The sequence below is a fragment of the Limnohabitans sp. MMS-10A-178 genome (genome assembly GCF_003063375.1).
GTDB lineage: Bacteria > Pseudomonadota > Gammaproteobacteria > Burkholderiales > Burkholderiaceae_C > Limnohabitans_A.
The window spans coordinates 1-114,842 of the sequence record NZ_NERY01000003.1; the positions used below are offsets into that span (position 1 = coordinate 1).

Consider the following 114,842-nt stretch of genomic DNA (forward strand, 5'->3'; position numbering starts at 1 on the left):
CTATTTGTGCTTTTGTGGTGCTCAAACGCCCCTTGCCCACAGGCGACGAAGGCAAGGCCATTGCCAAACAATTGCGCGATCACATTGCCAAAGAAATTGGCCCCATTGCCAAGCCCAAAGACATTCGCTTTGGCGAGAACTTGCCCAAAACACGTTCCGGCAAAATTATGCGCCGCTTGCTTCGCAGCTTGGCCAAAGGCGAGCAAATTACGCAAGACATCAGCACCTTGGAAAACCCAGCCATCTTGGGTCAACTCGGCCAAGCGTATTGAGCAAAGGGGCTCGCAAGCCTAGATCCTATGGTCTAAGGCTTGGGGCCCATCACCACCCCTTCACGGCGCGGATCTGCGCCGCCAAAGAAGCCTTTGGGTGTTACTTCAATGGCCTGAAGCCCGCTGGGCAAAGGCATTTCACGAACCTCGTGGCCCCTGGCCTGCAGCGCCTTGAGTGTTTGTTCTGGAAACCTTTTTTCTTCTAACACAGTGGGTCCGTTGAGCGAACCGAAGTTGGGCAAATTGATGGCTTGCTGCGTGTTCAAGCCCCATTGCAATGTGCCAATGAGCAGCTTGCCGGTGTAGTGAATGATGACGGCACCACCAGGGCTGCCACCCGTCATTTTGAGTTGGCCGGTGTCTTTTTCAAACACCAGTGTGGGCGACATCGAAGAGCGCGGACGCTTGCCAGCTTCAACGCGGTTGGCGATGGGCAAGCCTTTGGCATCGCTTGGCGCAAAGCTAAAGTCTGTGAGTTCGTTGTTCAGCAAAAATCCACCTTGCCGACCTTGGCCAGTATTCACCATCAGCCTTGAGCCAAATACCGCTTCTATGGTGGTAGTCATGGCCACTGAGTTGCCGTACTGGTCAATCACACTGATGTGGCTGGTGCCGAATTCATCTTGGTGAGGCATGGGTGCGTAGGCAGTTTTAAATTCAGCTGGATTGCCTGCTTTTGCCACCTTCATGCTTTGCTCGCCAATGAGGCGGCTGCGCTGCTGGAGGTAGGTGGGGTGCAACATGGATTTCCAATTGCCACTCGGCGCTTTCACAAAGTCGGGATCGCCCACAAACTGCGCTCGGTCTGCAAATGCCAAGCGAGCGGCCTCGGTGTAGAAGTGCAGCCATTCACTGGCGGGCAAGCCTTGCTGCAGCGGCATTTTTCCGGCGGGGGTGTTGTTCAAGATGCCCAATATTTGTCCAATGGCCAAAGCGCCTGAGCTTGGTGGAGGAAAGCCACAAATCTGAAAGCCTTTGCTTGTGGTTTGAACCACATGGTCAAAGCACAAAGGCTCGCGCTTTATGACTTTGTATTGGGCCAAATCTTGCAGCGTCATGCTGCCAGGTTTGGTGGGATGTTGGCGAACTTTTTGCACCAAGGCTTGTGCCACAGCCCCTTGCTTTAAGGCCAGGGAACCCCGATTGGCAATGTCGCGCAGGACGGCCGCCAATTCTGGATTTTTGAGAACATAGCCCACTGGATGGGGCTTGCGCTGGGCATCATAGAAGTAGCTGGCAGCCACGGCGTCATTGATCAAATCATTTTCGGCAAGCAAGGCTTGGTGCAATCGGGGGCTGATTTTGAAGCCTTGCTCCGCCAATTGAATTGCCGGTTGCATGAGGGTGGCCCATGGCAGCTTGCCATGTTCTTTGTGGGCGGTTTCAAGCACGCTCAAAGTGCCAGGCACACCCACGGAAAGGCCGCTTAAGACGGCCTCCATGAAGGGCAAAGGTTTGCCTTGAGTATCCAAAAAGAGTTTGTCTGTAGCGGCAGAGGGCGCAACTTCTCGACCATCATAGGCCTCTACTTTTTTGCCATCGTGGTGAAGCACAAAGGCACCCCCACCAATGCCACTCGACTGAGGCTCAACCAAAGTCAAAACCATTTGAACGGCAATGGCCGCATCGATGGCCGAGCCACCAGCTTTGAGGACTTGATAGCCAGCATCCGTGGCCAATGGGTGGGCCGCTGCCACAGAAAACCCTTGGGTGGCCCATCCCGGTTTTGCCTGATGGCCAGCCTGGTCTTTGGGTTGGTCTGGGGTGGCCAGAAGATATGAATTTTGCTTGAGTGCACAAGCACTTAAAGCGCCAGCCAAAACAACAGCAGCAAGCATCAGCTTGCTGCGAGATTTTGGAAAATTCATAGACGCCCTCCCAGAATTGGAAGGCAGAGTATGACTTATTTTGGGGCCAGTCGAATGGCGCCGTCCAAGCGGATGACCTCGCCATTGAGCATGTCGTTTTCCAAGATGTGCTTCACCAATTTGGCGTAATCGTTGGGGGTTCCAAGGCGGCTAGGGAAGGGCACCGCAGCGGCCAGTGCGTCTTGCACTTCTTGAGGCATGCCAAACACCATGGGCGTGCCAAAAATACCGGGGGCAATGGTCATGTTGCGAATGCCATTTCGTGCCAAGTCGCGCGCAATGGGCAGCGTCATGCCCACCACGCCGCCTTTGGAGGCTGAATAAGCTGCTTGACCAATTTGACCATCGTAAGCCGCCACTGAGGCCGTGGAAATCATCACGCCGCGTTCGCCTGTTGCTTCCGGTTCGTTTTTGCACATGGCTTCTGAAGCCAAGCGAATCATGTTGAAACTGCCGATCAAATTGACAGTGATGGTTTTGCTGAAAACGGCCAGTGAGTGCGCCCCATTTTTGCCCACTGTTTTTTCAGCAGGGGCAATGCCAGCGCAATTTACCAAGCCAACCAATTTGCCCAGTGACACAGCTTTGGCCACCACGGCTTGACCGTCGGCCTCGTTGCTTACATCGCACTTCACAAAAGCGCCGCCAATTTCTTTGGCAATGGCTTCGCCTTTTTCTGCCTGCATGTCTGCAATCACCACGGTGCCGCCGTGGGCGGCCAACATGCGTGCTGTGCCTTCGCCCAGACCGGATGCACCGCCAGTCACTATGAAGACCTTGTCTTTGATGTCCATGAATATCCCTTATTTGGTTGACGTTACGTCAATTATGCATGGGTGAACCAAATTAATACTATCGGACTCATAATCAAAACCAATCAGGGTTTTTACTGTAAGGGTTTACCATTGGTCTCAATGAGTTTTCTCATTAAGCATTTTTCTTTAATCACCCTCAAGGTAAAACCATGACTCTCATCAATACGCAAGTTCAGCCCTTCAAAACACAAGCTTTCCACAATGGCAAGTTCATTGAAGTCTCAGACGCCAGCCTCAAGGGCAAATGGTCTGTTCTGATTTTCATGCCTGCCGCTTTCACCTTCAACTGCCCCACCGAAATTGAAGACGCGGCCGACAACTACCCTGCATTCCAAAAAGCGGGTGCCGAGGTTTACATCGTCACCACCGACACGCACTTCTCACACAAAGTGTGGCACGAGACATCTCCTGCAGTGGGCAAAGCCAAGTTCCCATTGGTGGGCGACCCAACACACACCTTGACCAACGCGTTTGGCGTGCACATTCCTGAAGAAGGCTTGGCATTGCGCGGTACCTTCATCATCAACCCTGAAGGCATCATCAAGACCATGGAAGTGCATTCCAACGAAATTGCACGTGACGTGTCTGAAACATTGCGCAAGCTCACTGCTGCTCAATACACCGCAGCTAACCCAGGTCAAGTTTGCCCAGCCAAGTGGAAAGAGGGCGCTAAGACATTGACACCTTCTTTGGATTTGGTCGGCAAGATCTAATTTTTAAAAATAAATCGGCGCACCGCGTCGGGAGAAAAACCATGTTAGACGACACCCTCAAATCACAATTGCAAACTTACTTGGGTATGCTCAGAAGCCCCATCCGCTTGATTGCCACTTTGGACGAAAGCGAGACTGGCCTTGAGATGCGCAGTTTGCTTGAGACCATTGTGGGTTTGTCAGACAAGGTGAGCCTGGACACTTCAGGCACCGATGAGCGCAGCCCTTCTTTTCTCGTAGTGCGCGAGGGTGAGAAGCAAGGCGTTTGCTTTGCAGGATTGCCCTTGGGCCACGAGTTCACATCCTTGGTATTGGCTTTGCTTTGGACGGGGGGTCACCCGCCCAAAGTAGAGGCCGATGTCATTGAAGCTATCAAAGCCCTCGATGGCGATTTCAACTTCGAGGTTTACATGTCTTTGTCTTGCCACAACTGCCCAGATGTGGTGCAGGCTTTGTCGCTCATGGCCATCTTCAATCCCAAAGTGAAAACGGTGGTCATTGAAGGCGGTGCGTTCCAAAAAGAAGTCACAGAGCGCGAGATCATGGCCGTGCCCATGGTGTTCTTGAATGGCAAAGTGTTTGGCTCTGGCCGCATGTCCGTTGAAGAAATTGTGGCCAAAATCGATACCGGTGCAGCCCATCGCGATGCCATCAAGATCAATGCCAAAGAAGACTTTGATGTGTTGATTGTGGGCGGTGGTCCTGCTGGCGCTGCGGCAGCTGTCTATGCAGCGCGCAAAGGCATTCGAGTGGGCATTGCGGCTGAGCGTTTTGGCGGTCAGGTGAATGACACCATGGCCATTGAAAACTACATTTCTGTGCTGGAAACAGACGGCCCCAAATTTGGCGCCGCCATGGAAGCCCAAGTTCGCCACTACGGTGTCGATATCATGAATTTGCAAACGGCCGCCAAGGTGATTCCTGCCACAGAGTCGGGCGGGCTGATTCAAGTTCAGATGGAAAACGGCGGTGTGTTGAATGCGCGCACCGTGATCTTGTCAACCGGTGCACGCTGGCGCAACGTGAACGTGCCAGGAGAGCAAACCTACAAAAACAAAGGTGTGGCCTACTGCCCGCACTGCGATGGTCCTTTGTTCAAAGGCAAGCGCACCGCCGTCATTGGCGGTGGCAACTCAGGCATTGAGGCGGCCATTGACTTGGCAGGCATTGTGGCGCACGTCACGGTCATTGAATTTGCCGATCAACTCAAAGCCGATGCGGTGCTGGTGAACAAACTCAAAAGCTTGAACAACGTGACCATTCACACCAACGCGCAAACCACTGAAATAACCGGCGATGGCAGTGTGGTCAATGGCATTCGCTTCAAAGACCGCGTATCTGGCGAAGAACACCATGTGGCCTTAGAAGGTGTGTTTGTTCAAATTGGCTTGATACCCAACACCGAGTTTTTAAAGGACACCCTCGAGCTGTCTAAGTTTGGTGAAATTGTGGTGGATGCCAAGGGTCATACCAATGTGCCGGGCGTGTTTGCAGCAGGCGATTGCACAACGGTGCCTTTCAAGCAAATTGTGATTGCTGCGGGTGATGGTGCGAAAGCGGCCCTCAGTGCTTTTGACCACCTCATTCGGACGCCGGTGGCGGCTTAAGTTCAGGCGCATTTGAGGGCGTTGGCTTGGAACTCTTGCGCACATAAGCCAAAGCAAAGGCCAGCCATCCTAAGATGAAACTGGTGCCGCCCCACGGTACCAAGGCTCTGAAAGTTTGGATGTCGTGCCAAGCTCGCAACAAGATGTTGATCGAAAAGAGCAAGCAACCCAGTAAAAAGAATGCGCCTGCAAACTGCAGGCATTTTTCGTTTTGCCTTGACTGTCCCAGGATGCCAAGCAAAATGAGGCCAATTGAATGAAATTGCATCAAATTCAGACTGGCTTGGACCATCAGCGGTGAACTGCCGTTTAAACTGTTGGCATGCGCAGCATAAGCTGACGCAATGACCGAAAAGGCCGCCAACAAAGCGCCCATCGCAATGAACACCGCTGGCCAGCGCTTGAGGGTGGTTTGTTGAAGGTGTTCCATGAAAACCCATTTAGTTCAAAATTAGATTCAACATTATGCAAGTGAAGTTGTGGCCCTTGAGGTCAAGCCCAGTATGGCGAGATCTGCTCAGGATCAGTCTGTGTGGCATGAGTTTGATCGTTGTCCTCGTTTTAACGGGCTGCGCCAGCGTCAAAGTGGAAGTAAGCAAAGCGTCCAAAACCTCTGGGGCTGTGGAGACGTCTTCGGTGGGGTCAGGCACTGTTGCACCTGTTGCACCTGTTACACCTGTTACACCTGTTGTTGTGCCACCAGAGCCACCCCCTTTGAAGGTTCTCAATTTGGGCTTGGCTTTGGGAGGCGGTGCTGCGCGAGGATTTGCGCATGTGGGCGTCATTCAAGTTTTAGAAGAGGCAGGTATTCAACCCGACTTGGTGGTGGGCACATCTGCAGGCAGCTTGGTTGCAGCCATGTACGCCAGTGGCAAAAACAGCACCCAATTGAGGCGCGTGGCCGAGACCATGGAAGAGGCAGAAATTACAGACTGGATGATGCCCATTTTGAATCGAGGCGCCTTAAGAGGGGAGGCCTTGGCGCGCTATGTCAACACCCAAGTTGGCAACCGTTTGATTGAGCAAATGAAGATGCCCTTGGGCATTGTGGCCACCGATTTGCACAGCGGGGAGCCAGTGCTTTTTAGAAGAGGTAACACCGGCTCGGCTGTAAGAGCTTCCAGTGCTGTGCCAGCTGTTTTTCAACCCGTCAAAATTGGCAGCAGAGAGTATGTCGATGGTGGCTTGGTTTCACCGGTGCCTGTGAGGCAGGCGCGTGAGATGGGCGCCAATGTGGTCATTGCGGTTGATATCTCCACTGACCCTGAAGGCAGTCCTGCATCCGACACATTTCAAATCTTGATGCAGACCTTCAACATCATGGGCAAAAGCTTGAACACAGTGTTGTTGAAGGATGCCGACGTGGTGGTCAAGCCCGCGCTAATGGGTGTGAAGAGTGCCGACTTTGCGGCCAGACGCAAATCAATTGAAGCGGGCAGGGAAGCCATGCTCAAAGCTTTGCCAAGATTGAGAGAAGTGCTCAGCGGCTATGCTCTGAAACAATGAACATCTTTCAATCAACATCTTTGTTTGAACGAAAAAAAGCCGGTTATCAACCGGCTTTTTTGTCTGATCTTAGCCAGATGAACTTTGGCCTGATTCAGGTTTGAACCATTAACGCTTTTTAGCAGCAGTCTTGGCAGTGGCAACTGCTGTGTTGGTCACAGCAGCCATGTTGGCTTCAGCCATGTCAGTGGCTTGCTTCACAGCTTTCTGAACAGACTCATAAGCGGTGTTGGCAGCGTTCACTGCGCTTTTCATCACGGCAACTGCTGTTTCTGTGCCAGCAGGCGCGTTAGAAGTAGCAGAGTCAACCAAGTTGGCAAACTGCTTTTGAGCAGCTGCTGTTTGGGCTTCCAAAGCTTTGGTGAATTCGTTAGAAGTGCCAGAAGCGATGTCATAGAGGTGACGGCTGTAAGCAGCTGTTTTCTCAGCGAAAGGCTGGAACAGGTTGGCTTGCAAAGCCATCAATTCTTGAGCATCTTTCACGCTCAAAGCAGCTTTGGTGCTTTGTGCAGACTCGCTCAAGGCGGCTTTGGTGGCTGTCAAGTTCAACTCGACCAACTTTTCCATGCCTTCGAAGGCTTTGGATGTCAAACCGAAGAGGGTTTCGACATTGGCTTTGTGGGATGCAACGATTTGTTCTGTGGTCATCATGATTTCTCCGTTAATTTAAAAAAGTTAAAACTCTAAAACTCTCAAGGTGACTGCTCTGAACCGGCTTTGCTTGTCGCTAGGCCTAACATCTTGTTGCAGTGCAGCATGGGTTGAATTTTAGGGACTCCCGAGCCGATTACAAGCACTTTTTGTTGCATTGCAGCATTTTAGAGTCGGCGTTCTAGAAATGGGCAAGGGTCTGAACGCGTCACAATTCGCCCATGAAAGCCTTCTACTCGGACCACTTTGTATTGCCTTTGCCAGAGGGGCATCGCTTTCCCATGGCCAAGTACAGCATGCTTCGGGAAAGGGTTGCCACCGAGCTAGCCGGGATCAACATGTTGGAGGCGCCCGCTGCCACCTTGGGCGAACTGGCCCTGGTTCACGACCCTGACTACGTCAAAGCGGTGCAAGAGGGCACCCTCAGCCCGCAAGCTTTGCGCGAAATAGGATTTCCTTGGTCGCCGGCCATGGCCGAGCGCTCATTGCGCTCCGCTGGGGCCTCTATAGCGGCAGCCCGCGTGGCAGTTTTGGAGGGAATTGCTGGGAATTTGGCTGGCGGAACACACCATGCAAGTGCTAGCCAAGGCGGCGGCTTCTGCGTTTTCAACGACATTGCCGTGGCGGCGCGGGTCTGCCAAATGGAGCATTTCAGGCTGACCAAAAGAACGCTTCAGGTGCTGGTGGTCGATTTGGATGTGCATCAGGGAAATGGCACTGCCAGTATTTTTGCCAATGATCCCAGTGTTTTCACGCTGTCTGTGCACGGTGAAAAGAACTTTCCCTTTAGAAAGGTCGACAGTGATTTGGATGTGGGCTTGCCCGATGGCTGTACCGATGAGCCCTATATAGAAGCCTTGGAGGGTGCGCTTGAGACGGTCCTACAGCGTGTCAAGCCTGAGTTTTTGATTTACCTGGCGGGAGCCGATGCGCATGAAGGCGACCGGCTGGGGCGCCTCAAACTCACTGAAGCGGGCATGCAAGCCAGAGACCAAAAAGTATTTGATTGGGCCAAGGCGCATGGTCTGCCCATGATCATTTGCATGGGCGGTGGTTATGGACGAGATTTAAAAACGACCGTATCCGTGCAAATGAATACTTGGCGTTTGGCACATGCGCACTGGCTTCACTGGCAAAATCGAGGCTTATGACCACCGCAGATCCTCAGCCCCAACCCGTCGCAGCAAAGCCACAAGCTTTGCCGCGAAGTGCCTATCGTGCCTTTAGCCCCATCACCACCCGTTGGATGGACAACGATGTGTATGGCCACGTGAACAATGTCGTGTACTACAGTTGGTTTGACACGGCAGTCAATGCGCATTTGATAGAGCAAGGCGTGCTAGACATTCACAACGGCGAGACCATTGGTCTGGTGGTGGAAACGCAGTGCAATTACTTTGCGCCTTTGGCTTTCCCGCAAACCATCGAAGCGGGCATTCGCGTGGCGCATCGGGGCAGTTCAAGTGTTCGTTACGAGGTGGGTTTGTTTGCTCAAGGCGAAGAACTCACTGCTGCGCGCGGGCACTTTGTGCATGTTTACGTGAACAAAGTCACGCGACGACCTCAGCCCTTGCCCTCTCAATTTATTCAAGTTTTGGAGACCCTCTCATGAAAGAACTCAGTACATCCCAAGTTAGCACGCAGGTGGCCGACGGCAACAGTGTTGACGCTGCCATCTTGAGCCGTTTTTCAGCGCGCGCTTTTTTGAACAAGCCCGTTGAAAAATCGGTGCTCGAAGATTTGCTTCAAGTGGCCGCGCGTGCACCCAGTGGCACCAACACGCAGCCTTGGAAAGTGTATGTGTTGCAAGGCAATGCCAAAGACAAATTGGTGAATGAAGTTTGCGATGCCCACAATGCCATGGCGGCCAACCCTGCTTTGGCGGCAGACTATGCAGAAGAATACGACTACTACCCCAGCCAATGGGTCAGCCCCTACATTGACCGTCGCCGTGAGTGCGGATTTGGTTTGTACGGCGTGCTCGGCATTGCCAAGGGCGAGAAAGAAAAAATGCATTTGCAGCAGCAGCAAAATTTTCGTTTCTTTGGTGCGCCAGTTGGTTTGATTTTCACCATTGACAAGGTCATGGGCCGCGGCAGTTTGCTCGACTACGGTATGTTTTTGCAAAGTGTGATGGTGGCAGCCAGAGCGCGGGGCTTGCACACTTGCCCGCAAGCTGCTTGGAACAATTTCTCAAAAATTATTTACAAACACGTTGGCGCCGGTGACAACGAAATGATGGTTTGCGGCATGTCTTTGGGTTATGCCGATGAGGCAGCCTTGGTCAACACCTTCAAAACCACTCGCATTGACCCCAGCACCTTCACACATTGGATTGAATGAGTTTTTGGCTAATTCAGTGCTTGAATGGCCTAAGCCACGCAAGCACCTTGTTCATCATGGCTGCGGGCTTGACGCTGGTGTTTGGCGTCACCCGCATTGTCAATTTCGCCCACGGTAGTTTTTACATGCTGGGTGCATTGCTGGCGGGCACCCTGGTCACTCAATGGCAACCTGGCTGGTCTGAGCATGCCGCTTTGTACTTCTTGGCCATGGTGCTTGGTGCTGTTGCTGCAGCACTGCTTGGTGCTTTGACTGAAGTTTTTCTTTTCAGACCTTTGCGTCATTCGCCGCCCCTGTATCCACTGGTTGCTACATTTGGACTGAGCTTGGTCATTCACGATGTCTTGCTTTGGTTGCTAGGGCCTGGTGAAGTTTTTGCGCCGCGCTTTCCGGGCTTGAAGGGTGCGGTTCAAGTGGGCGAAGACTTTTTTCCGCAATGGCAAATATTGACCCTCTGTTTGGGGCCGCTGGTGTGGGGCTTGCTGCATTTGTTGCTCACTCGGACCAGCTGGGGGCAACGCGTGCGAGCTGCAACCCAAGATCGCGACATGCTAGATGCCTTGGGCGTCAACCCAGCGCCACTCATGTTGAGTGTGGTGGTCTTGGGCTGTGGTCTGGCTGGCCTGGCGGGTGCATTGCAATTGCCCAGAATGCCAGCCCATTTGCAAATGGATTTGCAAATGGTGGTGGAAACCTTTGTAGTGGTGGTCATGGGCGGTTTGGGCAGCATTGCTGGCGCTTTTTACGCTGCCATCTTGATTGGTTGTGTCCATGCCTTTGGCATTCATTTTTTTCCACAAGCAACCTTGGTCTTGGTTTTTCTCACCATGGCTTTGGTGCTGGCCATTCGGCCTCAAGGCTTGATGGGTGAGCTTCCTGGTGCAGCACCTCGCGAGAAGGTCATGCCATTTAACATGGGCAGTTCGCATCGCATTTTTAAATGGACAGGCTGGTTGGTGTTGGCCGGCTGCGCGCTGAGCCTCTTGGTGGTCAATGACTACTCACAGCGGGTCTTGGAAGATGTGCTCATCATGATGCTGTTTGGATTGAGCTTGCAGTGCATGATGGCATTGTCGGGCTGGGTGAGTTTTGGTCATGCGGCTTACTTTGGCCTGGGTGCCTATGCTGCAGCTGTGAGTCACTTGCAATGGCAGTTCAATGCGCTGTCGGCCGCCCTGATGGGTTGTTTGGTGGCCACAGTGGCCGCACTGTTGATGGGCCAGTTGTTATTGCGCAGTGCGGGCGTTTATTTGGCCATGTTGTCACTGGCGTTTGCGCAAATGGTGTGGGCCAGTGCCAGCCAGTGGGTGTCACTCACTGGTGGCGACAATGGTTTGATCGGTTTGCAATTTTTCAATGCCATGCCGCGCTGGCAGTTTCAAGTGGCCCTAGTGCTCTTGTGCTTTGTGTCTTTGTATGGGTTCTCGCGTTTGGTTCGCTCCAGTTTTGGTGCAGCCTTGCAGGCGGGGCGCGATGCGCCTTTGCGCGCGCAAGCCAGTGCTTTGAATGTGGCTCAATTGAACCTTCGGGTATTTCTCTTGAGCGCCTGCTTGGCGGGTCTGTCGGGCAGTTTGTGGGCCATCAGCAAAGGCGCGGTGTTTCCTTCTGCGGCTTCTATTTCGAATTCGGTCGATGCCTTGATGGTGGTTTTGTTGGGCGGCATTCATCACCTCTGGGGCGCACTTGCTGGCAGTGTCTTTTTGGTGGGCTTAGGGTCTGAAATTGGGCGTCACTTTGAATACTGGCGGGGCAGTTTGGGTTTTCTCATCATGCTTCTGATGGTCTTTGCACCTGAGGGCATGCTGGGTCTTCGCAGAGCCAAAAAAATGACAGATGGGCGAGCGCTATGAAGCCTGTTTTAAGCGTTCAAGGCCTTAAGCAAAACTACGGTGGCTTTCAAGCCCTCAAAGGCATTGATTTTGAGTTGAATGCGGGTGAGTGTGTGGCACTCATTGGCCCCAATGGTGCTGGCAAATCCACTTGCTTTGCTTGTTTGGCAGGCCAGCAAAATGCCGCCGCCGGGCATGTGCTTTGGCGTGGTCATGATTTGCAAAAAGTGTCGGTGGCGCAGCGAACAGGCTTGGGTGTGGCCCGAACCTTTCAGGTGGCGCAAGTGTTTGAAGCGCTTACCGTTCTGCAAAACATGCAGTTGGTTTTGCAGGCAAAACAGGGGGTTTCAATGCGCGATGTGTTGAGCGACTGTTTGCTGCACGAAGCCATGCATTGGATTGAGGAGGCTGGGCTGAGTGATTTAGGACCCGACATGCTGCGTTCGCCAGCAGACCGCCTTTCTTATGGCGGAAAAAAACGTCTGGAGTTGGCCATGGCCATGGCGGGTTTGCCAAATCCAAGTGAGGGCCTGATGTTGTTGGATGAGCCTGCTGCCGGACTCTCGCCTGAGGAAAGGTTGGACATGATGGACCGCGTGAAGCGCATGACCGACGGGGGCACTACAGTTTTGTACACCGAACACAATATGGATGCTGTGTTTGGCGTGGCCGATCGGGTTTTGGTTCTGATTGATGGTCAATTGGTGGCTCAAGGTACAGCGCAAGAGGTTGCTGCCAACGATGTCGTTCGGCAGAGATATTTGGGACAAGCCTTTACTTTCAATGGCGGTGCTGGGCATGCTTGAATTGCAAAATATCAATGCCAATTATGGCCAAGCGCAAGTGTTGTTCAATGTCAGCTTGACCGTAAAGAGCGGGAACTTGTTGTTGATTCGGGGTTTGAATGGCGCAGGCAAATCGAGTTTGCTCAAAACCATCATGGGGTTGATGCCGCAATCCACGGGTCAGATCTATTGGCAGGGCGATGCGCTTCATGCTTTGACGCCTCATGAAAGATCGCAAAAAGGCTTGGGCTATGTGCCTGAAGACCGCCGACTTTTTTCGGCATTGACAGTGAAGCAAAACCTGGAAATTGCCATCCCTCGTTTGCAGCGCAATTTACCCAACGGACAAGCAGGCCTGCAGCTCACCGATGTTTTGGACCTCTTTCCGGCACTGGCGGGCATGCTCAACCGACCCGCGTCGCAAATGAGTGGCGGCGAGCAACAAATGCTGGCAATGGGTCGAACCTTGATGACGCAGGCCCATTTGTTGATTTTGGACGAGCCATGTGAGGGCATTGCGCCAGTCTTGGTTCAAGCCATGGCACGCGCGCTAGAGCGTCTCAAGCAACAGGGCTTGACGCTGCTGGTGGCAGAGCAAAATCAGACGCTGGCCAACATGGCCGACCAGGTGTTGACACTGGCAGGTGGCAGTCTTCAGCATTGACCTTACAAGCTGCTTTTCTGTTGCTTGGACGGGCATGGCTAGCTCACTTTTCACCACGTTTATCCTGATATCCCTAGCCTGAGAAAGTAAGCCGCTTCACGTACACTTCTACCACCTCTGTTCTATGCCTCAATTTGCGACATGATCATTACCAGTCTGCTGGATACCGACCTCTACAAGTTCACCATGATGCAGGTGGTCTTGCACCAGTTTCCGGGTGCACAAGTGCAATATCGGTTTCGCTGTCGCAACCCCGGCGTAGAGCTTGCGCCGTATGTCGATGAAATTCGCAACGAAATCAAATCGCTTTGCAGCTTGCATTTCAAAGAGGACGAACTGGCTTACCTGCGCACCCTGCGGTTTGTTAAAAGTGATTTTGTCGACTTTTTGGGCTTGTTCAGGCTCAATGAAAAATACATCCAAGTTACACCCAGTTTGACGGGTGAAATTGAAATCGTCATTCAAGGGCCTTGGCTTCACACCATCTTGTTTGAAATTCCCGTATTGGCCATTGTCAATGAGGTTTATTTCAGAAATACCCAGCGCATGCCCGATTTGATCGAAGGCAGGCAGCGGCTCGATACCAAAATCAAGCAATTGCAAGCGGATGATTTGCGAGCCCTCAAAATTGCCGACTACGGTACTCGTCGCCGCTTTTCCAGAGCTTGGCACGAAGAGGTTTTAAGGGTGCTGACGGGGCGCTTGGGTTTTGGTCAAGCAGGCCAGTTTGCAGGTACCAGCAATGTTTACTATGCATACACCCTTGGTTTGACGCCTTTGGGCACCATGGCCCATGAATACCTGCAGGCTTGCCAAGCTTTGGGGCCTCGATTGCGTGACAGTCAAGTCTTTGCGTTTGAATCGTGGGCTCGCGAGTACCGCGGCGACTTGGGTATCGCACTCAGCGACGTGTACGGATTCAATGCCTTTTTGCGCGACTTTGACATGTATTTTTGCAAGCTGTTTGATGGTGCCCGTCACGACAGTGGCGACCCCTTTATGTGGGGCGAGCGCATGATTGCGCACTACCGCACGCATCGAGTCGATCCACTGACCAAAACACTCATTTTCAGTGACGGACTGACAGTACCCAAAACCATTGAACTGTTCAGGCAGTTCAATGGCCGCTGCATGCTGGCTTTTGGCATTGGGACCAATTTGACCAATGATTTGGGCTATGAGCCCCTTCAAATTGTGATCAAAATGACCCGCTGTAATGGCCAGCCGGTTGCCAAGTTGTCGGACTCCCCAGGCAAGGGCATGTGCGACGATGAAAAGTATTTGGCATACCTTGCGCAAGTTTTTGAAATCACGCCCAATACCTGATGGCGTGTCTTTTGATGTTTGCTTGAATTGATCGAATAAGGTGATGTGATATGAAATCTGTGTTCTCGCCCTGGCTCTTGATGGCACTGACTTTGTGTTTTTTGGGCGCTCCAAGCGCCGCTTTGGCTGCCGATTTTGATGGTGCTCTGCTCACTGCTGTGTGGGGTGTTCCATTTGCGGGCATTTTGCTGTGCATTGCCCTCATGCCACTTTTAACGCCGCATTTTTGGCACCACCATTACGGCAAGGTGGTGGCCGCTTGGTCTTTGGCATTTTTCATTCCCTTTGCAGTCATGTTTGGCGCCAATGTGGCAGGTGAAAACTTGATCCACGTGCTGTTTGCAGAATACATTCCGTTCATTGTGCTTTTGACTGCTTTGTACACCGTGTCTGGCGGTATCTTCATTCGCGGTAATTTGCACGGTAGCCCAGCACTGAACACCGCCATCCTTGCCATTGGCGCATTCTTGGCCAGCTTCATGGGTACCACTGGAGCTTCCATGCTCATGATTCGCCCCCTCATTAGGGCCAACGACAACCGTAAGCATGTGGCTCATGTGGTTGTTTTCTTTATCTTCATCGTGTCCAACGCAGGGGGTTCATTGACCCCCTTGGGCGACCCCCCTTTGTTTTTGGGGTTTTTAAAGGGCGTTGATTTTTTCTGGACCCTGCAACATCTTCTCCCAAAATCGCTTTTCTTGATGGGTTCTTTGCTGGTCATATTTTTTATTTTGGATTCTTGGTTCTATCACAAGCGGGAAGAAGTCCAGGTGTTTGACCCAACGCCAGACTCACGTCAAATTGGCTTTGATGGCAAAGTCAACTTTGCTCTGCTTGCGGGTGTAGTGGCCTTGGTCTTGATGTCGGGTGTTTGGAAAACCGATGTGGTTTTCAATGTGGCAGGCACTGAAGTGGGCTTGCCAGGCTTGGTTCGCGATGCAGGACTTTTGCTCATCATCTTCATCTCTCTCAAGCTAACGCCCACACAAGTCCATGCCGACAATCAATTTGGCTGGGGGCCCATGCAAGAGGTTGCCAAATTGTTTGCGGGTATTTTCCTCACCATCATCCCAGTCATTGCCATGTTGAAGGCCGGCGTCAATGGCCCTTTTGGTGCGGTGGTGACGGCCGTTACCAACCCCGATGGTTCGCCCAATGTGATGATGTATTTTTGGATCACGGGTTTGCTCAGTTCTTTCCTCGACAATGCGCCTACTTATTTGGTGTTTTTCAATACCGCAGGCGGCGATGCGCAGGTTTTGATGACCACCTTGGCGCCTACTTTGGCGGCCATTTCGGCAGGTGCCGTATTCATGGGCGCCAACAGCTATATTGGCAATGCGCCTAATTTGATGGTCAAAGCCATTGCTGAAGATCGCGGCATCAAGATGCCAAGTTTCTTTGGCTATATGGTTTGGTCTATTTGCGTTTTAATTCCGTTGTTCATTGTGATGACGTTCATTTGGTTTCGAACATGACAAAAAAATCTATCTTGGTAGCGCGTGCTATTTTTCCAGAAGTGCTTGAGATGCTGTCGCAGCATTTTCAAGTTGAAAGCAATCAGTCTGACGAGGTGTGGTCTGCTGATGTGTTGAAGCAAAAAATGCAAGGCAAGGTGGGTGCGCTCACCACGGGCAGTGAGCGCATTGACGCAGCGCTCTTGCAAGCCAACCCTCAGCTCAAAATAGTGGCCAACATGGCGGTGGGGTACAACAACTTTGACATTGCCGCCATGACATCGGCGGGCGTTCTGGCCACCAACGCACCCGATGTGTTGACGGAAACCACCGCTGACTTTGGTTTTGCTTTGCTCATGGCCACAGCCAGACGCATTACAGAGAGCGAACACTACTTGCGCAAGGGCTTGTGGACAAAGTGGAGCTATGACATGTTTACAGGCGCCGAAGTGCATGGCAGCATGCTTGGCATCATTGGCATGGGCCGAATTGGCCAAGGCATTGCCAAGCGAGCTGCGCATGGGTTTGGCATGCGAGTGATCTATCACAACCGCAGCCGCTTGAGCGCAGACCTTGAGTCGGCTTGCAAGGCCACCTATGTCGCCAAAGAAGAACTGCTTCGCACGGCCGACCACGTCATGCTGGTGGTGCCTTACAGCGCTGAATCGCATCACACCATTGGCGCCAAAGAGTTAAGTTGCATGAAGCCTACTGCCACACTGGTCAACATTGCCCGCGGCGGCATTGTGGACGATGCGGCTTTGGCATTGGCCTTGAAGAACAAACAGATTGCAGCGGCTGGCCTTGATGTGTTTGAAGGCGAACCTGCTCTCAATCCTGCGCTTCTGACGGTACCCAACGTGGTGCTTACCCCCCACATTGCCAGTGCAACCATTCAAACGCGCATGGCCATGGCCAAGTTGGCGGCAGACAACCTCATTGAATTTTTGACCAAGGGCAAGGCTCTCACACCGCTCAATCAAGTGACGGGCAATTAAGCTCAAGATGGACAGTTCAGTTTCTTTATGGGTTTTGTTGCTGGCCAATTTGTTGGTGTTGGTCTTGGTTTTTTTCTTGGTCTTGGCCTTGTGGCGAAAACAAACGAGCCAACGTGATGACGCAGCCGATGAGCTTAATCAAGTCAATCAATTGGCCCTCAATTTGCAAGCGGCCAATGAGCGATTAGAGCGTGAGTTGCGCAACGCCATCAGCGAATCTGCAAGAGGCGGGCGGCAAGAACTCATTCAAACCTTGGGCACCTTTCAGCAAAGTTTGGTGCAACAAAGCGCCGAGGCTACACGCACGCAAAACAGCCAGATGGATGCGTTTGCACAGCAACTGGCTCTGCTGCAAAAAACCTTGTCCGATACGCTCACTTTGCAGGTGCAGCAGTTGTCAGAGGCCAACGCACGCCGCTTGTCGGAAATGCGCGGCACCTTGGAAACGCAGCTGGCCCAGCTTCAGCAAAGTAACACCGCCAAGCTCGACGAAATGCGCCAAACGGTTGACGAAAAACTGCAAACAACTTTGCAAGCACGGCTGGGCGAAAGCTTCAAGCAAGTGGCAGATCGCTTGGAGCAAGTGCACAAGGGGCTGGGAGAGATGAACACCTTGGCGCAAGGTGTTGGTGACCTCAAACATTTGCTCACCAACGTCAAAACACGCGGCATGTTTGGCGAAGCCCAACTGGCTTCTTTGTTAGAGCAAGTGATGGCGCCCGATCAGTATGCAACGCAGCACGCTACGCGGCCCGGTAGCAAAAATCGAGTCGACTTTGCCATTCGTTTGCCTGGCCGCTCAGATGATGGTGAGCCCGTTTGGTTGCCCATTGATGCCAAGTTTCCCAATGAAGACTACGAGCGCTTGCTAGATGCGCAGTCGCGTGCCGATGTCATTCAAGCCGAGTTGTGCAGCAAGGCCTTGGAAGCGCGTGTGCGATTGGAAGCCAAATCAATGACCGAAAAATATGTAGAGCCTCCTTACACCACAGACTTTGCCATCATGTTCTTGCCCACGGAGGGCTTGTATGCAGAGGTGCTGCGCCGCCCCGGATTGATAGAGTCTTTGCAGCGCGATTACCGTGTTACGCTGGCAGGCCCAACCACACTCATGGCCATGTTGAATTCTTTGCAAATGGGCTTCAGAACCTTGGCACTCGAAAAACGCTCGAGTGAAGTTTGGCAAGTTTTGGGTGCCGTCAAAACAGAGTTTGGCAAGTTTGGCGATGTGTTGGCCAAGGTCAAAGAACAAACGCAATCGGTTTTGAACACCTTGGACAAAGCTCAAACTCGCAGCAATGTGATGCACCGCGCTTTGCGAGGCGTAGAGGCTTTGTCAGAAGGACAAGCGGCTGGACTGTTGCCCAACGAAGCGGATGCCACGGATAGCGACAACCCGTGAATCGTGAACTCGCCAAACTGATTACAGGGCAGATTTTTTTGCATGCCTGTATGACGGGCATGCGTTTGGCCACGCCACTTTTGGCGCTGCAGCAGGGTTACAGCACCATGGCGGTGGGTGTTTTGCTGGCGCTGTTTTCTGTCACGCAAGTATTCATGGCCATTCCAGCTGGCCGATTCACAGACCGACATGGTTTGAAGCCGCCCGTAAAAATCAGTGTGGTCATGGCTTGTGTTGGCGCAGGACTGGCCGCTGTATGGCCCACATTCCCAGTATTGTGCTTTGCAGCACTCGCCACAGGTGGCGCTACCGGCGTCGCTGTCATTGCGCTTCAACGGCATGTTGGTCGAATGGCTGCGGATGCCAATCAACTCAAAGAAACATTCAGTTGGTTGGCAATTGGCCCCGCATTTTCTAACTTCATAGGTCCATTTTTTTCGGGATTGATGATTGACCATGCTGGCGCAATGCCAGCCGATGCCGATGGGTTTCGAGCAACCTTTGTCATGCTGACCCTGTTTCCGCTTTTGGCATGGCTTTGGATTCGCAATATTCAAGAGAAACCCATTGCACCGCAATTGCCTGAGCACGTCAATTCGCGCGTTTGGGATTTGTTGCATGAACCCATGATGCGGCGCTTGCTGTTGGTCAATTGGCTACTGGCTTCTTGCTGGGATGTGCACACTTTTGTGGTGCCAGTTTTAGGACACGAACGCGGGCTCAGTGCATCGGTGGTGGGTACCATTCTGGGATCGTTTGCTGTGGCTTCGGCCCTGACACGGGTAATCTTGCCCTGGATTGCCAAGCGCCTTGAAGAGTTTCGCTTGCTCACTGGCGCGATGATTGGCACAGGCTTGATCTTTGCCATTTACCCCTTGGTCGATTCGGCTTTGGCCATGGGCATTTGCTCCGTTTGTTTGGGCGTGGTTTTGGGTGTGGTTCAGCCCATGGTGATGAGCACACTGCATCAAATTACCCCCGAGCACCGTCAAGGCGAGGCGTTTGGCCTGCGAATCATGACCATCAATGCCTCCAGCGTATTGATGCCTCTGATGTTTGGGGCCGCAGGAGCGGTGGTAGGTGTCTCATTGATTTTTTGGGTGATGGGCTTGGCGGTGGCCGGCGGTGCCCCTCAAGCGTGGCGTTTGCGCCCTAAGGGCCAAGCCGCTGAGCACACCTAGCAAGGCAATAGCTTTTTGACTTCTTGCCATGCTTCTTCAGGTGAGTCGACATATTTGAAGCAATCTAGGTCTTGTTTTGAGATGGTGCCAGATTCAAGCATCCATTCAAAGTCGATGAGTTTTTTCCAATAATCTGAGCCATAAAGAAGCACAGGTGTGGCTGTCACTTTGCGTGTTTGCACCAAGGTCAGAATTTCAAACAATTCATCCAAGGTTCCAAAACCACCAGGAAACGCAATCAGAATTTTTGCACGCATGGCAAAGTGCATTTTTCTGAGCGCGAAATAATGAAACTGAAAACTCAAGGCCGGCGTGATGAAGGGGTTGGGCGCTTGTTCGTGGGGCAAAGAGATGTTCAAGGCCACAGAAACAGCACCCGCTTCATAGGCACCTCGGTTGGCAGCTTCCATGATGCCGGGCCCACCCCCTGTGCAAATGGTCAAGCGCTCGGATGGGCCCAAAGCCTTGCAGCCATGAGAAACCAATGAAGCCAATTCTCTGGCTGCTTCGTAAAAGTGGGCATTTTGGAGGTCTTGTTGGGCCTGCCGGGTGGCTTCGCTTTGGGGCAGGTCTGGGTGCGCAAGCCGCACTTTTTCAAGTTGACTTTGCGCTTGCTCAAAGCTTTTGAACCGCGCACTGCCAAACACCACCACCGTGTTGGCAATGCCATGTTCGGTTTGAATCAGGTCGGGTTTGAGTAACTCAAGCTGGAATCGAATGCCTCGAGTTTCTGGGCGAACCAAAAACTCTGGGTCTTTGAATGCCAAGCGGTACGCATCGGCAGTGTCTTCGTTGTTATGAAGGTTTTGAGTAGATTGCATAGGTTCATTGTGAGGCAATCTGACCTTTTTTCAAGCAAAAAAAAGACCTCCGAAGAGGTCTTGATGGACTGCGGCCAAGGCCGTAGTTCAAGGTTTTAAACACGCTTGCGATACTCGCCTGTGCGCGTGTCAATTTCAATCTTGTCACCTTGATTGACAAACAAGGGCACTGGCACTTCAAAGCCGGTGGCAATCTTGGCAGGCTTAAGCACTTTGCCAGAGGTGTCGCCTTTGACGGCGGGCTCAGTCCAAGTAATTTCGCGCTCGACGCTGGTGGGCAGTTCAACGGAGATGGCCTTGCCGTCGTAGAACACCACTTCAACGGCCATGCCGTCTTCGAGGTAATTCATGGCGTCGCCCATGTTTTCTGATTCAACTTCGTATTGGTTGAAATCATTGTCCATGAACACATACATGGGGTCGGCAAAGTAAGAATAGGTGCACTCTTTTTGGTCCAAAATGACTTGGTCCATTTTGTCGTCGGCCTTGAACACAGACTCGGTGCCCATATTGCTCAGCAAAGCCTTGAGCTTCATGCGAACAGTGGCAGCGCCGCGGCCGCCGCGGCTGTATTCCGTGCGCAAAACGATCATGGGGTCTTTGCCTTGCATGATGACGTTACCAACGCGAATTTCTTGTGCTACTTTCATAATGTGTCCAATGGTTGTCCCAAGAATTTCATTCTTTGGGGTTGATCCGGTGCAGGATCATTTAAAGAATGGGCGCAAGCTCAAATTGGCCCAAAGCCCGCAATTTTAGCGCTTTTCTGCCACGAATTGAAGCAGTTGGCTGACCAAATCCATTTGTTGCATCAAACGCGCCCTGGCACCGGCGGCGCAGGCATGCCAAGCAGGCAGGTCTATTTGGGGCAAAGGCTCTTGCGAGAGGCCGTTCCAGCGCAGGTGAAAGCGCCGAAGGCTTTCTGGCGCACAAAGCCAGTCTAAAAAAGCATTCAATTTAGGACCATGAGCACCATCGTCTTGGGGGTAGATTTGCCAGACAAAGGCTTTGCCCGCCCAAAGGGCCCTCACCAAGGAGTCTTCACCGCGTACAAAATTCAAATCGTTTGACGCCAAAACACGGTCGAACTCAGTTTGAGGCACTGGGGGCATGTAATGAAAATGGGGCCGATCCAAGTGCGCAGGCCACTGTTGCAACGCATGCTCAAAAGCCAATGCGCCACGTCCGTGCGCCACCTGCCATTGATGCCCCGAGGTGTTCAAAGATGCCAGTTGCATGGCTTCTGTCAGAGCTTCTGGTTCATAACAAAACAGCGTACTTGTTTGCGGGTAGGGCTTTGACTTGACGGTTTCCGAGCCTGGTGATCCCCTTGATTGAAGTTCTTCTTGAACCCAGGGCTCTCTGATCAAGCCCCCTGTTTTGTGAGTGAAGCCCGGATAAAAAAACCATTTGGTACGGCCTTTAAGCGGGCCGCTCATGACGGGGGAGGGCAGTCGGTGGCTTCTTTCCACGTAAGACTCTGCGCTGAGATATTCCAGGTTCAACCAGACTGGGTGTGAAGCGTTTGAGTTATGGTGAGCCAATTGGGCCCAAGTTAAGAAATGCTCGGGCAACTCGCAGCCAAAGGCTTCAACCCAAACGTCTGATGCCACATCTTGCGGCTGAAGAGGCGCAGCCCATGGCCTGACCACCACCTGCCCAGTGGGGGTGGCATAAAGGGCGGATCCTTTTGAATTGGCCTTGGCCTCGGGCGCCATCCAAGCCAGTGCAGTGGCATCGTCTACCCACAGGCGAACTTGGTGCCCGCGCTGGGCCAAGTTGGCACTCAGGCGCCAACAGACCCCCAAATCTCCGTGGTTGTCGATGACGCGGCAAAAAATGTCCCATAGCATGCGCGATATTGTCGCCCGCTTCGAGACACAATAGCGCCCATGTCGAGTGTTCATCCAGAATCTTTGTTGGCCGAGGTGGCCGCACTTCCGAGTTTGCCGGGGGTCTACCGCTATTTTGATGAGCAAGACCAGGTTTTGTATGTGGGCAAGGCCCGCAATTTGAAAAAACGCGTGAGCAGTTATTTTCAAAAAGACCATGGTGGCACCCGAATTGGTCACATGGTGAGCAAGATCCGGCGAATGCAAACAACCGTTGTGCGGTCTGAGGCGGAAGCCTTGCTGCTGGAAAACAATTTGATCAAAACATTGAGCCCCAAGTTCAATATTTTGTTTCGCGATGACAAAAGCTACCCCTACCTCAAGGTGTCTGGAACGGGCACGGTGCGCCAAGACTTGCGCGCTACCCCTTCCAACAATGAAGTTAAAGCGGAGGTCAAAGCGGGGGTCAAAGCTGAGGACTATTCAAGGATTGCCTACTACCGTGGCGGCGTGGAAAAAAAGCACCGTTACTTTGGTCCTTACCCCAGTGCTTGGGCGGTGAAGGAAACCATTCAGCTCTTGCAAAAAGTGTTCAGGCTTCGCACCTGCGAAGACACTGTTTTTTCAAACCGAACGCGGCCTTGTTTGTTGTACCAAATCAAGCGCTGTTCGGGTCCGTGCGTGGGTGTGATTTCAGAGGCGCAATACGCGCAAGATGTGGCGCAGGCAGAGGCTTTTTTGCGCGGTGAAACCCAAGCAGTTTTAAAGGCCATGGAGTCGCGCATGATGACGCATGCCGACAAGCTTGAATTTGAATTGGCCGCAGAGGTTCGCAATCAAATGACGGCCTTGTCGCGCGTGCTGCATCAGCAGTCGGTCGATACTGTGACGGACACCGATGTCGATATATTGGCCGTGAAGGTTCAGGGGGGCCGAGCTTGCGTCAATTTGGCCATGGTGCGAGGTGGCCGCCATTTGGGCGATCGGCCTTATTTTCCCTCGCATGTGGAAGACGGCCATGCCATGCTCAACCAAGCCCTCGAAGATGACGTGAGCACCGATGCCATCACTTTGGAAGTGAAAATATTGGAAGCCTTCATTGCGCAGCACTACCTCAACATCCCTGTGCCCCCGGCTCTCATCACGAGTGAGAAGATCGATGCCAAGGTGCTTGAAGCCATAGCCTCACAGTCTGGTATCAAAGTAAATGCTGTCCACAACCCGCGCGAACAAAGAAGAGCCTGGTTAGAGATGGCAGAAAAAAATGCAGCCATTCAATTGGCGCGATTGTTGGCAGAAGAGGGCTCGCAACAAGCCCGCACCCGAGCGCTGGTGGATGCACTCGATTTGGCGCCCGACGACATCGATGCTTTGCGCATGGAATGCTTTGACATTTCACACACCTCCGGTGAGGCCACGCAAGCTTCGTGCGTGGTTTTTCAAAACCACAAAATGCAAAACAGCGAATATCGGCGTTACAAAATTGAAGGCATTACCCCAGGCGATGATTACGCGGCCATGCGCCAGGTTTTGATGCGGCGCTACGGCAAGGTGGCCGAGGCCATCAAATCGGGCGAAGTCGATCTGAAGTTGAGAATGCCCGATGTGGTGCTGATTGATGGCGGCAAAGGACAGGTGTCTATGGCCAAAGAGGTTTTTGAAACCTTGGGTCTCGACTTGTCTTTGATTGTGGGCGTTGAAAAGGGCGAGGGCCGCAAGGTGGGCCTTGAAGAGTTGGTTTTTGCAGATGGCCGCGACAAGATCTATTTGGGCAAAGACTCTGCCGCTCTCATGCTGGTAGCCCAAATTCGAGACGAAGCTCACCGATTTGCCATCACGGGCATGCGCGCGCAACGCGCCAAAGTGCGGGTAGGCGGTGGTCGCTTAGAAGAAATATCGGGCATTGGGCCCAGAAAGCGAGCCAAATTGTTGCAGCGCTTTGGCGGTGTGCGCGGGGTGGAAGATGCCAGTGTTGAAGATTTGATGTCGGTCGATGGAATTTCTAAAGAGCTTGCAGAAAGTATCTACCAAGCGCTTCACTAGGGCTTCATGCCCCATGTCAGCAAAGTGACTTGAAGGCATGACACAATACGAGCCATGTTTTTCACCATTCCCACCATCATGACTTGGACGCGCATCGTCGCGATTCCCTTCATTGTGTGGGTGTTCTACTCCGACCTGCCACTCGAGACACGAAACTTTTTGGCAACCACCATGTTTGTGGTGTTTGCCATCACCGATTGGTTAGACGGCTATTTGGCTCGCAAGCTCAATCAAACCTCTTCCTTTGGTGCATTTTTAGACCCCGTTGCCGACAAGTTCTTGGTTTGCGCGGCATTGCTCATGCTGGTCCATTTGCACAGAGTGCATGTGTTGGTGGCCCTGATCATCATTGGCCGTGAAATTGCCATTTCTGCATTGCGCGAATGGATGGCCCAAATTGGGGCCAGTAAAAGTGTTGCGGTTCATTTTGTGGGCAAGCTCAAGACCACGGTTCAAATGGTGGCCATTCCATTCTTGCTTTACAACGGCCAACTTTTTGGCGTGATCGACACGCATTTGTGGGGCACTGGCCTCATTTGGATTGCCTCCATCTTGACCATTTGGTCCATGATTTATTACATGCAAAAGGCCCTGCCTGAAATTCGCGCGCGAGTGAAATGAGTCACCCAAGTTCATCTGATGCTTGGGTGCGGGCCATGCCAGCAGTGTTTGTGCTCATCTGGAGCACTGGTTTCATTGTTGCGCGATATGGCATGCCAAACGCACCGCCTTTTTCCTTTCTCTGGTACCGGTATGCCTTGTCCATTGCTTGTTTTCTCATTTGGATTCGTTTTGCGGGCGTTCGTTGGCCCCAAAGCCGATCGGAATGGTTTCACTTGTCAATCACAGGCATCCTCATGCACGCAGGTTATTTGGGCGGTGTTTGGGCGGCAGTCAAGGCAGGGATGGGCTCTGGCTTGTCAGCCCTCATCGTGGGTCTGCAGCCAGTTTTGACGGCCATTTGGCTGTCGTCCAGCAGCAATGCCACAGAAAACCGAGTCACGCAGCGCCAATGGATGGGTTTGGTGTTGGGTTTTTGTGGCTTGCTGTTGGTGGTCTGGCACAAATTCACGCAGGGCACCGCGCTCGATCACGTCACACTTTTAAATTTGAGTTTTGCCGTCATGGCGCTTTTGTCCATTACCTTGGGCACGCTGTATCAAAAAAAGTTCGTCAAGCCCTGCGATGTGAGAACAGCCAATACAACGCAATTGATAGCAGCTTTGCTGGTCACCACGCCCATTGCATGGCTTGAAACGGAGTCGGTGCAATGGAACTTTGAAAGCATGGGTGCCATGGCTTGGTCTGTATTAGGATTGACGCTGGGCGGCAGCTCGCTTTTGTACATGCTGATTCAAAAGGGCGCGGCTGCCAGCGTAACCAGTTTGATGTATTTGGTGCCGCCGTGCACCGCGCTGCTGGCCTGGTTCTTGTTTGATGAACCGATCACGGCCGTCACTTTGGCGGGCATCGCCCTCACAGCATGGGGTGTGAGCTGGGTGCTCAGACCTGCTAAATGAATTGAAGGAGAAAAAGATGAGTCAAAAACGCATTGCAGTAATTGCCGGAGACGGTATTGGCAAAGAAGTCATGCCAGAGGGCTTGCGCGTCATGGAGGCAGCCGCATCCAAATTCAATCTTGATTTGAAATTTGATCACTTTGACTTTTCAAGTTGGGACTACTTTGAAAAGCACGGTCAAATGTTGCCCGACAATTGGAAAGACCAAATTGGCGGACACGATGCCATCTACTTTGGTGCAGTGGGTTGGCCCGACAAAATTGCCGATCACGTGTCCTTGTGGGGATCCTTGTTGATGTTCCGCCGCGAGTTCGATCAATACATCAATTTGCGCCCCGCCAGACTCATGCCAGGCATCATTGCGCCAGTGGTTCGAAAAGATGGTTCGCCTAGACAGCCTGGTGAAATTGACATGTACATTGTTCGGGAAAACACCGAGGGCGAATACTCCAGCATTGGCGGCCGCATGTACCAAGGTACCGATCGCGAAATTGTGATGCAAGAGACAGTGATGTCACGCATTGGCGTCGATCGTGTTTTGAAATTTGCCTTTGAGTTGGCCCAGTCGCGACCCAAAAAACATTTAACCAGTGCCACCAAATCTAACGGCATTGCCATCACCATGCCTTATTGGGATGAGCGCGTTGTTGAGATGGCCAAGAATTATCCAGGCATTCAGCTTGACAAGTTTCACATCGACATATTGACGGCGCATTTTGTGCAACGCCCCGACTTTTTTGACGTGGTGGTGGCCAGCAACTTGTTTGGCGATATCTTGAGCGACTTAGGACCGGCTTGTACCGGCACCATTGGTATTGCGCCCAGTGCCAACCTCAATCCCGATAAAAAATATCCTTCATTGTTTGAGCCCGTGCATGGTTCTGCGCCCGACATTGCAGGCAAGAACATCGCCAACCCCATTGGTCAAATTTGGTGTGGCGCCATGATGTTGGAATTCTTAGGTTGCAAACCTGCGCACGACGCCGTGTTGGGTGCCATAGAAAAAGTACTAGCACCAAATAGTGGCGCGCCACGGACCCCGGATATTGGGGGTTCTGCTAATACGCAAGACCTTGGCAAAGCCATTGCGGCAGTTTTATGAGAACTTTTGGGATCAAGTTATAGAACTCAAATTATTTTTTCGTCATGCGCCCCGTAGCGATTCAGTTTAGATCTAGAATTCGTTTCGCTGTGCGGTTTCTAGACTGAAAATCATTTGACAGGCGCAATCTGTCTGTTTAAATTGAAGTCGACAATTGCATAGCGGAGACAATGTTTTGTCCCAGAAGTTTTTTAAACTTCAAACAAAAATTTTTAACTCTGTTGAGTCACTCGTTTTTTGAGTGAGTTTATTTTTTCGAAAGCTCTTTGTATGAACAAGACCGAATTGATTGAGCACATTGCCAAACAAGCAGATATCTCTAAAGCAGCTGCAGGCCGCGCATTGGAAGCCACCATTGGCGCCGTTCGCACCACATTGAAAAAGGGCGGCACTGTCGCCTTGGTTGGTTTCGGCACGTTTGCTGTCACCAAGCGCGCTGCTCGCACTGGCCGCAATCCACGCACTGGCGCTGCCATCAAAATTAAATCTGCCAAGGTGCCTAAGTTCCGTCCAGGCAAGGCCCTCAAAGACGCCTTGAACTGATCTTTGATTAAGGGGGGGTGATTAGCTCAGTTGGTAGAGCGGCGCCCTTACAAGGCGTAGGTCGGCGGTTCGACCCCGTCATCACCCACCACCCCCAAGCAAAGGCGAACAGGTTGTTCGCCTTTTGTGTTTTTAAGACATTGCCCGCGTTACTTCACAGAGAGTTCTCACATGTTTGATTTTGTCCGCAATAACACGAAGATCATGATGGGCTTGTTGTTCTTGCTCATCATTCCTTCATTTGTTTTGTTTGGTCTTGAAGGCTACAGTCGTTTCGACGACAAAGGCATGGTGGTTGCCAAGGTTGACGGTCAAAAAATCAACCAATCCGATTGGGATGCTGCGCACAAGAATGAAGTTGACCGCATTCGAGCCTCCATGCCTACGATCGATGTGAAACTGTTTGACACCCCTGAAGCCAAATACGCCACGCTAGAACGAATGGTTCGCGATAAGGTGATTGCCGCCGCAGCACAAAAAATGCATTTGGTTGCCAGTGACCAACGTTTGGCCAAAGAACTTCAGCAAAGCCCAGCCATTGCGGCATTGCGCACCGCAGATGGCAAACTCGACATGGAGCGTTACAAGCAGTTGACTGCATCTCAGGGCATGACGCCTGAAACGTTTGAAATGCAAGTGCGCGCAGATTTGTCTAACCGACAAGTAACTCAAGGCGTTCAAGCATCAGCTTATGCAACCACTGCCCAAACGCAAACAGCCTTGAACGCGTTTATGCAGCGTCGTGAAGTTCAAATTCTGAATTTTCCGGCCGCCGATTTTTTAAACAAAGTTTCAGCCTCCGATGCAGATCTGCAAGCCTTTTACGACAAAAACAAAGACAAATACCAGTCCACCGAAATGGCCGATATTGAATACATTGTCTTGGACATTGAAACTTTGCGTCAATCCGTCACCATCAACGAGCAAGACCTGAAGACTTACTATGAACAAAACTTGCAGCGTTTGTCTAGCAAGGAAGAACGACGCGCAAGTCACATTTTGATCACTGCCGCCAAAGATGCCCCCGAGGCAGAGAAAAAAGCAGCACGTGCCAAGGCTGAAGAGTTGCTCAAAGTGGTCAAGGCCAAACCTGCCAGCTTTGCAGATGTGGCTCGCAAAAACTCCCAAGATCCAGGTTCTGCCGTAAGAGGGGGCGACTTGGACTTCTTTGCGCGGGGTGCCATGGTCAAGGTATTTGAAGATGCTGCCTTCAGCATGAAAAAATCAGACATCAGCGATTTGGTTGAGTCTGAATTTGGCTATCACATTATCCAACTCACCGACATCAAGGCACCTAAGGCCCAAAGCTTTGAGTCCCTGCGCCCCACTTTAGAAGCCGACTTGAAAAAGCAACAAGCCCAGCGCAAGTACGCAGAATTGGCCGAGACCTTTTCCAACATGGTTTACGAACAATCTGACAGTTTGAAGCCCGTGGCCGAGAAGCTCAAGCTCAACATTCAAAAGGCCAATCAAGTGGCGCGTCAGCCTGCCAACCCAGCGCAGGCCAAGGGTATCTTGAGCAATCCTGCATTGTTGCAAGCCTTGTTCAACGAAGCCTCCTTGCAAAAGCAGCGCAACACCGAAGCCATTGAAGTAGCCCCTAGCACTTTGGTTTCTGCGCGGGTGGTTAAGCACCAACCTGCCGCCACATTGCCCTATGCCGAGGTGAAGGACTTTGTGAAACGCGCCTTCACGCAAGAGAAGGCGGCTGAATTGGCCAAGGCACAGGGCGAGCAACGCCTGGCTGCGCTCAAAGCCAAAACGGGCTCCGACGCACTGCCCAATGCCATTGTGATTTCTCGTGAAAATACACAAAGACAATTGCCCCAAGTGGTGGATGCTGCATTGCGTGCAGACCCCAACAATTTGCCCTCAGTCAATGGCGTTGATTTGGGTGCCCAGGGCTTTGCCGTGGTACGTGTGACCAAGGTTTTTCCGCCAGAGCCAGAAAACAAAGCGCTCATGGCCCAGGCTCAACAACAATTTACGCAACTTTGGGGCACTGCAGAAACTCAGGCCTACATCGCCCAATTGAAAACCAAGCTGAAGGCTGAAATTTTGGTGCCTAAGCCCAGTGCGGCCAAGACCAAGTCTGAGGCGCAGGGGGCCTGATACCGAAATAGATTCGGCTATAATTCCGCTTCTACGGTGGCTGTAGCTCAGTTGGTAGAGTCCAGGATTGTGATTCCTGTTGTCGTGGGTTCGAGCCCCATCAGCCACCCCATCTCATTCAAGCAATTAGCCCGGTCTTCCGGGCTTTTTGCTAGTTGGTTCTGTCATCTTGTTTTGGAGAACCATGTTGAAGTCGGTCATGATGGAAATTGAACGCCATGCGCCAGAGCTGTTTGAGCGCACCGAATAAAGAAATAAATCCAATCGAATGTCAAACGATTTACTCAGCACAGATCAAGTTGAAGACTGCTTGAAAAACCTTCATCAATGGACTTGCAACTTCTCAGATTTGTACATCTCAAAGGTGTGGCGGTTTGAGAGTTATCAAACTGCCATTGCAATGCTGGTCAAAGTGAGTGAGTTGGCTGACCGCCAAAACCACCACCCCGAAATCACCTCTTCGTACACACAGGTTCGTATCAAGTTGTGGACCCACGATGCACAAGGCCTGACACGCAAAGACTTTGAGCTTGCAAAGGCGATTGATCAACTTGTCGAGCAAGAATTTTTACCAACGAAATGAAGGACATCCTAGAAATGGCTGCGCTAGATTCCAAATCCAAATCCAAATCTATCTCCAAAAGCAAAACCAAAACTTCAGCCAAGCAACTCACCGTTGAGTTGATGTGGCAACTTCAGCGTCTGGGTGCTCCAAGCATCAGTCCAGATGGGGCGCAGGTGGTGTGTGCTGTGGCGCAACCCTCCGTCAAGGAAAACACCATTCAAAGCGCCATTTGGTTGCTCTCCACTTTAGGCGGAGAGCCAAGACAACTCACGCAATGTGGCGACAAAGACGGTCGCCCACAGTTTTCTCCCCAAGGAGATTGGGTGGCATTTGTGGCCAAGCGCGAGCAAAATGGCAAGAAGGACGACGAGCCCCAGCTCTACCTCATTCCGCCAGATGGTGGTGAAGCCAAACGCGCAGGCGAGGTTGCCACCGGCGTGGTCGACTTCAAATGGTTTCCCGATGGCAAGCGCATTGCCTTCATCACTTGGGCTTGGCCCAAGTTGAAGGGCACCTCCGCACAAGCTGAAAAACTCAAAGAAACCAAAGCCCGCAAAGACAGCGCCTATGCCACCGAAGATGCGGTCTACCGGCATTGGGATCACAACTTGCCCATGGGGCGTGTGCCGCATTTGTGCATCATGGATATTGCAACGGGCGCAGTGGTCGACTTGCTCGAGGGCACAGACTACGAGCTGCCGCGCCGCGAACCCAGTGCCAATGAGTTTGACATTTCGCCAGATGGTCAAAAAATCACTTTTGTGTTTGACCCAGACAGGGCGCAAAATGCAGCCCCCCGCATGGCTTTGGCAGAAATTGAACTCAAGGGGTCTAAGCCAAAGGCTATTCGCGAGCTGGTGAAAAACAAAGCATGGGATTTGTCGGGTCCTGCCTACAGTCCCACGGGTCAGCAATTGGCATTTTTGGCCTCACACCAAGCGATCAAGCATACACAGCCCAATCATTTGGCTTTGCTTGAACTCAAGGCATCAGGTGCCGCGGGCCAGAAATCTGCTGCTTGGAAAGCCATCAGCGCCAAGTGGGATCGTGAGCCACAAATGCCCCTCAAGTGGAGCGAAGATGGCGCGGCCTTGTTGTGCAAAGCCGAGGACAAAGGGCGTCAGCATGTTTGGCGTTTTGACATTGCCAAACAGACGCCAAGCATCGTCGCTGAAGGCGGCACAGTGCACGCCTTTGATGAAGCTGCAGGCCAACTCGTCACCTTGACCGATCGGGCCGTTCACCCAGGTCGTCTGCATGTTTTGAGAGTCGATGAATCGGGTCAAATTGAATCGGCAGCACTCAAACGCATTGAACATTTCAACGACGATTTGCTGGCGGGTGTGGCCTTGGGCCAAACCGAAGAGCATTGGTTCAAAGGCGCGCAAGGCGATGATGTCCAGGTGTGGTTGCATTTCCCGCCAGGTTTTACCAAGGACCAAAAGTATCCGTTGCTGCACACCATTCATGGCGGGCCTCATACCGGCCCAGGCGATGTCTGGCACTGGCGTTGGAACTACCATGTGTTTGCAGCCCAAGGCTACGTGGTGGCCAATGTCAACTACCACGGCTCTTCTGGTTTTGGTTTGAAGTTTCTCGATTCCATCACGCACCAATGGGGTCAGTTGGAGTTGCAAGACATGGAAGCCAGCACAGATTGGCTGCGCAAAAAACCTTGGATTGCCAAAGACCGTGTGTTTGCCACAGGCGGAAGCTACGGTGGTTACATGGTGGCTTGGATGAATGCGCATGTGAAGCCAGGCCGTTATCAGGCCTATGTGTGCCATGCAGGCTGCTTTGACTGGGTGGGCATGTTCTCCGACGATGCCTACGGATGGCACGCGCAAGAATTGGGCGGCTGGTATTGGAACGACATCAAGAAGGTGCACGCCCAAAGCCCGCATGCCTATGCCGCCACCATGCAAACCCCCACGCTGGTCATTCATGGCGCCAAAGACTACCGTGTGCCAGACGCTCAAGGCCTGGCTTACTACAACACCCTCAAAGCCAAGGGTGTGGATGCGCGCCTACTTTGGTACCCCGACGAAAATCATTGGATCTTGAAGCCAGCCAACAACGTGATTTGGTACCACGAGTTTTTTGACTGGATCAAGCGCTACGACCCTGCTTTTAAAAAGAAACAGCAAAGGCTCAGTTGACCATCACCAGCTTGCCCATGACGCCTCTTGACCCCATGTGCGCATAAGCCGCCTTGAGCTCGCTCATGGGCATGGTGCGGTCAATGACGGGTTTGACCTTGCCCTGTGCATACCAAGAGGCCAGCTCGGCCATCATGGCGGCGTTGGCTTTGGGCTCGCGTCTTGAAAAGTCGCCCCAGAATACGCCCACAATGGAGGCGCCTTTGAGCAAAGCCAAGTTGAAGGGCAGGGCGGGAATAGGGCCTGCAGCAAAGCCAACCACCAAGTACCGACCGCGCCATGCAATGGAGCGGAACGCTGGCTCGGCAAAGTCGCCACCCACGGGGTCGTAAATCACGTCGGGCCCTTTGCCTTCGGTCATGGCCTTCAATGCCTCACGCATGTTTTGCGTGGTGTAGTTGATGGTTTCATCGGCGCCCAAAGATTTGCACAGGGCGCATTTTTCGTCGGTGGAGGCGGCTGCAATGACGCGAGCGCCTGCAGCCTTGGCAATTTGAATGGCCGCCGTGCCCACGCCACCGGCAGCGCCCAACACCAGCACAGTTTCGCCTGCTTTCAAAGCCGCCCGATCGATGAGGGCGTGGTGCGATGTGGCATAGATCATGATGAAGGCTGCCGCATCGACAGCGGGAAAGCCGGGCGGCAATGGCATGCACAATTTGGCAGGTGCCAGGGTGTGGGTGCCAAAGCCCCCTGTGCCCGACAAACAGGCCACCGATTGGCCCACTTGAAGGTGCGTCACACCTTCGCCCACGGCCTCAATGACACCTGCGTATTCCGAGCCTGGCACGAAGGGCAGGTCGGGTTTCATTTGGTATTTGTTTTGAACAATGAGCAAGTCGGGAAAGTTCAAACTGGCGGCCTCAATTCGAATCAAGACCTGGCCTGCTTGAGGCGCAGGTGTGGGCATTTCTTTCCAAGTTAAAGCATCAACACCGACGGGGTTTTCGCAAAGCCAAGCGTGCACAGAAATTCTCCTCAAAAATCATTCAATGGATTGAATATAAAGGGCAATTTAGACATTGGGATGTCTCGGTAGCGACCTACAATTGAGACCAAGGACCCACCCATGAAAATACTCATTTCCAACGACGATGGCTACCGCGCTGAGGGCATTGTGGCGCTTTACCACGCCCTGAAGCAAGTGGCCGAAGTGGAAGTGGTTGCGCCCGAGCACAACAACAGCGCCAAGTCCAATGCCCTCACGCTGCATTCCCCCCTGTATGTGCGGCACGGTGAAAACGGCTTTCGCTATGTCAACGGCACACCCGCCGACTGTGTGCACATCGCCCTTACGGGCCTTTTGGGATATCGCCCCGACTTGGTGGTGTCGGGCATCAACAATGGCGCCAACATGGGCGATGACACCTTGTACTCTGGCACTGTGGGTGCTGCTATGGAAGGCTATTTGTTTGGCATTCCCGCGCTGGCTTTTTCTCAAACAGAAAAGGGTTGGGCCCATTTAGATCAAGCCGCAGAGTTTGCCAAAAACATGGTCGCTCAATTTGCAGAGGCCCAGCTCATTGGCAAATCGCCTTGGTTGTTGAATGTCAACATCCCCAATGCTCAGGCTCAATGGAAAAACGCCAAGTTGTGTCGCCTTGGCCGACGTCATGCTGCCGAACCTGTCATTACCCAGCTAAGCCCCCGGGGTGAAACCATGTATTGGATTGGCAATGCAGGTGAGGCCATGGACGATGGCGAAGGCACCGATTTTCACGCCGCCAAAAATGGCCATGTCACCATCACACCTTTGAAGGTCGACCTCACCGACCATGACAATGCGGGTTTCTGGACACAAAATTTGTCCAAGCTCAAAGTTTGGGAGGGCTGATGGCGCAGCGCCCTGGTTTTCCCGTCAAGCTCAATAGCCAAGCGAAGGCTGCGCCTGTCAAAGCGCCTATTAAAGCGCCTGCCAAAGCCCCTTTAAAGGCGCCTTTAAATGGGCCTTCAAAAGCACCTGCGGCAAAAATGCCAGCTTCCTCCAACCCGCAAGGCTTGGGACTAGATTCCAGTGCGGTGCGATTGCGCATGGTGCAAAAGTTGGCTGCCCAAGGTTTGAAAGATCCCATGGTGCTTCAAGCCATGGGCAGCGTTGAGCGGCATCGCTTTGTCGAAAGCGCCTTGGTCAATCAGGCCTACGAAGACACCAGTTTGCCCATCGGATTGGGGCAAACCATTTCCAAGCCCAATGTGGTGGCGCGCATGATTGAGTTGTTGCGCGAAGGCGCACAGGGCAAGCTAGGGCGTGTGCTTGAAATTGGCACGGGCTGTGGCTACCAGGCCGCCGTATTGAGCCATGTGGCCACCGAGGTTTACAGCATTGAGCGCCTCAAGGGCTTGCATGAAAAAGCCCGCGCCAATCTGCGTCATTTTCGGTTGGCCAATGTGCACTTGCTGTTTGGAGATGGCATGCTGGGCTACCCCAAAGGCGCCCCCTATGCTGCCATTATTTCTGCCGCAGGGGGTGAAACACTGCCGCAGGCATGGCTAGATCAATTGGCCTTAGGCGGTCGCTTGGTGGCGCCCACTGTGACGGCCAATGGCCAGCAAGCGCTAATGGTGGTTGACAAAACAGACCAAGGGTTTAAACAAAGCGTTTTGGAAGCGGTTCATTTTGTCCCTCTAAAATCGGGTATCTCCTGAAGGATTTTGAATGACATTGTTGAAAAACCGTCAGAGCTTGGCAGCCATCTGTGTGCTGGCAGTTTGCGTCTTGGCGGCTTGCTCAAGCCGGCCGCGCGGGCCTATTCCCATAGAAGATCGGGTGGCGGCTCCTAGCTCATCGCGCTCCAGCCAAAATACGCAGCCCCAAGCAGCCAAAACACCTCCCACCAAAGCTCCTATGGCCAACTCGCCGGTTGCCAGCGCACCAGTGGCCACCAGCTCACCTGTTTCCATGGGCGCTTCTTCTTTGCCTGGTTCAGAAAACGCTGGCAAGCCAGGTTTCTACAGCGTGCGTCCTGGCGATACGCTCACCAAAATTGCCTTAGACCATGGCCAATCTTGGCGTGACATTGCCAGGTGGAACGGCATAGACAATCCCAATCTCATTGAGGTTGATCAGGTGCTGCGTGTTGCGCCGCCTGCGCAAGAAGCAGCGGCCCCCCGGCCCAGCAAAGCTGTTGTAGCCCAAGGCCAGATGCCAGCAACAGTCACGCCGCCTTCAGCCAACGCCAGCGTGCCTGCAGCATCGGCAGCATCGCCTGCATCTTCAGCATCTTCAAGCTCTCAAACCATCGTGAACGATGAGGGCTTGGCTTTCGCATGGCCTCACCCTGGCCCAGTGTTGGCCGGTTTTGATGAAGCCAAAAACAAGGGTCTCGATTTTGCGGGCAAGGCGGGCGACCCCGTACTGGCCTCTGCCGATGGCAAAGTGGTCTATGCAGGTTCAGGCCTTAGGGGTTATGGCAATTTGGTCATCATCAAGCACAACAACACCTTCCTCACGGCCTACGCGCACAACCAAGCCCTGTTGGTCAAAGAAGACCAACAAGTGACCAAAGGTCAGCGCATCGCCGAGATGGGCAGCACGGACGCCGATCGAGTGAAGTTGCATTTTGAAATTCGCAGGCAAGGCAAACCAGTCGATCCCGCCAAACTGTTACCCGCCCGGCCATGAGCAAACAGAGCGACACCTCCCGAGAAGAGCAGACACAAGAAATTATTTTTGGACGTTCCGATTTACCACCAGGTTGGCTGCACATTGATGCACTCGACATAGAGGCTCAAGGCATTTCCAGAAAGCCAGACGGCAAGGTGGTTTTTGTAGAAGGCGCTTTGCCCTTTGAGCTGGTCTCAGTCAATGTGCATCGCAAGAAAAACAATTGGGAAGCCGGCGTGGTCACGGCGGTTCACCGAGAATCTTCGCAGCGCGTCAAGCCTGGGTGCCCGCACTTTGGCTTGCACGCGGGTGCCTGTGGTGGTTGCAAAATGCAGCACCTCGAAGCCAGTGCCCAAGTGGCCATCAAGCAACGCGTGCTCGAAGACAACTTGTGGCATTTGGGCAAAGTCAAACCTGAAAACTTGTTGCGCCCCATGGAGGGCCCAAGTTGGGGCTATCGCTATCGCGCCCGCATGTCGGTGCGCTATGTGCACAAAAAGGGCGAAGTGCTCATTGGTTTTCACGAGCGCAAAAGCCGCTATGTGGCCGATATCAAAACCTGCAGGGTCTTGCCGCCCAACATCAGCGCCATGTTGATGTCACTGCGCGAATTGATTTTTGGCATGGATGCGCGCGAGACCATTCCGCAAATTGAATTGGCACAAGGCGATACTGTCACGGCCCTGGTGTTGCGCCATTTAGAACCTTTGAGCCAAGCCGATCAAGATCGACTGCGCGCTTTTGCAAAGTTGCATGCGGTGCAGTGGTGGTTGCAAATCAAAGGCCCCGATACGGTCAAGCTCATGGACGAAGGTGGCCCTGAGCTGTCCTACGACTTGCCAGACTTTGGTGTGCACATGCCTTTCAAGCCTACCGATTTCACGCAAGTCAACCCACACATCAATCGCGTGCTGGTCACGCGGGCTTTGCGCTTGCTCAAGCCTGAAGCACACGAACGTGTCATCGATTGGTTTTGTGGCTTGGGCAACTTCACTTTGCCCATTGCCACCACAGCCAAAGAAGTGGTGGGCATTGAAGGCTCCGAAACATTGGTCGCTCGCTCGCTAGAAAATTTGGCTCGCAACCAAAGCTTGCGCGGCCCAAACAAGCCATTGGCACCCACCACCTTCATTGCCCGCAATTTGTTTGAGATGACGCCAGAGATGCTCATGGCCGATGGCATTGCAGACAAGTGGCTCATCGATCCACCGCGCGAGGGCGCCTTTGCTTTGGCCAAGTCATTGGCAGAGCTGCATGAAAACACAGAACTTAGAGGTGCCTGGCTATTTCCCAAGCGAATTGTCTATGTGAGCTGCAACCCTGCCACTCTGGCGCGCGATGCTGGCTTGCTGGTTCACAGGGCGGGGTATAGGTGCTTAAGTGCAGGCGTGGTTAATATGTTTGCACACACCGCTCACGTCGAGAGCATGGCGGTTTTTGAGCGGCTATGAAAAAAGCACCTGAGTTCTTAGTGAACTCAGGTGCTTGAATGTGAAGCCCTTCAAAAGGGCTGCTAAATGTTTAGTCGCGCTCGCCGCCCCAGAGGCCCAACAAGGCCAGCAGGCTTTGGAACACATTGAACAGGTCCATGTAAAGCATGAGGGTGGCGCTGATGTAGTTGGTTTCACCGCCATCCAAAATTTGCTTCAAGTCGTACAGCATGTAAGCGCTGAAGATGCCAATGGCAGCCACAGACAAAGCCATCATGCCGGCGGTAGAGCCCACAAAGATGTTGACGATACCGCCCACCATGAGCACCAATGCGCCCACAAACAACCACTTGCCCATGCCAGACAGGTCGCGCTTGATGACACTGGCCAAGACGGACATGACTGTAAACACACCTGCGGTGCCAGCGAAGGCCGTCATGATGAGGTCGGCGCCGTTTTTGAAGCCCAAAATCATGGCAATCATGCGTGACAGCATGAGACCCATGAAGAAGGTGAAGGCCAGCAAGACCAGCACGCCAGCAGAGGAGTGCTTGGTTTTCTCAATGGCGAACATGAAGCCAATGGCGCCGCCAAAGAAAATAAGCAAGCCTAAGCCACCACCCATTGACTGAGTGATGCCGGTTGACACACCGATCCAAGCCCCCAAAACGGTAGGCAATAGGCTTAAGGCCAGCAGCATATAGGTGTTGCGCATGACCTTGTTGCGTTCAGCGGGCGTGCTGACTGTGCCGCCCCAGGTGGGTTGTTCGATGTTTTGAAGATCGCTCATTTGTGAACTCCTGATATTTCACCCTGTATCGGGTGAGCAAATTGTAGAGCTTGTCTGGCCAAAAGACCAATTTGCCAAAGATTTCAGGGTCTTTTGTTTGGCGGCCACCTAGAAACCAATCTGGCAGCCCGACTGGGGTATGCTATTTGGTCAGTTTTTAAACCCGAGCCATTGAAACCTTAGACACCATGAAAACCCAATCGATCCTCGAATTATCAGACGTTCAAACCATTGCCGCAGCTGCACAGGCAGAGGCTGAAAAAAACAACTGGGCTGTGAGCATTGCCATTGTGGATGCGGGAGGCCATTTGCTGCATTTCCAACGCTTGGATGGCGCACCGCCTATTTCCTCTCACATTGCGCCAGCCAAGGCCAAAACTTCAGCCATGGGTCGCCGTGAAACCAAAATTTATGAAGATGTGATCAATGGAGGACGATATTCATTCTTGTCGGCGCCCTACATTGAAGGCATGCTGGAAGGCGGCGTCCCCATTTTGAAAGATGGCGCGTGCATTGGCGCAGTGGGCGTGAGTGGCGTTAAGTCGCCTGAGGATGCGCAGATTGCCAAGGCGGGCATTGCCGCCATTGGTCTCTGACATTGAAAAGCTCAAAACGAGCTTTTCAGATCAGAACAAATCGAGTACAGCGCCCTTGCTGGCGCTAGAAGCATTGAACACAAACTTAGCCTGAACACCGCGGGTGTAACGCGGAGCAGGCGCCTGCCACTGAGCACGGCGTTTGGCAATTTCTTCGTCGGGTACGTTCAATGCCAGAACCAGTTTGTGCGCATCGATGGTAATAGAGTCGCCTTCGTGCACCAAGGCAATGGTGCCGCCCGCGGCTGCTTCTGGCGCCACATGACCCACCACCATGCCCCAAGTACCGCCAGAAAAACGGCCATCGGTAATGAGGCCCACGCTCTCGCCCAAACCAGCGCCAATGAGCGCGCCAGTGGGAGCCAACATTTCAGGCATGCCAGGGCCGCCTTTGGGGCCAAGGTAGCGCAAAACCATGACATCGCCGGCTTTGATCTTGCCGTCCAGAATGGCTTGCAAAGCCGATTGCTCGTCGTCAAACACGCGAGCAGGTCCGGTAATGACGGGGTTCTTCAAGCCCGTGATTTTGGCCACAGCACCTTCGGGAGACAAGTTGCCTTTCAATATGGCCAAGTGACCTTCTGCGTACATCGGGTTGTCGATGGTGCGAATAACGTCTTGGTCTGCACGCGGTGTGTCTGGAATGTCTTTCAAGTTTTCGGCCACGGTTTTGCCGGTGATGGTCATGCAATCGCCGTGCAGCAAACCAGCCTTCAACAAGACCTTCATGACTTGTGGAATGCCGCCTGCGCGGTGCAAGTCAACCGCCAAATATTTGCCGCTGGGCTTCAAATCGCAAATGACGGGAACCTTTTTGCGCATGCGCTCAAAATCGTCAATGGTCCAATCGACGCCGGCTGTGTGAGCAATGGCCAAGTAGTGCAGCACAGCATTGGTTGAGCCGCCAGTGGCCATGATCACAGCCACGGCATTTTCGATGGCCTTTTTGGTCACGATGTCGCGTGGCTTCAAATCGTTTTTGATGGCCTCAATCAAAACCTTGGCGGATGCCTTCGCCGAATTTTTCGTTTCATCGTGGGGGTTGGCCATGGTGGAAGAGTAGGGCAACGACATACCTAGCGCCTCAAACGAGGAAGACATGGTGTTGGCTGTGTACATGCCGCCGCATGAACCTGTGCCAGGAATGGCGCGCTTTTCAATTTCTTTCAAATCGAAGTCGCTCAGTGTGCCAGCTGAGTTTTCACCCACGGCTTCAAACACACTCACAATGTTCAAGTCTCTGCCCTGGTACCTGCCGGGCAAAATGGTGCCGCCATAAACGTAAATGGCGGGCACATTGGCACGCAGCATGCCCATCATGCCGCCTGGCATGTTTTTGTCGCAACCACCCACCACCAGCACGCCATCCATCCATTGGCCTTGCACGCAGGTTTCAATACAGTCAGAAATAACTTCACGGCTGATGAGGGAGTATTTCATGCCTTCGGTGCCCATGGCCATGCCATCTGAAATGGTGGGGGTGCCAAAGATTTGGGCGTTGCCACCGGCCTCTTCAATGCCTTCTACGGCGGCATCGGCCAGTTTTTGCAAACCGCTGTTGCAAGGCGTGATGGTGCTGTGACCGTTGGCCACACCCACCATGGGTTTGACAAAATCACCTTCTTCATAGCCCATGGCGTAATACATGGAGCGGTTGGGCGCTCTGGATTTGCCTTGGGTGATGTTGGCACTGCGGCGATTGATCGCAGTGGCAGGCGTAATGGGGATGATTTTGTCGCTCATGGTGTGGGTCTGTTGTTTAGATGGATTAAGGGTTTAAGGGATTCGGGAATTGAGTGCATTAGGGCTCAAAACAAGCTTTTTAGTCTGATTGGGCTTTATTCTAAGTGACTACCCAGACTACAGACCCTTGTTTGGGCCTGAATAAGCTTGTCCAAACTGAGGGGTTTCACGATGCCCAAAAGGGCCTGCAACAAGGCACAATCGGGCTCATGTTGAATCACCCCCAAATTGACCCCATTGCATTGCAATTGGGCCCGCTCGCCATTCATTGGTACGGCTTGACCTATTTGGCTGCTTTTGCGCTGTTTTTCTTTTTGGCAACGCAAAGACTCAAACATCCGCCTTTTTCACGCTTAAGCCATTGGCAAGTTCGGGACGTGGAGGATATTTTGTTTGCAGGCGTGCTGGGTGTGGTGTTGGGCGGCCGCATTGGTTTTTGCTTGTTTTATCAACCGGCTTACTACCTCTTGCATCCCTGGGAAGTGGCCTATGTTTGGCAAGGCGGCATGAGCTTCCATGGAGGCCTGTTGGGCGTCATGGCGGCCATGTGGTGGTTTGCCAAAACGCGGCAACGGCCATTTTTCCAAGTGATGGATTTTGTAGCGCCCTGCGTGCCAACAGGATTGGCTGCTGGTCGCATTGGCAATTTCATCAATGGCGAGCTTTGGGGCCGGCCGGCAGACCCCGACCTGCCCTGGGGCATGGTTTTTAGAGGGGCGGGCGATTTTGCGCGGCATCCCTCACAGCTTTACCAGTTTTTGCTGGAAGGCTTGCTCTTGTTTGTCATACTTTGGGTGTTTGCCCGAAAAGACAGGCCGCTTGGCCAAGTGTCAGCTGTATTTTTGATCGGTTACGGCCTTTTCAGGTTTGTATCTGAATTTTTCCGTGAACCCGATGCACACCTGGGGCTGTTGTCTTTGGGTCTGAGCATGGGGCAGTGGTTGTGCGTGCCCATGATTGTGGCTGGAATCTTTTTGTACTTGGCGGTCAACAAGCCTAGACAAGCTGGATGAAGAGTTTGAGTTTGATCGCCAATTTTTGAGTTTTTTAAAATTAATGAAGGAGACAAAAATGCAACATTCCAAAAACCAATTTCAGCGCCGTGAGGTCTTGCAATGGGCTGCTGGTGCATCCTTGGCAGCCGCTTTGCCGGCTTGGGCTCAGGCCACATGGCCAAGCAAACCCGTCAACATGATTGTGCCGTTTCCTGCAGGTGGCGGTACAGATGCCTTCGCCAGACCATTGGCTGCAGTCTTTGCCAAGCTCACCAGCAAGCAAATCATCATTGACAACAAGGGCGGTGCTGGCGGTACTGTGGGTGCTGGTGTGGCCGCAAGGTCAACCCCCGACGGCTACAACTATTTCATGGGCGCTGTGCACCACACCATTGCACCCAGCATGTACCCCAAGTTGGACTACGACTTAGAGCGCGATTTGGTACCGCTCATTTTGGTGGCTGCTGTGCCCCAAGTGTTGGTGGTCAATCCCAAAAAAGTCACCGCCAACACTTTGAAAGAGTTCTTGGATTTTGTGAAGAAAAATCCAGGCAGATTGAATTACGGCTCTGCAGGCAGTGGCACCTCGCACCACTTGGCTGGTGAGTTGTTCAAACTCCAAACACAAACCTTCATCACGCACATTCCCTACCGCGGTGCCGGCCCCGCTTTGCAAGACTTGATTTCGGGCAACGTTGACATGATGTTTGATGGCTTGGGTTCTTCTTCTGCGCACATCAAGGGCGGCAGAATCAAGGCCTTGATGGTTTCGGGTGCCAAGCGCAACCCCGCCATTCCCGATGTGCCTTGCTCGGCAGAATTGGGCTTGCCCGATTACACCGTCAGCACTTGGTATGGCATTTGGGCACCCAAAGGCACACCGGCCGAGGCTCAGGGCCGCATGATAGATGAAGTGCGCAAAGCCTGCCTAACCGATGAAGCCAAAGCAATTTGGGCAACGCAAGGCGCTGAGTTTCCTAACTTGGCAGGCGCTCAATTTGATGCCTTTATCAAAACTGAATTGCGCAAATGGAGCCAGGTGGTGAAAGCCTCTGGCGCAAAGCTGGACTAAAGATGACCCAAGCAAATTTGTTTGCAGCTTTGAGAGCTGCATTCCCCGCTCAGCTCGACAGTGCTGCGGTTGAAACCGATCATGGCTTGGTTTACAGCTGGCGCGATTTAGACCGTGCCAGTGCCATGATGGCCAATTTGTTTAATGGCTTGAAACTTCCCAAGGGCAGCCGAATTGCGGTGCAAGTGGAAAAGTCGGTGGAAGCCTTGATGCTGTATTTGGCCACCTTGCGAGCAGGCTATGTGTTCTTGCCCTTGAACACAGCCTACCAAAGTGCCGAGATTGAATACTTCATTGGCAACGCAGAGCCTGCGGTGGTGGTTTGCTCGGGTGCCAACTTTGCTTGGGTGAGTAAGATTGCATTCAAGGCGGGCACTCAGCATGTGTTCACCCTGAATGACGACAGAACGGGCACTTTGCTTGAACGTGCTTCGCAGCAAAAAGATGAGCACCAAATTGCTGTCAAAGACCAAGACGATTTGGCCGCTATTTTGTACACCAGCGGCACCACTGGCAGAAGCAAGGGCGCCATGCTCACGCATGGCAACATGCTGAGCAACGCGCAAACCCTCAAGTCTTATTGGGGTTGGAAAAAAGGCGATGTGCTCATTCATGCATTGCCTATTTTTCATGTGCACGGCTTGTTTGTGGCCATTCACGGTGCCCTCATCAATGGCAGCAAAATGATTTGGCTTGCCAAGTTTGATCCCAAATTGGTGATTGCCAAAATGCCTGAGGCCACGGTTTTCATGGGGGTGCCCACGCTGTATGTGCGCATGCTCTCTGAACCATCGCTCAACAAAGAAGCAGTGCGCAACATGCGCTTGTTTGTGGCAGGCTCGGCACCCTTGCTCATTGAAACATTTACCGAATGGCAGCAGCGCACGGGGCACACCATTTTGGAGCGCTACGGCATGAGTGAAACCGTCATGCTCACATCTAACCCCTATGCGGCCGACAAGCGCCACAAGGGCCAAAGTGAGCGACGTGGTGGTACGGTTGGTTTTCCTTTGCCCGGCGTGCAGCTCAGAGTGCAAGGCGATGATGGCCGGAGCCTGCCAGTGGGCGAAATTGGCAACATTCAAGTCAAAGGGCCCAATGTGTTTAAGGCCTACTGGCGCATGCCCGAGAAAACAAAGGAAGAATTTACCTCCGATGGGTTTTTCAAAACCGGTGATGTGGGCAAGTTTGATGAGCGCGGCTATGTGACCATTGTGGGACGTAGCAAAGATTTGATCATCAGTGGCGGTTACAACGTTTACCCCGCAGAAATTGAAGGCTACATCAACGAAATGCCGGGTGTGGCAGAAAGTGCTTTGGTGGGTGTGCCGCATCCCGACTTTGGTGAAGTGGGTGTGGCTGTGGTCATTGCCAAGGCTGGCGCACAGTTAAGCGCAGACCAGATCATTGCCAGTTTGAAATCGCAATTGGCCAACTTCAAAATTCCCAAAAAGTGTTTCGTGGTGCCAGAGCTCCCACGAAAAACCATGGGCAAAGTTCAGAAAAATTTATTGCGCGATGAGCACAAAAATTTGTTCTTAGCGTAAGACCAACACCGGCACGTGGCAGTGGGTTAGCACTTGTTGCGTCTCACTGCCCAGCAACAAACGCTTGATGCCTTTGCGGCCATGTGAGGCCATGACCACCAAGTCGGCCTTGTGTTTTTTGGCTGCTGCAATGATGGCATCAGACACAATGTCGGAGCGGCTCACTACAGCCTTGGCTTTGACACCCTTGATGCTGGCCGATTTTTGAACCGCATCCACAGCGGCTTGCGCTTCTTCGGCCCACTGACCTTCAATGCGCGCAACATCTTTGGCATTGAGAGGAATACTGCCCTCAAAATAAGACATGGGATAACGTGGAACCACTTTCACTGCAATGAGCTCAGCACCGCAAGTGGCGGCTAGGCCAATGGCGCTGGCAACAGCTTTTTTGCTCAAGGGAGAGCCGTCGGTGGCAACAAGAATTCTGGTGTACATGGTGTGCTACTTTTGTGAATGGATGTGCCCAGCATAAAACTCTGAATTCTCTGCGTCTTGATCTGGATCAAGTTTGATGCAGGCCAGATGGCTTATCTTCGAAGCATGTCAACTCAAGCACTCACCACCCATGTTGAGGTGTTGTCCGCTCAGTGGTCTTTGCTAGATCATGCGCAAGAGTGGTCAGATTTCAGTCAAGTCAATGATCAAGCCATCAACACTTGGACCTCCAGTTTTTTGTATTTTGGGCTTTGGCCATTGTGTCTAGCAGCCTTACCACGCTGCTTTCAATGGGCTCAGCTTCACTCAATGGCACTGAGGCTGAGCATTGACCATTTGCTGCAGTGCCTCGGCGTTCAAAATTCGAACGTGGCGCTGCTTCACCTCAACAATGCCATCGTCTACAAACTTGGAGAATGTACGGCTGACGGTTTCTAGTTTGAGCCCCAAGTAGCTGCCAATTTCTTCGCGTGTCATGCGCAATACCAGCTCGGACTGCGAGAAACCACGCGAGTGCAAGCGCTGAACCAAATTTAGTAAGAAGGCGGCCAAGCGCTCCTCGGCACGCATGCTGCCCAAGAGCAACATGACACCATGCTCACGCACAATTTCGCGGCTCATGATTTTGTGCACATGGTGTTGAAGCGCGGTAACCTCGCGCGATATTTCTTCAATGCGGTCGAAGGGCATGACGCAAACTTCGGCGTCTTCTAGGGCAATGGCATCGCAGCTGTGTTGGTCGTTCACAATGCCATCGAGGCCAATGATTTCGCCGGCCATTTGAAAGCCTGTGACCTGGTCTCGGCCATCTTCGGAAGCCAGGCAAGTTTTGAAAAAACCAGTGCGAATGGCGTAAAGCGATGTGAACTTTTCGCCATTGCTAAACAGGGTGGTGCCTTTTTTGATTTTGCGGCGGGTGGCCACCAAGTCGTCTAGGCGTTCTAGATCGTTTTCAGACAGCCCCATGGGCATGCAGAGTTCGCGCAAGTTGCAGTTGGAACATGCGACTTTGATGACTTCAGGTTTCATGGCGTCCTCACTTCAGAAAAATTGACATTGCGACAAGTCAAGTCTTGAGCTTATACCCACTTAGGTCATTTGATTCACCTCAAGCTTTTATAAAACACTTTTCCCCCATTAGATTGTCAATAAGTTGATATAGGTCAAGTTTGAGGAGGGCGTCAAAAGGCACATTAGACAAATCTTCTAAATTTGACAGCCTTGGAAAATGCCGTATGTCCTTTTTGACGCCCGAATTGCTCTCTCGTTTTGACATACCAGGGCCCCGTTACACGTCTTATCCCACAGCAGATCGGTTTGTCGAGGCTTGTGCGCAGTCAAATCTTCACCAAGCGCTCGATTTGCGCACCCAAGGCGTAGGTCACAAAAACCGACCCTTGTCGATTTATGTGCACATTCCGTTTTGTGAATCGCTTTGTTATTACTGCGCTTGCAACAAAATCATTACCAAGCACCACGAGAAAGCAGTGCCCTATCTGCGCTATCTGGCAAAGGAGCTTGCTCTCTACACTAGCACCATTGGAACAGGGCAGTCGGTCAGCCAATTGCACTTGGGCGGCGGTACGCCCACTTTTTTAAGCGACAGCGAATTGAGTGCACTGATGTCGATGCTCAAGCGCAACTTCAATTTTGTGGCGGGAGGTGAGTATTCGGTGGAAGTCGATCCTCGCACAGTCAATGCTGAACGTTTGGCATTGTTGTTTGAGTTGGGGTTCAATCGCCTGAGTTTTGGCGTACAAGATTTTGACCCTGAAGTGCAAAAAGCAGTGCACCGCATTCAGCCCGTAGAGCAAGTCTTTGCCTTGGTGGCCTCTGCTCGCAAAATAGGTTTTGAATCTGTCAATGTCGACTTGATTTATGGCTTGCCCAAACAAAGCCCAGAATCGTTTGATCGCACCCTGAAACAAATCAATGCATTGCGCCCCGATCGCATCGCGCTTTATGCCTATGCGCATTTGCCTGAGCGCTTTAAGCCTCAGCGCCGCATAGTGGCGGCTGAGCTGCCTGTGGCCTCTAGCAAAATTGCCATGTTGTCTAGGTCAATGGATGCCCTCATGGCGGCGGGCTATGTTTACGTGGGCATGGACCACTTTGCATTGCCTGTTGATGCTTTGGCGGTGGCCAAACGGCAAGGTCGATTGCACCGAAATTTTCAAGGCTACAGCACCCAACCCGATTGCGATTTGATTGGCTTAGGTGTCTCGTCTATTGGCCGCATGGGCAGCACTTATAGCCAAAACGCCAAGACCATGGATGAGTATGTTGACATGCTCGATCAAGCTCAATTGCCCGTTGTGAAGGGCTTGGCACTGTCGCGCGACGACCAGATACGCCGCGCTTGGATCATGGCCATCATGTGCCAAGGCCATGTTCAGTTCGATGTGTTCAATGAAGCATGGCTGATTGATGCTCAAAGCTATTTTTCCGAAGAACTCCTGCAATTGCAAAGCATGCAAAGTCAGGGTTTGCTTGAGTTAAGCGAGCAGGGCTTGCACGTGACACCCATGGGCTGGTTTTTTGTGAGGGGTGTGGCCATGGTGTTTGACAAATATTTGCAAGCCGATCGCAACCGAACTCGTTTTTCAAAAATCATTTAAATGCAAACCTCCTTGGCCCTCACGGCTTTGGTCATGGGATTGGCCGGTGGGCCGCATTGCGTGGCCATGTGCGGCGCTGCATGTGCTGGCATGGGCCAAGTGGCTGGCACACAGCAAAGCAGGGCGCTACTGTCATTTCAAGGAGGTCGCTTGCTGGGTTACAGCTTGATGGGTGGCGTGGCGGCTTTCAGCGTGCAAGCACTGGGCTGGCTCACGTTAGAGTCTGCAGCCCTCAGACCTGTTTGGAGCATGTTGCATGTGGCCGCCCTCACGGGCAATGCTTTAGACGGCGCACTCACCATGGCTTGTTTTGCATTGGGCAGCGGAGTGAGTTTGGGCTTTGCACCCTGGCTTATGCTCAAACTCAAAACCTTGGGCGATGGTACTTGGGGCATTCGCCTAGCCGGCTTGGCTTTGGCCTTCACATCGGGCTGGGGCTTGTGGCTTGGCTTGGCCCACAATCAAGCGCCTTGGTGTGCGGTTTAAGGCAGTGTGTGCTGCAAAGCTTGTGTTCAAGCTTTTATGCAGCGGTCATGCCCTTGTGGAACATATAAGCCGCCAAAAACACCAAGAAGAATGAGAACACCCGCTTGAGTTTTTTCACAGGCAATTTATGTGCAGCGCGCGCGCCAAATGGCGCCGTGAAAACGCTGAAACAAGCAATCACAATCATGCCGGGCAGCCATATGTAGCCCACCGAAGCAGGTGGCAAGTTGTCTAAGTTCAGACCGCTAATCACAAAGCCAGTGACATTGGCCAATGCAATGGGAAAGCCCAAAGCAGCACTGGTGCCAATGGCGTTGTGAATGGCCACATTGCACCAGGCCATTAAGGGCACGCTTACAAATGCGCCACCCGCACCCACCAAGCCAGACAGCATGCCTATGAGCCCGCCCATGCCCAACTGACCCACAAAACCCGGCATTTGGCGCGAGGGTTTTGGTTTCTTGTCCATGTACATTTGGAAGGCAGAGTAAGAGACAAACACGCCAAACATAATGGCCAAGGTGGCACCCTTCACGGCTACAAAAATCCACAGACTGGCCAAGGCACTGCCCAGCACAATGCCAGGCGCCAAACCTTTTACCAAATCCCATCGCACCGCACCGAGTTTGTGGTGTGTTCGAACACTGGAAATAGAGGTGAACAAAATGGTGGACATGGAGGTGACGATGGCCATTTTGATGGACAGGTCTTCCGCAACACCCATATTGCCCAAGATAAAGCTCAACACGGGAACCATGAGCAAGCCGCCGCCCAAGCCCAGCAAGCCCGCCATGAAACCAACCACTGTGCCGGTAATGCCCAGTTCTAAAAAGATTTGTAGTTCCATGGACTTAAGCCAGTCCGAGCTTTTGCGCCATGCCTATGCGTTGTAACTTACCGGTTGCACCCTTGGGGATTTCGTCCATGAGCAAAACTTTGCGGGGCACTTTGAAATCGGCCAAGCGGGTGGCTGTGTATTCGCGAAGTTCTTTTTCAGTGGCTGTCATGCCTTCTCGCAGCACCACAGCAGCACCCACTTCCTCGCCCAATTTGTCGTGTGGAATGCCAAAGCAAACCACTTGAGCCACCGCAGGGTGGTCCATCAAAACTTCATCCACTTCGCGCGGGCTAATTTTTTCGCCGCCGCGGTTGATGATTTCTTTCAGCCTGCCTGTAATGCTGACGTAGCCTTGTGCGTCTAGCACACCTTGGTCGCCGGTTCTAAACCAGCCATTGGTAAACGCTTCTGCGTTGGCCTTGTCGTTGTTCTCGTAACCGGGGGTAACGTTGCTGCCGCGAATCACAATTTCGCCGGTGCTGCCCGTTGGGAGCAGGTCGCCGTCGGCATTCATGATGGCAATTTCAGGGCCTGCGGCCAAGCCTACGGTGCCAGGTTTTCTTTGGCCAGGTGGCAGGGGGTTGCAAGCCATTTGGTGAGCGGCTTCGGTCATGCCATAGGCTTCAATGACGGGTGCTTTGAAGGTGGCTTCGAGTTCTGCCAAAACTTGCGGTGGCAAGGAAGACGATGAAGAGCGAATGAAACGCAGGGGCACTCTTTCAATCACTTCTTTGTTGTTGGCCGAGCGCGACAAAATAGCTTGGTGCATGGTGGGCACAGCGGTGTACCAAGTGGGCTTAACTTCGTCCATCTGGCTGAAGAACTTCAAAGCATTAAAGCCACTGGTGCAATAGACTTCGCCGCCTTGCGACAAGGGTGCCAAGATGCCTGCAATGAGGCCATGGATGTGAAAAAGCGGCATCACGTTCAAGCCGCGATCGGTGCTGCTAAAGCGCGTGCTGTTTGCAATGTTTTGCGCGGAGGCACTCACGTTGCGATGGGTGAGCGGCACAATTTTGGGGCGTGAAGTGGTGCCCGAGGTGTGCAATACCAAAGCCACATCGTCGGGCTGTGCATCACCAGGGTGCTGCGCCGCCTTGGGGGCCAGGCCGTTCATGTTCAAGGTGAAAGAACCAGCGCCCGAAGTGGGTGTGGGTTCGAGTTCAATGAGCGCAATGCCCATTTTGGCTGCCACAGCCACGGCTGGGCTGCTAGAACCTTTTTCAACCACCAAGGCTTTGGCGTTGAGGTCGTTCAAATAAAACTCAAACTCATCGGCGCGGTAGCTGGGGTTCAAGGGCGCTGAAGTACAGCAGCAGGCCACTGTGACAAAGCTAGAAGCCATTTCTGCGCTGTTGGGCAACACCAAAGCCACGCGGTCGTTGCGGCCAATGCCCACTTGGTTGAAGGCCGTCTGAACGTATTGACTCAGCTGACGCAGGGCTGAATAGGTGAGCGGCGCACTGTTGGCGGCACTCAAACAAGTTGATTGGGCATTTCCGGCGGCCAGGAGTTCTATTAGGGTTTTCATCAGGTAGTGAAATAAAAGTTGAATTTAGAGGTTTTAGGTCTCGACAAACTACGGATCATTCTATTACGATACTTTTTAGTTTATTTAATTACCAAGGAGTTTAATGTGAAAAAATATCTATCAATCAGTCTCAAATCAGCTACCTTGGTAGTCTGTAGCTTGTTCGGATTTAGCGCTCATGCCCAAGCCAATTGGGAGCCCACCAAAAATGTTGAGTTCATCGTGCCAGCCGGCACAGGTGGCGGTGCTGATCAAATGGCGCGTTTTCTGCAGGGTGTGATCACCAAGCACAAACTCATGGCCCAACCCTTGGTCGTGGTTAACAAATCGGGCGGCGCAGGGGCAGAAGGATTTTTAGATGCCAAAGGCGCTCGTCCTGACGGTCACAAAATCATCATCACGCTGTCAAATTTATTCACAACCCCTCTGGCTACAGGTGTGCCCTTTAACTGGAAAGACCTAACCCCTGTGGCCATGCTGGCACTCGATGAGTTTGTGCTTTGGGTCAATGCAGAGTCGCCCTACAAAACGGTGGGCGACCTCACCAAGGCCGTCAAGCAAGGCGAATCTGGCAAATTCAAAATGGCTGGAACGGGCTCCAAGCAAGAAGACCAGATCATCACGGTGGCCATTGAAAAAACCACTGGTAAAAAAATGACTTACATCCCTTTCAAAGGCGGTGGTGATGTGGCGGTTCAATTGGTGGGAAAACACGTTGACACCACAGTGAACAACCCCATTGAAGCTGTGGCGCATTGGAAGGGCGGAACTTTAAGGGCGCTGTGTGTATTCGATTCACAGGTCATGCCTTACCCGAAAAAAATCACACCGACTCAGTCGTGGAAAGACATTCCCACTTGCAAATCGCAAGGCCTCGATGTGGAGTATTTGATGTTGCGTGGCATTTTCATGCCGCCCAAAGCCACGCCTGCGCAAGTGGCTTATTACACCGATGTGTTCCAAAAAGTACGCCAGCTGCCTGAGTGGAAAGAATTCATGGAGACCGGCGCCTTCAAAGACACTTTCATGAAGGGTCAGGAATTTCAAGATTGGTTGCTGAAAGCAGAGGTGGAACATTACCGATTGATGCGTGATGCCGGCTTCTTGGCCAAATAAAACTGCTGAAGTTCCTCATCATGAAAACAGATTCACACCTGCAAATGCGGTGGATGGAGTTGTTGGTGGCTGCATGCTTTTTGGGTGTGAGCTTGCTGGTCATCACCGACAGCCTTCGAGTTGGTAACGCTTGGGGCACAGATGGCCCCGAGCCTGGCTACTTTCCGTTCTACATCGGCTGTCTTTTGTTTGGCGGCGCTGCCTGGATTATTTTGCAAACCTTGTGGGCTTGGAAGCAAGACGATGGCAAAGAAGTGTTTGCCGAAAAGCATGAGTTCAACTTGATGTTGCTCATGCTTGTACCCTCAGCAATTTTCACAGCTGCCATCTTTGTGTTGGGCATTTATTTGGCTTCGCTGGTTTTCGTTGCCGCCTTCATGGTGTGGCAGGGCAAATACAGTTACTTCAAATCCATCGCTGTGGGCACCAGCATCAGCGCGGTGTTGTTTTCCTTGTTTGAAGTTTGGTTCAAGTTACCCTTGCCAAAAGCCTTCATTGAAACTTGGTTGGGCTATTGATCATGGATGAACTTAACAACCTGTTTCACGGCTTTGCAGTTGCTCTAACACTGCCCAACATTGGCTTCATGCTAATTGGTATTTTTCTGGGTGTGCTCATTGGCGTGTTGCCTGGTTTGGGCGGTGCCAATGGCGTGGCCATTTTGTTGCCGCTCACCTTTGGCATGTCTCCCACCTCTGCCATCATCATGCTGTCTTGCATTTACTGGGGAGCCTTGTTTGGCGGCGCCATCACTTCAATTTTGTTCAACATTCCAGGCGAGCCTTGGTCAGTGGCTACCACCTTCGATGGCTACCCCATGGCACAAAAGGGCAAGGCCGCACAGGCCTTGACCGCCGCTTTCACCTCTTCATTCGTGGGTGCCTTTGTAGCCGTTCTCATGGTGACGTTTTTGGCCCCTGTGGTCGCTAAATTTGCACTTAACTTTGGACCTCCCGAGTTCTTTGCAGTTCAGTTGCTCACATTTGCAAGCTTCATTGGCATGAGCAAAGAGCCACCCGTCAAAACCTTGTTGGCCATGATGTTGGGTTTTGCTTTGGCCGCTGTAGGCTTAGACAGCGTGACCGGCACCTTGCGCATGACCTATGGTCAAGAAAGTTTGCTCAAAGGCTTTGACTTTTTGATTGCCGTCATTGGCCTCTTTGGCATTGGCGAAATCTTGCTCACCATGGAAGAGGGCCTGGCCTTCAAAGGGCAGAAGGGGCGCATCAGTCTGAAAGATGTGATTGAAACTTGGAAAGAACTGCCCAAGTACTGGGCCACATCTGTGCGCGCCTGTTTGATCGGTTGCTGGATGGGCGTCACACCCGGTGGCGCAACCCCTGCATCGTTCATGAGTTATGGCACTGCCAAGCGTATTTCTAAGCAACCCGAGAACTTTGGCAAAGGTGCCATTGAGGGCGTGATTGCGCCTGAAACGGCAGCGCATGCTGCTGGAACCAGCGCCTTGCTGCCCATGCTCACGCTGGGTATTCCTGGCTCACCCACTGCGGCTGTTTTGTTGGGTGGACTTTTGATCTGGGGGCTGCAACCCGGCCCCTTGTTGTTCACAGAGCAAAAAGATTTTGTCTGGGGCCTCATTGCATCGATGTACTTGGGCAATATTGTGGGCTTGATTGTGGTCTTGACCACAGTGCCTTGGTGGGCCGCTATTTTGAGAATTCCCTTCTCTATCATTGCGCCTGTCATTGTGGTGATTTGCGCGGTGGGTGCCTACACGGTTCACAACAGCATGCTCGATGTGGTGTTGATGCTGGTCTTTGGCTTGATGGGCTATGCCTTTAAAAAGCTCAAATATCCTCTGGCACCTTTGGTCTTGGCCTTGGTGTTGGGCGACATGGCAGAAACCAGCTTTAGGCAATCGATGCTTATTTCCAAAGGCAGTTTGGAAATCTTTGTGAGCACGCCCTTGGCTGGCTCCATCACTTGCTTGGCTCTCATCATGCTTGTGTGGCCTCTCTTGGGCCTCTTTAAAAAGCTCAATCGAGGCTAAGGCCTTTACCCTTTTTCAACACACTCTGCTCGAGCAAGCGCGTTAGTGCGTAAACCGAGTCGAGTGTGGGGGTGGGGATGTTGCAAATTCGGCCTAGCTCTATCACGCTGCCCAACAGAGCTTCTAGCTCCAAGGCTTTGCCGTGTTCAATGTCTTGCAGCATGGAGGTTTTGTGCGCACCTACTGCTTGTGCGCCTGCAATGCGTTTGTCGATGCTAATTTTGAATTGAACGCCCAACTTTTCGCCCACAGTTTGCGCTTCCGCCATCATGCGGGCCGCTAAGTTGCGGGTGAGGTCAAAGTTGCAAATGTCTTCGAGTGTGGCGTGCGTTAAGGCCGACACTGGGTTGAAGGTGAGGTTGCCCCACAACTTAACCCACAGTTCGCTGCGAATGTCGGTAGACACTGGCGTTTTAAATCCTGCGGCAATCATGGCCTGCGCCAATGCCGTGACACGTTCTGATTTTTCGCCACTGGGCTCGCCCAAGGTAAAGCGGTTGCCTTCAATGAGTTTGACTACACCAGGCGCTACCAACTCGGCGGCGGGATAGACCACAGCGCCAATCACGCGCTGTGGGCCAATGTGCTGCCACTGCGCGCCGCCAGGATCGATGGAGCTGAGTTGGCGGTCTTGATACTCGCCCACCAGGTTGTAAAAGTACCACCAAGGCACGCCGTTTTGCAGGGTGACCACGGCTGTTTTGTCGTGGCACAGACGGCCAATTTGTTCAGCCACAGGGCTAACCTGGTGCGACTTCATGGTTAAGAACACGTAGTCGTGCGGTGTGGCTTCGTCGATGGTGCAAGCCTTGACTTGAGGGGCGTGCAGCGATGTGCCGTCTTCCATGGTGAGCGTCATGCCATTGGCTTGAATGGCTTTTAGATTTTCACCGCGCGCAATGAAAGTGACGTTGTTGCCCGACAAGGCCAACTTCACGCCCAGGTAACCTCCAATGGCGCCGGCGCCCACAATGGCGATATTCAAACTCATGCTGACTCTTTCATGGTGTTGGTGAGTGTGCCAATGCCTTCAATGGACACTTCGACGACGGCATCATTTTGCCAAGGCATGGCACCCAGGGAAGTGCCGCAAGAAATAACATCGCCTGCTTCCAAGGTCATGCCTCTGGACAGTTTGGCCACCAATTCTTGGGGCGAAAAGAACATGTCGCTAACGGGGTAATTCTGGCGCTCCCGACCATTCACTTTGGCGGTCACAATGACCTGGCTGCAATCTAAGTCGGTCTCGATCCAAGGGCCGAAAGGTGTGAAGCCATCAAAATTCTTTGCGCGGGTCCATTGTTCAAAACTGGCATCTGAGCGCAGCAGTTCAACTGCCGTGACATCGTTAACGCAGGTGTAACCAAAAATATAGTTGGCGGCTTCTTCAAGGGGAATGTCACGGCCTCGTTTGCCAATCACAACGCCCAGCTCGGCCTCGTACACCACTCTGCCCACATCGGGTTGAGGCCGAACCACCGCTTGCTGGTGATGGGAGTAGGAGTTGGGAGATTTGAGAAAGTAAAGCGGCTCAGTGGGTGCACTCCAGCCATTCTTTTCTGCTGCTGCTTTGAAGTTGTTCCAAAGGGCCAAAACTTTGGTGGGTTGGCAGGGCGCCAAAATTTGAACTTCCGACAAAGGCAATGTCTGGCCTGTGGCTTGCGGATTTTCAAACAGAGAGCCTTGGTGAACATGGAGGGTGTCTCCCACCAATTGACCTAAGCCAGTATGGCCTTGGTGTGAATAACGCAGCCACTTCATGTGGGTCTCCTACCGGCGGATTCGAGTTGTTGTCAATATAAGGTGTCTGCAAGTGCCACTGGACCGGCATCCTGAACCGGGGTTCAGGTGGGCGAGGGCAGACTGGCGTTGGGTTCATCTGACGCGAGACGATCACGCTCACCAGACAATGTACCAAGCCCGGGCTCTAAGAGCATTGGTTCAAGGAAATATAAAGCCCAGCATGCACTGCAGACAGCGCGATTGTAGGCTTAGATCAGCTGGCCGTCTTGGTGCAGGGCCTGATCTAGTTTTTTGAGCAACTGGCCAAGGCGCTCGTTGTCTGATTCACTAAGGGAATCAGCTTGAGGGCTGGCTGGGCTAGGGGTGGGTTCTGAGTTGGCGGCAGCATCGGTTTGCTCAAACGCCAAGTTGAGGGCAGCCAAAACCGCAATGCGGTCGCGGGCCTTGATTTTGCCGGCATCGCGCACCTTGCACATGGCTTGGTCAACTTTGTCGACAGCGGCCAAAAGCCGGGTTTCGCCGCCTTCTGGGCAGCCCAACAGATAGCTTTGGCCCATGATTTGAACTTCGAGTTGTTTGTTGCTCATGAGTCGGCGTCAGAGGGGGAGTTTTGGGGCAGGCGCTCAATGAGGGCGTCTACACGGGAGCGGGCCGCCGCCAATTTGGACTTGAGCAGGTCGCGCTCGTGAGACAGGGCCAGCACTTGCTGCTGCAGCAGTGCATTGGTCTTTTGCAGTTCTTCGTGCCTGAGCAAAAGGTGCTCAACGCGGTCTGCAATCTGGTCGACGGTGGTGGGATTCGTCATGTCACATGAATTGTAATGTCAGACATTGTAGGCTTGATGCAAGCTGACATCTTACAATGTCGCTTGTTGGTGCTCGAGGCTTGGTTCACAGGCCTCAGTTCAACGGGAAGCAGGAGAGCTAGCCCTTACGGGGTAATCTTGACCTGCGCTGCCCCCGCAACGGTCAGCAGACGGGCTTTTGCCCCGCTTTCATCAAATGCCACTGATCGCCCTGAAACAGGTGCTTGGGAAGGCGATGAAGGTTGCTCTGCTTAGCCCGGATACCGGCCAACAAGGTGGTTCTTCGCAAGAAGGGCTGTACGTTCATGCACTGTCGGGGAAGGCGGTGAGAACACTTTTGTTGAAGTCATCATGAAATTTTCTAGCAAAGTCATGCTTGCCAGCTTGGCCATCCAGCCTTTGGCATTTTCTCAAACTATGTTGCCCGACACCGTCATTACCGCAAGCCGGGTACTACAGCGGGCCCAAGATGCGTTGCCCGACGTGTCTCTTATTACGCGGGCAGACATCGAGCGATCTCAAGCCCGAGACCTTCCCACACTTTTGCAAAATTTGGCAGGCATGGAGGTCAGTCAATCGGGTGGCATGGGGGGCGTGGCCTCTTTGTTCATGCGCGGCGCTGAATCGCGCCACGCTTTGGTGCTGGTGGATGGCCTGCCCATGAACAATTTGAACTTCAACTTGGCAGCTTTTGAGCATTTGCCTTTGAACGGCATTGAGCGCATAGAGGTGGTTCGGGGCAATGTGTCGAGCTTGTATGGCAGTGCGGCTTTGGGCGGCGTGATTCAAATTTTCACCCGCCAAAATTCAAGCGATGCTGGCAAAGGACCCTGGCTTGAAACCAATGGTCAGTTGGGTTCCAACAATTTCAGAAGCGCTCAAGTGAGTGCAGGTCAGTCATGGGCGTCTGGTTTTGGTGTGAACGCTTCAAGTGAAAGGGTTCAAACCCAAGGCTTCAATGCCATCAACCCCCAGCAAAGACCCAATACCAACACCGACCTCGATGGCTACAAGCGACAGTCAAATGCCCTCAATTTCTCTCAAGTCTTTGAGGCAGGTCGCATTGGTTTGATGCTCAGAGAAACCCGTGCCGATGTGCAATACGACAGCCAGTTTGGTCCTGCCAATCAAGCCGATGAATCCAAAAGTGTGCTGCGCAACGCCTTGCTGAATGCAAGCTACAAAGCCTCTCCGCAATTGCAGTGGAACTTTTCTTTGGGCCAGCAAGAAGACAACTTGAACGCAGCGGTTACGGCCTATCCTTATTTCGTCAATTCGCAATCTAAAACATCATCGGTGGGTGCCGTCTGGACCTTATGGCCCCAACACGCTCTCACCTCGGGTTATGAAAGCACGCGCCAAAAAATAGCCAGCGACACAGCCTACAACCCAACACAGCGTTCTTTGGATTCTTGGCGCTTGGGCTATCAAGCGCAATTGAACAATCAGCAATGGCAATTGAATGTGCGCCGCGATCAGTATTCAGATTTTGGTGAAGCCAATACATGGTACGCAGGCTACGGGTATTTTTTAACGCCAGCCTTGCGTGTCAAAGCCAGTGCCTCTACCGGTTTCATGGCGCCCACCTTCAATGACCTTTACTACCCCTGGGGTGGCAACCCATTGCTCAAGCCCGAAAAAGCCAGGTCCAAGGAAGTGGGTTTGCAATACATTCAGGCAAAGTGGAATGCTAGGCTCACGGCCTTTGAAAACAGATACACCGATTTGATTGACAACGATCAATTTTGGACGCGCATCAACATTGCCAAGGCCAAAAACCAAGGTGTGGAAGTGGCGCTGGCGGGTCAGTGGCAATTGCCGGGTTGGGGTGCGCAGCAGTGGCGCTTGAGCATGACGTCGCAAGATCCGCAGAACGAAATCACCCAGCAAGCATTGGTGCGGCGAGCCAAAACGCTGGCGCAGGCCGGCCTCACACAAACTTGGGGCAATTGGGATACAGGCCTTCAAATTCGCTACAGCGGTGCGCGCACAGACAATGCCAATGCGTTGGCCGCCTACACCTTGCTCGACTTAACGGCAACTCGCGCCCTCACGCGCGATGTGCGTTTGAACCTGCGACTTGAAAACGCCACCAACCAAAACTACCAAACCATTTATGGTTACAACATGCCCAAGCGGGGTGTGTTTGTTGGGTTGCGTTGGGCGCCTGCGCGCTGAGGTGAGTTGAGATGCGTTGCGCTTTGCGTCTTGTTTGCAAATTGATGGGGGGCGTGTGGTTCTTTTGGGCCAGCTTGTTGCCGCTGACATCGATGGCACAAAACGCATTGACACCACAAGCTCCTTCGCCATTCAGCTTGACCGACGATCGTGGCCGCAAGGTAGTAATCGACAAGGCCCCGCAGCGCATCATCACCTTGTTGCCGTCTTTGGGCGAAATTGTGTGTGAACTGCAAGCTTGCGAGCGCTTGGTGGGTGTCGATCGTTATAGCAATTGGCCTGAGCGCGTAAAGTCATTGCCCCAATTGGGCGGCATTGACGACACGCAGCTAGAAAGCTTGGTTAAGCTCAAACCCGACTTGGTGTTGCTGGCGCGTTCATCGCGCATCACGCAGCGCTTGGAATCGATGGGCATCACGGTGGTGGCCCTAGAGCCGCAAAATCAAGAAGACATGCGGCGCGTGATTCAACTCATTGCTGGCGCTTTGCATTTGCCCCAGCCGCAAGATCGTGCGCAGGCCTTGTGGCAAAGCATTCAACAAAAATTGGATGCGGCGGCTTTGCGTGTGCCTGTCAAGGCCAAGGGCATGCGCATTTATTTTGAAGCGGGTAGTGGTTATTTTGCGGCGGGAGAGGCTTCGTACATTGGTGAAACCCTCAAACGCTTGGGCTTGGTGAATGTGGTCACGCCGTCTATGGGGGCGTTTCCGCAGATCAATCCAGAATTTGTGGTGAAGGCCAATCCGCAAATCATTTTCATGGGCGAACGCACCGCCACCGATCTCAAAAACCGGCCCGGTTGGCAACGCATTGAAGCCATATCACAACAAAGAATTTGTGCCTTCACACCCGCGCAGTCTGACATCATTGTGCGCTCAGGCCCGCGCATTCCAGAGGCCGCCGACTTGATGGTGGCTTGTTTGAAGAGAATGTTCCCAGAATGAACGCGCGCAAAAATCATTCTGCCGGACGCTTGGCACTGCAGCTGTGTTGCTTGCTGTTGCTGCTTATTGGTTTGGGGGCATTGGTGGGCAGTGACGGCTTTGCGGGTATGCAACTGCAAGCCGATTTCAGTTTGATTGCCGACATTCGTTTGCCCAGAACCCTAGGCGCTTGTTTGGCAGGTGCCTTGCTAGGATTGGCTGGCGCATTGGCGCAAGGCTTGTTTCGAAATCCATTGGCCGATCCGTATCTGTTGGGCAGTGCATCGGGTGCCAGTTTGGGTGTGGCTATTGGCATGGTGTTGCTGAGTCAGCTCAATATGTCGCCATGGTTCATGCGCATGGGCATCACGGGCATGGCCTTCATGGGCGCTTGGTTGGCTGTGGCTTTGTCTTTGATTTTGTCGTGGGGTGTACAGCACACACTGCGCTTGTTGTTGGCCGGTGTGGTGGTGGGCGTGGTGTTTGGTGCCTTGGCTTCTTTGCTTCTCATCATGTTTCCGCAAATTCAGGGCTCGGTGCAATCTTTCATGTTGGGCTCTACGGCGTATGTGAGTTGGTCGGCCTGTGGCTTGATGTTGGCTGTGTTGGTGGCGTCATGGTTGGTGTCTGTGGCGGCCAGCCCCTTGCTCGATGGTTTGGCTCTGGGGGAGTCCACTGCCCTGAGCTTGGGTTTGCCCGTGAAGTCTTTGCGCTGGCTGATGTTGGCGGTGTTGGCTTTGTGCACGGCGGCGGCTGTGGCCCAAACCGGTTTGATTGCTTTTGTGGGCTTGGCAGCGCCGCATTTGGTGCGTGCCAGAGTGAAAGCAGTGCATGGCAAGACCTTGAGTTTGTCGTGCCTCATGGGGGCTGTGTTGTTGGGCGGTGCTGACTTGTTGGCGCGTGGCCTCATGGCTCCCTTGGAATTGCCAGTGGGTGTGCTAACGGCTATTTTGGGTGGCGGCTACATGCTGTTTCTCATGCGCGGCATGAGCAAAAAATCTGTTGGACATGCCGGAGGTCGCTCATGAACGCCTCATCTAAAACGGCATTGAAAGCCAGCAACATTTCGGTTTTGCATGGCGAATTCAAAGCCGTCAATCAAGTGTCACTCCAATTGCATTCGGGTGAGTGGGTGGCGCTGGTGGGGCCGAATGGGGCTGGCAAGTCGAGCTTGCTCAAGGCCTTGTCGGGCTTGACACCCGCCAGTGGTCAGGTTGAATTGATGGGCAAGCCTTGGGGCCAGTGGCAGCGCCGAGAGCGAGCCAAAACCTTGGCCTGGTTGGGGCAAGCAGAAGCGGGGCAAGACGACCTCACGGTGTACGACGTGGCCATGTTGGGCCGCTTACCGCACCAAGCTTGGTTGGCATCGCCCAGCGCACAAGACCGCGCGGTGGTGGAGGTGGCACTCAAAACAGTGCAGGCTTGGGATTGGCGCGCTCGCAGTTTGGGACAACTCTCGGGCGGAGAGCGGCAGCGTGTGTTGCTGGCGCGCGCCCTGGCCGTGCAAGCCGATGTGTATTTGATGGACGAACCTTTGGCAGGTGTGGATGTACCGCACCAAGCCGATTGGTTGGAGTGGGTGCGATGCCTCACTGAGCAAGGTGCTGCCGTGGTCAGTGTGCTGCATGAACTGAACTTGGCATTGCAGGCTGACAGAGTGTGGGTGATGTCTGCTGGCAGTTTGGTGCATGACGGGCTGCCAAGCTCAAGCGATACCCATGAAGCCTTGTCGGCAGTTTTTCAAAATCGACTGCAATGGCGCGACTGGCAAGATGATGGTGGCACGCGTTGGGTGGCCCTGCCAAAATAATTTTCTAAATTGTTTGCTAATAGTTTCATGTGGTCTTTTGCTTGAAGCTGCAATAGGCCGACACAGAACACTGAGCACACAAAGGTTGGCGCGCTTGACACACATAGCGGCCATGCAAAATGAGCCAATTGTGCGCATCTTCCAAGTACTGGGCAGGAATTCTTTTTAAAAGTTTGAGCTCTACTTGCAGTGGGTTTTTGCCCGGCGCCAAACCGGTCCTGTTGCCCAACCTGAAGATGTGCGTGTCGACGGCCATGGTGGGCTCACCAAAGGCCACGTTCAACACCACATTGGCTGTTTTGCGGCCTACGCCTGGCAAAGCCTCCAAGGCTTCGCGCGAGCGGGGTACCTGACCGCCATGTTGTTCAACGAGTATTTGGCATGTTTTCAAGAGGTTGCTGGCCTTGTTGCGGTACAGGCCAATGGTCTTTAGGTAGCTTTCAAGCCGCTCTTGCCCCAAGGCCAGAATGGCAGCGGGGGTATTGGCCACTGGAAAGAGCTTGCGGGTGGCCTTGTTCACACTCACATCGGTAGCCTGCGCCGACAACAACACGGCTGTGAGCAGTTCAAATACCGAGGTATAGGCCAGCTCGGTGGTGGGCGTGGGGTTGGCTTCCTTCAGGGTCTGAAAAAAGAGTTCGATGTTGTGAGCGTTCATGAGAGAAAATATCAGCAAAATGGCGAGATAGACTTTTCAATTGAAGTCAAAATAGACTTTATTGACCAACTGAGTTTTGTGGAAGATACACCATGTCCTTGCAATTTGCCGATCGTTTGAACAATGTCGAGACTTCAGCCATTCGGGAGTTGTTCAAACTTCTGGGCAAGCCCGGCATCATCAGCTTTGCCGGCGGCTTTCCCGACAGCGCCATGTTTGATGTGGAAGGCATTCGCGAGGCTTCTTCATTGGCCTTGTCGCAAGAACCCGGCGCTGCACTTCAATATGGCGCCACTGAAGGCTATGGACCATTGCGCGAGCAGCTTTCGCATTTCATGGGGCAAAAGGGTGTGCAGGGCGTTACGCCCGAACAGCTCATTGTGACCACAGGCAGCCAGCAAGCACTCGACCTCATTGGCAAAACCTTGATTAGCCCGGGCGACAAAGTCATTGTGGAAGGCCCCACATTTTTGGCCACCATTCAAGGCTTCAGGTTGTATGGCGCGCAACTTATTTCTGCGCCAGTCGATGGCCACGGTGTAGACACAGAGGCGCTTGAAAAACTCATTGCAGAACACAAGCCCAAGTTTGTGTATGTCATTCCCACATTTGGCAACCCTACAGGCGCCTTGCTCAGTTTAGAGCGCCGCAAAAAGTTGCTAGAGCTGGCAGTCAAATACCAAACCCTCATGGTTGAAGACGACCCCTATGGCGATTTGTATTTCAAAGATGCGCCACCCCCCAGTTTGTTGGCCTTGAGCGCGCAAGTGCCAGGCAGCCGCGAGTGGCTGGTTCACTGTGGCTCTTTGTCGAAGGTGCTCAGCCCGGGCCTGCGAGTGGGTTGGATGATTGCCCCGTCCGAGCTCTTAAGCCGCGCAGTCATGTGCAAGCAATTTAGCGATGCACACACCAGCACCTTTGCACAAGCCACTGCTGCACAATACCTCAAGGCCGGTCGCATGCCCGCCACCTTAGACAACGTGCGCAAAGTTTATGCGCTGCGTGCACAAACCATGTGCGATGCACTTCGCCAAAATTTGGGCAATGCCATTTCGTTTGTGCAACCTCAAGGCGGCTTGTTTGTGTGGGCCAGCCTCACTGGCGCAGGTGGCAAAGTGAAAGACGGCAATGCCTTTGCCAAATTGGCCATCGACAAAGGTGTGGCGTTTGTACCCGGTGCACCGTTCTATTGCCAAAACCCCGATCACAGCACTTTGCGTTTCAGTTTTGCCACGGTAGGTGAAGACAAAATTTTGGAAGGTGTCGATCGACTCAAGCAGGCTTTGGTTTGAGCCGCTCCATGAACATTCAGGGCGTTGACATTCTCATTGAAGGCGAGGGCCCTCAAACGCTGCTCATGTTGCATGGCTGGCCAGACACCCTTGCGCTATGGAACGATACCGTCAATTCACTGAAAGAAAGCCACCAATGCGTGCGCTTCACATTGCCGGCGTTTGACTCCAAAACGCCACTCCCGCCCAAATCCTTGAGCGACATGGTGGCCTTCATCCATGAGGTACTTGAACAAGTAAGCCCAGACAAACCAGTCACCTTGGTGCTACACGATTGGGGCTGTGTATTTGGTTACGAATATGCGACCACGCATCCTGAGCGCGTGAGTAGCATGGTGGCTGTCGATGTGGGCGATCACAATTCCAGAGCGCTCACGGCTTCTTTGAGTGGCAAAGCCAAATGGGCTGTGTTCAGCTATCAAATTTGGCTGGCCATAGCGTGGCAAGTGGCCAATGTTGGGGGTTCTTGGGGCCGCCCTTTGGCCAACCGAATGACCCGCTACATGGCCAAAGCATTGCGCTGCCCCAGCCCCATTGAAGACATGCACGTTGGAATGAATGCACCATATGCCATGAAGTGGATGGGAGCCTTGGGTGGCATGGCTACTGCGTGCAATGCGCTGAAAATTTTGCCCATCGCACGGCCCATGCTTTACATCTATGGCAAACGGAAGCCCTTCATGTTTCACTCTGAAAAATGGCTTGAAAAAATCAATTCCTATCCAGGCTCTAGAGTTGAAGGGTTTGACACAGGTCACTGGGTCATGAGTTCAAAGCCAGAACAGTTCAACGCCTTGCTCAAAACTTGGCTGGCTTCAAACTGAACATGTCAGACATGCATCCACTGCCAAACTCTGGCCTTGCTTCTAGGCGAGACATTTTGAAGTGGGTCACGGCAGCCGTGGCGCCCATCGGCTATTCCTTGTCTTCAGCCCAAACGCCTCTTAAACACAATCCTTTTTCTTTGGGTGTGGCCAGTGGCTCACCCAAGCACAACTCCGTGGTGCTTTGGACGCGTCTCATGTCTGACGCAAGCACTGGCAACCCTCAATTTGCCAATGCCGATGTCACGGTCAAATGGGAAGTGGCAGACGATGAAGGCTTTAGAGTCAATCGGCGCGAAGGCCAAGTGGTGGCGCTGGCAGCTTTGGCACATTCGGTGCACTTGGAGCTAGACGGCCTGCAAAGCGACCGGTGGTATTTCTACCGTTTTCAGTATGGCGATGCTCAAAGCGCAACAGGTCGCACGCGCACCTTGCCACACCCCGAAGCGGTGGTGCAAAAACTGCGCGTGGCCTATGCCTCGTGCCAGCGCTGGGAGCATGGTTACTTCAGTGCTTACCATCACATGTGCCAAGAAAACCTCGACCTGGTTTTGTTCTTAGGCGACTATATTTATGAGTACGTCGGTGCTGTCAATTCTGTGCGTTTGCCTACAGGTGGATGGGTGCGAAGCCTTGCCGATTACCGCGAAAGGTATGCACTTTACAGAAGCGAGAAGAGCTTGCAAGCCATGCACGCGCAGTGCCCTTGGCTGATTACCTGGGACGATCACGAAGTGTCAAACGACTACGCCGGATTAGAGCGTGGTCAAAGTGGCAATATCAGCTTCAACTTTGCAGCGCAGCGAGCCCAAGCCTATCAAGCCTTTTACGAGCACATGCCACTGCGGGCCAGTGCACTAACCCAATCGATACAAGGCTTGGCACAAGGCGCTGAATTGCGAATTTACGGTCAAGTAGCGTTCGGCAAATTGGCCAACATTTATTTGCTAGACGACAGGCAATACCGAGACAGGCAAGTTTGCAACAGAGCTGATGGTTATGGCTCTGGTTTTGTCAATCCAGATCAGTGTGAAGACTGGTTCAACCCCAAACGAAGTTTGTTGGGTGCCCAGCAATCGGTGTGGCTAGACCAAGCCTTTGCCAAAGCCCAAACAGATGCGCGAACTTGGAACGTGGTGGCGCAGCAAACTATTTTTGGGCGTCGCGATTTTAGAGTTGGCGAGGGCCTCACTTTGTGGAACGACGGCTGGGATGGCTATTCGGCTGCGCGTCAGCAGATGACGCAATCGATGCAAAGCAATGCCCTCAAAAACCCAGTTCTCATTGGGGGTGATGTGCACGAAAACTGGGTGGGTCATGTCTTGGCCGATGCCTACAAAGACAACAGCGCCAAGGTGGGCGTTGAGTTTTGTGGTGCAGGCATTACAGCCCGATCGGCGGGCAACGCAAAATTGCCAGCGCGCTTGGCCGAAAATCCGCACTTCATTTTCGCCGACAGTGAGCGCAAAGGTTATGGCGTGGTGGAATTTACAGCCAAGCAAATTCAAACCGAATTGCGCGTGGTAGATGACGTGCGTCAGCCAGACACAAAAATTGAAACGCTGGCCAAGTTTGAAGTGGAAGCAGGGGTGCCGCAAGTGCACCGCAAAGCTTAAAAAACTTCTAGCAAACGGTCTAGCCCGCCTTCTTCAATGGCCACCATGGCTTGTTCACGCACCTTGGGTTTGGCGTGATAGGCCACCGACAAACCGGCCACACCCATCATGGGCAAATCGTTGGCGCCATCGCCCATGGCAATGGCTTGAGATGCTTCAATGCCCATGAGGGCGCAGGTTTGCAAAAGCATTTTGCGTTTTTCTTCGCCATCGCAAATGTCGCCCCATTCTTGGTCTACCATGCGGCCGGTTAATTCGCCATTCACCACCTCCAGCACATTGGAGCGGGTCCAGTTGATGCCCAAGCGGTCGCGCACATGGTCGGTGAAAAAGGTAAAGCCCCCAGAAACCAACAACACCTTCATGCCAGCGGCTTGACAAGCTTTGACCAACTTTTCTGCACCAGGGTTGAGTTGCAGTCTTTGGTTCAAGACCTCTTCCATGTGTGCCACCGTGACGCCCTTGAGCAAGGCCACGCGCCTGCGCAAGCTGTCTTTGTAATCGGTAATTTCGCCGCGCATGGCCGCTTCTGTGATGGCGGCCACTTCGGCTTTGCGGCCAGCAGCATCGGCTATTTCGTCCACGCATTCAATGTTAATGAGGGTGGAGTCCATGTCAAAGGCTATGAGCTTGAAGTGGCTCAAGCTTAGCGGCGGCGTGAAGCCCTTCACTGTCATGCCTTGAAATGATGTGGGATGGCTCATTCTTATCCTTCCACTTTCTCAACTTTGGGTTGACCTAGTGAGCGCAAAATATCGCGCACCATTTGCGCACGTGCTTTGGGGTCGGGCAGCTCACGTTCAATGCGCAGCTTGTCGTTGCCGGCCAATTGAATGTGACGGTTCTTTTGAATCAACTCAATGATGCGCAGAGGCTCAATGGGCGGGTTGGGTTTGAAGCTGATCACAATGACACCCGGCGATGCATCCACCTTCACCACGCCATAAGGTACGCTGAGAACGCGCAAACGGTGCACGTCCATCAAGGTTTGGGCTTGCGCAGGCAATTTGCCGAAGCGGTCGACAATTTCTTCTAGCAGGCCATCTATTTGATCGGATGTTTTGGCAGTTGCCAGTTTTTTATAAAACGACAAACGCAAATGTACATCGCCACAATAGTCGTTGGGCAGCAGGGCCGGCGCGTGCAAATTGATGTCGGTGGCGGCAGACAATGGGCTGAGCAAGTCGGGCTCTTTTCCTAGTTTCAAGCAGCGCACCGCTTCGTTGAGCATCTCGTTGTAAAGCTGGAAACCAATTTCCAGCATGTTGCCGCTTTGGTTTTCGCCCAGCACTTCGCCAGCACCGCGAATTTCCAAATCGTGCATGGCCAAATAAAAGCCACTGCCTAATTCTTCCATTTGTTGAATGGCATCTAAGCGTTGTGATGCTTGTTTGGTCAGACCGTCAATTTCGGGCACCATCAAATAAGCATAGGCTTGGTGATGGCTGCGGCCCACGCGCCCGCGCAATTGGTGCAACTGCGCCAAGCCAAATTTGTCGGCACGCGAAATCACAATGGTGTTGGCGGTGGGCACATCAATGCCGGTTTCAATGATGGTGGAGCACAGCAAAATGTTGTAGCGCTGCGCCACAAAGTCGCGCATCACTTTTTCCAAATCGCGCTCGGGCATTTGACCGTGGGCCACTGCAATACGCGCTTCGGGCAATATTTCTTCTAACTTTTGCCGGCGGTTCTCAATGGTCTCTACTTCGTTGTGCAAGAAGTAAACCTGTCCGCCGCGTTTCAACTCTCGCAAAACGGCTTCGCGAATCACGCCCACGCCTTCGTTGCGCACAAAAGTTTTGATGGCCAAGCGGCGCTGCGGTGCGGTGGCAATGACGCTCAAATCACGAATGCCTTCAAGCGCCATGCCCAGAGTTCGGGGAATGGGTGTGGCGGTGAGTGTGAGCACATCCACTTCTGCTCGCATGGCTTTCATGGCTTCTTTGTGGCGCACACCAAAGCGGTGCTCTTCGTCAATCACCAGCAAGCCAAGGTTTTTAAATTTGGTCGACTCGCTCAGCAGTTTGTGGGTGCCCACCACAATGTCTACAGTGCCGTCGGCCAAGCCTTTGAGGGCCTCATTCACTTCCTTGGTAGAGCGAAAGCGCGACACTTCGGCCACCTTCACTGGCCACTTCGAAAAGCGATCTTTGAGGGTTTGAAAGTGTTGTTCTGCCAGCAGAGTGGTGGGGGCCAAGATGGCCACTTGTTTGCCACCTGTGACAGCCACAAACGCCGCACGCAAAGCCACCTCGGTTTTGCCAAAGCCCACGTCGCCGCAAACCAATCGGTCCATGGGGCGGGGGCTGATCATGTCTTGAATGACTGCATGAATGGCAGCGTTTTGATCGGCGGTTTCATCGAAGCCAAAGTCATTGGCAAAGACTTCGTAGTCCTGCGGGCTGTAGCGGAAGGGGTGACCTTCGCGTGCAGCGCGACGTGCATAAATGTTCAACAACTCGGCGGCTGAATCGCGCACTTGTTCGGCGGCTTTGCGTTTGGCTTTTTCCCACTGGCCGCTGCCCAAACGGTGCAAGGGCGCTTCGTCGGCGCTCACGCCGGTGTATCGGCCAATGAGTTGCAATTGACTTACAGGCACATACAGCGTGGCTTTGTCGGCATATTCCAGGTGCAAAAACTCTTGCAGGGCTGGCGTGCCATCGGGGTTCTTCTCGCCCAAATCCATGTTCACCAAACCGCGGTAGCGGCCAATGCCATGTGCGTTGTGAACCACTGGGTCGCCCACATTGAGCTCAGACAAATCTTTAATGAGAGCTTCTACATCACTGACTTGCTCTTGTTTTTTTCTACGTCGCGTACTAACGCCCGCTGCAAACAACTCAGTCTCTGTGACCAAATCGATGCCAGCTTCAAACCAATGAAAGCCCGAATTCAAAGCCGCGGTGGCAATGCCTATTTTTTCATCGCTGTCTTGAAACTCTTTCAAGTCATCAAAGGCCGGTGGGTTGACGCCGCTGGCTCGCAAAAAGTCCAACAGACTTTCGCGTCGGCCTTTGCTTTCAGCCAATATCAAAACGCGATGGGCTGTGTTGCGCAGATGTGCTTGCAATTTGGCCAAAGGCTCTTCTGCGCCGCGCACCACGGTGAGGTCGGGCAGGGCTTGGGCCAGTGTGTTGTCTGAGTTGCTTTCTGTGCCTTCTGCTGCCACTTGCCTTAAAGCCAACTGCGCATGCTGGTTGGTGCCGGTGTAAAACTGTTCAGCCGACAAAAACAAGGCTTCTGGCGGCAAAGCGGGCCGCTCAGGGTCGCCTTGTACCAAGCGGTAACGGTCTTTGGTGTCTTGCCAAAAACGCTGAAAGGCCGGCTCTAAATCGCCATGCAGTACCAAGGTGGCGGGTGCATCGGTGCGAGCACCCAAGTAAACAAATACAGTGGCTGTTTCTTCAAAAAACAGGGGCAAATAATATTCAATGCCAGCGGTGGCCACCCCATTGCCAATGTCTTTGTAAATTCGGCTTTTGGTGGGGTCGCCATCTAACAGTTCGCGCCATCGGCTGCGAAACTTGCCTCTGGCCGCTTCGTCCATGGGAAATTCTCGGCCGGGTAACAAGCGAACCTCTGGCACAGGGTACAAGCTGCGCTGGGTGTCTGGGTCGAAAGTGCGAATGGAGTCAATTTCGTTGTCAAACAAATCGACGCGGTAGGGCACCAGAGAGCCCATGGGAAACAAATCAATCAGTCCGCCGCGCACCGCATATTCACCAGGGCTAACCACTTGGCTCACATGGTTGTAGCCGGCCAAAGTGAGTTGGGCTTTGAGCTTGGCTTCGTCCAATTTTTGCTTGGTCTTGAACTGGAAGGTGTAGCCCGCCAAAAACGAGGGGGGTGCCAAGCGGTACAAAGCGGTGGTGGCCGGAATAAAAACCAAATCTGCGCCGTCGGATTTATCGCGTTGGTTAATTCGCCAAAGGGTGGCCAAGCGCTCGCTTATTAGATCTTGGTGCGGCGAAAAGGTGTCGTAGGGCAGGGTTTCCCAGTCGGGAAAAATGGCGCATCGCAGGCCGGGGGCAAAAAAGGCCACCTCGTCCATCAGCCTTTGGGTGTCGGCGGCATCGGCAGTAACCACTGCAGTGAGCCGACCTTGGGCTTTTTCCCGCTCGGCCAATTGGGCCAATAGCACAGCGTCTGCCGATCCCATGGGACGGGGCAGGGTGAAGCGTTTTCCTAAGCTAAGCGCGGGTAATTGCATGGACTCAGATAGTATAGTTGGCGTATTGGCAACGAACTTTGACGCACCGTGAATTCACCACCCAACGCAAGTCTACAAAACACCGCCAACACGGCCCCTGATGGTGCTGTGTCGCGCTGCTTTGCATTGGTGCCGTGTGCGGGTTCGGGAGCGCGTGCTGGCACTGCCCAGCCAAAACAATACGAACCCATCGCCGGAAAAAGCATGGTCATGCACACCTTGTCAGCATTGGGTTCTGTTGAACGTTTAAGCCAAGTGGTGGTGGTGATCTCACCAAACGATTCACACGCATGGCCTCAAGCGCCAGAGTGGCCAGCCCATTTCCAACGCCTGGCTTGCGGGGGTGCCACGCGGGCTGAATCTGTTTTCAATGGCTTAACCCAGCTGCTTGAAGAGGGACGGCGCAATTTACAAGGAGTGCAAGCCCACGATTGGATTTTGGTGCACGATGCCGCGCGCTGTCTCATTACCTCGGTGGAAATCAATCGCTTGATTGACGCATGCGTTGACGATGAGGTGGGCGGCCTGTTGGCCTTACCTTTGCCCGACACCTTGAAAGCCGCAGTAGGCGGCCGCGTGAGCCAGACCTTGCCTAGGCAGGACAAATGGTTGGCGCAAACCCCACAAATGTTCAGAGCGGGGCAACTTCATGTTGCTTTGCAAGCCAAACACGCAGAGAATTTTGAGGGCATCACCGACGAAGCGAGCGCCATGGAATTGGCTGGGTTTTCGCCCAAGCTGGTGGTGGGCAGCTCGCACAATTTCAAGGTGACATATCCCCCCGATTTTGCATTGGCCGAAGATTTGCTAAGGAGCAGAACATGAACATTCGAATAGGCGAAGGTTGGGACACGCATGCCTTGGTAGAGGGTCGACCCTTGATGTTAGGCGGTGTTCAAATTCCGTTTGAAAAAGGCTTGTTAGGCCACTCAGATGCCGATGTGCTTTTGCACGCTATTACCGATGCGCTCTTGGGCGCTGCAGGTTTGGGCGACATTGGGCAGCACTTTCCAGATACCGATGCCACTTACAAAGGCGCAGATTCTGTGCTGCTCTTGAAAAAAGCTTATCAACACGTGAAGCAACTGGGCTGGCACCTAGCCAATGTCGATTGCACCATCATTGCGCAAGCGCCCAAACTGGCACCGCATCGCTCAGACATTCGATCTTCCATTGCCAAGGCTTTGGGTGTGCCCGAGTCGCAAGTGAATGTGAAAGCCAAAACGGCCGAAAAAATGGGCCCTGTGGGTGAGGGCCTGAGCATAGAAGCCAGGGCTGTGGTACTTATTCACAAGCCCTGAAGGTTTACTGGGCGGCCCAACCGCCGTCCATGTTCCAAGCCACGCCGCGAATGTTGTTGCCTGTGGCGGAGCATAAAAACACCGCCAGGTCGCCCAATTCTTCGGGGGTGGTGAATTGCATCGAAGGTTCTTTTTCGCCCAACAGCAATTTGGTGGCTTCTTCATTCGACAAGCCCAATGCTGCCGCCTTGGCGTCCACTTGTTTTTGAACCAAAGGTGTGAGCACCCAGCCTGGGCAAATGGCGTTGCAAGTGACGCCCGACTGCGCGTTTTCCAAGGCCGTCACTTTGGTCAAGCCCACAATGCCGTGCTTGGCAGCCACATAAGCCGACTTTTCTGCAGAGCCCACCAAGCCGTGCACCGAAGCCACATTGATAATGCGGCCCCAGTTGGCCTTTTGCATAGCTGGCAGCACTGCGCGTGAAGCGTGGAAGGCGCTGGACAAATTAATGGCGATGATGGCGTCCCAACGCTCAATAGGAAAGTTTTCAACCCGAGCTACATGCTGAATGCCCGCGTTATTCACCAAAATGTCGACACGGCCAAACTTTTCTTCGGCAAACTTCACCATGGCTTCAATTTCGGCAGGCTTGCTCATGTCGGCACCGTGGTAGGCCACCTGCACGCCCAAAGCAGCCACCTCGGCCGTTGGGCCTGCGTGATCGCCAAAGCCATTTAAAACAATGTTGGCACCCTGTTTGGCCAAGGCCTTGGCAATGCCTAAGCCAATGCCACTGGTGGAGCCTGTAACGAGTGCTGTTTTGCCCTTGAGCATGGTGGTTCTCCGAATGAATTACGATGTGGAAAAGTGAATTATGGCGCGTCAATGGCCCGAAGGGCTGATGATCCTGCGCAAAATTTTGAAACCACAACTGACAAGCTAACTTTTCAAAACCATATGTCCGATCCTGTTCTAGATTTTGTTTCTTGCCCCGACCAGCAAGGCAAGCACCGCATGGCCTATTGGTCGTGGGGTGAGCCGAGTGCACCCCACGTGGTGGTGTGTGTGCACGGCCTGACCCGTCAGGGGCGCGATTTTGATTTGCTGGCCCAAGGCTTGGTGGCCTCAGCCAAAACGGCCAATTTGCCGGCCATCAGGGTGATATGCCCCGATGTGGCTGGGCGTGGCCAAAGCGAATGGTTGAAAGATCCCATGGCGTATCAATTTGCACAATATGCAGGCGACATGGCCGTGTTGCTGCAAACCCTCAATGCACAGCAGCCCATCAAGCGCTTAGATTGGGTGGGCACCAGCATGGGCGGCGTGATTGGCATGTTGCTGGCAGCGCAACCATTGCCCACGCCTGTTCATCGCTTGGTGCTCAACGACATTGGTCCTGTGGTGTCGTGGGCATCTATTTTGAACATGAAAACTTATGTGGGCAAAGTGGGCAAGTTTCAATCGGTGCAAGAAGCGGCCAACGCCATGCTGGAAATTTCCAAAGGCTTTGGGCCGCATACTCCTGAGGAATGGTTGGCTTTGTCAAAGCACATGGTTCGTTCAGTGGAAGAGGGTGCATTTAGTTTGCATTACGACCCTGCCATTGGTGTGCCTGTGGCCAAGATCACCCAAGAGCAAGCGCTAGCAGGTGAGGCTGCGTTGTGGCAGGTTTACGATTTGATTCAGTGCCCCACGTTGCTCATTCATGGCGCACAGTCTGAGCTCTTGAGTGTGAGTGCTGTGCAAGAAATGCAGCAGCGGGGCCCGCGTGTGCAAGTGGTCACCCTTGAAGGGGTGGGTCATGCGCCAACCTTGACTCATGAAAATCAGATTGACATTGTGCGGCGGTTTTTGGGATTGCATGCTTGAAAGTGAATGCGTGAAAGTCAATGAGTGAAAGTGTGGACGATGTTCTAACAAGGGCCAGAGCGTTTGCTGAGCCCCTTTTGGCCGGTGAGTCTTTAGACACCGGCGAGAATGTTCTCGACCATGCCGATGCTGTTGTGGCCATCTTAGACACCCTGAACAGTGGCCACGATGTGAAAGCCGCTAGCTACTTGGTGTATGCCTGTTCGCACCTAAGCCGCCCACAAGATGTCATAGCTAAAAAATTTGGCAACGACTTTGCCTTGCTGGCTGTAGAAACCACCAAGCTGGTGGAAGTGCAGCGCATGTCGCGCGCGGCCGCAGCATCTGCACAGTTGCAAAACGACCCTCGTTCGCAAACAGAAAATGTGCGAAAAATGTTGCTGGCCTTCAGCAAAGATTTGCGCGTCATCACGCTGCGCTTGGCTTCGCGTTTGCAAACGCTGCGCTATTTTGCAAGTGTCAAAAAAGAAGTGCCTGCTGTGTTGGCCAAAGAGACTTTGCAAGTGTTTGCACCCTTGGCCAATCGCTTGGGCATTTGGGAAATTAAGTGGGAACTAGAAGACTTGTCGTTTCGCTATCTAGAGCCCGACACATACAAAAAAATTGCCCAATTGCTGCATGAAAAACGCGCCGAGCGTGAGTTGAACATGCTGCAATTGCGCGATCAAGTGCAAACTGAATTGGCCGCACAAAACATTGCTTCCACGGTTCAAGGCAGGCCTAAAAATATCTACAGCATTGTTAAAAAAATGCGTGGCAAGTCGCTCGATTTTTCTCAGGTGTTTGACATTCGCGCCATGCGCATCATTGTCTCCAATGTGGCCGACTGTTATGAAGCTCTCAGTTGGGTTCACGAGCGCTATGCACCCATTACCGCTGAGTTTGATGACTACATTGCCAAGCCCAAATCCAATGGCTATCAGTCTTTGCACACGGTGGTTCGTGACGACTTGGGCCGGCCCATCGAAATACAAATTCGCACGCAAGCCATGCACGACCACGCAGAGCACGGTGTGGCTGCGCACTGGGCCTACAAAGAAGCGGGCGCCAAAGGCTATGTGGGCGTGAGTGCCAACAGCGAATACGACGCCAAAATTGCGGTGCTCAGGCAGCTCTTGGCATGGGAGCGCGAGATGTCTTCGGAGGCTTCCGACCAAGCTGTGCAAGACACTTCAGCTTTGTTTGAAGATCGCATCTATGTCTTAACACCCAACGCCGCTATTGTCGAATTGCCCAAGGGCGCCACGCCCGTCGACTTTGCCTACACCGTGCACACCAACTTAGGCCACAGGTGCCGGGGAGCCAAAGCCGATGGCGTGATGATTCCTTTGAACACACCTTTGCAAAATGGTCAAACCGTAGAGGTCAGCACCGTGAAGGAGGGCGGCCCATCGCGCGATTGGCTCAATGCCGATTTGGGTTATTTGGTAAGCCACCGAGCGCGTGCCAAAGTGCGCGCTTGGTTCAATGCGCAAATTACCCACGAGAGCATTGCCAAGGGGCGTGAGGCTGTTGAAAAAATTTTGCAACGCGAAGGCAAAACTGCCATCAAGTTGGAAGACTTGGCTTCCCATTTGGGATTCAAATCGGCCGAAGCTCTTTTTGAAATTGTGGGCAAAGACGAATACTCCTTGCGCAACATCGAGGTGTTTTTAAGACCCCCCGAGCCGGTCATGCAGCCCGACGATTTTGTGCTGCTCAAAAAATCGCGCGTGGTGCCAGCCAAATCTCAATCGGGCGTCTTGGTGGTGGGTGTCGATTCATTGCTCACGCAGCTGTCCAAATGCTGCCGGCCTGCGCCCCCCGATGCCATCAGTGGTTTTGTGACCCGAGGCAGAGGTGTGAGCATTCACCGGGACGACTGCCGCACCTTTCGGTCGCTGTTGGCCAAGCATGGCGAGCGGGTTATTGAGGTGCGCTGGGGTGTGCAAAAGCCGGGTCAACATTTGGTGTATCCGGTAGAAGTGTCGGTAGAGGCCTCAGACCGCCAGGGCTTGTTGCGAGATATATCGGAGGTCTTTGCCAAAGAAAAAATGAACGTGGTGGGCGTTCAAACCCAGTCGGTCAAGGGCATTGCCTGGATGACCTTTACTGTGGAGGTGGCCGATGCGTCGCTCTTGAAAAAGGTCATGCAAAGTGTGAAAGCGGTCTCGGGCGTGGGCTTGGTTAAGCGCAATTAAGCCTACTTTAGAGCTAATTTGCACTGTTTTTTGATGCTACAATTCGGGCTGAATTTGTAGGCGCGTAGCTCAGCTGGTTAGAGCACCACCTTGACATGGTGGGGGTCGTTGGTTCGAGTCCAATCGCGCCTACCAACATTCTTCTAAACGCAAAAGCACCTTGTTAGGTGCTTTTTTGTTGCCTGAAATAATTGGGGTCAAATAAATGGGGTCAGATCAACATTAATTTACTCAGCGCATAGATCGCTCTGAATCACAAAAAATTAATGTTGATCTGACCCCATTTATTTGACCCCAATTAAATTCTCTCCGGCGCGAATTAGCTGTTGATCACCAGATTGCTCTCTATCAGCGTTTGTGCTTTTTCATGCATCACTTCTGTGGCCAGCTTTAGCTGACTTCTTAGCAAGCGCTTGGCGTGTTTGTCTAGCAAATCCGATTCTTCAATGTCGCCAAACAACCATTCAAACAACAGCGCCCAACTGGTGGCACTGTCTTTGGTCACCTTGGTCAGGTCAATGATGACGGCTGCATAGTTGCTGGGCATATTGAGTTTGAGGGTTTGCTGCAAAGCGATGCGGAATGAAGAGGCTTGAAGCGCGGCCGTGTTGAGGGCCATGGCAATGTCGACCTTTGTGGCTTCGGATGGCGATGGTTTTTTGGGCCGTTCCGCATTGTTAAGCACGCTTGTTTGTGGCTTGGTGCTGGGTGAGATCAAATCCTTGATCTTGCTAGACAACTGACTGAGCAAGGACGGATCGGATGAGTTTGCGTTTTCTGCGGCATCTGAAAAAGTGCTTGAGCTTTGCGCTTGTTGATCACTGGCGTCAGCTTGCTTTCGCAAGAAAGCTGGAATTTCTATGTCGTCCATTCCCGCAGAAGCCATGCCGTCTACTTTGGATGCGGCTTGTGTTCGGTTGGTGCGCCATACGCTAGGGGTGTTGAGGCGGCTGTAGTCGCCGCCTAAGCTAGGTGAGGACAAGCTGTCGGAGATCTCAAATGATTCTGAATGACTACTCATTCTCATGACCAACATGGCGGGTGCTGCTCTGGTCACAGAGCCGTACCCACCAAATCCAGCCGCTTGCATTTGCGCTACTTGCTGCAACTTGGGCAATCCTTCTGCCTTGTTTTCTTCAGCACGTTCGTGCAGCAAGAAAAGGTTGGTGTGTTGGGTAACCAGTTGGTATTTCATGGCCAATGACTTGGCCAACTTGGTATCTGCTTTGCCTTCTGTCAGCTCTGCAATTTGAGCTGCCGCACACAGCCTGGCCACAATGCCTTCTGTGTCCCATGTAATGCTTAAGGGCTTGGCGCTGCTTACTTCTTTTTCTACTTCTTTTTCTATTTCTTTAAACAAAGTTTTGCAAATGAGAACGGGCGGCTTTTCTGTTTTGGCTGGCAGCCTAGCGAAAAGGTGTACGGTTTCGCCATCAATCAATTGTGGGGGCAGGGTGCTGGCCCATTCGTGATTTTTGTTTTTCTCTTCGGTGGCATTCCACTTGATGGCAAAGCGCACTTCTTGTGCCGAGCGCATTCTTGTGATCATTCGGTCTACGGCGCTGCGCATGTCTTCGCGCGGAGTGACAAACTCGCATGAGCCGCCGGTGTCTTTGGCCAGTTCTCTGAGCAAGCTTTCGGCGGGCGCGCTGCCCACGCCTATGGTGTAGACACGGTGGCCACTGATGCGAGCTGAGGCCAAAATGTTTTCAATGTTCCAAACCTCGCCATCGGTAATGAGTAACACGTCGGAGGAATCGGTTATTTCTGGGTTCTTGCGCGATTTTTCTTGGGTGTTCATGTTGAACACGTCGGTCATGGCAATGGCCAGTTCAGTACCACCCAAGTCGGCTTCTGTTTTGTCGATGGTTCTGAGCAAGCTTTGTATGCGCTCGCTGGTAGCCATGGTCATGTGCTTCGTGACGCGATCGATACGGCTACCAAATCGAGTGTAAGCAAAACAGTCGTCTTCATTGAGTTGCTTGAAGAGGTGCTTGAGAGCCACGCGCGCTTGTTCCATGCTGTCGCCAGCCATAGAGCCTGAGCAATCTAACAGCACTTTGAGTCTGAGCTTGCTGGGCTTGGCCTTGGGCAATTTGGGGCAGAAGCTGGTAATGATGGCTGTGGTGTTGCTGCCTTCTGAGTCGGGTCCGGCAATGCAAAATGATTCGCCTTCTAGGTCTTCAATGAGGAGTACAAAGTCGCGGTCTAGGTAGGCTTGTTTGCCAAGTTGTACGTTGACACCGTCAAAACTTTTGGTGGTTTTGATGGGGTGTGTAGGACTGCTAATGATGCCCTTGGCTGCCGTGCCTTGAATATCCAAGGTCATGAAGAAGCCGTATTCCACCAAGCCATTGCTTGCGGTAGTTTGGTGGGCTTGCAGTCCACCTTGTTGGTGTTGGTCGCCATAGCGTGGGGCGATGGTGGTGGGAATACTGAGCCTAATGCGATCGGCTTCAAAGTTTAAAAGTTGTGCGTATTCGATTTCAATCACAGCTGTTTCGCCGGAAAGTAGGTTGCCCAAGTTGGCTGTGTACAGACCGCGCCCAGAGCGCTCTACCATGATGGGTGTATCGCCGTTGTCGATGGCTTTTTCGTATTGTTTAACGGCTTGTTTCTTTTCTATCACTGTGCCATTTAGGCGCTTGCCGTTGAGCTCAACTGCCAAGCTGAGCAGCGTGGCGCCCCATGCCAGCGGAAATGTGTAGACGGTTTCTAGGGCCTGTTTTGTTTCGTTGGTATAGGTTTGTCTGACCTTCATTCTCAAAAGCAGGCCATCGAGTTTGCCGTGCACGTGCACAGATTTCATGGCTACTTCTTCGCCGTCGCAGGTGAGGGTGCAGGATTCTTGTTCTTCGTACATGGTTAGGCCTTGATCTCTTGAATGGTTTTCATCACTGCTTTAACAAGGGCTCTGATTTGCTCGGGGCTCATGTCGGCTTCTTCGGGACTAATTTGCAACTCAATGCCAGGGGCCACATAGATGTGGCTCTTAACTTGAATATCGCCAGGCTTTCTCGGTTTGGTAGGTATTTGCAGCTCTTCCCCGTTTTGGATGTCTGAAATCCGTTCTAAGGAAATGCCAGCGTCTGAAAGTTGTTTGACTTTTAAAAGCTGCTCTAGGTGAGCGGTAAGGTAATGCGCTGCCCTGGTCTCGCCAATGGGCCTGTCTACCAGGCCCATTTGCATGTAATACCTCACCGTGCGCTTGGGCAAGTCGGTGAGGGTGCAGAGTTCATCAAGACTGAATGTTTTGGACATGCCTTTATATTAACACTAAAACTGTACAAATATAGTGTCAATAATTTAATTGGGGTCAGATCAACATTAATTTTTTGTGATTCACAGCGATCTATCCGCTAAGTAAATTAATGTTGATCTGACCCCAATTATTTGACCCCAATTATTTTGACCCCATTTATTTTTAAAACGGATACTGGCGCGGTGCAGTTTGAATGGTGATCCAGCGCAGTTCGGTGAACTCGTTGATGCCGGCCTTGCCGCCAAAGCGGCCATAGCCGCTGCCTTTTACGCCACCGAATGGCATTTGGGCTTCGTCGTGCACTGTGGGGCCATTGACGTGGCAAATGCCTGAGTCAATTTTGCGGGCCACGTTGTAGGCGCGCGCTATGTCGCGGCCAAACACAGACGATGACAAACCATATTCATTGTCATTGGCGCAAGCAATGGCTTCCTCCACACCCTTCACACGCACAATGGCTTTCACGGGGGCGAAGCTTTCTTCGCGGTAAATGCGCATGGCGGGTGTCACGTTGTCTAGCAAAGTGGCAGGCATGAGGGTGTCGGTTGACTTGCCGCCGCACAGCAGTTTGGCGCCTTTAGAAATGGCGTCATCAATCAAATCGTTGCAATGCGACACGGTATTCATGCCAATCACGCTGCCCAGCACCACTGGATCGGGTTTGCGGGGGTAGCCCAAGGGCAGGTTTTTGGCTTTATTGGCAAAGCGCTTCACAAACTCATCGGCAATTTTTTCGTCCACCACAATGCGCTCTGTGCTCATGCAAATTTGGCCACTGTTGGCAAAGCTGCCAAAGGTGGCGGCGTTCACTGCGTCGTCAATGTCGGCGTCATCCAAAATCACCATGGGCGCTTTGCCGCCCAATTCCAAAATCACGGGCTTCAAATATTTGGCGCAAGTGAGGGCCAGCAGTTTGCCCACTTTGGTCGAGCCCGTAAAGTTAATGCGCCTCACCGCGGGGTGAGCCACTATGGCCTCCACCACCGATGCAGCATCGGCCGGTGCGTTGGTAATGTAGTTCACCACACCTGGCGGAAAGCCAGCTTCTTGAAACGCTTCAACAATCAGCTGATGCGTTTTAGGGCAATTTTCAGAGCCCTTCAAAATAAAAGTGTTGCCGCAGGCCAATGGCGTGGCAATGGCTCGCACGCCCAAAATAATGGGCGCATTCCAAGGTGCAATGCCCAAAATAACACCAGAGGGTTGGAGAATGCCCATGGCCAAACTGCCAGGTACATCGGAGGGAATAACCTCGCCCGATACCTGTGTAGTGAGAGATGCTGCTTCGCGAATCATGCCGGCCGCCAAGAACACATTGAAGCCAGCCCACATGCCTGTGGCACCTGTTTCTTCAGGCACGGCTTTCACAAACTCGGGTGTTTTGGCTTCCAGCTTGTCGGCTGCTTTCAACAGCAATGCGCGTCTTTCGTTGGGGCCCACATCGCACCAAGTTTTGAACGCTTCAGCGGCCGCTTCAACCGCCAAAATAGCATCGGCAGGGGAGGCCGCAGGTGCGCGCGTGGCCACGGTGCCATCGAGGGGGTTGCGACGCTCAAAGGTGGCGTTGTTTTCGGCACTCACTTTGAGGCCGTTGATGAGCATAGACATATCTGACATGGAGAGTCTCCTAGAGATCTTTAAAAATTAAGTTGAACGCACAGTTTTTTCTAGCGCTTGCGAAGCAGTGCGTGTGTCGCTGGCGGCAGCGCCCAAATAGGCTTCTTGAATGACAGATGAACGGGCCAGCAACTTGGATGAGCCATGCGCCACCAGCGCACCGCGCTCAATCACATAGCCGCGGTCGGCCACTGCCAAGGCTTTGCGTACGTTTTGCTCCACCATGAGCACGGTGGTGCCTTGGTCTGCAATGCGTCTGGTCATGGCCAGCAATTCATCCACCATGCGGGGCGCTAAACCCAGCGAAGGTTCGTCAAGCATGAGGAGGCGAGGGGCCGACATCATGGCGCGTGCAATGGCCACCATTTGTTGTTCGCCACCGCTCATGGTGCCGGCCAATTGGGTGGCGCGTTCACGCAGTTTGGGAAAGTCTTGCAAAACCATTTCCATGCGCTCTTGGCGGACGTTGGGTTTTTGCAGCCAACCACCCAGCTCGAGGTTTTCAAGCACGGTCATTTGCGGGAACAGCTGGCGACCCTCAGGCACCAAGGCCATGCCGGCTTTCACTATTTCGTGTGGTTTTTCGGGCAAGTCTTCGCCATCTAGCAGCACCTCGCCGCGCATGGGAATTTGGCCTGACAAGGCGCGCAGCAAAGTGGTTTTGCCTGCACCGTTGGGCCCCAAAATAACAGTAAGGCCAGGTAGCACATCGAAGTTGAGTTGGCGAATGACTTCAAACGGTCCATAGCCAGCGCTCAATCCGCGCACGCGCAATTGTGCTTTGCCAGAGCCACCCAACACAAACCCTTGAGGGCGATACCACATCATGTGAGACCCTCCGAATCGTTCACCATTTCATCGCCCAAATAAGCTTCAATCACTTCTTTGTTGCGCACCACGTCCGATGGTTTGCCATCGGCAATCATCTTGCCTTGGTTGAGCACTATCACGCGCTCAACATGCTTGAGCAACACTTTTACAGCGTGCTCAATCCAAATAACAGAGAGGTCTAACTCATCGCGCAAACGGCGAATGAGGCGCGCCATTTCTTCCACTTCAATTTCAGTCAGGCCGGCAGCCACTTCGTCTAAAAGCAAAATGCGAGGGCGTGTAGACAAGGCCATGCCAATTTCTAAAACGCGTTGCTGTGAAGGTGTAATGGCGCCCGCAGGCAAGTTTGCCAAATCTGACAAACCAATGACCGACAAAATGCTGGCGGTGTCGCGCAGTGCCCAAGGCACATTTTTTTCTTCGCCCCAAAACACATACTTGCGTGGCCTGCGTCCGGCAAACATCAAGCCAAACCGAATGTTCTCGCTCACGGGCAAGTCGCTGAACACCCGCGGTGTTTGAAAAGTTCGGGCCAGGCCGCGCTTTGCAAACTGATGCGGCAATGCGCCTGTGAGAGATCGACCATCTACTTTGAGTTGACCCGAAGTGAGAGGAGTGACGCCTGAGATAGCGTTGAAAAAAGTGGTTTTGCCAGCGCCGTTGGGCCCCATGATGCCCACCAGTTCGCCAGCCGCAATGTTCATGCTGACAGCATCAACAGCAGTTAAGCCGCCAAAGCGCACCGTCACATCTTTCGCTTGAAGCAAATAGTTTTCAGAGGCCGACAATTCGTCTCTCCTTGGCGCGTTGCTTGTCGCGTGCTTTGTCGCCGCTCCATTCGTAGCGTGTGTCCTTGTACCACTGACGCATGTCTTGGTACCAGTCTTTGAAGGTTTGCCAACGCATGGAGGCCAAGCCGCCCGGCAAATACAACACGCTCAAAATGAGCAAGAGACCCAAAGTCATCATGTAAATTTGCGGTGCTTGCAAACGCAGTGTTTCGGCCAAGATACTGAACACAATGGCTGCAATGAGAGGGCCCCACAAAGTCATGGCGCCGCCAATGAGTGCAATGAGCACTGTTTGAAAACCAATGAACGGATTGAACGCAGTGTGCGGGTCGATGTAGGTCCAGCGCACAGCCATGGCAGCGCCCACGCCACCCGCTACGGCGGCTGTAAATGCAAAGCCTGCCACCTTCACCCAGCGCGTGTTCACGCCCAAGGTTTGCGCGCGTTGCTCATCGCCGCCAATGCCCAACAAGGCCAAGCCAAAACGTGTGCGGCGCAAGCCAATAGAAAGTGCAACCGTAATAACTGCCAGCAGCAACACCGTATGATAAATGGTGCTCATCTCGGGCACTGTGGATAGCACACGGCCCACGGTGCCATGCACAGATTTTTCGTAGTAGCTAATGGCGTGTCTGATCAGTTCGGCCATGCCAAATGTGAGCACTGCAAAGTAGGTGCCGCGCAAATGCAAAACGGCCAATCCCATCACAACGGCTACGGCTGCAGCAATGCCAGAGCCCAATGCAATGGCACTGGCCCACGGCATGGTGTCTAAGTTCATGGCAGTGGTGTAAGCACCCAAGCCAAAAAATGCCGATGTGGCCAAAGACAAGTAGCGCGAGCTGCCGCAAAAAAAGCCCCAGCTGGTAGACAGCGCCACGTACATCAAGCACGTAAGCGCCATGGAGACCACAAACTCATTGCCATAACTGGGCAAGGCCAGAGCCCAGCCGGTTAGGCCAAAGAGCACCAAAACATCTCGCCAAAGGTTTGCGTTGGAATTCATTTTGTAAACAAGCCTTTAGGACGCAACAACAACACGCCAATGAACACCACATACGACAGCAGCGCTTTGAGTGAGGGATTGGTAAAGTGCATGCCAAAGGCCTCGATCACACCCAGCATCAAGCCGCCAGCCAATGCGCCGCCCATGCTGCCAAAGCCGCCAAGGGTAATCACAATCAAAGCCGTGACCGTGTAAGGCTCGCCCATGGCAGGCGAGATGGTGTAGGCCATGGACAACAAGCAACCGGCCAAACCCGAAAGCCCAAGGCCAATGCCAAACATGAGGGGGTGCAAGGTGCGCGTGTTAATGCCCACCAATTGCGCACCCACTTGAGATTGCATGAGTGCACGCACACCTTTGCCCAGCAAAGTTTTGCGCAACAACACCATCAAGCCCAAACTGAAAATCAAGGCCATGGCAAACACCAGCAATTTGTTGCCAGCAAATTGCGCACCGCCCATGACCACCGGCTCTGCCATGTAGTCATAGCCCCGAAGCTCGCCGCCCCAAATGGAGGAGACCAAGTTTTGGATGAGGAACATCAAGCCAAAAGCCACCATCAAGCCTCGCGCCTCGAAGATGTCGATGTTGGGTGAGGTTGCCGTGAGGCGCCTAAAGCACAGCCAATGAATGGCCAAGCCCAGACCCATGAGGACCACAAAAGAAACGGGAATCATCAGGAGCGGCGAAATTCCGAAGCTGGTTTGCACCATCCAGGTGAGGTAGGCACCCAGCATCAAGAATTCGCCATGCGCAATGTTCAGAATGCGCATCAGGCCGTATTGCAAATTCAGCCCTAGCGCAACCAACGCATAAATGCCGCCTGTGATGAGCCCGCTGACGATCAGCTCAAGCCAAGCGGTAGCAGACACAAATCATTTCCAAGCAGGTTTGTTGGGATTGATTTTGGCAGTGGCCAACTTGGTGGGCCAGACTACTTCAAACTCACCGTTTTGCCATTGGCTCACAGTGCCGGGTGTGGCAATGTTTTCGCTGCCAGAAAACTTCACATCGCCAATGATGGTTTTGTGGTTGGTGTTGGCAATGTAGTCGCGTAAAGCTTTGCGGTCTAAACCCACTTGCTTCACACCAGCAGTCAAGATTTCCAAGCCTGCCCATGTGTGGCCGCTGGCCCAGCGATCGGGTTCTTTGCCAGGAAACTTTTTCACGTGTGCATCAAAGTAAGCCTTGGCGCCAGGGCTGGTTTTGGCGTTCCATGAGCCCATGCCCATCACGCCTTCGGCGCCGGCGGGGGTCATGACGTTGCGGTACAGCTGGAAGGCGGTGCCTACAGAAGCGTAGAAGAACTTGGGATTGAAGCCCACTTCTTTGGCCTGACGGCTGGCCAAAATGGTGTCGGGTGGGTAAGTGAAGCCCACAAATGCGTCTGGGTTTTTGTCCTTGATGGCACGCAACACAGGCGACAAATCTTTCACGCCGCTGGGGTAGCTTTTCTCTTCAATCATCTGAATGCCACTGCCTTGGAGCGCAACTTTGAGGGCTGCGTAGTTTTCCAAACCAAACAAGTCGTCAACATAAATACAGGCGATGGTTTTAACGCCATTGGCCTTGAACATGTCAACCAAAGCATTGGTCATGGGCTGGGGTTGTTGCAACAGCAAGAAGAAGTAGGGCAGCTTCATCTCGATCAATTTTTTGCTGAGCGCCGTGGGGGCTAAAAATGGATAGCCAAAACGGTTGGCCAAGGGGGCCACCGCAAAGTTGGCATTGCTGCCCCAAGGTGGCAAGACCAAGTCGACCTTGTCGGAGCCCATGAGTTTTTCGTAGGTGCGAACGCAGGTTTCCACGTCGCTGCGGTCGTCGGAGCTGATGAGCTCAATGGGGCGCTTCACGCCTTTGACATCCAAACCGCCTGCGGCATTGACTTGATCTGCCCACAAAAGGTAGTTTGGCTCTTGGCTCACTTGCGCGCCGCCAGTCCATGGGCCGGTGCGGGCCATGGCATAACCAATGCGCACGGGCTTGGGCTGAGCGTGAATGGCGGGGGCAAGGCTGGCAACGCCAAGCGCGGCAGCGCCTTGAAGTACTTGTCGACGTGAAGTCATGGGGAGTCTCCTGAAGGTATTTTTAGCCCTGTATGCTACCAACTTTGAAAAACCCTTGCCAATAATTGGGGTCAGATCATTGATCTGACCCCAATTATTTTGTTTGTTTCCTGAACTCCCAAGGCGGTGTGGAGTTTTGGTCTTTCCAGATGCCTAAGGCTTGGGCTTTTGCTGCAAGTTCTGCTTGCTGGTAATAAATACGGTCTTGTTTTGGCTGCTCAGACTCGAACTGCTTGTAGTGCCAAGCCATGCCAAGCTTGATTTGCTCAAGGCAAATGTCAGTGCCATTGACAGTTACCTTGCCCACCGTTCTGCCATTTTTGTCTTTTTTCTGAAACTCGACGGTGGCTTGCTTGTTGTGAGCAAGTCGGTACAAAGACTGTTTTGACTTTTGGCCAAATGCTTGAGCCTTCTCTGGCGCGTCAATGCCTTGCAGGCGAATTTTGTGCTCGTCCAAAATAGTCAAACTGTCGCCATCGGCCACGCCCACCACTTTTCCTTGCAGCGTGCCTGCTTCGATGGCGCAACTGAACAGTAGAAAAAAAGTGGCAATTAACTTGTTGATGAGCACTGCATTGACGTTGTTGTAAATGAGAATAATTGGGGTCAAATAATTGGGGTCAGATCAACATTAATTTTTTGTGATTCAAAGCGATCTGTGCGCCAAGTAAATTAATGTTGATCTGACCCCAATTATTTGACCCCAATTATTTTGACCCCATTTATTTGTCCCCAATTATGATTCAACTGGGGATGTATGTCACAGGGACGCAAGTGATACTGAGATTGACCATGGCGCCAGTGCCATTGCCATTGAGAACTGTGCAAATTTGGCTTGTGGGCTGAGTGAGAACTGTGACTGAATAGCTTTCTTGATCTGAAACGGGCGTGGCGAAACTAAAGTTGCCATTGACCGACAAAAGGGTTGTGTTGGCGTCGTTGTTTTGCAAAACAAGTTCATTGCCAATGCTGAGGCCCATGACTGTGCCAGAAATGGGGCCTGCCTGACGGGGCTCCGAATTTGAGTTGTCGCCACAAGCTACCAAGAATGTGAGCGATGCGATTGCAAGCGAAATTTTGATGGCGTTCATGTGTTCTTTCAAGGTGACTGACAAGTTGTTGATGTGAGATTCGATGCTATCCACGCATGCTCAACAGGTGCTTGCTTTTGCTTTCAGACCACCCGATTTCAGAAACTACTAGAATGCTTGCCATTCCTCTAAGGGCCTTGAGCTTGGACAATGAACCATTCTTCTACTAACAATTCCACCAATCCTTGGAGTTTTCTCCCTTTTGCGCTCACCATCTTCACCAGCGCATTTTTGTTGTTTCAAGTTCAACCGCTCATCAGCAAGCAAATCCTGCCTTGGTTTGGTGGCAGTCCTGCGGTTTGGACAACGGCCATGCTGTTTTTCCAATCCTTGTTGTGTTTGGGATATTTCTATGCGCACGCCTTGGCCAGTTTGTCGTCTCGCAAAACCCAGGCGCGCATTCACGTTGCGGTGTTGATCTTGGCGGCGCTGTTGGCCTCTAGGGTGCTGCCTGGGGTCGATATGCGGCCCGATTCTCCCGACTTACCGGTGCTTCAGGTCTTGCAAATTTTGGGGCTCAGTGTGGGTTTGCCTTACTTTTGTTTGGCAACCACAGGCCCCTTGGTGCAGCATTGGTTTACCAACACGGCGCACGCGCAATCTGTTTTCCGTTTGTACGCTTTGTCCAACGTGGGCTCGTTTTTGGCGCTGCTTTCATTTCCCTATGTGCTCGAGCCTTGGCTAGAACAGCAGCAAATGGGCCAGTTGTGGACCATCGGCTTTTGGGTCTTTGCCTTGCTGTGTTTGCCAGTGGCTTTGGGCGCTTGGCAAAACAAACCAGAAACTGCCAATGCGGCCGTTCAACTTGGTCCCAAAACCAAGCTGCCCTTGGCGCAGCGTTTGTCATGGATTGCACTGCCTGCGTTGGCCTCTTTGGTGTTCATTGCAGCCACCGATCAAATTAGCCATGACGTTGCGCCCGAGCCCCGGCTTTGGATTTCAACGCTCGGTTTGTACTTGGTAACCTTCATTCTCACCTTCGATCACCCGCGCTGGTATCGCCCCAGGCTGTTTGGCGCGCTCACTTTGGTGTTGCTCTTGGTCACTGCGGGTATGAGTGACATTCCGCGTTGGCTTGGCTTTGAGTGGGACTACGGTGTTAATGATGTGCGTTGGTCGCACTATGCTTTGTTGTTTGTGGTGTGCATGCTGTGCCATGGCGAGTTGTATCGCCGCCGACCAACCGACACGCGCTGGCTCACAGAGTTTTATCTTTGCATGTCGATAGGCGGTGCATTTGGCGGCTTGTTTGTCACGCTGGTGGCCACCCAATATTTTGACGATTACCACGAGTGGTTAATGGCCTTGGTGCTGGTTGCTTTGTTGGCCAGCCATGTTTTGTTTCGCTCTTCTTTGCCACTTGCCGGTTTGGCTGGGCGTGCCATGCGCCTTGGCGGCGTGGCTACAGCCACAGGCATGGTGGTTTTGTTGGTGGCCATGCAGAACCCGTGGTCTTGGCGAGATATTGACAGCGAAGATCGCACTGAAATTTTGTTAGACCAAGAACGCAATTTCTATGGCACGGTGTCTGTCAAGGAGCGGCTTTTCAAGGCTGAGCCAGAATTGAACGACAGGGTGTTCTTCAGTGGCAACGTGACCCACGGCCAGCAGTTTTTGTCCGACAAACTTCGCCATGTGCCCACCACCTATTACGGCCGCGACAGCGGTATTGGCGACACGCTTTTGTGGGCCATGCAGCAAAAACCCAATTTGTCTGTTGCTCTCATTGGACTGGGTGCCGGCACCTTGGCCAACTATGCGCGTGAGGCCGATGCCTATGATTTTTATGAAATCAATCCAGCAGCCGTGCGGTTTGCGCAAGAGTGGTTTGACAATTTGAAATCGTGCAAAGCCAAAGAACAAAATATCTTGTTGGGTGATGCACGTCTTCGCATGGCGCAGTTGCCCAAGGACAAGCAGTATGACGTCATTGTGCTGGATGCCTTCACGGGTGGCTCGGTGCCCATTCATTTGCTCACGCGCGAGGCATTTCAAATTTACGCCAATCACCTCAAGCCCGATGGCTACATTGCCATCAACATCACCAATGCGTATTTGAATTTGTATCCTATTGTGAAGGCGCAGTCGGAGGTGTTGGGCATGACGTACCGCCATAAATTTCAAATGGCTGATGACGTGCGAAACATTCGCCGCAATTTGCACTTCGTGATGACAAACGACCAGGCTTACCTTAAAGCCCACCCCTCAATCAGCCGTGATGTTTTAGACGAAGCAGGTCGCAAGATTGGCACCGACCCCCAAGACCAAACCGGTTTGCGCCTCTGGACCGACCAGTTCAGCAGCATTGCGCCTATCGTGAAATAAATAATTGGGGTCGATTAATTGGGGTCAAATAAATGGGGTCAGATCAACATTAATTTACTAAGCGCATAGATCGCTGTGAATCACAAAAAATTAATGTTGATCTGACCCCATTTATTTCCGAGCAGGAAAGCAACCAGCTCCTCCGGCTCACCCGCAATGAATTGATCAGCGAGACGAGGCTTCGCATTTTCCAAGTCCTTTTGCACCAAGCTTTGTTTGAGGCAGGCGCAGAAGACGTGCAGCTGCTAGAGCAAGTGCGCGAGCGAGTGCGAGTGAGGGTGGCTAGCGGCGAAGCTGCACGCTACGAGATCATCAAAGCCGATGCTGAAATCATCACAGCACGTGAACGCTTGCAAACCGCTCAACTGATGGTGGAGCAAAACAAAATTCAGCTCAACCAATTGGCTGCAGGGCAGCTGCCGGCCAAATTGGCGATGGGCTGGTTTGGGTGGTTAACATTGAGAGCATGCACCGCATTCGAGATCAGCAAGTCATTCAATGAGGTTATTCACTGAATTGGGTCACAGCCTCTAAACGTTTCAAGGGATCGAGCTCGCCCAACAGTTGCAGTTTGATGGCCGGGCTGAGGGGCATGGCTTCGGCGTAGCGGTTGGCCACCCAGCCGCACTGATCCAATTGGTAGGGCGGGAAGATGGGCAGTCTGTCGATCACGCCTTGTTGCTGCGCTTTTGCAATCACTTTGCCAAGCCGGTCGGCAAAGCTTTGCAGGGCTGAAGGTACTTCCACTTCTTCATCTTGCGCCAAGTAGCTCACACTGCCTTGCCACACGCCAAAGGGGCCTGCTTGCACATCGTGCAATTCAAACCTCAAACCACCTTGGCACACGATGCGAAAAAAATTGGGCTGAACTTGCTCCATCTCTCTGATGTGCGCCAAGCAACCCAATGAGTGCAGCGCTGGCACTTCGCCAGGCACTTGCACTTCACTGCCTTGTTTTATCCAAGCGATGCCAAAAGGCAATTGCTGTTGATGGCACCGCTTGATCAGGTCGAGGTAGCGCACTTCAAAAATTTGAAGCGGCAACATCCCATCGGGAAATACGCCCTGAGAAAGGGGGAAGAGGGGGATGGTATGTTGCACCGTTAATTCATTTTGATGTTGGCTTGCTTGATGAGCCTGCCAAAGCGCTCAAATTCTTGGCGGTTGAATCGGCTGAACTCTTCGGGGCTGATGTTGCCGGGCTCACCGCCTAGGCCTTTGAGCCTGGCTTGCACATCGGGCAGTTTGATGATGCGTGCCAGCTCGGTTTGCAACCTGGCCACCACATCGGGGGGTGTGCCAGCGGTTACAAAAACGCCATACCAGGTGCTCATTTCAAATCCTGAAACGCCGGCTTCGGCCAGGGTAGGCACGTTGGGCAACTCGGCTGAACGCTGCGGTGTGGTAACCGCCAATGGCTTGAACTTGCCAGCTTTAATTTGACCCATGGCAGAGGAGGTGGTGTCAAACATGATTTGTACATTGCCAGCAATGATGTCTAGGTGAGCTTGGGCGCTGCCTTTGTAGGGCACGTGCACGCTTTTGACGCCTGCGGCAATGTCAAAGCCTTCACCTGCAATGTGCTGCGTGCTGCCCACACCAGAAGACGCGTATTTGAAATCTTCTGGCTTGGCTTTCATGAGCGCAACCAACTCCTTGACGTTGTTGGCGGGCACGTTGCTACCCACCACCAGCACATTGGGCACAGTGACCACCAAGCCAATGGGCGTTAAGTCTTTGATGGGATCGAAAGCCAATTTGATCAGGTGCGGTGCAATGGCTTGACCCGTGTTGGTGGCCACCAGCAGGGTGTGGCCATCGGGGGCGGCTTTGGCGGTCAGGTCGGCTGCAATGGTGTTGGATGCGCCTGGCTTGTTTTCAACAATGAAGTTGCCCTTGAGTGACTCGGTCATTTTTTCGGCCAACATGCGCGCAATGATGTCGGTGCCGCCGCCAGCCCCCGCGCCCACCATGAGTTTGACGGGTTTGGTGGGATAGGCAGTTTGGGCTTGGGCACTGACAGCCAACAAAATGGCAGACGTTAAGACGGCTAGAACTTTTTTCATGGGGTCTCCTCCTTAGTATCAATGTTGAGTATGTTTAAGCGATTTGTTGTTGGTGGTGTTGTCCCATTCGGCAGGCCAAATCGAAGGCGTTTAGCATGGCTTGCGGGTTGGCCACGTTTTGGCCTGCAATGTCGTAGGCGGTGCCATGTGCGGGCGTGGTGATTGGCATGGGCAAGCCGCCATGCACCGTGACACCTTTTTCAAAGCCCATGAGCTTCATGGCAATTTGGCCTTGGTCGTGGTACATGGTGACCACGCCGTCGTAGCCGCCTTCTTTGCGAATGGCGCGCACAAAGGCTGTGTCGGCAGGGAAGGGGCCGTCGGCGGGGATGCCTGCCTTTTGCGCCATCTGTACACCTGGCGCAATGATTTTGATTTCTTCATCGCCATAGTTGCCGTTGTCGCCGTTGTGGGGGTTCAGGCCACAAACAGCCAGACGAGGCTGAGACTTGCCAGAGGCCTTCAGGGCCTTGGCAATCATTTCAATGGAGTCAAACACTTTTTGGCTGCTGAGCAACTGGCTCACTTCTTTCAGTGCCACATGGGACGTGACGCGGGAAGTCCAGAGGTCTTGCAGCACATTGAGTTCGCCGCACACGCCCTTGTAATTTAAAAATTCTGCAAACCAGCGCAGCTCGTCTTCTTGGTGCATGCCGCCCAAGCGCAAAGCGCTTTTGTTGAGCGGTGCAAAACAAAAGGCGTGGGCTTTGCCATCGCGAACCAGAGAAACGCCTTCGGCCAATGCGGCAATCATGTAGGCGCCGTTGTTGGCGTCATAGGTGGCTCTGGGAAAGGCAGGGGCATTGAAGCCAGACCATTGGTGCCAGCTTACGTTGGGAGCAGCTTGCACACTGTCTTTTTGGCCAATCAAAATGATCTTGGCAGCTTGTTGGGCAGTGCTGTGATTTAGGAGCTTTTGAACCAGCTCGGGGCCGATGCCGGCAGGGTCGCCTGTAAAAAGCGCGATGGTGGGTTGGGTCATTTGAGTCTTTGAAATGGGTACGTCATCCGTAACGACAGATTCAGTATAGTGAATCTCGTAGAATCAATCACATTGGTTCTTACCCTCAGTGACACACAAAACCCAATGAAAACTCCCTCTTTTGGGTTGTGAAATAAGTTTCTCTTCATGTCACAACTTTTAAGCGACACCGCACGCAACCGTCAGATAGGCATTGCCCTTGTGACGGCAATGACCCTGATGTTTGCGGTGCTAGATACCAGTGCCAAGTGGCTGGTCCAAACCGTCCCAGTATTGCAGGTGGTTTGGTTGCGTTTTTTGTTTCACACCATTTTGACCACTGCTATTTTCATGCCCTCGATGGGGCCTGAATTGTTCAAAATTAAAAATCCACGATTGCAATTGCTTCGCGGTGTCATGCTCGCGCTCATGACGGGGCTTAACTTTTTTGCCTTGCAATTTCTACAGTTAGCAGAAACAGCTGCAGTTCAGTTCTCCGTGCCAATCCTCATTGCACTCATTTCTGCATGGCTATTGGGTGAAAAACTCGATGCCAAACGCTGGGTTGCCATTTGTGTTGGTTTTGCGGGTGTGCTCATCATCATTCGACCTGGGAGTCAGAGTTTTCATCCCGCAATTTTTCTCAGCATTGGCAATGCGTTTTTGTATGCTGCTTTTAATTTAATGACGCGCAAATTGGCTAGCAGCGATCATCCTATTTCGACGCAGTTGGCGTCAGCAGCGGTCCCTACTGTTTTGCTAATGCCATTTGCCTTGTGGCAATGGCAAGCCCCCGACGGTTGGGTGGTTTGGGCCGTCATTGTTTTAACAGGATTGACCGGTGGCCTGGGGCATGCAGCTTCGGCCCTTGCACATCGATATGCCACCGCTGCGGTGTTGGGTCCTTTTTTGTACCAGCAAATTATTTACATGAGCGTAGGGGGTTGGCTCATATTTGGTCAAATTCCCGACTTTGCCGTGGTGGTAGGTGCCAGCGTGGTGGTTCTCAGCGGCTTGTACTTGCTTTGGAGCGAGCTGACTTAATTGAATGATTTGACCTCTTCAATTTCAATCATGATTTCGTTACGGCGAAACATGGGCAAGGTCCAAGGCGGGTCGTAGCGTGAAAGCTGAGGGCTGCTCAATGCCTTCAAATTCTTTTCGCGAACCCATGCTACAAGCTCATCTGTTTTGGCTTGCACTTGCGTCTTTGTATTAAATCCGGTGTAGTTGTAAAGCGCAAAATACTTGCCCGGAATTTCTCTCAATTTGACATCGGCATTTTTGGGTTGTGGAATGTTGGCCATGGTGTACTTAGAGGGCATGACAAAATGGATTCGCCATTTGTTGCTGCCCGCCATGTTGCTGTCTGTAGTGTTGTTGGCAGCGCCCATGGTGACGGGTGCCGTCATTGCAATCTTTTCTGACTTTTCTAATTGTGGCTCTTGCGTCACGGGCGCAGTCATGGCTATTTTGGCGGAGCCACCTGTTTGAGCAGACTGGTTGTTGCCAAAAATAAAGTCGGCAATTTTTCGAAAGCCTCGGGTAGAGGCCTCATCCATGTCGCCGTCCACCACGGTTTCGGCCACCAGCATGGGGGCGTACTGGCGAACTTCAAATGAGCCCGACTTGAAGATTGACGTAAATCGGGGTTCTTCAATGGCCATGGCGGATTGACTCCAGAAAATGAAGAACAAAGCTAATAGAAAACGTGTTTTCATAAGTAAACCTTAACAGCGCTGGAAAATTAATGTTGATCTGACCCCAATTAAGAGGACAAGTGTGCGTGGAGTTTGATCTCAGTTAAATTCTGTGATGAGTTGGCCGGCCAGGGAGGTGTTTTCTCGCATGCCGTTTTGATCGGCGGTGAGGTGGCCGTTGACCCAGACACCATGCACGCCAATGGAATCGGTGTGCAGGCGGGGGGCGCCCAAGGGCAAATCGAAGACGCGTTTTTTGGGGCCACGTCCCACGGTTTGGGGGTCGAACAAGAGCAGGTCGGCGGCGTAGCCTTGGCGCAAAAGGCCTCTGTTTTTCAAACCCAAAATTTCGGCAGGTTGCGCAGTGAGTTGGTGCACGGCCTGGGCCATGCTCATGGCGCCCATTTCTCTGGACCAGTAGCCGAGCAGATGCAAACCAAAACCTGCGTCATTGAAAAATGTGAGGTGGGCGCCTGCGTCACTCAGGGACACCAAGCTGTGTGGGTGATTTAGCAACTTGGCTACTGCTTCGGTTTCGCTGTTGAGCAGCATGGCTGTGAACACGGTGCGCAAATCTTCATCTAAGGCCAAGTCGAGCGCAAAGTCGAGGGGATCTATGCCTTTTTGCAAGGCCAAGCTGGCCACGCTTTGTTGTTCAAAGTGCTGGTTTTCGGGTTTGAAGGTTTCCACCACATGGACCTTTTCCCATTCGTTGTTGAACAAGCGAAAGGACGCAGTTTGCAACAGCTCGTTTTTGACTTTGGCTCTAAATTCAGTGCTGGCCAAACAAGCTTTCAGGGCGTCGTGTGGCAAACCCAATGCAGGCTTCCAGTTGACAAGGCCCTCTACTGGATAAGCCGATGCAAATGTAAAGTCCATGCTCAAGGGGCAGCACGACACTTGGCCTTTGAGCTTGCGGCCGCGTTCGTTGGCTTCGCTAATGGCTTTCAAATCATTGAACACCCCTTGCGGGTTGGTTGAATTGTGAAGCAGGGCAGCCACCATCACAGGTCGATTGCTGGCCGCCGCCAAGGACTCTAAAAATGCAACAGGCATTTGGCCACCTTTGGTCACCATGTAAACGCCGCCTCCTTGGCTGCTCATGGCCATAGTGAGTTGCATCATTTCTTCGTCTGAGGCCAAGCGCGAGGGCATGGGAAAACCGCCTTCACCGTTGTGAGCAGGGCTGGTGCTGGTGGCAAAGCCAATGGCACCTGCCGCCATGGCATCGCGCACCAAGGCGGCCATTTCTTCAATTTCAGCGGCAGTGGCCTCGCGTTTGTTGGCATCGTCGCCCATGACCCAGGTGCGCACCGACGAGTGCCCAATGTAGGCCGCCACATTGATGGCGCATTGCTTGCGTTTGAGCATGGACAAATATTCGGGGAAGGTTTCAAAATCCCAGTCTATGCCGTGTTGCAAAACTTGCAGCGACATACCCTCCACCTGCGTCAAGTTGCGCATGGTGAGTTCGCGATCTTTGGGGCGGCAAGGCGCAATGGTGAAGCCGCAGTTGCCAATGACGGCAGTGGTCACACCCAAGGCTGGGGAGGGCCTAACGTGCGAGTCCCAAGTAATTTGAGCATCAAAGTGCGTGTGAGAATCGATGATGCCAGGCATGAGTGCAAGCCCCGTTGCATCGACCACATGCTGGGCGGTGTATGCCAAGCTTTTGCCAATGGCCAAAATGCTGCCTTGGTGAATCGCAAGGTCTAGCTGCTCGGGCGCCGCGCCTGAGCCATCAAACACCAGGGCATTCTGAATGAGCGTATCAATTTGAGTCATGGTTGAGGGTAACTCCCCGTAGTACAGCGTGAATTGAAAACTTTAGAATCTGTTGCGGTGCAGCATGCTGTGGTCTGTTGCTGCATTGAAGTGAGATCCTTGTTCATCTTTTGAAGAGTCTAAATCATGGCCAGAAAACCTGCCGCTCCATCGGCTGATGCCGAATCTACTGCTGCTAAGCCGGAGCGGGTGATCAAAAAATACCCTAACCGCAGGCTTTACGACACGGCCACCTCCAGTTATGTCACTTTGAGTGAAATCAAGCAATTGGTCATGCAAGGTGAAACCTTTGTGGTGCGCGACGCCAAATCGGGTGAAGACCTCACGCGCAGCTTGCTCCTTCAAATCATTTTGGAGGAGGAGTCGTCTGGAGCGCCCATGTTTACCGAGGCGGTTTTGGCCAACATCATTCGGTTTTATGGTCATGCCATGCAGGGCCACATGGGGGCTTATTTGGAGAGCAACCTGCAGTCGCTCATGCTCATGCAGTCCAAAATGGGGCACCAGTCGCAAAACATCATGAGCCAAATGCAAGAGCAAATGCAGAAGCAAACGGCCCAATTTCTCAGCGCATTTGGCATCAAGCCCTAAATTTTGCCTCAAGCCCTGAATTTGACCTCGGACGCGGCCAGTCCAAGAGCACCCGTCAGGCTGACCAAAATACTGGGACAATAGGGGCATGAACGAAATAGCCAGCGCCTCTGAAACCGCCCCATTGGCAGCCCCCAAAGTGGGATTTGTGAGCTTGGGCTGTCCCAAGGCTCTCACAGACTCCGAGCTCATCCTCACACAGCTCAGTGCGGAGGGCTATCAAACCTCCAAAACTTTTGAAGGTGCCGATCTGGTCATCGTCAACACCTGCGGCTTCATTGACGATGCCGTGAAGGAAAGTTTGGACACCATCTCTGAAGCCTTGAATGTCAATGGCAGGGTGATTGTGACCGGCTGTTTGGGTGCCAAAGAATCCGACAGCGGCGGCAACATGGTGCGCGAAATGCACCCCAGTGTGTTGGCCGTCACAGGCCCGCATGCCACGCAAGAGGTGATGGACGCGGTGCATGCGCATTTGCCCAAACCGCACGACCCATTTTTAGATTTGGTGCCCAATTCCTTTGGTGAGGCGGGCCTCAAACTCACCCCCCGCCACTATGCCTATTTGAAAATCAGTGAAGGCTGCAACCACCGCTGTACTTTCTGCATCATCCCCTCCATGCGCGGCGATTTGGTGTCACGCCCCATTGGCGATGTGCTCAAAGAAGCGCAGGCTTTGTTTGAAGGCGGCGTGAAAGAGTTGTTGGTTATTAGCCAAGACACTTCGGCTTATGGCGTGGATATGAAGTACCGCACCGGATTTTGGGAAGGCCGCCCCGTCAAAACGCGCATGCTTGAATTGGTTCAAGCTTTGGGCGAAATGGCGCAAAAACACGGTGCTTGGGTGCGCCTGCACTATGTTTACCCGTACCCCAGTGTTGACGACATTGTGCCCCTCATGGCCACAGGCTTGGTCTTGCCTTATTTGGATGTGCCTTTGCAGCACAGCCACCCCGATGTGCTCAAGCGCATGAAGCGGCCCGCCAGTGGCGAGAAGAATTTAGAGCGCATTCAAAAGTGGCGCGAAATGTGTCCTCAGTTGGTTATTCGCAGCACCTTCATTGCAGGCTTTCCTGGCGAAACCGAAGAAGAGTTTGAACACCTGCTCAACTTTGTGCGCGAAGCTCAAATTGATCGAGCAGGTTGTTTTGCATACAGCCCTGTCAAAGGTGCTACCGCCAACGAATTGCCCGGCATGCTGCCAGAGGCTTTGAGGGAAGAGCGCCGTTCGCGCTTTATGGCTGTGGCCGAAGAAGTGTCTATTCAGCGCTTGCAACAACGCATTGGAGCCAGCATGCAGGTCTTGGTGGACTCTGCCATTGCCATGGGTAAAAAAGGTGGCGTGGGCCGAACGTATGCCGATGCCCCCGAAATTGATGGCGTGGTGAGATTATTGCCGCCAGAGAAAGTTAGCAAGACTTACAAAGCGGGTGACTTGATTCGGGCGCGCATTGTAGGCGTTGAAGGTCACGACCTCATTGCAGTTCCGGTGTAAGTTGAAAAAAATATTGACGAAAAAAAAGCTGCCATGTGTGCAGCTTTGATTAAACTTGGTGCCCAGGAAGGGACTCGAACCCCCACGAAGTTACTCGCTAGTACCTGAAACTAGTGCGTCTACCAATTCCGCCACCTGGGCTCTCAGGACAAGAACAAAGGATTGTATATCAAAAAAATTAGCCAACCCTCCGGCGCTCTCGATGAAATCGAGGGCAGCGTGCAAGGCCATCGCGATGGTCATGGCTTCCTCATTCGTGACGATGGCGATGGTGATATTTTTTTGCCGCCCAACGAAATGCGCGCGGTGTTGCACAAAGATCGTGTCAAGGTTCGCATTGTTCGGCAAGATCGCAAAGGCAGGCCCGAAGGCCGCGTGGTTGAAATCATTGAGCGACCTGCTCACCCCATCATTGGTCGTTTGCTCAACGAAGGTGGCATCTGGATTGTGGCCCCAGAAGACAAGCGCTACGGCCAAGACATTCTCATTCCCAAAGTGGGCATTGGCGCAGGCAAGCCAGGTCAAGTGGTGGTGGTTGAACTCACCGAACCGCCTGCATTGTTTGGCCAACCTGTGGGCCGCGTTAAAGAAGTGTTGGGCGAAATTGACGACCCCGGAATGGAAATTGACATTGCGGTTCGCAAGTACAGTGTGCCGCACGAATTTTCTGCTGCATGTTTGGAATTGGCGCGCGAGTTGCCCGACAAAGTGCGCCCACAAGATAGCAAAGACAGAATTGATTTAACCGACATACCCTTGGTCACCATCGACGGCGAAGACGCCCGCGATTTTGACGATGCGGTGTATTGCGAGCCAGCCAAAATTGGCAAGGCCAAGGGCTGGCGCTTGTTGGTGGCCATTGCCGATGTGAGCAACTATGTTCAAACCGGCAGCGCCATTGATATCGATGCCTACGACCGCGCTACCAGCGTGTACTTTCCGCGCCGTGTCATTCCCATGCTGCCCGAAAAACTCTCCAATGGATTGTGCTCGCTCAATCCTGAAGTAGAGCGCTTGTGCATGGTGTGCGACATGCTCATCACTGCCAAAGGCGACATTCACGCCTATCAGTTTTATCCGGCAGTGATGTACAGCCATGCACGCTTTACCTACACCGAAGTGGCCGCTATTTTGGCCAACACGCGCGGCCCTGAAGCCATCAAGCGCAAAGCGCGTGTGAATGATTTGCTCAACTTGCACGATGTGTACCGAGCGTTGTTGGCATCGCGCGCAGTGCGCGGTGCAGTCGATTTTGAAACCACCGAAACCCAAATCATTTGCGATGACAACGGCCGCATTGAGAAAATTGTGCCGCGCACGCGCACTGAAGCACACCGCCTCATTGAAGAAGCCATGTTGGCTGCCAACGTGTGCAGCGCCGACTTTATTCAAAGCAGCAAGCACCCCGGTTTGTTCCGCGTTCACGAAGGGCCCACCCCCGAGAAAAAAGATTTGCTGCGCAATTACCTCAAGGCATTGGGCTTGCCCTACACCGTGAGTGATGAGCCCAAGCCCAGCGAGTTTCAACACATAGCACAGGCCACCAAAGAGCGGCCCGATGCACAGCAAATTCACACCATGTTGCTGCGCTCGATGCAGCAAGCCATTTACACGCCCATCAACAGCGGGCACTTTGGCTTAGCGTATGAGGCTTACACGCACTTCACCAGCCCCATTCGCCGTTACCCCGACTTGCTGGTGCACCGCGTTATCAAAGCCATCTTGGCGCACAAAAAATACCAGCTGCCGGCATTGCCATTGCCTGGCGAAGCGCATGCCAAATTGGCCAAGCGCTTGCAGAAAAACAAAGCGGGCGCGCAGATGGACGATGCACCGCGCATCAAAATGTCACCCGCCGAGCAGCAAGCTTGGGAAGCTGCCGGTTTGCATTGCAGTGCCAATGAGCGTCGCGCCGATGAAGCCAGCCGCGATGTAGAAGCATGGCTTAAATGCAAATACATGCGTGAGCATTTAGGCGAAGAGTTTTCGGGCTTGGTGACGTCAGCCACCAGCTTCGGAATTTTTGTCACCCTAGATACTTTGTATGTCGAAGGCTTGGTGCATATCACCGAGTTGGGGGGCGAATATTTCCGCTTCGATGAAGCGCGCCAAGAATTGCGCGGCGAGAGAACGGGTATTCGCTATGCCATTGGCACGCGCGTGCAAATTCAAGTTAGCCGTGTCGACTTAGATGGCCGCAAAATTGATTTCCGCTTGGTCAATCCTGCCGAAGAGTTTAGTGCGCGTCAATTGCGAGACAAAGGCGTGGCTAAGTCTGGTGCTGAGAGCACCAATGGCTCTAAAGGCAAACCCAAGTCTCGCCCCTTCAATGCCAGAAAAATGGACGGCATGGGTTTACCCAGCCGAAATGGCAAATCTGGCCCTGCAGGCGCACCGCCTAAATCTGCCGGTAAGAAAAAATCGAGCCAAGCTCGCAAATCTCGCCGTTAATTCGGCTGACTTTTTTACTAAGGAGACAACTCGCATGACACAAAGTTCCAAAATTGCCATCGTCACAGGCGCTGGTTCAGGCATTGGCAAAGCCACCGCATTGGCCTTGTTGAACGCTGGCTGGTCTGTTGTTTTGGCAGGCCGACGTGTGGCCAATTTGGAAGAAGTTGTGGCTGAGGCCAAAGCCATCAACCCCAATTTCAATGTGCTGGCGGTGCCCACCGATGTCACCCAAGAAGACTCTGTGGCAAACTTGTTTGCACAGTGCGTCAAAACGTTTGGCCGCGTCGATTTGCTGTTCAACAATGCAGGCGTGAGCACGCCCGCCATTCCCTTGCCCGAACTCAGCTTGGACATGTGGAAGGGTGTGGTCGATACCAACCTGACAGGTATGTTCTTGTGCATTCGCGAAGCCTTCCGTGTGATGAAAGACCAGAAGCCCATGGGCGGCCGCATCATCAACAACGGCTCAATTTCGGCCACCACACCGCGTCCGTTTTCAATTGCCTACACCTCCACCAAACATGCAGTGTCGGGCTTAACCAAAACGGCGTCTTTAGATGGCCGTCAGTACGATATTGCAGTGGGTCAAATTGATGTGGGCAATGCCGCCACCCCCATGGCCATGAAGATGGCCAAAGGCGTGCCTCAAGCCAACCTTGAAATCAAAGCAGAGCCTTTGATGGATGTGGCCTTGGTGGGTACTTCTGTGGTTTACATGGCCAGCTTGCCGCTAGAAGCCAACGTGATGTTCCATACCGTGATGGCTACCAAGATGCCGTTTGCGGGCCGCGGATAAGTTCTGCCAGCTTGCCTGCTGTCAAGGTGGGCAAGCGCGAAAAGCGCCAATCATCGGCCACTTGGCCGTGTTCAAAAACGGCAGCGCAGGCCGCTTCAAAATCTGACAGTCCTTGTGCCATGCGTGCGCCCAACAAGCCTGCCAGTACATCGCCTGTGCCGCCAGTTGCCAAGCCCGCATTGCCTGTGGGGTTGATGATGCTTGTTTGACCTGTTTTGGCAATCACTGTGCCAGAACCCTTTAGAACCACTGTGCACTTCAAATCTTCAGCCAAAGTTTGGGCTGCAAAGAGTCTGTCGTTTTGAACTTCTGTGCTGCTGGTGTTGAGCAGTCTTGCAGCTTCTAGAGGGTGGGGTGTGATTACTGTGGACAATTTTTTGGTGGCACGCAAGCGCAGCAAATCACGCAGCCATGGATCTTTGGAAATGGCATTGAGTGCATCTGCATCCAGTATCAAGTGCACACTTTCTTGAAGCACTTTGGGCAAAACTTGGCGCACTGCCTCGCCGCCGCCACATCCGCAAACGATGGTGCCTGCCTTTAAATTCAGCGCCGCAAAATTGCGTTGCATCACCTCTGCCAAGACAGGCGTGTGCAAAGCAGAATTTGAATCGGATGGTAAGTAACAAGCCATCACACGACCTGCACCAGCATGCAGTGCGGCTGAAGCCGCTAAATCGACAGCGCCGCTCATGCCCATGCCTCGCAAGGCTACAGATTCGCCGCCCACAATGGCCACATCACCAAAGCTTCCTTTGTGGCTGGCGTGCAGGGGCTTTGAAACCTTGCGCGCGGGTGCGTTCAATTGGGCAGCTGGCGTAACACTTTTTTGCAGGTCTTCGCACCCCAAAGTTTCTAACCATTGTGTGCCGCACGCGTCTCTGCCATGCGCGGTAAAGCAGCCGGGTTTTGCCGTTAGCAACTGCAGCGTGTGCTTGGCTTGAATGTGCAAGCCATTCGACATATTTTGAAACTGCCCGGTGTTGGCATTCAGGCCCGAGGGCACGTCCACGGCCAACACGTCTGCGCCTAACTGGTAAAGGCCATCAATCCAAGTTTGCATCAGGGTTTCGAAGGGCGAGGGCGATGCAGACTCAGTTGTGGTTGCCGTTGCCGTCGACCGCAGCCCAATGCCCAACATGGCATCAATGCACAAGTCATTTAAATCAAGCTCATCTGGCAAGGTGGCTTGCACCGCAATGCCTAAAGCATTCACACATGCCAATGCCTTGGCCGCATCAGCGGGCCTTTTCAATTCAGGCTGCCAAAGCACCACGCGCACTTCACGCCCCCATTCATGCAAATGCTTGGCTGCTTCCAGACCATCGCCACCGTTGTGGCCTGGTCCGCAGAAAACCCAATAACAGGGGGCAAAAGGTTTGATGGCCAGTGCCAATTTGGCCACTGCCAAACCAGCTTGCGCCATCAAGCTGGGGCCAGAGTTGACTCGTGCCAAACCCAGGCTTTCAAGCTGGCGTGTCTGCGCTACATCGAACAATGCAAGCGGTTCTTGCCAGTTGATTTTTTTCAAGCGGGCCTCAATGCCGATTCAATGGCCAAAGAAATGTTCAGGATCTGGTCGTCCTTCATGGGGCCTTGCCAAATCATGAGGCTGGTAGGCAATTCACCCGCATGGTGCATTGGCAAAGACAAAGCGCAACCGTCCAACATGTTGACCACGCTGGTGTTTCGGAGAAGCAAGCCATTGGCTTTGAAAAATACCTCGTCTCTTTCAGCGCCCGGCGCAACACTTTCAAGGGTGGGGCCTTCGATGGGTACTGTGGGTGACAGTGCGGCATCGTACTGGTTCAACTGGGCTTGCATTTTGGCAATCCAAGCGGTTCTGCCAACTTGTAAATCCAAATATTCATGCGCCATGATGCTGGCACCTCGCAAGATACGCGCTGCCACACGGGGGTCGTATTGCGCTTGGCTTTGGGCCAATAAGTGTCGATGCCAGGTGTAGCTTTCTGCTGCACTGAAGTTGGCCGTCGCCAAGAGCCCAGCCAGTTCGTTGATCTCTTGGAGGGGTATTTCTATCAGTTGTGCGCCGGCCTTCGAAAGCCTTGACAGGCTTCGCTCCCAGGCGCTTTGAACCCCAGCTGTCATGCCATCAAGCATCAATTGTGTTGGAACGGCCAAACGGTAGCTTGAAAGAGTTCGAGACGACCGCGAGACCTTCCTGCTGGCCAAAATCTCATGGGTCAAAATGGCGTCGCGCACACTGCGGGTCATGGCGCAAACGGTGTCCATGGTGGTCGACAAAGGCAACGCGCCTTGGGTTGGTACTAGGCGGGCTGTGTTTTTAAATCCGACAATGCCATTCAAGGCTGCAGGGATGCGAATGGAGCCGCCCGTGTCGGAGCCTAGGCCAATAAAGGCTGCACCGGTGGACACCGAAACAGCCGCGCCGGAAGAGGAGCCACCAGGCACATGGCCTTGCCCGTTGCTCAAAACCGCTTTGTCTGCAACGGCGTCCCAGGCCGCCGGTGTGCCGTAATGCGGGTTGTTTCCCATACCCGAAAAAGCAAACTCCACCATATTGGTTCGGCCCAAAAAGGCACCTCCGCCCAGCTTCAAGCGGGCCACGGCGGAGCAGTCGGCCTTGGCAGCAGCCGCGCCTTGGAGAACCGTCGAGCCAGCCAAGGTGGGGCTGCCCGCCACGTCAAACAAGTCTTTGACCGAAAAAGCAAGGCCTTTGAGGGGGGCGTTGAGCAAGCTTGGCTCTTTCAAATACGCAGGCGGCTCTGTTGGCTCTAGGGCCATGAATACCTTGTCGCAGGCTGAGGATCTGGCCAATTCTTGGCTTTGTTGCCATTCGGCCAATGGGCTGGTCTTTTGTTGAGCGAGTGCTTCCAGGGTGGCAATCAGGTCTTGGCGCATGGTTGGTAGGGGGGGGATGGGTGATTAAAGAGTGTAGAAGAGTGTAGAAGAAGGGGGCTGGGCAGGGAAAAGCGCAATTTGGGATGCTATACTCGACAGGCTTAGCAGGAATTTCCCTGCAAGTAAATCGCAAACCGGCTCCTTCAAGGTGTTGGTTGTTTGAGAACAGCCCTGATGCATTCCAAGGCCCATCCCAAACATCCGATGTGTGAGCCGGATTTTAGACCCAACCTTTGGAGAAACAATATGTCCGTTACTATGCGCGAAATGCTGGAAGCCGGTGTGCACTTTGGCCACCAAACCCGCTTCTGGAACCCCAAGATGTCCCCCTTCATCTTCGGTCACCGCAACAAAATTCACATCATCAACTTGGAAAAATCTTTGCCGATGTTCCAAGACGCATTGAAGTTCGTCAAACAACTCTCTGCAAACCGCGGCAACATCCTCATGGTTGGCACCAAGCGCCAAGCCCGTGAAACCGTAGCCGCTGAAGCTCAGCGCGCAGGCGTGCCTTACGTTGACCAACGCTGGTTGGGCGGCATGCTCACCAACTTCAAAACTGTCAAGACTTCCATCAAGCGCTTGAATGACATGAAGGCTCAGCAAGAAGTCGGCCTCGACTCTTTGAGCAAAAAAGAACAACTCATGTTCAAACGTGAAATCGAGAAGCTTGAAAAAGACATCGGTGGCATTCAAGACATGGCCACATTGCCCGACGCCATCTTCGTGATCGACGTGGGTTACCACAAGATTGCCATTTTGGAAGCCAAGAAATTGGGCATCCCACTCATCGGCGTGGTTGACTCCAACCACTCACCGGAAGGCATCGACTACATCATTCCAGGTAACGACGACTCTTCCAAAGCCGTTACCTTGTACGCTCGCGGCATTGCCGACGCCATCATTGAAGGCCGTGCTAACGCCGTTCAAGACGTGGTCAATGCTGTGGCCGCCGAAGGCGCAGACGAATTCGTTGAAGTGCAAGAAGCTTCTGCTTAATGCCCTCTCATCCTGAGAAAAGGGGCTTCTTGCCCCTTTTTTTTAACCTGAGTTGCACTGAGTTTTTATCAATTTTTAATTAGTTCGAACCTTAATTCGAAGACGAAACGGAGAAATCAAATGGCTATTACCGCAAGCATGGTCGCTGAACTGCGCGCTAAAACCGATGCCCCCATGATGGAATGCAAAAAAGCTCTCACTGAAGCCGATGGCGACATGGCCAAAGCAGAAGAGTTGCTGCGCGTTAAGTTGGGTACAAAAGCTGGCAAAGCCGCTTCCCGCGTTACCGCAGAAGGCGTGATCGTTGCTTACACAGAAGGCAACACTGGCGCCATGCTCGAAGTCAACTGCGAAACAGACTTTGTGACCAAAAACGACAGCTTCTTGGCCTTGGCCAATGCCGCTGCCAAGTTGGCTGCCTTGAACAACCCAGCCGACGTGGCTGCTTTGGGCGAACTGCCTTACAGCCAAGACGGCTTCGGTCCTACATTGGAAGAAGTTCGCAAGGGCCTGATTGGCAAAATTGGCGAAAACATGAGCTTCCGCCGCTTCAAGCGCGTGGCCGGTGGCGCCCAAATTGCCACTTACTTGCACGGCACCCGCATTGGAGTGTTGGTTGAATACGAAGGCAAAGACACAGCTGCCAAAGACGTTGCCATGCACGTGGCCGCCATGAAGCCCGTGGCCTTGACCAGCAACGACGTGCCTGCCGACCTCATCGAAAAAGAGCGTTCAGTGGCCACCGCCAAGGCTGCCGAGTCTGGCAAGCCTGCCGACATCGCCGCCAAGATGATCGAAGGTTCTGTTCAGAAATACCTCAAAGAAGTGTCTTTGAACAACCAAACTTTTGTGAAAAACGACAAGCAAACCGTTGAGCAAATGCTCAAAGCCGAAGCCACCCAAGTCAAAGCTTTCACTTTGTACGTGGTGGGTGAGGGCATTGAGAAGAAGGTTGACGACTTTGCGGCCGAAGTGGCTGCGCAAGTGGCTGCCGCTCAAAACGCCGGCTAAAACCCGGGTAAACAGGGTCGCCCGAAAGGGCGATTCAACGCTAAACTTCAATCTGTCTTTATGAGGAGCCCTGAATGACCATTGCCAAACCAGCCCACAAGCGTATTTTGCTCAAGCTGTCAGGTGAGGCTCTGATGGGTGACGATCAATTCGGTATCAACCGCGCCACCATTGTTCGCATGGTGGAAGAAATTGCAGAAGTTACCCGTCTGGGTGTGCAAGTGGCCGTGGTCATTGGCGGCGGCAACATTTTCAGGGGCGTGGCTGGCGGCGCTGTCGGTATGGACCGCGCCACCGCCGACTACATGGGCATGTTGGCCACCGTCATGAATTCTTTGGCCCTGGCCGACTCCATGGACAAAGCGGGTCTGACTGCCCGCGTCATGTCGGCCATTGCCATTGAACAAGTGGTAGAGCCCTATGTTCGCCCCAAGGCCCTTCAGTACCTTGAAGAAGGCAAAGTGGTTATTTTTGCAGCCGGCACCGGCAATCCCTTCTTCACCACCGACACGGCCGCTGCTTTGCGGGGTGCCGAAATTGGTGCCGAGTTGGTGCTCAAAGCCACCAAAGTAGACGGTGTTTATTCCGCCGATCCCAAAAAGGATCCCAATGCCACGCGTTACAGCAAGATCTCTTTTGATCAAGCCATCTCAGAAAACTTAGGCATCATGGACGCCACGGCTTTTGCGCTGTGCCGCGACCAAAAACTGCCCGTCAAAGTGTTCTCTATTTTCAAGCATGGCGCATTCAAGCGTGTGGTCATGGGCGAAGACGAGGGCACTTTGGTCTATGTTTAATTCTTGACCCCGCCACTGAACCTGAATCTGATCCTAAATCGTTAGGCCCCGGAGAATCTCATGAGCTTAGAAGACATCAAGAAAACCACGCAAAACAAAATGGACCAGTCCATTGCAGCGTTTAAAAACAACCTCACCAAAATTCGCACTGGCCGTGCCAACCCCGCCATTTTGGACACCATTCAAGTCGACTATTACGGCTCGACTGTGCCTTTGTCGCAAGTGGCCAATGTGTCGCTCATTGACTCGCGCACCATCAGTGTCCAGCCATGGGAGAAAAACATGGCGGCCAAAATTGAAAAAGCCATTCGCGAAAGCGATTTGGGTTTGAATCCTGCTTCTATGGGCGATCTCATTCGCGTGCCCATGCCCCCCATGAGCGAAGAGCGCCGCCGCGAAATGACCAAGCTGGTTCGCACCGAAGGCGAGAACGCCAAAATTGCAGTGCGCAATTTGCGCCGCGATGCCAACGAATCGGTCAAAAAATTGGTCAAAGAAAAACTGGCTTCTGAAGACGAACAAAAACGTTCAGAGGCTGAAGTGCAAAAAGTCACTGACAAACACATTGCCGAAATCGATCAGTTGATTGCTGGCAAAGAACAAGAAATCATGGCCGTTTGATGGCCGACCCGCATACCGGTCACGGGTTGATTTGATGCTCAAGCAACGGATCATCACCGCACTTGCCTTGTTGGCTGTTTTATTGCCAGCCCTTTTTGCAGACACTCCCCAAGCCTTTTTAGTTTTGTCCATCCTGCTTATCGCTGCAGGGGCTTGGGAGTGGGCCAATATGAACGGCTTGAGCCGCCTTCAAGCTGTCTTTTCTGGTTTGGCTTGCGCGGCCTTGTGTTGCTTGGCTTGGTGGTCAGGTTGGACCACTCAAACAAGCACATGGCTATGGTCTTTGGCAGGATCTGCTTGGGTGGGCATCACCGCTTGGATGCTGATGCGCGGCGTGCAGGGGTGGTCAGTGTGGCCACGCCAGTGGCGATGGGTTTTGGGTGTACTTCTCCTAAGTTTGGCTTGGCTTGCCATGGCGCAGGCCCGCACCGCCAGTGTGCAGCTCTTGTTGTCTATTTTTTGCGTGGTTTGGGCTGCCGATGTTTTTGCCTATTTCTTTGGCAGAGCCTTGGGCGGCAAAATCATTCACCGAAAACTGGCTCCCACCGTCAGTCCTGGCAAAAGTTGGGAAGGGGCCATCGGTGGATTGTTGGGCGTGTTTGCGTTAGCTTTTGCTTGGATGCAACTTGAGCAACATTACGAGTGGCCCGGAACAAGTTTTTTCTCGCACATGATGTCGCACGGTTATTTTTTAGGTGCATTGAGTTTGATTTTTTTAACCGCCATGAGTGTGGTGGGCGATTTGGTGGAGTCTTTGGTCAAGCGCAGTGCCGGCGTCAAAGACAGCTCCAATCTGTTGCCAGGTCATGGCGGCGTGCTAGATCGACTCGATGCGCTGCTGCCAGCCTTGCCCATTGCCATGATGCTGATGCATTGGCCAAAAGTTTAATCAGGTCATTTACCTTATGAAACAAAACATCACCATTCTGGGTTCTACAGGTTCAATTGGCACCAACACTTTGGATGTGTTGTCCAATCACTTAGACCGCTTCCAGGTGTTTGCGCTCACAGCGTCCAAGCAGGTCGACTTAATTTTGGCCCAGTGCGCCAAGTTCAAACCCAAATTTGCGGTCATGGCGCAGGAAGATGCAGGGCGCTTGCTGGCGCAGCGCATCAAGGCCGAAGGCTTGCCAGTAGAGGTGCTGTGGGGGCCTGAAGCGCTTGACCAAGTGTCTGCTCATGAAGAAGTGCATGCCGTCATGGCGGCCATTGTGGGTGCGGCAGGTTTGTCGCCTTGTTTGGCTGCGGCCCATGCGGGCAAGCGTTTGTTGCTGGCCAACAAAGAGGCCTTGGTGGTGGGAGGTGAGGTTTTTTTAAATGCGGTCAAAAAAGGCGGCGCTGTGCTTTTGCCCATCGACAGCGAGCATTCGGCCGTGTTTCAATCTTTGCCCGAAAACCCAGCCACATGGGCCGATCGAATTGATCAAATTATTTTGACGGCTTCGGGCGGTCCTTTTAGAACGCGCGATGTGAGTACCCTCAAAAACGTCACGCCCGAAGAAGCTTGTGCGCACCCCAATTGGGTCATGGGCCGCAAAATTTCAGTCGATTCCGCCACCATGATGAACAAGGCCTTGGAAGTCATTGAGGCGCGCTATTTGTTTGGTGTGTCACCAGCCCAATTGTCTGTGGTCATTCACCCGCAAAGCGTGATTCACTCTATGGTGAAGTACAAAGACACCTCCATCGTGGCACAGTTGGGTACGCCCGACATGCGAGTGCCCATTGCCTATGGATTGAGTTGGCCAGAGCGCATTACCTCGGGTGCCCAAACTCTCGATTTTCACAATCTCAAGCCCATGACCTTTGAGGCCATTGACGACCACGGGCACCCCGACAGGTTTCCCGGCCTCAAATTGGCTTGGCAATCTTTGAGTGCTGCCTCGGGCACCTGTGCAGTGCTCAATGCCGCCAACGAAATTGCTGTGGAAGCATTTTTGAACAAGCAAATCAGGTTTGATCAAATTCACCAAGTGAACACAGAAACATTGAGCAAAGTGCAGCCGCCTGCACCTCAAAGTTTGTCTGACTTGCTTGCGCTGGATGCGCAAAGTCGCGCCATTGCATCGGCAGCAGCACGTGCTTGCCGCATTTGACATTTGACCGTGCTAACGCTTCTTTCTTTCTTATTTGCCCTCACCGTTTTAATTGCGGTGCATGAGTATGGCCACTACCGAATGGCTGTTGCTTTCAAGGTGCCGGTATTGGTTTTTTCAATTGGCTTTGGCAAAGCCATTTACCGCTGGCGCGCCAAGCACCCAAGGGAAGGGCAAAACACCGAGTTTGTCATTGGTGCATTGCCTTTGGGTGGTTTTGTCCAAATGCTCGACAGCCGAGAAGCGTCGGTGCCTGCCGACCAATTGGCCTTGGCTTTCGACCAGCGCAGTTTGAAGGTCCGTGCTGCCATCGTGGCCGCAGGTCCGCTGGCCAACTTGTTGTTGGCCGTGGTGTTGTTCAGTGCGGTGGCTTGGTGGGGCCACCCCAAGGTTTTGCCAGTCATTGGCAAAGTGGAGGCGGGTGCTGCAGCCGATATGGCGGGCCTCCAGACTGGCGATTTGGTCTTGAAAGTGGGCGATCAGGAGGTAAGAGACGCTCAGCACTTAAGGGCCCTCATTCGGGGCGAGAAGCCATCAGATGCAGATGCGGCTGAAGCTGCTGAAGCTGCTGCAGGGTCTAAAAGGTCAGAAAGCTCGGCCGTTTGGGAAATTGATCGGCAAGGCCAGCGCCTGTCTCTGGCAGTCAAGCCCTTGCTTACCGTGCAGCCTGGCCAGCCAGAGTCTAGTGCGGTTAGGCGAATTGGCGCCGTGGTGGGTGTGACTTCCGAATCAGAGTGGGTAAGCGCAGGCCTGTGGGAGGGCTTGGCCAAAGGCTATGGTCAAGTGACTCAAATTACGTTGCTTACGGGTCAGCTCATTGGGCAAATGCTCACCGGAGAGGCCTCCTCCAAGCACCTCAGCGGCCCTTTGACCATTGCAGAGCAGGCGGGACAATCGGCACAAAGAGGCTTGCCTTCTTACCTCACTTTTTTGGCTTTGATCAGTGTCAGCTTGGGGCTGCTCAATCTCCTGCCATTGCCCATGTTGGATGGCGGGCACCTGATGTATTATCTTTGGGAGTCTTTGACTGGCAAACCGGTGTCCGTTGCTTGGCAGCGAGGTTTGCAAAAAGTCGGTTTGGTCTTGTTGGTTTTCATCATGGCCTTGGCGTTTTTCAACGACTTGACAAGACTCTTTACTTAAATCAAACGCATGAACTTTCTTTCCAATCGATTTCGCTTGCAACACTTGTTTGTGTTTGTTGCAACTGCCATGGTCAGCCTGTCTGCATGGGCTGTTGAACCTTTTAAATTGAAAGACATTCGGGTCGAGGGTCTCCAACGTGTAGAGTCTGGTACCGTTTTTGCATCGTTGCCATTTCGCATTGGCGATTTCTACAACGACGAGTCCGGCGCGGCTGCCATTCGCGCATTGTTTGCATTGGGCTTGTTCAAGGACGTGAGGCTGGACACCCAAGGCGATGTGTTGGTGGTCATTGTTGAAGAGCGTCCTTCAATTTCACAAATTCAGTGGGTGGGCTTAAAGGAGTTTGACAAAGACGTCTTAAACAAGTCCTTGAAAGAGGTGGGCCTTTCCGAGGGGCGACCATTTGACAAGGCCTTGGCAGACAAAGCCGAGCAAGAGTTAAAGCGCCAATACATCACCCGCAGCTTGTATGGTGCAGAGGTGCAGACCACCGTCACACCCGTTGATCGAAATCGAGTCAACTTGACTTTCACAGTGACCGAAGGCGGGCCTTCCAAAATCAAAGAAATTCGCATCAATGGCAACCAAAGCTTTTCCGAAAGAACGCTCAAAGACCAGTTGAATTTGGACATCGGTGGATGGCTAAGTTGGTATACCAAATCTGATCGGTATTCTCGAAGCAAACTCAATGCTGACTTGGAAATCCTGCGCTCGTTTTACCTTGCCCGTGGCTTTCTTGAGTTCCGAGTCGATTCCACCCAAGTGGCCATCTCCCCCGACAAGCAAGACATTTCTATCGTTATCAACGTCACGGAGGGTGATCGATTTGTGGTGTCCAATGTCAAGCTTGAAGGCAACTACCTGGGCAAAGAAGATGAGTTCAAGGCCATCGTCAAAATAGGCATCGGTCAGCCGTTCAACGCAGAGACAGTGGCCGAAACCACCAAGGCCTTCTCAGACTACTTTGGTAAATTTGGTTATGCTTTCGCGCGCATTGATGCTCGTCCTGAAATTGACAGGCTCAACAACCGTGTAAGCCTCGTGTTGGTGGCAGAGCCTTCGCGGCGCGCGTATGTCAGGCGCATCAATGTGACTGGCAACAACCGCACGCGCGACGAAGTGATTCGCCGAGAATTCAGGCAGCTTGAATCGGCCTGGTATGACGGTGACAAAATCAAGCTATCGCGTGACCGCGTAGATCGCTTGGGTTTCTTCACAGAAGTCAATATTGAGACCCAAGAAGTGCCCGCCACCAATGATCAGGTAGACCTGATCATCAGTGTGGTCGAGAAACCCACCGGCAGCGTGTCTGCGGGTGCCGGATTTTCTTCCACAGAAAAAGTGGCTTTTAACTTTGGTATTCGCCAAGAAAATGCCTTTGGATCGGGCAATTATTTGGCCACTGAAATCAACACCAGCCGTTTCAATCGAACCATTGTGATCAGTACAACCGATCCCTATTTCACGGAGGACGGTGTTTCGCGAACCATAGATCTTTTTCACCGCACCTCACGACCCTATTTGGGCGATTTGAATGCCTACAGTTTGGTCAGTTCTGGCGCAGGTATGCGTTTCGGTGTGCCATTCAGTGAAGTAGACAGGGTGTTCTTTGGTGCCAATTTGGAGCAAACCTCCATTCGGCCTGGCACCAACTTGCCCAACGCTTATGTGGAGTACATGCAGCAGTTTGGCTATACCAGCACATCTTTGCCCCTCACCATCGGCTGGGCCAGAGACGGTCGCGACAGTGCATTGGTGCCATCCAAAGGGATATTGCAACGCTTTAACTCAGACTTGAGTCTTGCGGGTGATTCTCGTTATATCCGAACCAATTATCAAATTCAGCACTATACGCCTTTAACTAAAAAGTTTACATTGGCATTGAATGCCGATATCGGTTACGGCCAGGGCTTGTCCAACCGCCCCTATCCCCTGTTTAAAAACTACTTTGTGGGTGGCTTGGGAAGCGTTCGAGGTTTCCAGCAATCATCTCTGGGCCCATCCAACAGCGCCAATACGCTGTTTTTGGGGGGGGCTAGGAAAGTTGTTTTTAACGCAGAAGTTCTTGCCCCCTTCCCAGGTGCTGGGAATGACCGAACTTTGCGACTTTTCGCCTTTGCCGACGCAGGTCGGGCTTTTGCAGAGAGCCAGAAAATCAGTTTGACCGATCTTCGGTCTTCAGTGGGCATTGGCCTGAGCTGGCTTTCGCCAATGGGCCCCTTGCGCTTTTCTTATGCTTTCCCTGTGAAGACCCAAGATACAGATAAAATCCAAAGATTGCAATTCCAAATCGGTACATCCTTCTAATGAAAACACTTCTGCATTTCTCTCAAGTTTGTTTGTTGGCTTTCGGGGCTCTCACTGCCACGATGGCCAGTGCCCAGGAATTGAAAATCGGTATTGTCAACACCGATCGCATTTTCCGCGAGGCCAACACGGCCAAGGCTGCACAAGCCAAATTGGAGCAAGAGTTCTCCAAACGTGAAAAAGAACTGGTTGACTTGGGTAACAACCTTAAAACCGCTTCTGAAAGATTTGAGCGAGAAGCGCCCACGCTGTCTGAATCACAGCGCAACTTGCGTCAAAGGCAGTTGACTGACCAAGACCGTGATTTTCAGCGCAAGCGCCGCGAATTCCAAGAAGACCTCAACACCCGAAAAAATGAAGAGCAGCAAATAGTGATCGAGCGTGCCAACCGTGCGGTCAGACAAGTGGCCGAAGCCGAAAAATTCGATGTGATTTTTCAAGAGGCTGTTTACTTCAATCCCAAGCACGACATCACAGACAAGGTCATCAGGGCTCTCAATTCTTCTGCCGGCAAATAATCGCTGGCATACAGACAACGGACTCGTGTTGTGCTGCTGCTTGGCGACATCGTTAAGGCTTTAGGCGGCAGCCTTCATGGCAGTCCACAAACTTCCATTCAAAAACTGTCCCCGTTAGAAACAGCGGGCGCAGGCGACTTGAGTTTTCTCAGTCACCCCAAGTACCAGTCCCATTTGTTGCAGTCACACGCTGCTTGTGTGGTTGTCACGCCGCAATTTAAAGAATTGGCGCTCACACGGGGTGCTTGTATCGTCACGGAAGACCCGTATCACTACTTCGCCAAGCTCACCCAATTTTGGAAAAAACAAACCGCCGCGGCAACGGGTCCCCGAATTCACCCAAGCGCCGTCATTGACCCTCAGGCCGAAATTGCCGATACCGCCATCATTGGCCCTTTGTGTGTGGTGGAGCGATTTGCCAAGGTGGGGGCTCATACCCATCTCAAATCCAGAGTCACCTTGGGTGAGTCTTGTGAAATTGGCCAGCGCTGCATCGTGCACTCGGGCGTTGTGATCGGGGCAGATGGTTTTGGTTTTGCCCTGCACCAAGGTGAGTGGGAAAAGATTGAGCAGTTGGGTGCTGTCAAAATTGGCAACGATGTTGAAATTGGCGCCAACACCTGCATTGACAGGGGTGCCTTGCAAGACACCATCATTGAAGATGGCGTCAAACTCGACAACCTCATTCAAATTGGCCACAACGTGCACATTGGCAAGCACACCGCCATGGCGGGTTGTGTGGGCGTAGCGGGCAGCGCGCGCATTGGTGCGCATTGCACCGTGGGCGGTGGCGCCATTGTGTTGGGTCACCTTGCTTTGGCCGATGGCGTTCACATTTCTGCTGCCACTGTGGTCACACGTTCTATTTCTCAGCCGGGTCATTACACCGGGCTTTTTCCCATCGATGACAATGCGACATGGGAAAAAAACGCAGCCAGCTTGAAGCAATTGCACAAGTTGCGTGATCGACTCAAAGCACTGGAGACGCAGCACCTCCAGCCCCCCTTTCTGGAACCTAAATCATGATGGACATTTACCAAATTCTCAAACAGCTGCCTCACCGCTACCCCATTTTGTTGGTAGACCGCGTCTTAGAAATTGAAAAAGGCGTGCGCATCAAGGCGTTGAAAAATGTCTCTGTCAATGAGCCTTACTTCACAGGCCATTTTCCATCCCGACCCGTCATGCCTGGTGTGCTCATGTTAGAAGCCTTGGCCCAAGCCGCCGCCTTGTTGGCATTTGACACATTGGGCGAGACGCCAGATGAGAAAACGGTGTATTACTTTGCAGGCATTGATGGCGCGCGCTTTAAGCGGCCTGTTGAGCCCGGCGATCAGCTCATTTTGGAAGTTGAATTGGACCGAATGAAGTCGGGTATTTTCAAATTCAAGGCACGCGCCAAAGTGGGCGATGAGATTGCGGTTGAAGCCGAACTCATGTGCACCATGCGCAAGGTTGCCTAGTCTTTCAACGCTAGAAGTTTATGACCCGCATTCATTCAACTGCCATTGTCGACCCGGCTGCCCAGCTAGATAGCAGCGTCACGGTAGGACCTTACACGGTCATTGGCCCGCATGTTCGCATCGATGCTGGCACCACTGTGGCCAGCCATTGCGTCATTGAGGGACACACCACCATTGGCAAAGACAACAAAATTTTTCAATTCAATTCATTGGGCGCAGTGCCCCAAGACAAGAAATACGCCGGTGAGCCTTGCCAATTGGTCATTGGCGATCGCAACACCATTCGAGAGTTTTGCACCTTCAATATTGGCTCGCCTGGCGATCAAGGTGTGACGCAGGTGGGCAATGACAATTGGATCATGGCCTATGTTCATCTGGCACACGATTGCCAAGTTGGCAACCACACCATTTTTGCCAACAGTACCCAGTTGGCCGGACATGTGCATGTGGGCGATTGGGTGATCTTGGGCGGCTTCACAGTGGTTCACCAATTTTGCCGTTTGGGTGCACACAGTTTCACGGCCATGAACTCTTTGCTGTTTGCCGATTTGCCGCCATTTGTGATGGCGCAAGGTCAACCTGCACAAGCTCGGTCCATGAACTTTGAAGGTTTGCGCCGCCGCGGTTTTTCAGCAGAAAGAATATCTGCGGTGAAGGCCATGCACAAAAGCTTGTATCGCCAGCAGCTTACCTTGGCACAAGCACAATCTGAAATTGAGTTGCTCACGCACAAGTACCCTGAAGCCAAAGCCGATGTCGACATGATGCTCGGCTTCTTGCAAGGTGCTTCGCCCGAGCGCGGCATTGTGAGATAAGTGGTGCAAACTGCTGCTGCCTCTGCGCTTCCAAAAGCCCCTGCTGGGGCTTTTTCCATGGCCATGGTGGCCGGGGAAACTTCAGGCGATTTGCTGGCAGGCTTGATGATGCAGGGCATTCGGGGGCAATGGCCAAACGCCAATTTGTATGGCATTGGCGGCCCGCGCATGCAAGCACAAGGATTCAACGCCTTGTGGCCCTCCGACAAATTGGCCGTGCGTGGTTATGTGGAAGTGTTGCGCCACTACCGAGAAATTGTGGGCATTCGCAAACAGCTTAAAGAGAAATTGTTGGCTCACCCTCCGCAAGTATTTGTGGGTGTCGATGCGCCCGATTTCAATCTCGACTTAGAGCGCGATTTAAAACAAGCAGGCATTCCCACCGTACATTTTGTGTGCCCTTCAATTTGGGCATGGCGTGCTGAGCGCATTGAAAAAATCAAGCAAAGCGTCGACCATGTGCTTTGTATTTTTCCGTTTGAAACCGATTTGCTTCATGCCCACGGCATTCCTGCCACGTATGTGGGGCATCCTTTGGCGCAAGCCATTCCCATGCATGTAGACACCCTCAAAGCCCGTCACGACTTGAGGCTAGACCCAGACCGGCCCGTGGTGGCTTTGCTGCCAGGGAGCCGTGAGTCTGAAATTACGTATTTGGCCGAACGGTTTTTTCAAGCGGCCCTTTTGCTCAGTCAACAACAAGCCAATTTACAGTTTGTGCTGCCCGCCATGCCCTCCATGATGGCCCGAATTGAGAGCATTCGAGACCAAGTTGGTGCAAGCCAAGTGCAAGTGCTGAAGGGCCAATCACATGCTGCTTTGGCAGCGTGTGACGTCACTCTCATTGCCAGTGGCACAGCCACACTCGAAGCGGCGTTGTTTAAAAAACCCATGGTCATTGCTTACAACATGAACTGGCTCAGTTGGCAAATGATGAAGCGCAAAAAATTGCAGCCTTGGGTGGGTTTGCCCAATATCTTGGCGCAAGAATTTTGTGTGCCAGAACTTTTGCAAGACCAAGCCACGCCGTCTAACATGTCTTCAGCCGTTCTAAACTGGCTTCGTTCTCC

General features: G+C 52.8%; 104 protein-coding genes, 4 tRNA genes, 2 pseudogenes and 1 riboswitch (1 of these 111 running past the window's edge). Of the genes and pseudogenes, 70 read left to right on the top strand and 40 right to left on the bottom strand.

All coding sequences use genetic code 11. The annotated features are described in order from the left end of the window. A pseudogene (locus B9Z32_RS11725) lies at positions 1-272 on the top strand (acetyl-coenzyme A synthetase); the annotation flags it as partial. A 32-nt stretch (positions 273-304) separates the two neighbouring features. Here the strand turns inward: B9Z32_RS11725 and ggt are convergent. Both ggt and B9Z32_RS11735 read right to left on the bottom strand, forming a co-directional pair. Beyond that, complete coding sequence (gene ggt / locus B9Z32_RS11730) at positions 305-2,140, bottom strand: gamma-glutamyltransferase (protein ID WP_108421634.1); 1,836 nt, start codon at positions 2,138-2,140, stop codon at positions 305-307. Between the two features lie 35 nt (positions 2,141-2,175). Beyond that, the gene (locus B9Z32_RS11735; protein WP_108421635.1) at positions 2,176-2,934 is read right to left on the bottom strand and encodes a 3-hydroxyacyl-CoA dehydrogenase; all 759 of its coding nucleotides are present in this window, start codon (positions 2,932-2,934) and stop codon (positions 2,176-2,178) included. Positions 2,935-3,104: 170 nt separating this feature from the next. On the opposite strand from B9Z32_RS11735, the gene ahpC reads away from it, so the two are divergent. Together ahpC and ahpF are read left to right on the top strand one after the other, a co-directional pair. Continuing rightward, positions 3,105-3,668: an alkyl hydroperoxide reductase subunit C gene (gene ahpC, locus B9Z32_RS11740; protein WP_108421636.1), complete on the top strand. Its 564-nt coding sequence runs from the start codon at positions 3,105-3,107 to the stop codon at positions 3,666-3,668. Between the two features lie 41 nt (positions 3,669-3,709). Beyond that, on the top strand, positions 3,710-5,275 hold the full coding sequence (gene ahpF / locus B9Z32_RS11745) for an alkyl hydroperoxide reductase subunit F (protein ID WP_108421637.1): 1,566 nt from the start codon (positions 3,710-3,712) through the stop codon (positions 5,273-5,275). On the opposite strand, the gene B9Z32_RS11750 is transcribed toward ahpF, so the two are convergent. Beyond that, positions 5,250-5,705, bottom strand: a complete 456-nt coding sequence (locus tag B9Z32_RS11750; RefSeq protein ID WP_108421638.1) for a DUF423 domain-containing protein — start codon at positions 5,703-5,705, stop codon at positions 5,250-5,252. The genes ahpF and B9Z32_RS11750 overlap by 26 nt on opposite strands. A gap of 107 nt (positions 5,706-5,812) precedes the next feature. Between B9Z32_RS11750 and B9Z32_RS11755 the strand changes: the two genes are divergently transcribed. Beyond that, entirely contained in the window at positions 5,813-6,781 is a 969-nt protein-coding gene (locus tag B9Z32_RS11755; RefSeq protein ID WP_108421873.1) for a patatin-like phospholipase family protein, read from the top strand. Positions 6,782-6,889: 108 nt separating this feature from the next. Here B9Z32_RS11755 and phaP read toward each other — a convergent pair whose 3' ends face one another. Next, positions 6,890-7,435: a TIGR01841 family phasin gene (gene phaP, locus B9Z32_RS11760; protein WP_108421639.1), complete on the bottom strand. Its 546-nt coding sequence runs from the start codon at positions 7,433-7,435 to the stop codon at positions 6,890-6,892. A gap of 218 nt (positions 7,436-7,653) precedes the next feature. Between phaP and B9Z32_RS11765 the strand changes: the two genes are divergently transcribed. The 11 genes from B9Z32_RS11765 to B9Z32_RS11815 all read left to right on the top strand — a co-directional run bounded on the left by B9Z32_RS11765 (position 7,654) and on the right by B9Z32_RS11815 (position 19,417). Beyond that, entirely contained in the window at positions 7,654-8,583 is a 930-nt protein-coding gene (locus B9Z32_RS11765) for a histone deacetylase (RefSeq protein WP_108421640.1), read from the top strand. Continuing rightward, positions 8,580-9,044, top strand: coding sequence for a thioesterase family protein (locus B9Z32_RS11770; protein WP_108421641.1), 465 nt, complete (start codon positions 8,580-8,582; stop codon positions 9,042-9,044). Before B9Z32_RS11765 ends, B9Z32_RS11770 begins: the two co-directional genes overlap by 4 nt. Next, positions 9,041-9,775 carry a nitroreductase gene (locus B9Z32_RS11775; protein ID WP_108421642.1) on the top strand — a complete coding sequence of 245 codons (735 nt, stop codon included), beginning with the start codon at positions 9,041-9,043 and terminating at the stop codon, positions 9,773-9,775. Before B9Z32_RS11770 ends, B9Z32_RS11775 begins: the two co-directional genes overlap by 4 nt. After that, positions 9,772-11,625 carry an ABC transporter permease gene (locus tag B9Z32_RS11780; protein WP_108421643.1) on the top strand — a complete coding sequence of 618 codons (1,854 nt, stop codon included), beginning with the start codon at positions 9,772-9,774 and terminating at the stop codon, positions 11,623-11,625. The genes B9Z32_RS11775 and B9Z32_RS11780 overlap by 4 nt, the downstream gene beginning before the upstream one ends. Beyond that, positions 11,622-12,410: an ABC transporter ATP-binding protein gene (locus B9Z32_RS11785; RefSeq protein WP_108421644.1), complete on the top strand. Its 789-nt coding sequence runs from the start codon at positions 11,622-11,624 to the stop codon at positions 12,408-12,410. The genes B9Z32_RS11780 and B9Z32_RS11785 overlap by 4 nt, the downstream gene beginning before the upstream one ends. Then, on the top strand, positions 12,403-13,053 hold the full coding sequence (locus B9Z32_RS11790; RefSeq protein WP_108421874.1) for an ABC transporter ATP-binding protein: 651 nt from the start codon (positions 12,403-12,405) through the stop codon (positions 13,051-13,053). The genes B9Z32_RS11785 and B9Z32_RS11790 overlap by 8 nt, the downstream gene beginning before the upstream one ends. Positions 13,054-13,194: 141 nt before the next feature. Further along, positions 13,195-14,379 carry a nicotinate phosphoribosyltransferase gene (gene pncB, locus B9Z32_RS11795; RefSeq protein ID WP_108421645.1) on the top strand — a complete coding sequence of 395 codons (1,185 nt, stop codon included), beginning with the start codon at positions 13,195-13,197 and terminating at the stop codon, positions 14,377-14,379. Between the two features lie 50 nt (positions 14,380-14,429). Further along, the gene (locus B9Z32_RS11800) at positions 14,430-15,857 is read left to right on the top strand and encodes a sodium:proton antiporter (RefSeq protein ID WP_108421646.1); all 1,428 of its coding nucleotides are present in this window, start codon (positions 14,430-14,432) and stop codon (positions 15,855-15,857) included. Continuing rightward, a complete protein-coding gene (locus B9Z32_RS11805; RefSeq protein WP_108421647.1) occupies positions 15,854-16,834 on the top strand; it encodes a D-glycerate dehydrogenase in 981 nt (326 codons plus the stop codon). Before B9Z32_RS11800 ends, B9Z32_RS11805 begins: the two co-directional genes overlap by 4 nt. 7 nt (positions 16,835-16,841) lie before the next feature. Continuing rightward, positions 16,842-18,236, top strand: coding sequence for a DNA recombination protein RmuC (gene rmuC / locus B9Z32_RS11810; RefSeq protein WP_108421648.1), 1,395 nt, complete (start codon positions 16,842-16,844; stop codon positions 18,234-18,236). Then, positions 18,233-19,417 (top strand): MFS transporter, encoded by a 1,185-nt coding sequence (locus tag B9Z32_RS11815; protein ID WP_108421649.1) that lies wholly within the window; start codon positions 18,233-18,235, stop codon positions 19,415-19,417. Before rmuC ends, B9Z32_RS11815 begins: the two co-directional genes overlap by 4 nt. On the opposite strand, the gene B9Z32_RS11820 is transcribed toward B9Z32_RS11815, so the two are convergent. From B9Z32_RS11820 to earP, 3 genes are all read right to left on the bottom strand, one after another. Then, complete coding sequence (locus tag B9Z32_RS11820) at positions 19,414-20,238, bottom strand: TIGR00730 family Rossman fold protein (protein WP_108421650.1); 825 nt, start codon at positions 20,236-20,238, stop codon at positions 19,414-19,416. The two genes, B9Z32_RS11815 and B9Z32_RS11820, sit on opposite strands and share 4 nt — an antisense overlap. Before the next feature lie 95 nt (positions 20,239-20,333). Beyond that, entirely contained in the window at positions 20,334-20,888 is a 555-nt protein-coding gene (efp, locus tag B9Z32_RS11825; protein WP_108421651.1) for an elongation factor P, read from the bottom strand. Positions 20,889-20,993: 105 nt separating this feature from the next. After that, on the bottom strand, positions 20,994-22,091 hold the full coding sequence (gene earP / locus B9Z32_RS11830; protein ID WP_108421652.1) for an elongation factor P maturation arginine rhamnosyltransferase EarP: 1,098 nt from the start codon (positions 22,089-22,091) through the stop codon (positions 20,994-20,996). 39 nt (positions 22,092-22,130) lie between these two features. Between earP and uvrC the strand changes: the two genes are divergently transcribed. From uvrC to B9Z32_RS11880, 10 genes are all read left to right on the top strand, one after another. Further along, the gene (uvrC, locus tag B9Z32_RS11835; RefSeq protein ID WP_108421653.1) at positions 22,131-24,113 is read left to right on the top strand and encodes an excinuclease ABC subunit UvrC; all 1,983 of its coding nucleotides are present in this window, start codon (positions 22,131-22,133) and stop codon (positions 24,111-24,113) included. Positions 24,114-24,167: 54 nt separating this feature from the next. Next, positions 24,168-24,734, top strand: a complete 567-nt coding sequence (gene pgsA, locus B9Z32_RS11840) for a CDP-diacylglycerol--glycerol-3-phosphate 3-phosphatidyltransferase (protein WP_108421654.1) — start codon at positions 24,168-24,170, stop codon at positions 24,732-24,734. Beyond that, positions 24,731-25,633 carry a DMT family transporter gene (locus B9Z32_RS11845; RefSeq protein WP_108421655.1) on the top strand — a complete coding sequence of 301 codons (903 nt, stop codon included), beginning with the start codon at positions 24,731-24,733 and terminating at the stop codon, positions 25,631-25,633. The genes pgsA and B9Z32_RS11845 overlap by 4 nt, the downstream gene beginning before the upstream one ends. Before the next feature lie 16 nt (positions 25,634-25,649). Beyond that, positions 25,650-26,735 carry a tartrate dehydrogenase gene (locus tag B9Z32_RS11850; protein ID WP_108421656.1) on the top strand — a complete coding sequence of 362 codons (1,086 nt, stop codon included), beginning with the start codon at positions 25,650-25,652 and terminating at the stop codon, positions 26,733-26,735. A 270-nt stretch (positions 26,736-27,005) separates the two neighbouring features. Continuing rightward, the gene (locus B9Z32_RS11855) at positions 27,006-27,278 is read left to right on the top strand and encodes an HU family DNA-binding protein (RefSeq protein WP_055361060.1); all 273 of its coding nucleotides are present in this window, start codon (positions 27,006-27,008) and stop codon (positions 27,276-27,278) included. Between the two features lie 15 nt (positions 27,279-27,293). After that, a tRNA-Val gene (locus B9Z32_RS11860) sits at positions 27,294-27,369 on the top strand. Positions 27,370-27,449: 80 nt separating this feature from the next. Next, complete coding sequence (locus B9Z32_RS11865; RefSeq protein WP_108421657.1) at positions 27,450-29,390, top strand: SurA N-terminal domain-containing protein; 1,941 nt, start codon at positions 27,450-27,452, stop codon at positions 29,388-29,390. A 36-nt stretch (positions 29,391-29,426) separates the two neighbouring features. Further along, a tRNA-His gene (locus tag B9Z32_RS11870) sits at positions 29,427-29,502 on the top strand. 156 nt (positions 29,503-29,658) lie between these two features. Then, complete coding sequence (locus B9Z32_RS11875) at positions 29,659-29,973, top strand: 4a-hydroxytetrahydrobiopterin dehydratase (RefSeq protein WP_108421658.1); 315 nt, start codon at positions 29,659-29,661, stop codon at positions 29,971-29,973. After that, the gene (locus tag B9Z32_RS11880) at positions 29,970-32,114 is read left to right on the top strand and encodes a S9 family peptidase (RefSeq protein WP_233248302.1); all 2,145 of its coding nucleotides are present in this window, start codon (positions 29,970-29,972) and stop codon (positions 32,112-32,114) included. The genes B9Z32_RS11875 and B9Z32_RS11880 overlap by 4 nt, the downstream gene beginning before the upstream one ends. On the opposite strand, the gene B9Z32_RS11885 is transcribed toward B9Z32_RS11880, so the two are convergent. Further along, on the bottom strand, positions 32,107-33,081 hold the full coding sequence (locus B9Z32_RS11885) for an NADPH:quinone oxidoreductase family protein (protein ID WP_108421659.1): 975 nt from the start codon (positions 33,079-33,081) through the stop codon (positions 32,107-32,109). The two genes, B9Z32_RS11880 and B9Z32_RS11885, sit on opposite strands and share 8 nt — an antisense overlap. Before the next feature lie 102 nt (positions 33,082-33,183). Between B9Z32_RS11885 and surE the strand changes: the two genes are divergently transcribed. The 4 genes from surE to rlmD are packed head-to-tail and all read left to right on the top strand — an operon-like array spanning position 33,184 to position 37,169. Further along, a complete protein-coding gene (gene surE, locus B9Z32_RS11890; protein WP_108421660.1) occupies positions 33,184-33,948 on the top strand; it encodes a 5'/3'-nucleotidase SurE in 765 nt (254 codons plus the stop codon). After that, the gene (locus tag B9Z32_RS11895; protein WP_108421661.1) at positions 33,948-34,760 is read left to right on the top strand and encodes a protein-L-isoaspartate(D-aspartate) O-methyltransferase; all 813 of its coding nucleotides are present in this window, start codon (positions 33,948-33,950) and stop codon (positions 34,758-34,760) included. Before surE ends, B9Z32_RS11895 begins: the two co-directional genes overlap by 1 nt. 10 nt (positions 34,761-34,770) lie before the next feature. Further along, positions 34,771-35,736 (top strand): peptidoglycan DD-metalloendopeptidase family protein, encoded by a 966-nt coding sequence (locus B9Z32_RS11900; protein ID WP_108421662.1) that lies wholly within the window; start codon positions 34,771-34,773, stop codon positions 35,734-35,736. After that, positions 35,733-37,169, top strand: coding sequence for a 23S rRNA (uracil(1939)-C(5))-methyltransferase RlmD (rlmD, locus tag B9Z32_RS11905; RefSeq protein WP_108421663.1), 1,437 nt, complete (start codon positions 35,733-35,735; stop codon positions 37,167-37,169). The genes B9Z32_RS11900 and rlmD overlap by 4 nt, the downstream gene beginning before the upstream one ends. 70 nt (positions 37,170-37,239) lie before the next feature. Here rlmD and B9Z32_RS11910 read toward each other — a convergent pair whose 3' ends face one another. Beyond that, positions 37,240-37,938, bottom strand: coding sequence for a Bax inhibitor-1 family protein (locus B9Z32_RS11910; RefSeq protein WP_108421664.1), 699 nt, complete (start codon positions 37,936-37,938; stop codon positions 37,240-37,242). 188 nt (positions 37,939-38,126) lie between these two features. Between B9Z32_RS11910 and B9Z32_RS11915 the strand changes: the two genes are divergently transcribed. Beyond that, positions 38,127-38,534 carry a heme-binding protein gene (locus tag B9Z32_RS11915; protein ID WP_108421665.1) on the top strand — a complete coding sequence of 136 codons (408 nt, stop codon included), beginning with the start codon at positions 38,127-38,129 and terminating at the stop codon, positions 38,532-38,534. Positions 38,535-38,564: 30 nt separating this feature from the next. Here the strand turns inward: B9Z32_RS11915 and ilvD are convergent, their stop codons facing one another. After that, on the bottom strand, positions 38,565-40,277 hold the full coding sequence (gene ilvD, locus B9Z32_RS11920; protein WP_108421666.1) for a dihydroxy-acid dehydratase: 1,713 nt from the start codon (positions 40,275-40,277) through the stop codon (positions 38,565-38,567). 209 nt (positions 40,278-40,486) lie between these two features. Between ilvD and lgt the strand changes: the two genes are divergently transcribed. The 3 genes from lgt to B9Z32_RS11935 are packed head-to-tail and all read left to right on the top strand — an operon-like array spanning position 40,487 to position 43,891. Further along, positions 40,487-41,290: a prolipoprotein diacylglyceryl transferase gene (gene lgt, locus B9Z32_RS11925; protein WP_108421876.1), complete on the top strand. Its 804-nt coding sequence runs from the start codon at positions 40,487-40,489 to the stop codon at positions 41,288-41,290. A 58-nt stretch (positions 41,291-41,348) separates the two neighbouring features. Next, complete coding sequence (locus B9Z32_RS11930) at positions 41,349-42,344, top strand: tripartite tricarboxylate transporter substrate binding protein (protein WP_233248304.1); 996 nt, start codon at positions 41,349-41,351, stop codon at positions 42,342-42,344. Between the two features lie 2 nt (positions 42,345-42,346). Further along, positions 42,347-43,891: a malonyl-CoA synthase gene (locus tag B9Z32_RS11935; protein ID WP_108421668.1), complete on the top strand. Its 1,545-nt coding sequence runs from the start codon at positions 42,347-42,349 to the stop codon at positions 43,889-43,891. Here B9Z32_RS11935 and B9Z32_RS11940 read toward each other — a convergent pair. Together B9Z32_RS11940 and fnr are read right to left on the bottom strand one after the other, a co-directional pair. Further along, positions 43,883-44,326 carry a universal stress protein gene (locus tag B9Z32_RS11940; RefSeq protein ID WP_108421669.1) on the bottom strand — a complete coding sequence of 148 codons (444 nt, stop codon included), beginning with the start codon at positions 44,324-44,326 and terminating at the stop codon, positions 43,883-43,885. The genes B9Z32_RS11935 and B9Z32_RS11940 overlap by 9 nt on opposite strands. A gap of 306 nt (positions 44,327-44,632) precedes the next feature. After that, positions 44,633-45,355: a fumarate/nitrate reduction transcriptional regulator Fnr gene (gene fnr / locus B9Z32_RS11945; RefSeq protein ID WP_108421670.1), complete on the bottom strand. Its 723-nt coding sequence runs from the start codon at positions 45,353-45,355 to the stop codon at positions 44,633-44,635. A 206-nt stretch (positions 45,356-45,561) separates the two neighbouring features. Here fnr and hemN point away from each other — a divergent pair, with 206 nt between their 5' ends. Together hemN and B9Z32_RS11955 are read left to right on the top strand one after the other, a co-directional pair. Beyond that, on the top strand, positions 45,562-46,944 hold the full coding sequence (hemN, locus tag B9Z32_RS11950; protein WP_108421671.1) for an oxygen-independent coproporphyrinogen III oxidase: 1,383 nt from the start codon (positions 45,562-45,564) through the stop codon (positions 46,942-46,944). Beyond that, the gene (locus tag B9Z32_RS11955; RefSeq protein ID WP_108421672.1) at positions 46,945-47,430 is read left to right on the top strand and encodes a sulfite exporter TauE/SafE family protein; all 486 of its coding nucleotides are present in this window, start codon (positions 46,945-46,947) and stop codon (positions 47,428-47,430) included. Positions 47,431-47,464: 34 nt separating this feature from the next. Here the strand turns inward: B9Z32_RS11955 and B9Z32_RS11960 are convergent, their stop codons facing one another. Together B9Z32_RS11960 and B9Z32_RS11965 are read right to left on the bottom strand one after the other, a co-directional pair. After that, entirely contained in the window at positions 47,465-48,277 is an 813-nt protein-coding gene (locus B9Z32_RS11960; RefSeq protein ID WP_108421673.1) for a sulfite exporter TauE/SafE family protein, read from the bottom strand. Between the two features lie 4 nt (positions 48,278-48,281). Next, on the bottom strand, positions 48,282-49,799 hold the full coding sequence (locus tag B9Z32_RS11965; RefSeq protein ID WP_108421674.1) for an acyl--CoA ligase: 1,518 nt from the start codon (positions 49,797-49,799) through the stop codon (positions 48,282-48,284). Between the two features lie 105 nt (positions 49,800-49,904). On the opposite strand from B9Z32_RS11965, the gene B9Z32_RS11970 reads away from it, so the two are divergent. From B9Z32_RS11970 to B9Z32_RS11980, 3 genes are read left to right on the top strand one after another with little or no spacing between them, the layout of a single operon-like run. Then, positions 49,905-50,915: a Bug family tripartite tricarboxylate transporter substrate binding protein gene (locus tag B9Z32_RS11970; RefSeq protein WP_369909954.1), complete on the top strand. Its 1,011-nt coding sequence runs from the start codon at positions 49,905-49,907 to the stop codon at positions 50,913-50,915. 20 nt (positions 50,916-50,935) lie between these two features. Continuing rightward, on the top strand, positions 50,936-51,433 hold the full coding sequence (locus B9Z32_RS11975) for a tripartite tricarboxylate transporter TctB family protein (RefSeq protein WP_108421675.1): 498 nt from the start codon (positions 50,936-50,938) through the stop codon (positions 51,431-51,433). 2 nt (positions 51,434-51,435) lie between these two features. After that, a complete protein-coding gene (locus tag B9Z32_RS11980) occupies positions 51,436-52,926 on the top strand; it encodes a tripartite tricarboxylate transporter permease (RefSeq protein ID WP_108421676.1) in 1,491 nt (496 codons plus the stop codon). Here the strand turns inward: B9Z32_RS11980 and B9Z32_RS11985 are convergent. The 4 genes from B9Z32_RS11985 to B9Z32_RS12000 form a co-directional block, all read right to left on the bottom strand. Beyond that, the gene (locus B9Z32_RS11985) at positions 52,913-53,911 is read right to left on the bottom strand and encodes a 2-dehydropantoate 2-reductase (RefSeq protein ID WP_108421878.1); all 999 of its coding nucleotides are present in this window, start codon (positions 53,909-53,911) and stop codon (positions 52,913-52,915) included. The genes B9Z32_RS11980 and B9Z32_RS11985 overlap by 14 nt on opposite strands. Before the next feature lie 2 nt (positions 53,912-53,913). Beyond that, positions 53,914-54,687 carry a fumarylacetoacetate hydrolase family protein gene (locus B9Z32_RS11990; protein WP_108421677.1) on the bottom strand — a complete coding sequence of 258 codons (774 nt, stop codon included), beginning with the start codon at positions 54,685-54,687 and terminating at the stop codon, positions 53,914-53,916. Between the two features lie 230 nt (positions 54,688-54,917). Continuing rightward, positions 54,918-55,256 carry a cell division protein ZapA gene (locus tag B9Z32_RS11995; RefSeq protein ID WP_108421678.1) on the bottom strand — a complete coding sequence of 113 codons (339 nt, stop codon included), beginning with the start codon at positions 55,254-55,256 and terminating at the stop codon, positions 54,918-54,920. Further along, positions 55,253-55,474, bottom strand: a complete 222-nt coding sequence (locus B9Z32_RS12000; RefSeq protein ID WP_108421679.1) for a DUF904 domain-containing protein — start codon at positions 55,472-55,474, stop codon at positions 55,253-55,255. Before B9Z32_RS12000 ends, B9Z32_RS11995 begins: the two co-directional genes overlap by 4 nt. A gap of 50 nt (positions 55,475-55,524) precedes the next feature. Then, positions 55,525-55,761, top strand: a riboswitch (cobalamin riboswitch). 64 nt (positions 55,762-55,825) lie between these two features. On the opposite strand from B9Z32_RS12000, the gene B9Z32_RS12005 reads away from it, so the two are divergent. The 4 genes from B9Z32_RS12005 to B9Z32_RS12020 are packed head-to-tail and all read left to right on the top strand — an operon-like array spanning position 55,826 to position 60,385. Beyond that, positions 55,826-57,652 (top strand): TonB-dependent receptor domain-containing protein, encoded by a 1,827-nt coding sequence (locus tag B9Z32_RS12005; protein ID WP_108421680.1) that lies wholly within the window; start codon positions 55,826-55,828, stop codon positions 57,650-57,652. 11 nt (positions 57,653-57,663) lie between these two features. Further along, positions 57,664-58,596 (top strand): ABC transporter substrate-binding protein, encoded by a 933-nt coding sequence (locus tag B9Z32_RS12010; protein ID WP_108421681.1) that lies wholly within the window; start codon positions 57,664-57,666, stop codon positions 58,594-58,596. Further along, positions 58,593-59,603, top strand: a complete 1,011-nt coding sequence (locus tag B9Z32_RS12015) for an iron ABC transporter permease (RefSeq protein WP_108421682.1) — start codon at positions 58,593-58,595, stop codon at positions 59,601-59,603. Before B9Z32_RS12010 ends, B9Z32_RS12015 begins: the two co-directional genes overlap by 4 nt. Beyond that, entirely contained in the window at positions 59,600-60,385 is a 786-nt protein-coding gene (locus B9Z32_RS12020; RefSeq protein ID WP_108421683.1) for an ABC transporter ATP-binding protein, read from the top strand. Before B9Z32_RS12015 ends, B9Z32_RS12020 begins: the two co-directional genes overlap by 4 nt. Before the next feature lie 25 nt (positions 60,386-60,410). On the opposite strand, the gene nth is transcribed toward B9Z32_RS12020, so the two are convergent. Continuing rightward, on the bottom strand, positions 60,411-61,043 hold the full coding sequence (gene nth / locus B9Z32_RS12025; protein ID WP_108421684.1) for an endonuclease III: 633 nt from the start codon (positions 61,041-61,043) through the stop codon (positions 60,411-60,413). Between the two features lie 98 nt (positions 61,044-61,141). Here nth and B9Z32_RS12030 point away from each other — a divergent pair, with 98 nt between their 5' ends. The 3 genes from B9Z32_RS12030 to B9Z32_RS12040 are packed head-to-tail and all read left to right on the top strand — an operon-like array spanning position 61,142 to position 64,775. Next, positions 61,142-62,335 (top strand): PLP-dependent aminotransferase family protein, encoded by a 1,194-nt coding sequence (locus tag B9Z32_RS12030; protein ID WP_199220000.1) that lies wholly within the window; start codon positions 61,142-61,144, stop codon positions 62,333-62,335. Positions 62,336-62,343: 8 nt separating this feature from the next. Then, positions 62,344-63,159 carry an alpha/beta fold hydrolase gene (locus B9Z32_RS12035; protein WP_108421686.1) on the top strand — a complete coding sequence of 272 codons (816 nt, stop codon included), beginning with the start codon at positions 62,344-62,346 and terminating at the stop codon, positions 63,157-63,159. Between the two features lie 2 nt (positions 63,160-63,161). After that, positions 63,162-64,775 carry an alkaline phosphatase gene (locus tag B9Z32_RS12040; RefSeq protein ID WP_233248306.1) on the top strand — a complete coding sequence of 538 codons (1,614 nt, stop codon included), beginning with the start codon at positions 63,162-63,164 and terminating at the stop codon, positions 64,773-64,775. On the opposite strand, the gene serB is transcribed toward B9Z32_RS12040, so the two are convergent. After that, positions 64,772-65,479 (bottom strand): phosphoserine phosphatase SerB, encoded by a 708-nt coding sequence (gene serB, locus B9Z32_RS12045; protein WP_108421687.1) that lies wholly within the window; start codon positions 65,477-65,479, stop codon positions 64,772-64,774. The genes B9Z32_RS12040 and serB overlap by 4 nt on opposite strands. A gap of 2 nt (positions 65,480-65,481) precedes the next feature. Continuing rightward, positions 65,482-68,988 (bottom strand): transcription-repair coupling factor, encoded by a 3,507-nt coding sequence (gene mfd, locus B9Z32_RS12050; protein ID WP_108421688.1) that lies wholly within the window; start codon positions 68,986-68,988, stop codon positions 65,482-65,484. A 48-nt stretch (positions 68,989-69,036) separates the two neighbouring features. On the opposite strand from mfd, the gene ispD reads away from it, so the two are divergent. After that, complete coding sequence (gene ispD, locus B9Z32_RS12055; protein WP_369909956.1) at positions 69,037-69,813, top strand: 2-C-methyl-D-erythritol 4-phosphate cytidylyltransferase; 777 nt, start codon at positions 69,037-69,039, stop codon at positions 69,811-69,813. Continuing rightward, positions 69,810-70,289, top strand: coding sequence for a 2-C-methyl-D-erythritol 2,4-cyclodiphosphate synthase (gene ispF, locus B9Z32_RS12060; RefSeq protein WP_108421689.1), 480 nt, complete (start codon positions 69,810-69,812; stop codon positions 70,287-70,289). The genes ispD and ispF overlap by 4 nt, the downstream gene beginning before the upstream one ends. A 4-nt stretch (positions 70,290-70,293) precedes the next feature. Here the strand turns inward: ispF and B9Z32_RS12065 are convergent, their stop codons facing one another. Next, complete coding sequence (locus tag B9Z32_RS12065; RefSeq protein ID WP_108421690.1) at positions 70,294-71,064, bottom strand: 3-hydroxybutyrate dehydrogenase; 771 nt, start codon at positions 71,062-71,064, stop codon at positions 70,294-70,296. Between the two features lie 123 nt (positions 71,065-71,187). Here B9Z32_RS12065 and B9Z32_RS12070 point away from each other — a divergent pair, with 123 nt between their 5' ends. From B9Z32_RS12070 to B9Z32_RS12080, 3 genes are all read left to right on the top strand, one after another. Then, entirely contained in the window at positions 71,188-72,099 is a 912-nt protein-coding gene (locus tag B9Z32_RS12070; protein ID WP_108421881.1) for an alpha/beta fold hydrolase, read from the top strand. 20 nt (positions 72,100-72,119) lie between these two features. Beyond that, positions 72,120-74,279 carry a bifunctional (p)ppGpp synthetase/guanosine-3',5'-bis(diphosphate) 3'-pyrophosphohydrolase gene (locus B9Z32_RS12075; RefSeq protein ID WP_108421691.1) on the top strand — a complete coding sequence of 720 codons (2,160 nt, stop codon included), beginning with the start codon at positions 72,120-72,122 and terminating at the stop codon, positions 74,277-74,279. 58 nt (positions 74,280-74,337) lie between these two features. Further along, positions 74,338-74,414, top strand: a tRNA-Val gene (locus B9Z32_RS12080). Positions 74,415-75,879: 1,465 nt separating this feature from the next. Here B9Z32_RS12080 and B9Z32_RS14240 read toward each other — a convergent pair. The 10 genes and pseudogenes from B9Z32_RS14240 to B9Z32_RS12130 form a co-directional block, all read right to left on the bottom strand. Continuing rightward, positions 75,880-77,142: pseudogene (locus tag B9Z32_RS14240) on the bottom strand (VIT domain-containing protein); the annotation flags it as partial. A 2-nt stretch (positions 77,143-77,144) separates the two neighbouring features. Then, complete coding sequence (locus B9Z32_RS12090) at positions 77,145-77,540, bottom strand: helix-turn-helix domain-containing protein (RefSeq protein WP_108421693.1); 396 nt, start codon at positions 77,538-77,540, stop codon at positions 77,145-77,147. A 163-nt stretch (positions 77,541-77,703) separates the two neighbouring features. Then, on the bottom strand, positions 77,704-79,158 hold the full coding sequence (locus tag B9Z32_RS12095) for an aldehyde dehydrogenase (RefSeq protein WP_108421694.1): 1,455 nt from the start codon (positions 79,156-79,158) through the stop codon (positions 77,704-77,706). Between the two features lie 27 nt (positions 79,159-79,185). Further along, positions 79,186-79,986 carry an ABC transporter ATP-binding protein gene (locus tag B9Z32_RS12100; RefSeq protein ID WP_108421695.1) on the bottom strand — a complete coding sequence of 267 codons (801 nt, stop codon included), beginning with the start codon at positions 79,984-79,986 and terminating at the stop codon, positions 79,186-79,188. Beyond that, on the bottom strand, positions 79,983-80,777 hold the full coding sequence (locus B9Z32_RS12105; RefSeq protein ID WP_199219997.1) for an ABC transporter ATP-binding protein: 795 nt from the start codon (positions 80,775-80,777) through the stop codon (positions 79,983-79,985). The genes B9Z32_RS12100 and B9Z32_RS12105 overlap by 4 nt, the downstream gene beginning before the upstream one ends. Next, complete coding sequence (locus tag B9Z32_RS12110; RefSeq protein WP_108421696.1) at positions 80,764-81,786, bottom strand: branched-chain amino acid ABC transporter permease; 1,023 nt, start codon at positions 81,784-81,786, stop codon at positions 80,764-80,766. The genes B9Z32_RS12105 and B9Z32_RS12110 overlap by 14 nt, the downstream gene beginning before the upstream one ends. After that, entirely contained in the window at positions 81,783-82,658 is an 876-nt protein-coding gene (locus B9Z32_RS12115; protein WP_108421697.1) for a branched-chain amino acid ABC transporter permease, read from the bottom strand. The genes B9Z32_RS12110 and B9Z32_RS12115 overlap by 4 nt, the downstream gene beginning before the upstream one ends. 3 nt (positions 82,659-82,661) lie before the next feature. Beyond that, entirely contained in the window at positions 82,662-83,852 is a 1,191-nt protein-coding gene (locus B9Z32_RS12120; protein WP_108421698.1) for an amino acid ABC transporter substrate-binding protein, read from the bottom strand. Between the two features lie 94 nt (positions 83,853-83,946). Then, complete coding sequence (locus B9Z32_RS12125; RefSeq protein ID WP_233248307.1) at positions 83,947-84,462, bottom strand: thermonuclease family protein; 516 nt, start codon at positions 84,460-84,462, stop codon at positions 83,947-83,949. A gap of 133 nt (positions 84,463-84,595) precedes the next feature. Then, positions 84,596-84,943, bottom strand: a complete 348-nt coding sequence (locus B9Z32_RS12130) for a hypothetical protein (protein WP_146179488.1) — start codon at positions 84,941-84,943, stop codon at positions 84,596-84,598. Between the two features lie 150 nt (positions 84,944-85,093). Between B9Z32_RS12130 and B9Z32_RS12135 the strand changes: the two genes are divergently transcribed. Both B9Z32_RS12135 and B9Z32_RS12140 read left to right on the top strand, forming a co-directional pair. Continuing rightward, on the top strand, positions 85,094-87,268 hold the full coding sequence (locus B9Z32_RS12135; RefSeq protein WP_108421700.1) for a spermidine synthase: 2,175 nt from the start codon (positions 85,094-85,096) through the stop codon (positions 87,266-87,268). Between the two features lie 161 nt (positions 87,269-87,429). Further along, positions 87,430-87,783, top strand: coding sequence for a hypothetical protein (locus B9Z32_RS12140; protein ID WP_233248308.1), 354 nt, complete (start codon positions 87,430-87,432; stop codon positions 87,781-87,783). Here B9Z32_RS12140 and B9Z32_RS12145 read toward each other — a convergent pair. Genes B9Z32_RS12145 through B9Z32_RS12155 form a run of 3 tightly spaced genes read right to left on the bottom strand, consistent with a single transcriptional unit; the run spans position 87,773 to position 90,316 of the window. Next, the gene (locus tag B9Z32_RS12145) at positions 87,773-88,369 is read right to left on the bottom strand and encodes an LON peptidase substrate-binding domain-containing protein (RefSeq protein ID WP_146179489.1); all 597 of its coding nucleotides are present in this window, start codon (positions 88,367-88,369) and stop codon (positions 87,773-87,775) included. The two genes, B9Z32_RS12140 and B9Z32_RS12145, sit on opposite strands and share 11 nt — an antisense overlap. A 2-nt stretch (positions 88,370-88,371) precedes the next feature. Then, entirely contained in the window at positions 88,372-89,334 is a 963-nt protein-coding gene (locus B9Z32_RS12150) for a tripartite tricarboxylate transporter substrate binding protein (RefSeq protein ID WP_108421703.1), read from the bottom strand. A gap of 34 nt (positions 89,335-89,368) precedes the next feature. Then, positions 89,369-90,316, bottom strand: coding sequence for a 4-hydroxythreonine-4-phosphate dehydrogenase PdxA (locus tag B9Z32_RS12155; RefSeq protein WP_108421704.1), 948 nt, complete (start codon positions 90,314-90,316; stop codon positions 89,369-89,371). 147 nt (positions 90,317-90,463) lie between these two features. On the opposite strand from B9Z32_RS12155, the gene B9Z32_RS12160 reads away from it, so the two are divergent. Then, positions 90,464-91,339: a DMT family transporter gene (locus B9Z32_RS12160; RefSeq protein WP_108421705.1), complete on the top strand. Its 876-nt coding sequence runs from the start codon at positions 90,464-90,466 to the stop codon at positions 91,337-91,339. Here the strand turns inward: B9Z32_RS12160 and B9Z32_RS12165 are convergent. Further along, positions 91,336-92,016, bottom strand: a complete 681-nt coding sequence (locus B9Z32_RS12165; protein ID WP_233248310.1) for a heme-binding protein — start codon at positions 92,014-92,016, stop codon at positions 91,336-91,338. The genes B9Z32_RS12160 and B9Z32_RS12165 overlap by 4 nt on opposite strands. 78 nt (positions 92,017-92,094) lie before the next feature. Further along, positions 92,095-93,780 (bottom strand): amidohydrolase family protein, encoded by a 1,686-nt coding sequence (locus B9Z32_RS12170; protein WP_108421706.1) that lies wholly within the window; start codon positions 93,778-93,780, stop codon positions 92,095-92,097. Positions 93,781-93,906: 126 nt separating this feature from the next. Here B9Z32_RS12170 and phaR point away from each other — a divergent pair, with 126 nt between their 5' ends. Continuing rightward, the gene (phaR, locus tag B9Z32_RS12175; RefSeq protein ID WP_108421707.1) at positions 93,907-94,371 is read left to right on the top strand and encodes a polyhydroxyalkanoate synthesis repressor PhaR; all 465 of its coding nucleotides are present in this window, start codon (positions 93,907-93,909) and stop codon (positions 94,369-94,371) included. An 88-nt stretch (positions 94,372-94,459) separates the two neighbouring features. Next, entirely contained in the window at positions 94,460-95,866 is a 1,407-nt protein-coding gene (gene rimO, locus B9Z32_RS12180; RefSeq protein WP_108421708.1) for a 30S ribosomal protein S12 methylthiotransferase RimO, read from the top strand. Positions 95,867-95,922: 56 nt separating this feature from the next. Here the strand turns inward: rimO and B9Z32_RS12185 are convergent. Next, positions 95,923-96,007 (bottom strand) — tRNA-Leu (locus B9Z32_RS12185). 21 nt (positions 96,008-96,028) lie between these two features. On the opposite strand from B9Z32_RS12185, the gene rnr reads away from it, so the two are divergent. Then, entirely contained in the window at positions 96,029-98,317 is a 2,289-nt protein-coding gene (rnr, locus tag B9Z32_RS12190) for a ribonuclease R (protein WP_108421709.1), read from the top strand. A gap of 34 nt (positions 98,318-98,351) precedes the next feature. Continuing rightward, entirely contained in the window at positions 98,352-99,116 is a 765-nt protein-coding gene (locus tag B9Z32_RS12195) for an SDR family oxidoreductase (RefSeq protein WP_108421710.1), read from the top strand. Here the strand turns inward: B9Z32_RS12195 and B9Z32_RS12200 are convergent. Both B9Z32_RS12200 and B9Z32_RS12205 read right to left on the bottom strand, forming a co-directional pair. Beyond that, positions 99,085-100,647: an NAD(P)H-hydrate dehydratase gene (locus tag B9Z32_RS12200; RefSeq protein ID WP_108421711.1), complete on the bottom strand. Its 1,563-nt coding sequence runs from the start codon at positions 100,645-100,647 to the stop codon at positions 99,085-99,087. The two genes, B9Z32_RS12195 and B9Z32_RS12200, sit on opposite strands and share 32 nt — an antisense overlap. Beyond that, a complete protein-coding gene (locus B9Z32_RS12205) occupies positions 100,644-101,999 on the bottom strand; it encodes an amidase (protein ID WP_108421712.1) in 1,356 nt (451 codons plus the stop codon). The genes B9Z32_RS12200 and B9Z32_RS12205 overlap by 4 nt, the downstream gene beginning before the upstream one ends. A 246-nt stretch (positions 102,000-102,245) precedes the next feature. Between B9Z32_RS12205 and rpsB the strand changes: the two genes are divergently transcribed. From rpsB to lpxB, 13 genes are all read left to right on the top strand, one after another. Then, the gene (gene rpsB / locus B9Z32_RS12210) at positions 102,246-102,998 is read left to right on the top strand and encodes a 30S ribosomal protein S2 (RefSeq protein ID WP_108421713.1); all 753 of its coding nucleotides are present in this window, start codon (positions 102,246-102,248) and stop codon (positions 102,996-102,998) included. A gap of 120 nt (positions 102,999-103,118) precedes the next feature. Then, a complete protein-coding gene (gene tsf, locus B9Z32_RS12215) occupies positions 103,119-104,009 on the top strand; it encodes a translation elongation factor Ts (protein WP_108421714.1) in 891 nt (296 codons plus the stop codon). Between the two features lie 74 nt (positions 104,010-104,083). Then, a complete protein-coding gene (pyrH, locus tag B9Z32_RS12220; RefSeq protein ID WP_108421715.1) occupies positions 104,084-104,806 on the top strand; it encodes a UMP kinase in 723 nt (240 codons plus the stop codon). A 60-nt stretch (positions 104,807-104,866) separates the two neighbouring features. Beyond that, entirely contained in the window at positions 104,867-105,427 is a 561-nt protein-coding gene (gene frr, locus B9Z32_RS12225) for a ribosome recycling factor (RefSeq protein WP_108421716.1), read from the top strand. Between the two features lie 34 nt (positions 105,428-105,461). Further along, complete coding sequence (locus B9Z32_RS12230; protein ID WP_108421717.1) at positions 105,462-106,316, top strand: phosphatidate cytidylyltransferase; 855 nt, start codon at positions 105,462-105,464, stop codon at positions 106,314-106,316. A 16-nt stretch (positions 106,317-106,332) separates the two neighbouring features. After that, the gene (gene ispC / locus B9Z32_RS12235; protein WP_108421718.1) at positions 106,333-107,523 is read left to right on the top strand and encodes a 1-deoxy-D-xylulose-5-phosphate reductoisomerase; all 1,191 of its coding nucleotides are present in this window, start codon (positions 106,333-106,335) and stop codon (positions 107,521-107,523) included. 9 nt (positions 107,524-107,532) lie between these two features. Then, complete coding sequence (locus B9Z32_RS12240) at positions 107,533-108,666, top strand: RIP metalloprotease (RefSeq protein WP_108421885.1); 1,134 nt, start codon at positions 107,533-107,535, stop codon at positions 108,664-108,666. A 9-nt stretch (positions 108,667-108,675) separates the two neighbouring features. Continuing rightward, positions 108,676-110,976: an outer membrane protein assembly factor BamA gene (bamA, locus tag B9Z32_RS12245; protein ID WP_108421719.1), complete on the top strand. Its 2,301-nt coding sequence runs from the start codon at positions 108,676-108,678 to the stop codon at positions 110,974-110,976. 62 nt (positions 110,977-111,038) lie between these two features. Continuing rightward, positions 111,039-111,494, top strand: a complete 456-nt coding sequence (locus tag B9Z32_RS12250; protein ID WP_369909961.1) for an OmpH family outer membrane protein — start codon at positions 111,039-111,041, stop codon at positions 111,492-111,494. Positions 111,495-111,527: 33 nt separating this feature from the next. Further along, on the top strand, positions 111,528-112,520 hold the full coding sequence (gene lpxD / locus B9Z32_RS12255; protein ID WP_108421886.1) for a UDP-3-O-(3-hydroxymyristoyl)glucosamine N-acyltransferase: 993 nt from the start codon (positions 111,528-111,530) through the stop codon (positions 112,518-112,520). Further along, on the top strand, positions 112,517-112,957 hold the full coding sequence (fabZ, locus tag B9Z32_RS12260; protein WP_108421721.1) for a 3-hydroxyacyl-ACP dehydratase FabZ: 441 nt from the start codon (positions 112,517-112,519) through the stop codon (positions 112,955-112,957). Before lpxD ends, fabZ begins: the two co-directional genes overlap by 4 nt. Positions 112,958-112,977: 20 nt before the next feature. Then, entirely contained in the window at positions 112,978-113,772 is a 795-nt protein-coding gene (lpxA, locus tag B9Z32_RS12265; RefSeq protein ID WP_108421722.1) for an acyl-ACP--UDP-N-acetylglucosamine O-acyltransferase, read from the top strand. Positions 113,773-113,835: 63 nt separating this feature from the next. Further along, positions 113,836-114,842, top strand: partial view of a lipid-A-disaccharide synthase gene (gene lpxB / locus B9Z32_RS12270; protein WP_108421887.1) — the 5' portion only. It continues 109 nt past the right edge of the window; the window shows 1,007 of its 1,116 coding nt (coding positions 1-1,007); it begins with the start codon at positions 113,836-113,838; its stop codon lies off the right edge, out of view.

Coding starts and splice junctions, on each gene's coding strand:
- B9Z32_RS11965 (WP_108421674.1), bottom strand. CDS start 49,799: ATGAAAACCCTAATAGAACTCCTGGCCGCCGGAAATGCCCAATCAACT.
- ggt (WP_108421634.1), bottom strand. CDS start 2,140: ATGAATTTTCCAAAATCTCGCAGCAAGCTGATGCTTGCTGCTGTTGTT.
- B9Z32_RS11935 (WP_108421668.1), top strand. CDS start 42,347: ATGACCCAAGCAAATTTGTTTGCAGCTTTGAGAGCTGCATTCCCCGCT.
- B9Z32_RS11995 (WP_108421678.1), bottom strand. CDS start 55,256: ATGAGCAACAAACAACTCGAAGTTCAAATCATGGGCCAAAGCTATCTG.
- B9Z32_RS11785 (WP_108421644.1), top strand. CDS start 11,622: ATGAAGCCTGTTTTAAGCGTTCAAGGCCTTAAGCAAAACTACGGTGGC.
- B9Z32_RS12065 (WP_108421690.1), bottom strand. CDS start 71,064: ATGCTCAAGGGCAAAACAGCACTCGTTACAGGCTCCACCAGTGGCATT.
- ispF (WP_108421689.1), top strand. CDS start 69,810: ATGAACATTCGAATAGGCGAAGGTTGGGACACGCATGCCTTGGTAGAG.
- phaR (WP_108421707.1), top strand. CDS start 93,907: ATGGCCAGAAAACCTGCCGCTCCATCGGCTGATGCCGAATCTACTGCT.
- B9Z32_RS12000 (WP_108421679.1), bottom strand. CDS start 55,474: ATGACGAATCCCACCACCGTCGACCAGATTGCAGACCGCGTTGAGCAC.
- lpxA (WP_108421722.1), top strand. CDS start 112,978: ATGACCCGCATTCATTCAACTGCCATTGTCGACCCGGCTGCCCAGCTA.
- B9Z32_RS12150 (WP_108421703.1), bottom strand. CDS start 89,334: ATGAAAAAAGTTCTAGCCGTCTTAACGTCTGCCATTTTGTTGGCTGTC.
- ilvD (WP_108421666.1), bottom strand. CDS start 40,277: ATGAGCGACAAAATCATCCCCATTACGCCTGCCACTGCGATCAATCGC.
- B9Z32_RS11805 (WP_108421647.1), top strand. CDS start 15,854: ATGACAAAAAAATCTATCTTGGTAGCGCGTGCTATTTTTCCAGAAGTG.
- B9Z32_RS12110 (WP_108421696.1), bottom strand. CDS start 81,786: ATGAATTCCAACGCAAACCTTTGGCGAGATGTTTTGGTGCTCTTTGGC.
- pncB (WP_108421645.1), top strand. CDS start 13,195: ATGATCATTACCAGTCTGCTGGATACCGACCTCTACAAGTTCACCATG.
- B9Z32_RS12155 (WP_108421704.1), bottom strand. CDS start 90,316: ATGACCCAACCCACCATCGCGCTTTTTACAGGCGACCCTGCCGGCATC.
- B9Z32_RS11960 (WP_108421673.1), bottom strand. CDS start 48,277: ATGGAACTACAAATCTTTTTAGAACTGGGCATTACCGGCACAGTGGTT.
- B9Z32_RS12130 (WP_146179488.1), bottom strand. CDS start 84,943: ATGAACGCCATCAAAATTTCGCTTGCAATCGCATCGCTCACATTCTTG.
- B9Z32_RS11980 (WP_108421676.1), top strand. CDS start 51,436: ATGGATGAACTTAACAACCTGTTTCACGGCTTTGCAGTTGCTCTAACA.
- ahpF (WP_108421637.1), top strand. CDS start 3,710: ATGTTAGACGACACCCTCAAATCACAATTGCAAACTTACTTGGGTATG.
- pyrH (WP_108421715.1), top strand. CDS start 104,084: ATGACCATTGCCAAACCAGCCCACAAGCGTATTTTGCTCAAGCTGTCA.
- B9Z32_RS11880 (WP_233248302.1), top strand. CDS start 29,970: ATGAAGGACATCCTAGAAATGGCTGCGCTAGATTCCAAATCCAAATCC.
- B9Z32_RS11775 (WP_108421642.1), top strand. CDS start 9,041: ATGAAAGAACTCAGTACATCCCAAGTTAGCACGCAGGTGGCCGACGGC.
- B9Z32_RS11875 (WP_108421658.1), top strand. CDS start 29,659: ATGTCAAACGATTTACTCAGCACAGATCAAGTTGAAGACTGCTTGAAA.
- B9Z32_RS11735 (WP_108421635.1), bottom strand. CDS start 2,934: ATGGACATCAAAGACAAGGTCTTCATAGTGACTGGCGGTGCATCCGGT.
- rimO (WP_108421708.1), top strand. CDS start 94,460: ATGAACGAAATAGCCAGCGCCTCTGAAACCGCCCCATTGGCAGCCCCC.
- B9Z32_RS11975 (WP_108421675.1), top strand. CDS start 50,936: ATGAAAACAGATTCACACCTGCAAATGCGGTGGATGGAGTTGTTGGTG.
- lgt (WP_108421876.1), top strand. CDS start 40,487: ATGTTGAATCACCCCCAAATTGACCCCATTGCATTGCAATTGGGCCCG.
- B9Z32_RS11990 (WP_108421677.1), bottom strand. CDS start 54,687: ATGAAGTGGCTGCGTTATTCACACCAAGGCCATACTGGCTTAGGTCAA.
- uvrC (WP_108421653.1), top strand. CDS start 22,131: ATGTCGAGTGTTCATCCAGAATCTTTGTTGGCCGAGGTGGCCGCACTT.
- B9Z32_RS12165 (WP_233248310.1), bottom strand. CDS start 92,016: ATGAAAACACGTTTTCTATTAGCTTTGTTCTTCATTTTCTGGAGTCAA.
- B9Z32_RS12010 (WP_108421681.1), top strand. CDS start 57,664: ATGCGTTGCGCTTTGCGTCTTGTTTGCAAATTGATGGGGGGCGTGTGG.
- hemN (WP_108421671.1), top strand. CDS start 45,562: ATGTCCTTTTTGACGCCCGAATTGCTCTCTCGTTTTGACATACCAGGG.
- B9Z32_RS12095 (WP_108421694.1), bottom strand. CDS start 79,158: ATGTCAGATATGTCTATGCTCATCAACGGCCTCAAAGTGAGTGCCGAA.
- B9Z32_RS12100 (WP_108421695.1), bottom strand. CDS start 79,986: ATGATGTGGTATCGCCCTCAAGGGTTTGTGTTGGGTGGCTCTGGCAAA.
- B9Z32_RS11780 (WP_108421643.1), top strand. CDS start 9,772: ATGAGTTTTTGGCTAATTCAGTGCTTGAATGGCCTAAGCCACGCAAGC.
- B9Z32_RS11790 (WP_108421874.1), top strand. CDS start 12,403: ATGCTTGAATTGCAAAATATCAATGCCAATTATGGCCAAGCGCAAGTG.
- B9Z32_RS11770 (WP_108421641.1), top strand. CDS start 8,580: ATGACCACCGCAGATCCTCAGCCCCAACCCGTCGCAGCAAAGCCACAA.
- B9Z32_RS11800 (WP_108421646.1), top strand. CDS start 14,430: ATGAAATCTGTGTTCTCGCCCTGGCTCTTGATGGCACTGACTTTGTGT.
- B9Z32_RS11940 (WP_108421669.1), bottom strand. CDS start 44,326: ATGTACACCAGAATTCTTGTTGCCACCGACGGCTCTCCCTTGAGCAAA.
- pgsA (WP_108421654.1), top strand. CDS start 24,168: ATGTTTTTCACCATTCCCACCATCATGACTTGGACGCGCATCGTCGCG.
- B9Z32_RS12160 (WP_108421705.1), top strand. CDS start 90,464: ATGTCACAACTTTTAAGCGACACCGCACGCAACCGTCAGATAGGCATT.
- B9Z32_RS11915 (WP_108421665.1), top strand. CDS start 38,127: ATGAAAACCCAATCGATCCTCGAATTATCAGACGTTCAAACCATTGCC.
- B9Z32_RS11855 (WP_055361060.1), top strand. CDS start 27,006: ATGAACAAGACCGAATTGATTGAGCACATTGCCAAACAAGCAGATATC.
- B9Z32_RS12070 (WP_108421881.1), top strand. CDS start 71,188: ATGTCCGATCCTGTTCTAGATTTTGTTTCTTGCCCCGACCAGCAAGGC.
- B9Z32_RS12170 (WP_108421706.1), bottom strand. CDS start 93,780: ATGACTCAAATTGATACGCTCATTCAGAATGCCCTGGTGTTTGATGGC.
- rlmD (WP_108421663.1), top strand. CDS start 35,733: ATGAGCAAACAGAGCGACACCTCCCGAGAAGAGCAGACACAAGAAATT.
- B9Z32_RS11900 (WP_108421662.1), top strand. CDS start 34,771: ATGACATTGTTGAAAAACCGTCAGAGCTTGGCAGCCATCTGTGTGCTG.
- serB (WP_108421687.1), bottom strand. CDS start 65,479: ATGAGCCATCCCACATCATTTCAAGGCATGACAGTGAAGGGCTTCACG.
- surE (WP_108421660.1), top strand. CDS start 33,184: ATGAAAATACTCATTTCCAACGACGATGGCTACCGCGCTGAGGGCATT.
- nth (WP_108421684.1), bottom strand. CDS start 61,043: ATGAACGCTCACAACATCGAACTCTTTTTTCAGACCCTGAAGGAAGCC.
- B9Z32_RS12040 (WP_233248306.1), top strand. CDS start 63,162: ATGTCAGACATGCATCCACTGCCAAACTCTGGCCTTGCTTCTAGGCGA.
- B9Z32_RS11865 (WP_108421657.1), top strand. CDS start 27,450: ATGTTTGATTTTGTCCGCAATAACACGAAGATCATGATGGGCTTGTTG.
- B9Z32_RS12090 (WP_108421693.1), bottom strand. CDS start 77,540: ATGTCCAAAACATTCAGTCTTGATGAACTCTGCACCCTCACCGACTTG.
- B9Z32_RS12205 (WP_108421712.1), bottom strand. CDS start 101,999: ATGCGCCAAGACCTGATTGCCACCCTGGAAGCACTCGCTCAACAAAAG.
- B9Z32_RS12135 (WP_108421700.1), top strand. CDS start 85,094: ATGAACCATTCTTCTACTAACAATTCCACCAATCCTTGGAGTTTTCTC.
- efp (WP_108421651.1), bottom strand. CDS start 20,888: ATGAAAGTAGCACAAGAAATTCGCGTTGGTAACGTCATCATGCAAGGC.
- B9Z32_RS12120 (WP_108421698.1), bottom strand. CDS start 83,852: ATGACTTCACGTCGACAAGTACTTCAAGGCGCTGCCGCGCTTGGCGTT.
- B9Z32_RS12230 (WP_108421717.1), top strand. CDS start 105,462: ATGCTCAAGCAACGGATCATCACCGCACTTGCCTTGTTGGCTGTTTTA.
- B9Z32_RS11850 (WP_108421656.1), top strand. CDS start 25,650: ATGAGTCAAAAACGCATTGCAGTAATTGCCGGAGACGGTATTGGCAAA.
- B9Z32_RS11955 (WP_108421672.1), top strand. CDS start 46,945: ATGCAAACCTCCTTGGCCCTCACGGCTTTGGTCATGGGATTGGCCGGT.
- B9Z32_RS11820 (WP_108421650.1), bottom strand. CDS start 20,238: ATGCAATCTACTCAAAACCTTCATAACAACGAAGACACTGCCGATGCG.
- B9Z32_RS12015 (WP_108421682.1), top strand. CDS start 58,593: ATGAACGCGCGCAAAAATCATTCTGCCGGACGCTTGGCACTGCAGCTG.
- ahpC (WP_108421636.1), top strand. CDS start 3,105: ATGACTCTCATCAATACGCAAGTTCAGCCCTTCAAAACACAAGCTTTC.
- B9Z32_RS11750 (WP_108421638.1), bottom strand. CDS start 5,705: ATGGAACACCTTCAACAAACCACCCTCAAGCGCTGGCCAGCGGTGTTC.
- B9Z32_RS12035 (WP_108421686.1), top strand. CDS start 62,344: ATGAACATTCAGGGCGTTGACATTCTCATTGAAGGCGAGGGCCCTCAA.
- B9Z32_RS11930 (WP_233248304.1), top strand. CDS start 41,349: ATGCAACATTCCAAAAACCAATTTCAGCGCCGTGAGGTCTTGCAATGG.
- B9Z32_RS11845 (WP_108421655.1), top strand. CDS start 24,731: ATGAGTCACCCAAGTTCATCTGATGCTTGGGTGCGGGCCATGCCAGCA.
- B9Z32_RS12250 (WP_369909961.1), top strand. CDS start 111,039: ATGGCCAGTGCCCAGGAATTGAAAATCGGTATTGTCAACACCGATCGC.
- B9Z32_RS11765 (WP_108421640.1), top strand. CDS start 7,654: ATGAAAGCCTTCTACTCGGACCACTTTGTATTGCCTTTGCCAGAGGGG.
- B9Z32_RS12195 (WP_108421710.1), top strand. CDS start 98,352: ATGACACAAAGTTCCAAAATTGCCATCGTCACAGGCGCTGGTTCAGGC.
- B9Z32_RS12075 (WP_108421691.1), top strand. CDS start 72,120: ATGAGTGAAAGTGTGGACGATGTTCTAACAAGGGCCAGAGCGTTTGCT.
- B9Z32_RS11910 (WP_108421664.1), bottom strand. CDS start 37,938: ATGAGCGATCTTCAAAACATCGAACAACCCACCTGGGGCGGCACAGTC.
- frr (WP_108421716.1), top strand. CDS start 104,867: ATGAGCTTAGAAGACATCAAGAAAACCACGCAAAACAAAATGGACCAG.
- fnr (WP_108421670.1), bottom strand. CDS start 45,355: ATGAAACCTGAAGTCATCAAAGTCGCATGTTCCAACTGCAACTTGCGC.
- rpsB (WP_108421713.1), top strand. CDS start 102,246: ATGTCCGTTACTATGCGCGAAATGCTGGAAGCCGGTGTGCACTTTGGC.
- B9Z32_RS12005 (WP_108421680.1), top strand. CDS start 55,826: ATGAAATTTTCTAGCAAAGTCATGCTTGCCAGCTTGGCCATCCAGCCT.
- B9Z32_RS11895 (WP_108421661.1), top strand. CDS start 33,948: ATGGCGCAGCGCCCTGGTTTTCCCGTCAAGCTCAATAGCCAAGCGAAG.
- fabZ (WP_108421721.1), top strand. CDS start 112,517: ATGATGGACATTTACCAAATTCTCAAACAGCTGCCTCACCGCTACCCC.
- bamA (WP_108421719.1), top strand. CDS start 108,676: ATGAACTTTCTTTCCAATCGATTTCGCTTGCAACACTTGTTTGTGTTT.
- B9Z32_RS12020 (WP_108421683.1), top strand. CDS start 59,600: ATGAACGCCTCATCTAAAACGGCATTGAAAGCCAGCAACATTTCGGTT.
- earP (WP_108421652.1), bottom strand. CDS start 22,091: ATGCTATGGGACATTTTTTGCCGCGTCATCGACAACCACGGAGATTTG.
- ispC (WP_108421718.1), top strand. CDS start 106,333: ATGAAACAAAACATCACCATTCTGGGTTCTACAGGTTCAATTGGCACC.
- rmuC (WP_108421648.1), top strand. CDS start 16,842: ATGGACAGTTCAGTTTCTTTATGGGTTTTGTTGCTGGCCAATTTGTTG.
- mfd (WP_108421688.1), bottom strand. CDS start 68,988: ATGCAATTACCCGCGCTTAGCTTAGGAAAACGCTTCACCCTGCCCCGT.
- B9Z32_RS11755 (WP_108421873.1), top strand. CDS start 5,813: ATGAGTTTGATCGTTGTCCTCGTTTTAACGGGCTGCGCCAGCGTCAAA.
- tsf (WP_108421714.1), top strand. CDS start 103,119: ATGGCTATTACCGCAAGCATGGTCGCTGAACTGCGCGCTAAAACCGAT.